This window comes from Raoultibacter phocaeensis (assembly GCF_901411515.1).
GTDB lineage: Bacteria > Actinomycetota > Coriobacteriia > Coriobacteriales > Eggerthellaceae > Raoultibacter > Raoultibacter phocaeensis.
Window position 1 is genome coordinate 57,672 of sequence record NZ_CABDUX010000002.1, and the last position, 115,343, is coordinate 173,014.

At 59.3% G+C, this 115,343-nt stretch carries 96 protein-coding genes, 1 pseudogene and 1 riboswitch (2 of these 98 cut by a window edge); of the genes and pseudogenes, 65 read left to right on the forward strand and 32 right to left on the reverse strand.

Annotated elements, in window-relative coordinates; all coding sequences use genetic code 11:
- From FJE54_RS08145 to FJE54_RS08160, 5 genes are all read left to right on the forward strand, one after another.
- Positions 1-222, forward strand: partial view of a TorD/DmsD family molecular chaperone gene (locus FJE54_RS08145; protein WP_180326657.1) — the 3' portion only. 462 nt of this gene lie to the left of the window's left edge; the window shows 222 of its 684 coding nt (coding positions 463-684); its start codon lies off the left edge, out of view; it ends in the stop codon at positions 220-222.
- A 40-nt stretch (positions 223-262) separates the two neighbouring features.
- On the forward strand, positions 263-979 hold the full coding sequence (locus FJE54_RS08150; RefSeq protein ID WP_139652313.1) for a hypothetical protein: 717 nt from the start codon (positions 263-265) through the stop codon (positions 977-979).
- 246 nt (positions 980-1,225) lie between these two features.
- A complete protein-coding gene (locus FJE54_RS16265; RefSeq protein WP_255467299.1) occupies positions 1,226-1,477 on the forward strand; it encodes a hypothetical protein in 252 nt (83 codons plus the stop codon).
- Positions 1,474-1,785, forward strand: coding sequence for an aldose epimerase family protein (locus tag FJE54_RS16270; protein WP_255467300.1), 312 nt, complete (start codon positions 1,474-1,476; stop codon positions 1,783-1,785). The genes FJE54_RS16265 and FJE54_RS16270 overlap by 4 nt, the downstream gene beginning before the upstream one ends.
- A gap of 10 nt (positions 1,786-1,795) precedes the next feature.
- Positions 1,796-2,380, forward strand: coding sequence for a DNA-3-methyladenine glycosylase I (locus FJE54_RS08160; protein ID WP_439653130.1), 585 nt, complete (start codon positions 1,796-1,798; stop codon positions 2,378-2,380).
- A gap of 34 nt (positions 2,381-2,414) precedes the next feature.
- On the opposite strand, the gene FJE54_RS08165 is transcribed toward FJE54_RS08160, so the two are convergent.
- Together FJE54_RS08165 and FJE54_RS08170 are read right to left on the reverse strand one after the other, a co-directional pair.
- Positions 2,415-4,064 (reverse strand): restriction endonuclease, encoded by a 1,650-nt coding sequence (locus tag FJE54_RS08165; protein ID WP_139652314.1) that lies wholly within the window; start codon positions 4,062-4,064, stop codon positions 2,415-2,417.
- A gap of 129 nt (positions 4,065-4,193) precedes the next feature.
- Positions 4,194-4,454, reverse strand: coding sequence for a hypothetical protein (locus tag FJE54_RS08170; protein WP_139652315.1), 261 nt, complete (start codon positions 4,452-4,454; stop codon positions 4,194-4,196).
- 366 nt (positions 4,455-4,820) lie between these two features.
- Between FJE54_RS08170 and FJE54_RS08175 the strand changes: the two genes are divergently transcribed.
- Complete coding sequence (locus FJE54_RS08175) at positions 4,821-7,202, forward strand: hypothetical protein (protein ID WP_139652316.1); 2,382 nt, start codon at positions 4,821-4,823, stop codon at positions 7,200-7,202.
- Positions 7,186-7,485 (forward strand): hypothetical protein, encoded by a 300-nt coding sequence (locus FJE54_RS08180; protein WP_139652317.1) that lies wholly within the window; start codon positions 7,186-7,188, stop codon positions 7,483-7,485. Before FJE54_RS08175 ends, FJE54_RS08180 begins: the two co-directional genes overlap by 17 nt.
- Positions 7,486-8,126: 641 nt before the next feature.
- Here the strand turns inward: FJE54_RS08180 and guaA are convergent.
- The 3 genes from guaA to FJE54_RS08195 all read right to left on the reverse strand — a co-directional run bounded on the left by guaA (position 8,127) and on the right by FJE54_RS08195 (position 10,108).
- On the reverse strand, positions 8,127-9,110 hold the full coding sequence (guaA, locus tag FJE54_RS08185; protein WP_139652318.1) for a glutamine-hydrolyzing GMP synthase: 984 nt from the start codon (positions 9,108-9,110) through the stop codon (positions 8,127-8,129).
- Between the two features lie 190 nt (positions 9,111-9,300).
- A complete protein-coding gene (locus tag FJE54_RS08190) occupies positions 9,301-9,615 on the reverse strand; it encodes a hypothetical protein (protein ID WP_139652319.1) in 315 nt (104 codons plus the stop codon).
- On the reverse strand, positions 9,602-10,108 hold the full coding sequence (locus FJE54_RS08195; RefSeq protein ID WP_439653131.1) for a helix-turn-helix transcriptional regulator: 507 nt from the start codon (positions 10,106-10,108) through the stop codon (positions 9,602-9,604). The genes FJE54_RS08190 and FJE54_RS08195 overlap by 14 nt, the downstream gene beginning before the upstream one ends.
- Before the next feature lie 220 nt (positions 10,109-10,328).
- Between FJE54_RS08195 and FJE54_RS08200 the strand changes: the two genes are divergently transcribed.
- The 9 genes from FJE54_RS08200 (at position 10,329) to FJE54_RS08235 (ending at position 21,397) form a co-directional block, all read left to right on the forward strand.
- Positions 10,329-10,901: a TetR/AcrR family transcriptional regulator gene (locus FJE54_RS08200; protein ID WP_139652321.1), complete on the forward strand. Its 573-nt coding sequence runs from the start codon at positions 10,329-10,331 to the stop codon at positions 10,899-10,901.
- Positions 10,898-11,692, forward strand: a complete 795-nt coding sequence (locus FJE54_RS08205; RefSeq protein ID WP_139652322.1) for a 4Fe-4S binding protein — start codon at positions 10,898-10,900, stop codon at positions 11,690-11,692. Before FJE54_RS08200 ends, FJE54_RS08205 begins: the two co-directional genes overlap by 4 nt.
- 5 nt (positions 11,693-11,697) lie before the next feature.
- Complete coding sequence (locus tag FJE54_RS16025) at positions 11,698-11,835, forward strand: hypothetical protein (RefSeq protein WP_180326659.1); 138 nt, start codon at positions 11,698-11,700, stop codon at positions 11,833-11,835.
- 416 nt (positions 11,836-12,251) lie between these two features.
- The gene (locus FJE54_RS08210) at positions 12,252-14,072 is read left to right on the forward strand and encodes a YgiQ family radical SAM protein (RefSeq protein WP_139652323.1); all 1,821 of its coding nucleotides are present in this window, start codon (positions 12,252-12,254) and stop codon (positions 14,070-14,072) included.
- 128 nt (positions 14,073-14,200) lie between these two features.
- Positions 14,201-15,649: a M20/M25/M40 family metallo-hydrolase gene (locus FJE54_RS08215; RefSeq protein ID WP_139652324.1), complete on the forward strand. Its 1,449-nt coding sequence runs from the start codon at positions 14,201-14,203 to the stop codon at positions 15,647-15,649.
- Positions 15,650-15,694: 45 nt separating this feature from the next.
- A complete protein-coding gene (locus FJE54_RS08220; RefSeq protein WP_139652325.1) occupies positions 15,695-17,188 on the forward strand; it encodes an MFS transporter in 1,494 nt (497 codons plus the stop codon).
- A 243-nt stretch (positions 17,189-17,431) separates the two neighbouring features.
- A complete protein-coding gene (locus tag FJE54_RS08225; RefSeq protein WP_139652326.1) occupies positions 17,432-18,928 on the forward strand; it encodes a phytoene desaturase family protein in 1,497 nt (498 codons plus the stop codon).
- Positions 18,909-19,814, forward strand: a complete 906-nt coding sequence (locus FJE54_RS08230) for a phytoene/squalene synthase family protein (RefSeq protein ID WP_255467301.1) — start codon at positions 18,909-18,911, stop codon at positions 19,812-19,814. Before FJE54_RS08225 ends, FJE54_RS08230 begins: the two co-directional genes overlap by 20 nt.
- Before the next feature lie 5 nt (positions 19,815-19,819).
- Positions 19,820-21,397, forward strand: a complete 1,578-nt coding sequence (locus FJE54_RS08235; protein WP_255467302.1) for a DUF92 domain-containing protein — start codon at positions 19,820-19,822, stop codon at positions 21,395-21,397.
- Positions 21,398-21,923: 526 nt separating this feature from the next.
- On the opposite strand, the gene FJE54_RS08240 is transcribed toward FJE54_RS08235, so the two are convergent.
- Positions 21,924-22,922 (reverse strand): DUF5692 family protein, encoded by a 999-nt coding sequence (locus FJE54_RS08240; protein ID WP_139652328.1) that lies wholly within the window; start codon positions 22,920-22,922, stop codon positions 21,924-21,926.
- Between the two features lie 109 nt (positions 22,923-23,031).
- On the reverse strand, positions 23,032-23,829 hold the full coding sequence (locus FJE54_RS08245) for a TetR/AcrR family transcriptional regulator (protein WP_139652329.1): 798 nt from the start codon (positions 23,827-23,829) through the stop codon (positions 23,032-23,034).
- A 197-nt stretch (positions 23,830-24,026) separates the two neighbouring features.
- Between FJE54_RS08245 and FJE54_RS08250 the strand changes: the two genes are divergently transcribed.
- The 4 genes from FJE54_RS08250 (at position 24,027) to FJE54_RS08265 (ending at position 27,900) form a co-directional block, all read left to right on the forward strand.
- Positions 24,027-24,602, forward strand: coding sequence for a cytochrome c3 family protein (locus FJE54_RS08250; RefSeq protein WP_139652330.1), 576 nt, complete (start codon positions 24,027-24,029; stop codon positions 24,600-24,602).
- Positions 24,603-24,722: 120 nt separating this feature from the next.
- Positions 24,723-25,286 (forward strand): FMN-binding protein, encoded by a 564-nt coding sequence (locus tag FJE54_RS08255; protein ID WP_180326660.1) that lies wholly within the window; start codon positions 24,723-24,725, stop codon positions 25,284-25,286.
- A complete protein-coding gene (locus tag FJE54_RS08260; protein ID WP_139652332.1) occupies positions 25,276-27,135 on the forward strand; it encodes an FAD-binding protein in 1,860 nt (619 codons plus the stop codon). The genes FJE54_RS08255 and FJE54_RS08260 overlap by 11 nt, the downstream gene beginning before the upstream one ends.
- A 27-nt stretch (positions 27,136-27,162) precedes the next feature.
- Complete coding sequence (locus FJE54_RS08265; RefSeq protein WP_139652333.1) at positions 27,163-27,900, forward strand: hypothetical protein; 738 nt, start codon at positions 27,163-27,165, stop codon at positions 27,898-27,900.
- A 55-nt stretch (positions 27,901-27,955) separates the two neighbouring features.
- Here the strand turns inward: FJE54_RS08265 and FJE54_RS08270 are convergent, their stop codons facing one another.
- Positions 27,956-28,885 (reverse strand): MarR family transcriptional regulator, encoded by a 930-nt coding sequence (locus FJE54_RS08270; protein WP_139652334.1) that lies wholly within the window; start codon positions 28,883-28,885, stop codon positions 27,956-27,958.
- Between the two features lie 81 nt (positions 28,886-28,966).
- On the opposite strand from FJE54_RS08270, the gene FJE54_RS16275 reads away from it, so the two are divergent.
- The 6 genes and pseudogenes from FJE54_RS16275 to FJE54_RS08295 all read left to right on the forward strand — a co-directional run bounded on the left by FJE54_RS16275 (position 28,967) and on the right by FJE54_RS08295 (position 35,413).
- Entirely contained in the window at positions 28,967-29,095 is a 129-nt protein-coding gene (locus FJE54_RS16275; protein WP_139652335.1) for a DUF4331 domain-containing protein, read from the forward strand.
- Between the two features lie 69 nt (positions 29,096-29,164).
- Positions 29,165-29,322, forward strand: a riboswitch (M-box (ykoK) riboswitch).
- A 427-nt stretch (positions 29,323-29,749) separates the two neighbouring features.
- A pseudogene (locus FJE54_RS16445) lies at positions 29,750-30,280 on the forward strand (cation-transporting P-type ATPase); the annotation flags it as partial.
- A gap of 97 nt (positions 30,281-30,377) precedes the next feature.
- A complete protein-coding gene (gene mgtA / locus FJE54_RS16285; protein ID WP_255467304.1) occupies positions 30,378-32,408 on the forward strand; it encodes a magnesium-translocating P-type ATPase in 2,031 nt (676 codons plus the stop codon).
- Between the two features lie 346 nt (positions 32,409-32,754).
- Complete coding sequence (locus FJE54_RS08285) at positions 32,755-33,723, forward strand: helix-turn-helix transcriptional regulator (RefSeq protein ID WP_139652336.1); 969 nt, start codon at positions 32,755-32,757, stop codon at positions 33,721-33,723.
- Between the two features lie 163 nt (positions 33,724-33,886).
- The gene (locus FJE54_RS08290; RefSeq protein ID WP_139652337.1) at positions 33,887-34,336 is read left to right on the forward strand and encodes a pyridoxamine 5'-phosphate oxidase family protein; all 450 of its coding nucleotides are present in this window, start codon (positions 33,887-33,889) and stop codon (positions 34,334-34,336) included.
- A gap of 171 nt (positions 34,337-34,507) precedes the next feature.
- Positions 34,508-35,413: a patatin-like phospholipase family protein gene (locus tag FJE54_RS08295; protein WP_139652338.1), complete on the forward strand. Its 906-nt coding sequence runs from the start codon at positions 34,508-34,510 to the stop codon at positions 35,411-35,413.
- A gap of 255 nt (positions 35,414-35,668) precedes the next feature.
- Here the strand turns inward: FJE54_RS08295 and FJE54_RS08300 are convergent, their stop codons facing one another.
- A complete protein-coding gene (locus tag FJE54_RS08300) occupies positions 35,669-37,114 on the reverse strand; it encodes an IS3 family transposase (RefSeq protein WP_139651430.1) in 1,446 nt (481 codons plus the stop codon).
- Between the two features lie 379 nt (positions 37,115-37,493).
- Between FJE54_RS08300 and FJE54_RS08305 the strand changes: the two genes are divergently transcribed.
- Together FJE54_RS08305 and FJE54_RS08310 are read left to right on the forward strand one after the other, a co-directional pair.
- On the forward strand, positions 37,494-38,318 hold the full coding sequence (locus tag FJE54_RS08305) for a tRNA threonylcarbamoyladenosine dehydratase (RefSeq protein WP_139652339.1): 825 nt from the start codon (positions 37,494-37,496) through the stop codon (positions 38,316-38,318).
- Positions 38,315-39,076 carry a TatD family hydrolase gene (locus FJE54_RS08310; protein ID WP_139652340.1) on the forward strand — a complete coding sequence of 254 codons (762 nt, stop codon included), beginning with the start codon at positions 38,315-38,317 and terminating at the stop codon, positions 39,074-39,076. The genes FJE54_RS08305 and FJE54_RS08310 overlap by 4 nt, the downstream gene beginning before the upstream one ends.
- On the opposite strand, the gene FJE54_RS08315 is transcribed toward FJE54_RS08310, so the two are convergent.
- Positions 39,073-39,651, reverse strand: coding sequence for a hypothetical protein (locus FJE54_RS08315; protein WP_139652341.1), 579 nt, complete (start codon positions 39,649-39,651; stop codon positions 39,073-39,075). The genes FJE54_RS08310 and FJE54_RS08315 overlap by 4 nt on opposite strands.
- Before the next feature lie 239 nt (positions 39,652-39,890).
- On the opposite strand from FJE54_RS08315, the gene FJE54_RS08320 reads away from it, so the two are divergent.
- A complete protein-coding gene (locus FJE54_RS08320) occupies positions 39,891-40,859 on the forward strand; it encodes a dermokine domain-containing protein (protein WP_139652342.1) in 969 nt (322 codons plus the stop codon).
- Between the two features lie 127 nt (positions 40,860-40,986).
- Here the strand turns inward: FJE54_RS08320 and FJE54_RS08325 are convergent, their stop codons facing one another.
- Positions 40,987-41,970: a diaminopimelate dehydrogenase gene (locus FJE54_RS08325; RefSeq protein ID WP_139652343.1), complete on the reverse strand. Its 984-nt coding sequence runs from the start codon at positions 41,968-41,970 to the stop codon at positions 40,987-40,989.
- Positions 41,971-42,158: 188 nt separating this feature from the next.
- Here FJE54_RS08325 and FJE54_RS08330 point away from each other — a divergent pair, with 188 nt between their 5' ends.
- From FJE54_RS08330 to FJE54_RS08345, 4 genes are all read left to right on the forward strand, one after another.
- Positions 42,159-42,881 carry a response regulator transcription factor gene (locus FJE54_RS08330; RefSeq protein ID WP_139652344.1) on the forward strand — a complete coding sequence of 241 codons (723 nt, stop codon included), beginning with the start codon at positions 42,159-42,161 and terminating at the stop codon, positions 42,879-42,881.
- A gap of 318 nt (positions 42,882-43,199) precedes the next feature.
- Positions 43,200-44,144: an ABC transporter ATP-binding protein gene (locus FJE54_RS08335; RefSeq protein ID WP_139652345.1), complete on the forward strand. Its 945-nt coding sequence runs from the start codon at positions 43,200-43,202 to the stop codon at positions 44,142-44,144.
- Complete coding sequence (locus FJE54_RS08340) at positions 44,138-44,926, forward strand: hypothetical protein (RefSeq protein ID WP_139652346.1); 789 nt, start codon at positions 44,138-44,140, stop codon at positions 44,924-44,926. The genes FJE54_RS08335 and FJE54_RS08340 overlap by 7 nt, the downstream gene beginning before the upstream one ends.
- Positions 44,923-45,801: a sensor histidine kinase gene (locus FJE54_RS08345; protein WP_139652347.1), complete on the forward strand. Its 879-nt coding sequence runs from the start codon at positions 44,923-44,925 to the stop codon at positions 45,799-45,801. Before FJE54_RS08340 ends, FJE54_RS08345 begins: the two co-directional genes overlap by 4 nt.
- 12 nt (positions 45,802-45,813) lie before the next feature.
- Here the strand turns inward: FJE54_RS08345 and FJE54_RS08350 are convergent, their stop codons facing one another.
- A complete protein-coding gene (locus FJE54_RS08350) occupies positions 45,814-46,509 on the reverse strand; it encodes a response regulator transcription factor (RefSeq protein ID WP_139652348.1) in 696 nt (231 codons plus the stop codon).
- Positions 46,490-48,289: an ATP-binding protein gene (locus FJE54_RS08355; protein WP_139652349.1), complete on the reverse strand. Its 1,800-nt coding sequence runs from the start codon at positions 48,287-48,289 to the stop codon at positions 46,490-46,492. Before FJE54_RS08355 ends, FJE54_RS08350 begins: the two co-directional genes overlap by 20 nt.
- 284 nt (positions 48,290-48,573) lie before the next feature.
- On the opposite strand from FJE54_RS08355, the gene FJE54_RS08360 reads away from it, so the two are divergent.
- From FJE54_RS08360 to FJE54_RS08385, 6 genes are all read left to right on the forward strand, one after another.
- A complete protein-coding gene (locus FJE54_RS08360; RefSeq protein WP_139652350.1) occupies positions 48,574-50,937 on the forward strand; it encodes a molybdopterin-containing oxidoreductase family protein in 2,364 nt (787 codons plus the stop codon).
- A 1-nt stretch (position 50,938) separates the two neighbouring features.
- Positions 50,939-51,532, forward strand: coding sequence for a 4Fe-4S dicluster domain-containing protein (locus FJE54_RS08365; RefSeq protein WP_139652351.1), 594 nt, complete (start codon positions 50,939-50,941; stop codon positions 51,530-51,532).
- Positions 51,533-51,625: 93 nt separating this feature from the next.
- Positions 51,626-52,822 (forward strand): ABC transporter permease, encoded by a 1,197-nt coding sequence (locus tag FJE54_RS08370; RefSeq protein WP_180326661.1) that lies wholly within the window; start codon positions 51,626-51,628, stop codon positions 52,820-52,822.
- 101 nt (positions 52,823-52,923) lie between these two features.
- Positions 52,924-53,505: an ABC transporter ATP-binding protein gene (locus FJE54_RS16450; RefSeq protein ID WP_180326662.1), complete on the forward strand. Its 582-nt coding sequence runs from the start codon at positions 52,924-52,926 to the stop codon at positions 53,503-53,505.
- A 227-nt stretch (positions 53,506-53,732) separates the two neighbouring features.
- Positions 53,733-54,650: a YncE family protein gene (locus FJE54_RS08380; RefSeq protein ID WP_139652354.1), complete on the forward strand. Its 918-nt coding sequence runs from the start codon at positions 53,733-53,735 to the stop codon at positions 54,648-54,650.
- Between the two features lie 64 nt (positions 54,651-54,714).
- Complete coding sequence (locus FJE54_RS08385) at positions 54,715-55,134, forward strand: DUF4418 family protein (protein ID WP_139652355.1); 420 nt, start codon at positions 54,715-54,717, stop codon at positions 55,132-55,134.
- Between the two features lie 50 nt (positions 55,135-55,184).
- On the opposite strand, the gene FJE54_RS08390 is transcribed toward FJE54_RS08385, so the two are convergent.
- From FJE54_RS08390 to FJE54_RS08405, 4 genes are all read right to left on the reverse strand, one after another.
- A complete protein-coding gene (locus tag FJE54_RS08390; RefSeq protein WP_139652356.1) occupies positions 55,185-57,347 on the reverse strand; it encodes a DEAD/DEAH box helicase in 2,163 nt (720 codons plus the stop codon).
- Positions 57,344-58,669: an ATP-binding protein gene (locus FJE54_RS08395; RefSeq protein ID WP_139652357.1), complete on the reverse strand. Its 1,326-nt coding sequence runs from the start codon at positions 58,667-58,669 to the stop codon at positions 57,344-57,346. Before FJE54_RS08395 ends, FJE54_RS08390 begins: the two co-directional genes overlap by 4 nt.
- Entirely contained in the window at positions 58,662-60,353 is a 1,692-nt protein-coding gene (locus tag FJE54_RS08400) for a TerB N-terminal domain-containing protein (protein ID WP_180326663.1), read from the reverse strand. The genes FJE54_RS08395 and FJE54_RS08400 overlap by 8 nt, the downstream gene beginning before the upstream one ends.
- A gap of 179 nt (positions 60,354-60,532) precedes the next feature.
- Positions 60,533-64,606 carry a YidC/Oxa1 family membrane protein insertase gene (locus FJE54_RS08405; RefSeq protein WP_139652359.1) on the reverse strand — a complete coding sequence of 1,358 codons (4,074 nt, stop codon included), beginning with the start codon at positions 64,604-64,606 and terminating at the stop codon, positions 60,533-60,535.
- 382 nt (positions 64,607-64,988) lie between these two features.
- Here FJE54_RS08405 and FJE54_RS08410 point away from each other — a divergent pair, with 382 nt between their 5' ends.
- Positions 64,989-66,896, forward strand: coding sequence for an FAD-binding protein (locus FJE54_RS08410; RefSeq protein WP_255467307.1), 1,908 nt, complete (start codon positions 64,989-64,991; stop codon positions 66,894-66,896).
- 175 nt (positions 66,897-67,071) lie between these two features.
- Here the strand turns inward: FJE54_RS08410 and FJE54_RS08415 are convergent, their stop codons facing one another.
- From FJE54_RS08415 to FJE54_RS08435, 5 genes are all read right to left on the reverse strand, one after another.
- The gene (locus FJE54_RS08415) at positions 67,072-67,977 is read right to left on the reverse strand and encodes a LysR family transcriptional regulator (RefSeq protein ID WP_139652360.1); all 906 of its coding nucleotides are present in this window, start codon (positions 67,975-67,977) and stop codon (positions 67,072-67,074) included.
- 37 nt (positions 67,978-68,014) lie between these two features.
- Entirely contained in the window at positions 68,015-69,547 is a 1,533-nt protein-coding gene (locus FJE54_RS08420; RefSeq protein ID WP_180326664.1) for a response regulator transcription factor, read from the reverse strand.
- A 165-nt stretch (positions 69,548-69,712) separates the two neighbouring features.
- On the reverse strand, positions 69,713-71,341 hold the full coding sequence (locus FJE54_RS08425) for an FAD-binding protein (protein WP_139652362.1): 1,629 nt from the start codon (positions 71,339-71,341) through the stop codon (positions 69,713-69,715).
- A gap of 682 nt (positions 71,342-72,023) precedes the next feature.
- A complete protein-coding gene (locus FJE54_RS08430) occupies positions 72,024-73,361 on the reverse strand; it encodes a sensor histidine kinase (RefSeq protein ID WP_139652363.1) in 1,338 nt (445 codons plus the stop codon).
- Between the two features lie 2 nt (positions 73,362-73,363).
- Positions 73,364-74,044: a response regulator transcription factor gene (locus tag FJE54_RS08435; RefSeq protein WP_139652364.1), complete on the reverse strand. Its 681-nt coding sequence runs from the start codon at positions 74,042-74,044 to the stop codon at positions 73,364-73,366.
- Between the two features lie 289 nt (positions 74,045-74,333).
- Here FJE54_RS08435 and FJE54_RS08440 point away from each other — a divergent pair, with 289 nt between their 5' ends.
- Positions 74,334-75,239, forward strand: a complete 906-nt coding sequence (locus tag FJE54_RS08440) for a radical SAM mobile pair protein B (protein WP_139652365.1) — start codon at positions 74,334-74,336, stop codon at positions 75,237-75,239.
- A gap of 212 nt (positions 75,240-75,451) precedes the next feature.
- Complete coding sequence (locus FJE54_RS08445; RefSeq protein WP_139652366.1) at positions 75,452-76,438, forward strand: helix-turn-helix transcriptional regulator; 987 nt, start codon at positions 75,452-75,454, stop codon at positions 76,436-76,438.
- On the opposite strand, the gene FJE54_RS08450 is transcribed toward FJE54_RS08445, so the two are convergent.
- Positions 76,382-77,002 carry a hypothetical protein gene (locus tag FJE54_RS08450; RefSeq protein WP_139652367.1) on the reverse strand — a complete coding sequence of 207 codons (621 nt, stop codon included), beginning with the start codon at positions 77,000-77,002 and terminating at the stop codon, positions 76,382-76,384. The two genes, FJE54_RS08445 and FJE54_RS08450, sit on opposite strands and share 57 nt — an antisense overlap.
- A gap of 227 nt (positions 77,003-77,229) precedes the next feature.
- On the opposite strand from FJE54_RS08450, the gene FJE54_RS08455 reads away from it, so the two are divergent.
- The 5 genes from FJE54_RS08455 to FJE54_RS16295 all read left to right on the forward strand — a co-directional run bounded on the left by FJE54_RS08455 (position 77,230) and on the right by FJE54_RS16295 (position 84,462).
- Positions 77,230-77,901 (forward strand): response regulator transcription factor, encoded by a 672-nt coding sequence (locus tag FJE54_RS08455; RefSeq protein ID WP_139652368.1) that lies wholly within the window; start codon positions 77,230-77,232, stop codon positions 77,899-77,901.
- Between the two features lies 1 nt (position 77,902).
- Positions 77,903-78,955 (forward strand): sensor histidine kinase, encoded by a 1,053-nt coding sequence (locus FJE54_RS08460; RefSeq protein ID WP_139652369.1) that lies wholly within the window; start codon positions 77,903-77,905, stop codon positions 78,953-78,955.
- Between the two features lie 266 nt (positions 78,956-79,221).
- Positions 79,222-79,905: an ABC transporter ATP-binding protein gene (locus FJE54_RS08465; RefSeq protein WP_139652370.1), complete on the forward strand. Its 684-nt coding sequence runs from the start codon at positions 79,222-79,224 to the stop codon at positions 79,903-79,905.
- On the forward strand, positions 79,902-82,865 hold the full coding sequence (locus FJE54_RS08470) for an ABC transporter permease (RefSeq protein ID WP_139652371.1): 2,964 nt from the start codon (positions 79,902-79,904) through the stop codon (positions 82,863-82,865). The genes FJE54_RS08465 and FJE54_RS08470 overlap by 4 nt, the downstream gene beginning before the upstream one ends.
- A gap of 217 nt (positions 82,866-83,082) precedes the next feature.
- A complete protein-coding gene (locus FJE54_RS16295) occupies positions 83,083-84,462 on the forward strand; it encodes a DUF1015 domain-containing protein (RefSeq protein WP_255467312.1) in 1,380 nt (459 codons plus the stop codon).
- A gap of 177 nt (positions 84,463-84,639) precedes the next feature.
- Here FJE54_RS16295 and FJE54_RS08480 read toward each other — a convergent pair whose 3' ends face one another.
- A complete protein-coding gene (locus FJE54_RS08480; protein ID WP_139652372.1) occupies positions 84,640-86,457 on the reverse strand; it encodes an elongator complex protein 3 in 1,818 nt (605 codons plus the stop codon).
- 63 nt (positions 86,458-86,520) lie between these two features.
- Here FJE54_RS08480 and FJE54_RS08485 point away from each other — a divergent pair, with 63 nt between their 5' ends.
- From FJE54_RS08485 to thrH, 4 genes are all read left to right on the forward strand, one after another.
- On the forward strand, positions 86,521-87,384 hold the full coding sequence (locus FJE54_RS08485; RefSeq protein ID WP_139652373.1) for a class I SAM-dependent methyltransferase: 864 nt from the start codon (positions 86,521-86,523) through the stop codon (positions 87,382-87,384).
- A gap of 439 nt (positions 87,385-87,823) precedes the next feature.
- Entirely contained in the window at positions 87,824-88,291 is a 468-nt protein-coding gene (locus FJE54_RS08490) for a hypothetical protein (protein WP_139652374.1), read from the forward strand.
- Positions 88,292-88,352: 61 nt separating this feature from the next.
- Positions 88,353-89,243, forward strand: a complete 891-nt coding sequence (locus FJE54_RS08495) for a hypothetical protein (protein ID WP_180326665.1) — start codon at positions 88,353-88,355, stop codon at positions 89,241-89,243.
- Positions 89,244-89,497: 254 nt separating this feature from the next.
- Positions 89,498-90,100 carry a bifunctional phosphoserine phosphatase/homoserine phosphotransferase ThrH gene (gene thrH / locus FJE54_RS08500; protein ID WP_139652375.1) on the forward strand — a complete coding sequence of 201 codons (603 nt, stop codon included), beginning with the start codon at positions 89,498-89,500 and terminating at the stop codon, positions 90,098-90,100.
- A 64-nt stretch (positions 90,101-90,164) separates the two neighbouring features.
- Here thrH and FJE54_RS08505 read toward each other — a convergent pair whose 3' ends face one another.
- Entirely contained in the window at positions 90,165-91,589 is a 1,425-nt protein-coding gene (locus FJE54_RS08505) for an amidophosphoribosyltransferase (protein ID WP_139652376.1), read from the reverse strand.
- A gap of 187 nt (positions 91,590-91,776) precedes the next feature.
- Here FJE54_RS08505 and FJE54_RS08510 point away from each other — a divergent pair, with 187 nt between their 5' ends.
- The 4 genes from FJE54_RS08510 (at position 91,777) to FJE54_RS08525 (ending at position 99,440) form a co-directional block, all read left to right on the forward strand.
- Positions 91,777-92,778: an asparaginase gene (locus FJE54_RS08510; protein WP_139652377.1), complete on the forward strand. Its 1,002-nt coding sequence runs from the start codon at positions 91,777-91,779 to the stop codon at positions 92,776-92,778.
- A 209-nt stretch (positions 92,779-92,987) separates the two neighbouring features.
- Complete coding sequence (locus tag FJE54_RS08515) at positions 92,988-94,826, forward strand: NAD(P)-binding protein (protein WP_139652378.1); 1,839 nt, start codon at positions 92,988-92,990, stop codon at positions 94,824-94,826.
- The gene (gene fdhF / locus FJE54_RS08520) at positions 94,819-97,530 is read left to right on the forward strand and encodes a formate dehydrogenase subunit alpha (RefSeq protein ID WP_139652379.1); all 2,712 of its coding nucleotides are present in this window, start codon (positions 94,819-94,821) and stop codon (positions 97,528-97,530) included. Before FJE54_RS08515 ends, fdhF begins: the two co-directional genes overlap by 8 nt.
- Positions 97,531-97,994: 464 nt before the next feature.
- Entirely contained in the window at positions 97,995-99,440 is a 1,446-nt protein-coding gene (locus FJE54_RS08525) for an IS3 family transposase (RefSeq protein ID WP_139651282.1), read from the forward strand.
- A gap of 179 nt (positions 99,441-99,619) precedes the next feature.
- On the opposite strand, the gene FJE54_RS08530 is transcribed toward FJE54_RS08525, so the two are convergent.
- The 5 genes from FJE54_RS08530 to FJE54_RS08550 form a co-directional block, all read right to left on the reverse strand.
- Complete coding sequence (locus FJE54_RS08530; protein WP_218971911.1) at positions 99,620-99,790, reverse strand: helix-turn-helix domain-containing protein; 171 nt, start codon at positions 99,788-99,790, stop codon at positions 99,620-99,622.
- A 239-nt stretch (positions 99,791-100,029) separates the two neighbouring features.
- Complete coding sequence (gene ettA / locus FJE54_RS08535) at positions 100,030-101,709, reverse strand: energy-dependent translational throttle protein EttA (RefSeq protein ID WP_139652380.1); 1,680 nt, start codon at positions 101,707-101,709, stop codon at positions 100,030-100,032.
- Positions 101,710-101,882: 173 nt separating this feature from the next.
- On the reverse strand, positions 101,883-102,503 hold the full coding sequence (locus FJE54_RS08540; protein WP_139652381.1) for a cytochrome c3 family protein: 621 nt from the start codon (positions 102,501-102,503) through the stop codon (positions 101,883-101,885).
- Entirely contained in the window at positions 102,500-103,441 is a 942-nt protein-coding gene (locus FJE54_RS08545) for a slipin family protein (protein ID WP_139652382.1), read from the reverse strand. The genes FJE54_RS08540 and FJE54_RS08545 overlap by 4 nt, the downstream gene beginning before the upstream one ends.
- Positions 103,431-103,874, reverse strand: coding sequence for a GntR family transcriptional regulator (locus FJE54_RS08550; RefSeq protein ID WP_139652383.1), 444 nt, complete (start codon positions 103,872-103,874; stop codon positions 103,431-103,433). The genes FJE54_RS08545 and FJE54_RS08550 overlap by 11 nt, the downstream gene beginning before the upstream one ends.
- 149 nt (positions 103,875-104,023) lie before the next feature.
- Here FJE54_RS08550 and FJE54_RS08555 point away from each other — a divergent pair, with 149 nt between their 5' ends.
- From FJE54_RS08555 to FJE54_RS08595, 9 genes are all read left to right on the forward strand, one after another.
- The gene (locus FJE54_RS08555) at positions 104,024-104,671 is read left to right on the forward strand and encodes a 4Fe-4S dicluster domain-containing protein (RefSeq protein WP_305002898.1); all 648 of its coding nucleotides are present in this window, start codon (positions 104,024-104,026) and stop codon (positions 104,669-104,671) included.
- Between the two features lie 47 nt (positions 104,672-104,718).
- Complete coding sequence (gene nrfD / locus FJE54_RS08560) at positions 104,719-105,690, forward strand: NrfD/PsrC family molybdoenzyme membrane anchor subunit (protein WP_139652384.1); 972 nt, start codon at positions 104,719-104,721, stop codon at positions 105,688-105,690.
- 121 nt (positions 105,691-105,811) lie between these two features.
- Positions 105,812-107,716 carry an FAD-binding protein gene (locus tag FJE54_RS08565; protein WP_139652385.1) on the forward strand — a complete coding sequence of 635 codons (1,905 nt, stop codon included), beginning with the start codon at positions 105,812-105,814 and terminating at the stop codon, positions 107,714-107,716.
- A 325-nt stretch (positions 107,717-108,041) separates the two neighbouring features.
- Positions 108,042-108,941: a helix-turn-helix transcriptional regulator gene (locus tag FJE54_RS08570; protein WP_180326667.1), complete on the forward strand. Its 900-nt coding sequence runs from the start codon at positions 108,042-108,044 to the stop codon at positions 108,939-108,941.
- A gap of 60 nt (positions 108,942-109,001) precedes the next feature.
- On the forward strand, positions 109,002-109,430 hold the full coding sequence (locus FJE54_RS08575) for a DUF3788 domain-containing protein (protein WP_139652387.1): 429 nt from the start codon (positions 109,002-109,004) through the stop codon (positions 109,428-109,430).
- A gap of 203 nt (positions 109,431-109,633) precedes the next feature.
- Entirely contained in the window at positions 109,634-110,488 is an 855-nt protein-coding gene (locus FJE54_RS08580; RefSeq protein WP_180326668.1) for an SDR family NAD(P)-dependent oxidoreductase, read from the forward strand.
- Between the two features lie 58 nt (positions 110,489-110,546).
- Positions 110,547-110,927, forward strand: a complete 381-nt coding sequence (locus FJE54_RS08585; RefSeq protein ID WP_255467317.1) for an MGMT family protein — start codon at positions 110,547-110,549, stop codon at positions 110,925-110,927.
- Between the two features lie 32 nt (positions 110,928-110,959).
- A complete protein-coding gene (locus FJE54_RS08590) occupies positions 110,960-111,898 on the forward strand; it encodes an NAD-dependent epimerase/dehydratase family protein (RefSeq protein ID WP_139652389.1) in 939 nt (312 codons plus the stop codon).
- A 126-nt stretch (positions 111,899-112,024) separates the two neighbouring features.
- On the forward strand, positions 112,025-112,810 hold the full coding sequence (locus FJE54_RS08595; RefSeq protein ID WP_139652390.1) for a rhomboid family intramembrane serine protease: 786 nt from the start codon (positions 112,025-112,027) through the stop codon (positions 112,808-112,810).
- 83 nt (positions 112,811-112,893) lie between these two features.
- Here FJE54_RS08595 and FJE54_RS08600 read toward each other — a convergent pair whose 3' ends face one another.
- Complete coding sequence (locus FJE54_RS08600) at positions 112,894-113,301, reverse strand: VanZ family protein (protein WP_139652391.1); 408 nt, start codon at positions 113,299-113,301, stop codon at positions 112,894-112,896.
- A 199-nt stretch (positions 113,302-113,500) separates the two neighbouring features.
- Here FJE54_RS08600 and FJE54_RS08605 point away from each other — a divergent pair, with 199 nt between their 5' ends.
- Positions 113,501-114,826, forward strand: a complete 1,326-nt coding sequence (locus tag FJE54_RS08605) for a dihydrolipoyl dehydrogenase family protein (RefSeq protein ID WP_139652392.1) — start codon at positions 113,501-113,503, stop codon at positions 114,824-114,826.
- Here FJE54_RS08605 and FJE54_RS08610 read toward each other — a convergent pair.
- Positions 114,823-115,343, reverse strand: partial view of a DUF5996 family protein gene (locus FJE54_RS08610; protein WP_139652393.1) — the 3' portion only. It continues 373 nt past the right edge of the window; 521 of the gene's 894 nt are visible here — the last part of the coding sequence; the start codon falls outside the window, past its right edge; its stop codon occupies positions 114,823-114,825. The genes FJE54_RS08605 and FJE54_RS08610 overlap by 4 nt on opposite strands.

Sequence of the window (115,343 nt, forward strand, 5' to 3'; positions counted from 1 at the left end):
GTGAAGTATCTTTGCCTGGTGAACGCGAAAGCGATACAGGCGCCGGAAAACGTGGCCATCGAAGAAGGCGACTACGAGACGTTCGTTTGTGAGTACGTTTCGTTCTATGCCCGCTGGTTTGCCGATCAGGTTTTCGAACAGGCGCGATGTCCGTTTTATAAGGCGATGGCTTTGTTCCTCGGGCAGGTGCTCGAGCTTTTCGCTCCGAAGCGAAGCGCGTAGGCTTTCATCTGGCTGAAATGCATAAGGAGGTGGTTAAGACGTGAGCTTTGCTCTGGTCTTTATTGTCGCATGCGGGGTCGTCATCGCGTTGGCGGGCTTCATAAAGAGATTGCCGTTGCTGTTTTACGCGTTCGCTGTTTTGGCGGTTGTACTGCTGTTCGCGGGCACGGAAGGCTATATCGACGGCGGTTGGTGGAAGCCGCTCATTCTGTTGGTGAAGCGCTGTATGTTGGCGCTTTCGCTCTTTACGATCGTCATGTTCACGGGGGCGCTGTCGAGGGAGTCGTGGCTCGGTATTCGGCTTCGCTCGATTCGATCCGAACTCTCTATTGTTGCGTGCATCCTCTGTGCGGGGCACGTATGCCAGTACCTTGTTGCGTACGTTTCGCGTGCTGTTGCGGGGTCGCTCGATCTAGAGACGGGGGCGTCCATCTTCATCGCTTTGGTTTTGTTCGTGCTCTTGATCGTTCTCGGGGTTACATCGGGCAACGCCATGAAGAAGCGGATGAGGGGCGTTAGCTGGAAGCGCATCCAATGGTTCGCCTACCCGTTTTTCCTTCTTACGTACGTTCATCTGATGCTGATGATTGCGCCTGCGGCCTTCCTCGGCAGCGAGCAGGCAATGGTGAACGCGCTAGTGTATTCGGTTGTATTCGCGGCATACGTGATCATGCGCCTCTATCGGTATGCGAAGGATAAAGGCGCCAAGGCGTCTGTTGAAGCATGCAAAGATACCGGGGGCTTGGGGGAGGGGTAGGGTTTGCGGTTTTACGACTGCAGGGATATGCTCGGTCATATATTGGGCAAGGGCGTGGAGCTGCAAAGCGTCGTGCGCGATGGGATTGAGCGCATGTGATGCGGCGACCCGGCCGTGGGGGCGGCGTGCGCGGCTGCTGTTCCCGTTGATCGGGCGCTTGTGCGACGGGTGGTGAGCGCACGAGGGCAAGCGTGAGGAGGCGCCGATGCACGGGTTCTGCCGCGACCGCATGTCGCGGCCGAGCGGGTGTCGGGCACGCATGCGCGTTTCGAGACGGCCTCCGACGCGGGGACGCGGGCGGTGTATCTCTTCGACTTCCGCCCGCGCGCGGACTTCTCGCTCGAGGGCGCGACCATCGTGAAGACGCATACCGTGGAGAACACGGGCGAGGCGTCGATGCCGTTTGAGCTGGGTGGCATCGAAACGTACGCGACGCGCCTGCTGCCGAGCGAGCATGGGACGACTACTTCGTGCGCTTCGAGTGGGTGGACGCTTTGAAGATGTTCGGCATGGACGGGGGCATCCTCGCGCTGCCGAAGATCGAGGTGCCGCTCGAGGACAGCCACCTGGCGAAAACACCCGAGCAGCTGGGTGTCGACACCATTGTGCTGGAGAACGTGCCCGGCAGCAAGGTCGTGCTCGCGAGCACCGCGAACCCGCACGAGGTGGAGGCGGAGTCCCCGGACTTCCCCTCCCGGGCATCTGGACGAAGGCCGGCCAAGACGACGCCCGCTACCTCTGCCTCGAGCCGTGGTCGGCGCTGCCCGACGCACAATTCTCCCCGCGCACGCTTGCGTAACGGATGACGTTTCGCTAGTGGGTTCTGTGGAGGAGAAGACCAGGTGCGCGTGGGCGGACACGCCGATCTACGTGGACTACCCTGACAACGAGTGGGGGAGGCCCACCCACGATGACTGCGAGCTGTTCGAGCTGCTGGTCTTGGAGGGTGCGCAGGCAGGCTTGTCGTGGCTCACCATCCTCAAGAAGCGCGAGGCGTACCGCGAGGCCTTCGACGGCTTCGATCCCGCCAAGGTGGCGCGCTACGACGAGGCCAAGGTCGAGGAGCTCATGGCGAACGCGGGCATCGTCCGCAACCGCCGCAAGGTCGAGGCGGCCGTGACCAACGCGCAGCTGTTCCTGGACGTGGTCGAGGGGTTCGGCAGCTTCTATGCGTTCATCTGGTGGTACGTGGACGGCGAGCCCATCGTGAACCGTTGGGAAACCCAAGCGGATATGCCGGCCACCACGCCGCTGTCCGACCGCATCAGCAAGGACCTCAAGAAGCGCGGCTTCAAGTTCGTCGGCTCTACCATCGTCTACGCCTATATGCAGTCCATCGGCATGGCGAACGACCACGTGGTGGATTGTTTCGTGCGAGAGGAGATGGTCGAGGAGCTATAAGCAGTCCTTGGCACGAAGTTTGCGCAAAGCTTTGTCAATACAATTGACCGGGATCATCTTCGACCTCCTTTTGCAAGGTTCGATATTTTCTGCCCACGAGTACTGATGGGTGAATGCCGCCAGCAATAGCATTGAGGTCGTCTCCATTGATCAAGAGCATGCTCTTTCCTTGGCATGCAAGTCTTGTCGACTGTTCGGTAGCCACCTTGCTAAATCCAGACATTGAAACGATCAGGCCGGTTCTGCTTCCTTTCGCATCCATGACAAAAGATAAATTACGCACAACGGAAACTCCCGTGATCTCGACCCTGTTCTTGCATTCGACAAGCAATATGGTTCCCATGTCCCAGGCATTCTGATTCAGCGACGCGTTTACATAGCACAGATCTATCTCGCAATCGTCTGCTTTGACTCTTCGGCCCGCTAATAGCCACCCTTCAACGGCACTTAGCATATATGCGACCAGATTCTCAAGGGCTATGCCTTTATCCGAGGTGGCTGAGGCTTTGCAGTTTGCGAGCAATTCGCAGAATCGTTCGCAACTGAAGGCCTGTGACTCAAGAGGTAATGTCATCGCGTCAGGAAGGTTCTTACGCAAAATCGGCATTATGGCGTTTAGCTGATAGACCCTATACGGCATTTCAAGAGCGAAACGCCTTGTCAATGAAGATTCTTCTATGCCTCTCAATGACTTAGCAGCATGTTCAGCGGACATGAGAAACGATTTGAGAAAAATGTCTTCATCAACGATTGCTTCACTTGTCTCATAAGGGAGTCTCGCTTTCAGCGTCTCCAGGAAATCTCGATAGATGCTTCGCGCTTCATTTAAACTCCATTTGCGAATATAAAACGAAATGGCGCAGCAGTATAAGAGCGCACTGATCCACTCGTCCGCAATATGATAGGGCAAGATATGTATTCCGTAGCCGTAAGCTGGTGTCATCAGAATTTGCTCGATATCGACTTCTGTCCATCGGCCGACTATAGACGAGTCTGTTTGCCGACCGATAAGAGGGCCTTCACCGCTTAGGTTGATTCTCCTGGCACCTTCAAGAAGCAGTTCCCATTCGTGTTCACGGGGATTGAAGAATGGCGCTATGATTCTTTTGCCCCTCGTGGAATTGAGCAGAAATGAGGTTGTGATTATCTGGTGCTTGAAAAGAGCGGGTTCTTCCTGCTCGATCCAAGCTTCTGCAAATTGTTGAAGAGAAAGTAGGCATTCGTTTTTCCCAGGGTAAGTTTCTCCCGCCGTCATTATAAGCAATGCGAATTCCTCTTCATCGTCGTACATTTGAAGATAACTTGCTTTCGACCACGGCGTTACGATACTCGCTATCGGCGCGCACAAATCAAGAAACTCTTCGAAGCTTTTGCCATAAAGAACCTCAAGAGTCGTTGGCTCAAATAACGAGCCATCGTCAGGATCGCCGCAGATTACCGAGTTCATCGAGAAGCCATAAGACCTTTCGAGAAGAACATTCCTGAACACATCAACGTCTTTTTCATGCCCGAAGAATCCGTATACCTCGGAAAAACTGACACCCTCTTTCGTTGCAATTGAAGACTGCTCGTCGCGCAGTTCGGCGATGCGTTCAATAAAATTTAATGGGTGCTGCATAGTATCTTTCGAGACAAACTGGAACTTCTCTCCGTCGTCAAGTACTGCAAGGTATAAAAATTCCACGATGATCCCATCTCGAAATAGTAACGCTTTGTCAATTTCTCTAATAAATCTAGCAAAAGGGTGCCTAAATCATATTGTCCGTATTGATAATAGTTATCTTTTTCAATATGCGAAAGACTAGCAAGCTATCTACGCTTTTGCAGCTTCCTCCTCGTCCAACAGCTGGCGCGCGAAAGCTATGGCGTCGTCGATGTTCACGCAGAAGTGGTCCTCGCCCACGAGGTCCACGACGTCGAGCGTTGTTGCCGCGGCGCTTGAAATGCTGGGTCGGCCCTCGGAAAGTTCCTTTTCCAGTAGCCTGTTCGGGTAGGTCTTGACCGATAGTGGGATCGACCTTTCAGACGCAGTAGCGCTCGAAAGGTCGATCTTCAGCGGAACCGTCCGTTGCAAAATGCGCTACTGCGGCGTGGGCCACTCCCGGCGGAAGGACGGATGCGAGCGCAACCATGTCGAGCTCTGCAAACTCCTCCCCAAGAGCCATGTCTCCTTCGGTCAGCCTTTTATTGGGGGTAAGGCTGCGACTAACCTATCTTTGTTATTTGATAGAATGCAAAAGGTCATATAAGCGCTTCAGTCTTTGTTTGGTTAGGATGGATACATGGAGTATGTTGAAATACTTGATTCCGATGCGTCTTTAGCGGGCTATTCAGCCATGTCTCATCTATTCAGGACTGTATCGCAACTATTAATTTCGGAATGCGTTGTATCTGGGATATGCAGGCACGGGGCGAAGTGTTGGGCAAATAGGATAAAGCTATGATTTCAACTAAGAAGATCGTCAATACACCTGTTAAAGTCGACTTCCATATCCATTCCGCCGCTTCCGCCCACAAGGACGGAGAAAAGGTCAAAGACGGAACGGCGGATAATACTAGTGTTCTTTTTAGCATGCTTGAAGAGAATCAAGTGAATATGGCCGCTATAACTGACCACGATATTTTCGACTACTCAGTATACAAGGCTTTGCGGGCTAAAACAAAAAATGCTGTCCATCTGCACCGAGTTCTGCCAGGCGTCGAGTTTACTGTTTCCTTCAAAACTGACAGAGGCGATAGGCCTGTCCATATTGTCACCTTGTTTGACGATACGAAGCAGGAACTTGTGCAATCCATCGCTAATGCGATTCCGCTCAAAAACGGAAAACCTGACTATGATATGAGCAATGCTTTCAGCGAAGACAAGTACTGGGGCATCATTCGCGCAATCGGTCTCGACATCGTTGCGATTGCCCACCAGAAAGCATCCCCTGGTTCGGACCGGAAAAGAAAAAACGATGCAAATAGCGTTGGTGACGCGCTCTTCAACGAGTTCCTCTTTGTTGAGTACTTCGAGGCTTACGAATACAAAAACCGTCGGAATGAGCTATTCAACAAAAATTACGCCTACTCGACAGACCAGCTTGAACAGCTACGATTCATTACGGGATCCGATTGTCACACTTGGAGTTCATACCCTGCATATGATGCCAGCTCTGACCCAGATCTTCCCTACTCCTACCTCAAGTGTTTGCCAACCTTCAAGGGCCTCGCTATGGCCGTGACAGACGTTTCTCGCATCAGGACTGTTCCGAGTTTCTTTAGCGGCTCTACAACAACGCTCGATGCAATTGAGCTGACCTTGAATGGTGCGGACGTAAGCATACCTTTATCGCCCGGAATAAACGCAATCATTGGCGACAACTCGATAGGCAAGTCTTCTCTGTTGAATGCCATAAATGGCTATCGAGAAATTGGGGCCACAGTTCAGAAAGGGCAGTCAAGGTACCTTGAGGAGTCGGGTCTTGTCCTGAAAACCACCATTCCGGAAGATTACCTTTTGCAGTTCGACGGGCAGGATGCTATCAGGAAGAGTTTTGAGGGCTTGAGTGTGGGCAAGGCTAAAAAGCAGCTCGAAAAGCATTTCCCGGATCCCGTGAACCCGGATTCGTTCAAGAGTTTTGCAATGAACCAGTTTAAGAAGTTTCATGCAGCCCTGAGAAAGTCGTGTAAGTACCAGGAGTCACTTGCAGCCCTAGGTGTATTCAAACTTCCTGAGCAACCGCCGTTGGGTGCACCTCAGAGTATAACCTTTGATAAAAGCGTCAAACTAGACGATGTCTCATGTCATAATGGGCTCGTCAATGATGTCAAGAATGCTCGTATCCAGCTTGGAGGTGTCATCGAGCTTCATGAAGAGGCCATCCTGAAAGAAGATGAGCCGGACTTTGAAGCTGCGATAGCCGCTCTGGATCGTATCGTAAAACGCCATCAAACCATCGTTGATGAAATAACCTTGGAAGCGCGCGTTGCCAACAAAGTGATTGAGGCTATAACTACTCGCGAGAACGAGCAGGATAAGGTCATTACCGATGCCCAGAAAGCGCAGGCTGAATTCTTGCGCGCTATTGACCGAGCCGGAAGCAGCCTTGCCAATGCGGTGATGAACGAACAGCGGCTTCTTAACTTCAGCTTCGACTTTAAGCCCCTAGAGATAACGCCTAACACTAACCCCGTTGGTGACTTACAATTCGTATGCAAACTTGGTATCGATGAGATAACGCCTGGTCTTTTATCCGAGCTTATCGATGGTCTTATTGGCAAGAGGAAGGACCTCGATACGCTCACTTCCAGCTATGAAAGCGTCAAGGATGCTATTAATAACTACCCAGAAAATGAGGACGATCCTCTTGTGGCGTTAGAGGCAAAATTTGAGGTGGCTCTGGACGCAAAGCTCAAGGCGGTTAAAACAATCAACCGCGAGGATGATGATGTATTCGACGAACTTTCGCGAGGGTACAACGCGCAGATGTATTTTAAACTTATGGCCGACCGAAATGTTGGAGACGGAATCTATATCGTCGATCAACCAGAAGACCAAATATCGCAGCGAGCTATAAAACAAACGGTACTCAAGGAGTTTCGCGATATTGCTGGTGCCCGCCAGGTTATACTCATCACGCATAATCCCCAATTTGTAGTGAATCTTGACGTCGACAACGTGATTTTTGTAGGCAAGAAGGATGGAAAGCTTTTTTTGAGGAGCGGCGCACTTGAGTACGAGTGCTCAGAATACGGCATACTGGAAACTGTTGCCGAGAACATTGAAGGTGGCTTAGAAACCATCCAGAGGAGGATGAAGCGATATGAAAAAGCAAGTTAACTTTGAAGACGCAGTCGAGGCGTATCGCTTCGAAGTCAGCAAGAGCACCCTTGCTTTTAACGCGGACAGTTTCTACAAATGCTTCTTTAAGGGTCTCGATGAAAAGCCGCTATACGAGCTTATTAAACCTCCGTCTGATCTGGATATAAAGGCAAAGCATGTCTTCGCTACGGTTGAGGCTATTTTCAAGAAGACTTGTGACTCGATTGACGAGAAATGGTTTGCGCCCGTTGGCGAACATGATGAAGACAAACCTGTGCCAGTCGAAAACATAAAATTGTAAGTATCTATTTGCAAGGGGCAAAGTGGCGTATTCGAGCCACCTAATTGTTCCGTCAACGAGTGCAAGAAACTTAAGGTTACCCTCCTCTAAAACGCAAAGGACAGGTGCTTTATCTGGGCATAAGATCGATATGTCAGTTCTGGTGGGTTTATTGCGCCCGATAAACGGTTGTGGTTGAGTTTTCTTCGGATAAGAATGACTTTCTAGCGGAGCTAAAAGAAGGCGATACAATCAAAACTACAGGATATAAATCACCGATTAAAAGTGGTAATAAGGAGAATATTATAGTGATACGTTCGATAACCCTCTAAGACTTGAAGAGGGATACACCCTCGAAAAGACGCCAATCACTATCAGAAGGGGCTTAGCGATGCAAATTGCATCACACCAAGTCTGCCTGACTATTGCGAGCCCCTTCCTATTTGGCTCCTCTGTTATCTGATTTCGTCGTTCTCTTACCACTGCAGTATTGCAGGATATTCGGATCACTCACCATTTCGGTTTTATAGATGCTCAGTTTGATAGTATCTTCATTTCGTTCTCGTATTGCATGGCAAAAACATGACGGCGATAAAGAACGCCCGCCTAAAGAAAATGGCGAGCGTTCTGATCAGAAATTACATTTGCTGATTTGTAGAGTGTTACTCCCACTCAATGGTCCCAATAGGCTTGGGCGTGAGGTCGTAGACCACGCGGCAGATGCCCGGGACTTCGTCCAGGATACGGGCAGTGATCTTCTTGAGCAGCGCCCAATCGAGTTCCGGCACCTCGGCGGTCATGGCATCCACCGTGTTTACCGCGCGGATGATGGCGGGCCACTCGAAGGCGCGGACGCCGTCGCGGACGCCGGTGGCGCGGAAGTCGGGGATGCTCACGAAGTACTGCCACACCTTGCCCTCGAGCCCAGCGTTGTCGAACTCCTCGCGCAGAATGGCGTCGGCTTCGCGCAGCGCTTCCAGTCGATCGCGGGTGATGGCGCCGAGGCAGCGCACGCCGAGGCCGGGGCCGGGGAAGGGCTGACGGTACACCATCTCGTCGGGAAGGCCGAGTTCCTTGCCGATCACGCGCACCTCGTCCTTGTACAGCAGTTTTACGGGTTCGCACAGCTCGAATTGCAGATCGTCGGGCAGGCCGCCCACGTTGTGGTGCGCCTTCACGCCGTCGGATTCGATGATGTCGGGATAGATCGTACCCTGGGCGAGGAAGCTCACTTCGTCGCCGACTTTTCGGGCCTCTTCCTCAAACACGCGAATGAATTCAGCGCCGATGATCTTGCGCTTGGCTTCGGGCTCGGCAACCCCGTCGAGGAGCTCGAGGAAGCGATCGACGGCGTCTACGTACACGAGGTTCGCGTCGAGCTGGTTTTGGAACACATCGACGACTTGCTCGCTTTCGCCTTTGCGCATGAGGCCGTGGTTCACGTGCACGCAGATGAGTTGCTTGCCGATGGCCTTGATGAGCAATGCCGCGACAACCGATGAATCCACGCCGCCCGAGAGGGCCAGAAGCACCTTCTTATCGCCGACCTGATTCTGTATGGCAGAAACCTGTTCGTCGATGAACGCTTGTGCTTGTTCGGGTGTGGTGATTCGTTCCATGTCGTCGGTACGCTTGTTCGGGTCCATTCGTGCTCCTTCTCGTATCCGATGATGTTTTGGAAGATTATACGGGATATGATGCACGTTGGTATGCAGGTCGTTTGTTCTTTTTGGCGACGCGCCGATCCGATTGGGTACACCGTTTCCCCGCGATGGCGCAAAGCCCGTCGCGGGCACGGGCTTGTACGTGCGCGATGCGCCAAAGGCTGCTCGGCAGCTACCGCAGGGGTTCGATCGAGACGATGTTTTTAATCGGGAGCACCCAGCGCGTGCCTTCCGGCACGGTGAACGAGGCGTATGCGCTTTCGGCCAGCACACAGTAATCGTCGATGTCGAGGATGCGAACCGTGTCCTTGCTGCCCGTGCTAAACGTCATCTTGACACAGGATCCCACCGCATCGCGCAAGCTGTCGGTGGACGTGCCCTTTGGCGAGCCGACGCTGCGCACGAGACTCCTGAGCTTTCCGTACATGCAGAACAACGCGATAACGATCAGGAAAAGCCAGAAATTCGTCCAACTACTCGCATCCATCGAACGTGCTCTCTTTCTGCTCGTGTCGGCCATCGGCGTTCGGCGGCGCAACGATCTGGAATCCGGCAATCGAGCTCATGTCGACAAGCTCGACCACGCGACCTTTGCGCGGGCGGTCGTATTCGACGCGTACCCAATCGGTATCCGCATCGAGCACCCGAACGACGCCATCGAAGCCAGAGTCTGCCATGAGCAAGCCGGAGGTGAGCGCGATTCGGCATTGCGAACCCTCGAGCGACTTCAGTACATGGGTATCGATCTCGCCGTCGCTTCCGCTGTCCTCGGCGATCGTCACGTCGATTTCGTCATTAACCAGATCGTCGAGACTGATGCGGTAGAGGGCAGCGAGGTCTATCGCTTTGCCTATGTCGGGTGCGCTCGATCCGCTTTCCCAGTTCGAGATGGTTTGCCGCGAGACAGAAAGCGCAATCGCCACATCCTGCTGGCTCATCCCGCTTTTCCTACGCAGCTTCATAAGCTTCTCGCCTAACACGTGTGCGGTCCTTTCTCGCTGGTGCGTGCGGTTTTCATTATTCCAGACGCGCCCATGCCGATGCCGGCAAATATCATTGGAATCTTGTCCAATCTTTCTTCCATTGTGCAAATCGAGAGATGCGGCATCGTTCTGCGAAAAACTTCCAGCATTGACAACCATCTTCTTCAGAATTATATTACAACTGTTATATAACAGATGTAATGTAAGGAAGTGGGCCATGCCTAAACAGTGGGTAGCGCGGGAGACGGTGCTCGATGCGGCGCTTTCGATACTGCGTGAAAAGGGGGAAGCGGCCTTGAGCGCACGAGCCGTCGCCGAGGCGGCGGGTTGCTCGGTGCAGCCGATTTACAGCCTGTTCGACGATATGACGGGTTTGGTCGCGGAGCTGTACGACCACGCGCGGGCGTGGGTTGCTGCGTACAACCTCGATCATGCGCATGACGGGGCGAACCTCTTCGAATCGAACGGCTTCTCGCATCTGCGGCTCGCGAAGACCGAGACCAACCTGTTCCGTTTCCTCTACCTTTCGCCCCATATGCGACCCCGGGGATTCGAAGAGCTGTTTCAGAGCGTGGCGCTCGACGGGGTCGTGGAGTGCATCCAGGATCTGGGACATCTATCGGCCGAAGCCGCTCACGAGCTGTATCTCAACATGATTGTCTACACGCACGGCATGGCTGCCATGATCGCGTGCGGCGCTCGGTTCACCGAGCAGGAGCTGCACGAACGGATCGACCGGTCTTTCCGGGCATTCGTTCGGCAGGTTCGAGAAAGAGGGGACGAGGTATGAGCGTGCACGCGGAGCCGACGTCCAAAGCGAAAGGGCGCGGCAGCCAAAGCCGTGCGGGGAAGCGCCAGCAAGTACGCCGTTTGGTATTGCTCGTATCGTTTCTCCTGTTCCCGATCACCATATTCTACTTCTCGCCGGTGCTTAGCGTCAGCGGGGCGCTTGAAGGCGTGGTCGCTGGAAGCATCATCGTGTTTGCGCTGCAGTTCTTATTCTCCTTCGTGTTCGGCCGTGCGTTTTGCGGATGGATGTGCCCGAGCGGCGGTTTGCAGGAGATTGCCGCAACGGTGAACAGCAAGCCTGCGAAGCTTGCATGGCGGCGTTTCATCAAGTATGCGATCTGGATACCGTGGGTCGCCTCGATTGTGGTCTGCGCGTGGATCGCGGGCGGTTTTGCGGTTGTCGATCCGGTGTACCACACGCCGGGAGGCATTTCGGCAAACAGCCCCTTAGGCCTTGGGATATACTTTGGCATCGTAGCGCTCTTCTTCATTCCCAACCTGTTTCTCGGAAGGCGCGCCATGTGCCACTACATCTGCTGGATGGCCCCCTTCATGGTGCTCGGCGAGAAGCTCGGAAGGCTTATTCGCCTACCTCAGCTGGGTATCGATGCAAAGCCCGAAGCATGCGTGTCATGCGGTGCATGCACGAAGGCATGCCCGATGAGCCTTGATGTTTCGACGCTGCTCGAGAAGGGGAGCATCGCCGATGCCGAATGCATTCAATGCGCCGAGTGCGCCGACTCGTGTCCGAAACACGTGCTCAAGCTGACGATTCGATCCCGAAGACGGTGACGTGCATGTCTGATTGGAATGAGCTCGTTCGCGAACCCGACAGCCTCGATGCGTGGCCCGAGCCCGCCGTTGCCTCTATGGTGCTCCATTGGCGGCATCTTGGCGTTGAGGGGCGGCCGAAGACCCAAAAAGTCGCGCTCTGAAGGCGTCGGTATCATGATACCGAAATACGCCGTTCTAAGTGTCAGTAAAACACCAGTTCGGGGGCTTACATATTCGAGATGTTCGTAACCGCTTCCCGCAAACGTGCCCAGTGGCGCTTCGATCCGGCGCAAAACCCTTCACAGCGCGACTTTTTGGGCTTTGGCACTGGATTTCGGGCACTGTAGTTTCCGCGGCACGCCCCAGCTGCGAGAAAATCGGCTCATGGTATACTCGCGGGCAGATGCGTGATGCGAGCAGGCGCGGGTGTGCGGTAGGCGGGTGCGACCACGGGTTGTCCGCCTACGGGGGCTCGGCTGCGAAAAGCGCGGGTGTGCGGCGCGGATGGGTTTGAACGGGTACTTGGCGAGGGCGTGTGTGAGCGAGTGTTTCCGCGAAGGCGAGAGCGAGGAGGCGTATGGATCACGGGTTTCTGCCAGTAACCAGGCAGGAGATGCTCGATCGGGGGTGGGATGCGGTCGATTTCGTGTACGTGTCGGGCGATGCGTACGTGGACCATCCGTCGTTCGGCAGTGCCATCATCACGCGGCTCCTAGAAGCCAACGGCTACAAGGTCGGGTTCATCGCGCAGCCCGACTGGACCGACGAACGGAGTATCGCCGTGTTCGGTGAGCCGCGGCTCGGCTTCCTCGTTTCGGCGGGCAATATGGACTCCATGGTAAACCACTACACGGTGGCCAAGAAACGCCGCAAAAGCGATGCATATACGCCGGGCGGCGCGGCGGGCAGGCGCCCGAACCATGCGGCGGTGGTGTACGGCAACCTCATCCGCCGCACGTACAAGAAGACGCCCATCATCCTCGGTGGCATCGAAGCGAGCCTTCGCAGGCTTTCGCATTACGACTACTGGTCTGACAAGCTCAAACGTTCCATCCTGCTCGATTCGGGTGCCGATCTTGTCTCGTACGGCATGGGGGAGCACTCGATCATCGAGATCGCCGACGCGCTCGCAAGCGGCCTTTCCATCGAAGACGTCACCTACATCGACGGCACGGTGTATCGCGCTTCGACGCTCGAGCACGTCTACGATGCGGAAGTGCTCCCATCGTTTCCCGAGATGCAAACCGATAAACTCGCTTATGCGAGAAGCTTTGCCATCCAGTACCGAAACAGCGATCCGTTTATGGGCAAGCGGCTCGTCGAGCCGTATTCCGATCACGAGTTCGTGGTGCAGAATCCGCCTGCACGTCCGCTCACTCAAGAAGAACTCGACGCGGTGTATCGCTTGCCGTATGCTCGCGCGTATCATCCGATGTACGAGAAGGACGGCGGCGTCCCCGCAATCGCCGAGGTTAAGTTCAGCCTGACGAGCAACCGCGGCTGTTTCGGCGAATGCTCGTTTTGCGCGCTTACCTTCCATCAGGGCCGTATCGTGCAGGTGCGCAGCTGCGAATCGCTTCTCGAAGAAGCGAAGCGTATCGTGGGTGACTCCGATTTCAAAGGCTACATCCACGATGTGGGCGGACCTACGGCGAACTTCCGTGCTCCCGCATGCGCAAAGCAGCTCAAAGCGGGTGCCTGCCCGAACAAGCGCTGTTTGTCTCCCGAGCCGTGCAAAGAGCTCAATGCCGACCATACCGATTACCTTGATGTACTGCGAAAGCTGCGGAAGCTGCCCGGTGTGAAGAAGGTGTTCGTGCGCTCGGGCATCCGCTTCGACTACGTGCTGGCCGATACGCAGCACGGCGACGAATTCATCCGCGAGCTTGCCGAACACCACGTGAGCGGTCAGCTGCGCGTGGCCCCCGAACACGTGTCAAACGCGGTACTCTCGGTGATGGGCAAGCCGCAAAATGGCGTATACGAGCGGTTCGTACACAAGTTCGATGCCGTCAACGAGAAGCTCGGCAAGAAGCAGTTCGCGGTCCCGTACCTCATGTCGTCGCATCCGGGCTCGACGCTTGTCGAAGCGATCGAGCTCGCCGAGTATTGCCGCGACTTGGGCTACATGCCCGAGCAGGTGCAGGATTTCTACCCGACGCCCTCCACGATGGCCACCTGCATGTACTACACGGGCGTCGACCCGCGTACTATGGAGCCGATCTACGTGCCGAAGAGCCCGCACGAGAAGGCACTCCAACGTGCGCTTATCCAATACCGCAATCCGAAGAACTACGAGCTCGTCCTTGAGGCTTTGCGCAAAGCGGGCCGCATGGATTTGGTCGGTTACGAACCCGAATGCCTTATTCGGCCGAGAAAGAAGAAAAAGGGTCTATAATGGCCCGCAGTACGGCGTGTCCGTACCGCGTCTCCTGCGTTGCATGGTTGCACTGAAGGAGACGTGACGAAACCTGGTTCGAAATCGCTGCTTCGGCACCGTTGTCGCTGCGGCGAAAGGGGGACGCTATGGTAGTGCTCTTCGTTGTTGTGGCAATCGTCGTCGTGCTCGCGATCGTGCTGGTGGTGAATGCGGCGCGGCTCAAACCGACGCCGGTTGCCAATCCGCTGCCACAGAGCAAGGCAGCGGGAGATGATGCGGCGGTCGTACGGTTCCGGGAGATGCTGCGCATCCCGACCGTGTGGGGCGCCGAGAATCCCGCCGCTGATCACGAGCCGTTCGATCGGTTCGTTTCACGCATGCGCGAGCTGTATCCTCGCATGTTCGAGAACCTCGAGCTCACCTTGGTGGAAACGTACGGCATCATGCTCAGGTGGAAGGGAGCGAACCCCAACCTTGGCCCGGTCGTTCTCATGGCGCATCACGATGTCGTGTCGGCTAATCCCGAGGAATGGACGCACGATCCGTTTGCGGCCGATATCGAGGACGGCAAGATCTGGGCGCGCGGTGCAGTTGATACCAAGTGCATCCTCGCGGCGCTTTTCGAAGCGACCGAAACTCTGCTCGCGGAAGGCTACGTACCCCCGCGCGACATCTACCTCTGTTCATCGAACTGCGAAGAGGACAACGGTAACACGGCTCCCGCCATGGTCGAGCTCTTCAAGGAGCGCGGCATAGAGCCCTATCTGGTTCTCGACGAGGGCGGTGCGGTCATCGACAATCCGCCGCTCGGCGTGACGCGACCCTTCGCAGCTATCGGCGTGACGGAGAAGGGGCTGTTCAGCGCATTTCTCACCGTTGACTCGCAAGGCGGGCACGCCTCGACGCCCTCGCCCGAAGATGCAACGGCGAAGCTCGTATCGGGCCTTGATGCGCTTCAAAAGAACCCTGCCCCCGCAAAGCTCTCCACGCCGATCGAAGCCATGCTCAAGGAGCTCGCTTCCTACGGTGGGTTCGGGCTTCGGCTTGTGTTCGGCAACCTCTGGTTGTTCCGCCCGCTCGTCCTCAAAATCATGAAGGGCAACCATGAGACGGCGGCCATGGTGCGCACCACCTACGCCATCACCGAGCTCGAGGGATCTCCTGCGGCGAACATCATCCCGAAACAGGCGAAGGGCACGGTGAACGTGCGCATCGATCCGTCTGAGACGATCGATGTCGCTTTCGAGCGCATCAAGGAGCGTTTCGACGATCAAACGGCGTACGAGCTGCGCTTCGCTATCGATCCTTCGCCCATCTCGCCGTTCGACGATGCGGCGTTCAATTACCTACGTGCGGTTACGCACAGCATCTATCCCGATGCGGGTATCGCCCCCTACGTGCAATCATCTTCGAGCGACGCACGCCATTGGCATCGCATCTGCCCGCGCACCTATCGATTCGCCGGCTTCTTGTTCAAGGGCGATCAGCGCGCCCGCATTCACGGACAGGACGAGAACCTCGATGTGGATGCGTACAAGAAGGGCATCGGGTTCTACCTCGAACTGATCCGCAACCTCGACCGATTGGGAAAGTGAGGCATCATGGGCGACAGCGCAACGCGGAAAGGGGACAAACGGGACATGGCAGCCACGCAAGGCAGCAAACAGGATCCGGCAGACGCGCAAGGTGCGGCGACCACGCAAGGTGCGGCAGACGTGCGGGGCGCAACGGCCCTGCAGGATCCGGCAACCCCGCAAGGTGCGGCAGCCACGCAAGGCGGCAAACAGGGCAAGTTCTTCTACGGATGGTGGATCGTAATCGGCGGTCTTCTGATCATGGCTACCTGCTACACGATCTTCGTGAACTGCATTCCGCTGTTCCAGTCGCACATGGTGGCCGATCTCGGTATTTCGGTGGGGCAGTTCAATACTGGCGTGTCCATCTGCACGGTTGTTGCGGTGTTCGCATCGCTCGTCATAGGCAAGCTCACCGACAAGTGCTCGGCGCGCGTGCTCGCGGCGGTTACGATCCTCACGAGTTCGATCGTGCTCGTCCTGTTCTCGTTCATCACGGCGCTCTGGCAGCTCTACGTGCTCTGCGTCATCGCGGGCATGGTGGTGGTTGCGGGCACGCGCCTGCTCGTATCGGTGGTCATCGCGAACTGGTTCACGCTCAAGCGCGGGCTTGCCGTGTCGATCGCGCTTGCCGGTTCGGGCTTGGGCGGTGTGGTACTCTCGCCGGTGACGAGCGCCATGATCGACGGCTACGGATGGCGCCCCGCGTTTCTTTTGCTTGCCGTCACGTGCCTCGTGGTTGCGCTGCCGCTTTCGGTGGCGACGTTTCGCAGCCGTCCCAGCGACAAGGGGCTCGAGCCTTACGGGGCCGGTCAGGTTGAACAGACGAAGTCCGACCGCTCGCCCGATGTGCCCGTCACCGTATCGATCGGGTGGAAGCATCTGCGCAAGAGCGCCGGGTTCTGGCTGCTCATCATCGGTTTCGTTATGATGGGCGTCACGAACGGCGCCATCATCACCAACTCCATCTCCAACATGACATCGGTTACGCTCGACGGCGTCGAGGTGGTCACGGGCGGGCATTCGACGCTCTGGGCGGGCTCGGTGTGGTCGTTCTACTTGGCTGTGGTCATCTTCGCGAAAGTGGCGCTCGGCGCGATCTACGACCGCTGGGGCATGAAGACGGGTACTGTTCTCGGTACCATCACCTCGGTGCTCGCGGGCGTCGCGCTCTGTTTTCCGGCGACCGATTGGGGCCCGATTCTCGCGTGTTTGTTCTTCGGGTTTGCTACCTGTATGGGAACGGTGGCACCGCCGATCATGGTAGTGAAGGAGTACGGCAAGAAGGATCTCGGCACCGTAACGGGTATCGTGACCGCGTTCGAGATGTTCGGTGCGGCGGTGGGTTCGGTCGTCTCGGGCATCATGTTCGATGCGTACCTGTCGTTTATCCCCGTGTGGATCATGGTCATCATCGCGTCGGTGGTGATGGGTGTGACGCTGATTGCGTCGATTCCCGCAGCCCGCAGGCTCGTCGAGCGCCGCAAGGCAGAAGGTGCGCCCGAGCTCGATGCGGAAGGGTTCGAGATCGACGCGTCGGGCGCGCGCATAGGGGCGTAAAGGCGGGGTCGCCGAGAAATCGCTCCCTGCGCCACCGAAGCACAAAGCCGAACACCGTGCGAGCCTCCCTGGAAGCAGGCGGGGCTCGCGTTCGTTTGAGGCAAGGTGCATGCTGGTAAGCGGTAACGCCTTCTTTACACGGATGGAACAACTTGCCCTAAAAAGGCTGATCAAGGAGCTATGAATGTAAACCCGAACATACAATGACTCTATCGGTAAGCACAAGCGTTACTAAGGAGCCGTATGAAACGGGTAATCGTGATCGGCGCGGGAGTTGCGGGTTTGGCCGCTGCGATCCGGCTGCAGCATGCTGGATACGAGGTCGAGCTCTACGAGAAAGAGCCTCGCGTCGGCGGAAAGATGAACCAGATAACGGGCGACGGTTTCACGTTCGACGTGGGACCGACCATCGTGATGATGCCCTCGCAGTACCGCGAGGTGTTCGAACTTGTCGGACGCGACCCAGACGACTACATCCCTATGGAAAAAATCGATCCGATGCTCGAGATCAGCTTCTCGCCCGATGAGCGCCTGGCGCTTTCGAACGACCTCTCGGAACTTACAGCAACCGTCGAAGCGGTGAGCGAGGGGGATGCGCAAGGGTATTTCGAATACCTCGCAACGCTGTACAAGCGCTATCTTATCGCGAAGAACAACTTCCTCCAGCGTTCGTTTAGGGGGCCGGCCGATTTTTACAATCCAAAAAGCCTGATGGCGGGTTTGCGGCTCCATACGCTTGGCGACGCGTACTCGTCGGTGTCGAAGTACGTGCATGACGATCGGCTCCGCAAAGCTCTTGCTTTTCAAACCCTCTACATCGGGATATCGCCTTACGAAGGGCCTTCGCTCTACATGATCATCCCCATGATCGAGCTTCTGTACGGCGTCTGGTTCATCAAGGGCGGCATGTACGCGATGGCGGATGCTTTGGGCAGGCTCTTCACCGAGCTGGGCGGAACGCTGCACCTGGCCGAGCCGGTCGAGCGCATTGCCATCAAAGACGGGCAGGCCATCGGGGTCGTGGTAGGCGGAGACATGCGCGAGTCCGACTACGTGGTGTGCAACGCCGATTTCCCGTACGCTGCCAAAAACCTCGTGCAGGACAGCCGGGCGCGCGGAAAGTATACGCCCGAGAAGGTCGATGCGATGGATTACTCGTGCTCGTGTTTCATCCTGTACCTCGGGCTCGACAAGCGCTATCCGCAGAGCGCCGTGCATTCGATCAGGTTCGCCTCGGATTTCAAGAAGAACATCGCGGATTTGTTCGACGAGGGGCGCTTTCCCGAAGATCCGTCGTTTTACCTGTATGCGCCTTCCGTGCTTGATCCGTCGCTTGCACCCGAGGGCTGCCAGACGCTGTACGTGCTCGTTCCCGTTCCGCCGATTTCCGAGAAATCGCCTTCGTGGTCGCCCGATGCGACGGCGCGCTACCGTGCGCGCGTGCTCGATCTGATCGAGCGGGAAACCGTGTACGACGATATCCGCGAGCACATAACCTTCGAGAAAGTATACACGCCGGTTGATTTTTCCGAGCGGTTCAACGCATACAACGGCGCGACGTTCGGGTTGCGACCGACGCTCTTGCAGAGCAACTACTGGCGGCCGCACAACAAGGCGACCGACTGCGAGAACCTGTATTTCTGTGGAAGCAGCACCCATCCGGGTGCCGGAGTGCCCATCGTGCTCATGAGCGCGAAATTGGCTGCTGAGGAGTTGATGCATGATGACCGTGCAAACTGAACGTTTCAAGGAACGTGCCGAAGATTTCGCGTGGTGCGAAGGGGTTATCAAGCGCAATTCGAAAAGCTTCTACCGCGCGTTCTCCCTGCTGCCCGCCTGCAAGCGCGCAAGCGTGTACGCTCTGTACGCGTTCTGCCGCGCCGCCGACGATTCGGTCGATCGCGATAAAAGTGCCGAAGCGCTCGATCGCCTCGAAGGAGATCTTGTCGACTTTTTTGCGGGCAGCGTTTCCGACCAGCCGCTGTGGCGGGCGCTGGAAGTTGTATTCGAAAACTTCGCCATCGACGAGCAGCCGTTCTTCGACATGATCGAGGGACAGCGACGAGACCTTTCGTTCCAGCAGCCGAAAACGCTTGCCGACCTCGAGGAGTACAGCTATTACGTAGCCGGTTCGGTCGGCCTGATGCTGCTACCGATTCTCCACGCTCGCGCGGAGGTGCCCGAAGAGCTGAAACGAAGCGGTATCGACCTCGGCGTAGCCATGCAGATCACGAACATTCTGAGGGATGTAGGCGAGGATCTGGACAACGGGCGGGTGTATCTGCCGCTCGAATCGATGCGCGAGGCGCGTTATTCGCGCAGAGATCTCAAGCGGCGTATCGTCGACGAGTCGTTTGTGAGCCTATGGGAGTCGCTCGCCGAGCGCGCCGAGGTGCTGTATCTTCCCATGCAGCTCGACGCAATGCAGCTTGACGAGGACAGCCGGTTCGCAACGATTTCCTCGCTGTTTCTGTACCGTGGCATACTCGATCAGGTGCGCGACGGGGGATACCAATGCCTCACGTCGCGCAGTGTCGTGCCGAAAGAGCAGGCGCGAAGGCTTGTTGCCGAAGCCGAAGCGCTTTTGAGTGCCGATCGCACCCTCGCGTTTGCGGATGCGAGGTGATCGGGGTGGGAAACCTCGCGGGAATCGTCGTGTCGATCGTCTACATCGGGCTCGTGCTCGGTGCATCAGAGCTTTTGTCGCGCAGGGGCATGTCGTCGGAGGGAACGCGCAAGGTCGTCCACATCGCGCTCGGTGGTTGGTGGATCATCGCGATGCTGTTCTTCGATTCGCCTTGGTGGGCTGCGGCGCTTCCCGTCGCGTTCATTTTCGTGAACGGCTATGCGTACCGCCGCGCAAAACTCACGTTCATGGCGCGCGAAGAGGACGATACGCCGGGCACAGTGTACTATGCCGTGTCGCTTACGGTGCTCGCGCTGTTCTCGTTCGGCATCGGCGCGCCCTACGCAGGTGCGCTCGGCGTGTTTGCGATGGCGTTCGGCGACGGTTTCGCCGCCGTCGTTGGCAAACGGTTCAGTGCGCGGAAGCTGCCGTTTGTGCAAGGCAAGTCGGTTGCTGGAAGCGCGACCATGTTCGCGGTGAGTTTTGCGGCGTGCGCGGCGGTGCTGCTTGCCGCAGGCGTGCCGTTTGCGCTTCCGATTGCGCTTTTTCTGGCCGTTACGGCGACGGTCATCGAGGCCTTCTCGACCGAGGGGCTCGACAACCTATGGGTTCCGCTTGGAGTATCGGCCCTGTACGTGGCGTTGTTCCTTCCCGCTACACCGTTTACGCCCGCGCTTTTCGGCATGCTTTTGAGCGGTATCATCGTCATGGCGTCGCTTCGGTTGCGGCTTTTGACCGTGGGCGGCGGCCTGGGTGCGCTTGTGGTGGGAACGCTCGCATTCGGCATCGGCGGGTGGCCGCTCTGGCTTCTGCTCATGTGGTTCTTCGGCAGCTCGAACATCGCCTCTAAGATCATGGCGAAGCGCACGGGGGCGGTGACGAAAAAGGCGCACGAAACGCGTACGCTCAAGCAGGTGCTCGCGAACAGCGTGCCGTTTCTCGTGTGCGCCCTCGCGTACGTGGCAACAAACGATGCGCGCTTCCTCATCGTATCGGCAGCGGCGCTTGCGGCGAGCACCGCCGATACCTGGGCATCGGAGATCGGTGTGTTCAGCAAGAATCCCCCGATCAACATCCTCACCGGTAAAAGGATGCAGCGCGGTCTTTCGGGAGGCGTAAGTCCCCTCGGTCTTGTTGCGACGGCGATCGGATCGACGACGTCCGCCTTCCTTGCGATGCTCTTGTTCCATACGTTCGGCTATGCGGTGCCCACGGGCCCCGACGCCTTCTTCTTTATCATCGCGTGCGGTATCTTGGGGTCGCTTGTCGATAGCGTCCTTGGATCGCTGCTGCAGGCGAAATACCTGAGGTCTGCGGGTGCGGGCGGCGAATCCGACGGAGGTGCGGGCAGGCAGGCGGGCGGCGGGCAATCCCTCGGCAGCGCGTTCGGCGGACCTGCAAGCGGTTCGGGGTCGATTGGCGGCGGGTATGCGGGAAGTGCGCCCGTTCTGGTCGAGAAGCTGCCCCGGGGAGACCGTGCGGGATATGCGCTCGTATCGGGGTTCGCGTGGGTTACCAACGACGCGGTCAACCTCATGAGCGGCGCGATTGTTGTCGCGCTCGGGCTGCTGCTCGTGATCTAACCTGCAAGTGGCTTCCTGCCTCGTGCGGTATGGGTCTCGTGCTTAGTGCTGAGGGCGAGACCTTGATTCGCCGGGCAGAGTGTGCGGAAATGAGGGGCTTCCGCAGCAGATTTTTTCGACTTGTGCACGTTTTAGCGCGGTCTCTGTAAAAGCTCTCATTGAGCGCGTTCTGAAAAGCCAGATCAGAAATTATTCTTTAAAAGGTATAGAAAAGCAAACGCCGGTATTGTCTCTGGGAAGGTGCTCGCAAGCGGCTTTTTACAGCACAAGTCGAAAAAATCTGTTACCAAGGCGACTTTTTTTCGCCCGCTGTCCGTCGCCGCGAGCCTTGAGGTCAGTTCTGAGAAGACGCCGGTGTCGCTTGCTTTGCTATTACCATGCGGTCTTTGGTGATGCTCCGACGAAGAAAAAGCACAGTCGCCCAAGTCGGACGACTGTGCTTCGATCGCTTGCGCTCGGGAAGGGAGCTGGGGCGTTCCCGTGTTGGGCCATACGCCCATGCGGGCGGTTTGCGGCATCGCCGCCCTTACGCTGCCTTGGGTGCGGGGGCATCCTCGGCGCGCGCCATGGCCTCTTCGTAATCCTTCGTGCCGACGAAGATCTCGTTGGTGTAGGGGTTGCGCTTGAGCTTCTTCGAGCGGTAGATCACGTAGCTGATCGCGGCGATGTTGGCGAGCAGCGAGATGATCGAAACGACGAGGTTCACGTTGGGGTTGTTCACCGATTGCACGGCGAATACGCTCGAATCGAGGAACATCGGGAAGCACTGGGCGAACATGCACCAGATCGCAAGCGTGAACGCGCGGTTCTGGATCCAGCCGCCCTTGTTCCAGAAGAATGCGGCGATGGTGGGGGCCAGCAGAAGCGCGAGGCCGCAGTAGAAGGAGTGCGTGGGCAGGCAGTTGTAGGTGTAGCAGAAGTTCCAGATGTCGTAGGAGATGATGAACACCCACGTCATGTCGGGCCAAAGCATGTCTTGCTTCTTCTTGGACACGTAGATGCCGAACCAGCCGGTCATGACGAAGATGTTGATGAGGCCGGCGACTCCATTGAACACGTTGTGCCAACCGCCGTAGAGCGTGACGCCTTCAGACGATACCCAGGTGGTGCCGAATGCCCGAACCGCCGATTCGAAATCGCTCACGACGGCGATGAGGATGTTGATGGCCACGATGACGAACGGGAAGCACTTGAACCAGTGAGACTTGCCGATCTTGCCCCATCGGTACTTGAGCGCCATGAAGCCGATGCAGCCGATGGTGGCTGCGTAGAGCTTCGCATAGTGGAACCAGCTGTTCATATACAGGTGGGTCGGGTTGTTGAGCGCCCACTCGGCACCCGATGCGGCGCTTACGGTGATGGCGATGAAGTAGATGGTGAGTCCGGCGGGCAGCACGAGGAAGCAGAAGATGCCTCCGGCTTTCGTTCGACGGGCGAACTCGTTGATGAGGATGAGGCTGATGAGCACTACGGCCCAGCCGAGCCACTGGTAGAGGGCGTTTTCGCCGTACACTTGGAAAAGCATGATCGGTCCTTTCTATCGGGTATCGAGACGTGCGAAGCCAAGCATCCGCTAAGACGCTCCTTTCCTGCGGCCGGGCTGCTTCGCGGCGCTCGGCCCTGTTCTGCGGTTCCTAGTCGTTCTCCTTGCGACGATCCTGCGGCGAGCGTGGATCGGCTTTCCCCTTGTCCTTGGTTTGCGGCGCGTTTCGGCCGAAGCCTTGTTCGGCAGCGGCTTTCGATGCGAGCGGATTCGCGCGGTGCGTCGCAGGGTCTTTTAGCACGCACGGGCCGTCGGCATCCTCGTCGTCTGCGAGCGCATGCAGGTCACCGGTTTTGTCGTCTGCGAGCCCACATCCTCGATCCATGTGCAGCGTTTGGGCGATGATGTCTTTGAGCACCTCGTCGTCTGCTTCTGGATGGCGGCGGACGAACCCGACGATGCCGATGATCAGCACGTAGAAGGTTTCGTACACATGGTCGATCCTGATTTCGTGAAGCGTTTCGTAATCGCGCACGGTGGTTTCGACGATATAGGAGGCGGTGCGGTCGGCCACGCGGTTGAGGAACTCGAGGTAGAGCGCCGAGTTTTCCCGCGAGGCGAGCGCGCGCCGAAACGAATCGTTCTCGAATACACCGAGGCGGAGAATCCTCACCACGCTGTCCAGTGCATGTTCGATGTTGCCGCGCTGCCGCTCGGCATTCCAATGCTGAAGCGCTTCGAGGTAATCGCCGATGTAATCGTCGAGCACGGCAGAGGTTACGGCGTCCTTGTCGGCGAAGTAGTGGTAGAACAGCGTCCTGGTGACGCCGACGCGGTTCGTGATGTCCTGCACCGACGTGCGGGAGAGCCCTTGCTCTTCGTAGAGCTGTCTGGCCGCTTCGACGATGCTTGCGCGGCGTGCGGCATGCAGCTCGCTTTCGGTGTCCATCGGTCTCACCCCGCTCGATTCGCTCGGATCTCTTTCGATGAGCGCAGAATACGCTCTTGGTTGACGGATCGTCAATAGACACTTTCGATAATCCGTCAATGACTTTTCCTTCCGAGCCTGATACCATGTGCGGCATAAAAGTTCATTGCTGAAATAAAAACAATACTGCAATGAAGAAATAAGGAGGAAGGATACAAATGGGGAATTCTGAGGAGGCATCTGCAAAGCGGAAGCAAAGGCGCTGGCCCATTATCGTCGGTGTCGTTGCGATCGTGGTTGTTGCGGCGGGCGCCGGTTTTCTCGTGTGGCACGAGCAGCCTGGATTTTGCAACGCCGTCTGCCACGATCCGATGGATAGCTATGTCGAGGGCTACCACAACGACGAGACGCTCATGGCATACACCCACGCACGCGAGAACGTGACGTGCCTGCAATGCCACGAACCCAGGATGGATGAGCAGATTGCCGAAGGCATCGCGTGGGTGACGGGCGATTTCGGGACCGACGACGCAGGCAAGATCGTTCGGACGGGTGTGACGGCCGACGAGAAGATGTGCACGCAGAACGGCTGCCACGATTTCAGTGAGGTTAGAGCGGCAACCGCCGATTGGGGTGGCGAGACCGGGGTCAACCCGCACGACTCGCACCAGGGCATCGCCCTTGACTGCAGCAATTGCCACGGCGCGCACGGGCAATCGTATATGTACTGCAATACGTGTCACGACTACGAGGTTCCCGGCGGCTGGGCGGACCCCGGGATTCGCGGTGTCTGATCACGCGGCGCTCGGCTGGCGTGCCGGGTGGAAGCGAAGGAGGTCCGCACGCGACGGTATGTTGATGCGGAACCGAGTTTTACGGAATGCGGGTTGCCGCATTCGATCAAGGAGGTTTTGATGAAAAGGGAAGCACTACTTGCATGCGGCGCCGTACTGACGCTCGGGCTTTCGGGGTGCGCAGCATCGTTCGAGGGATCGGGATCGAAGGACGCGGCGAGCGCTGAACAGCTGGCGTTGCGCGCCGACGATCCGTGGGCGCATGAAATCGCCGTCGATGCGTCGGCGAGGACTGCGGGAAACCTGCACGACGGCGTGTACACCGGCACGGGCAAAGGCATGGAGGGCCTGATACGGGTTTCGCTGCTCGTCGACGACGGACGCATAACCTGTTTGGAGATCACGCAGGAAGGTGAAAGCCAGAGCAGAGGCGGTTTCGAAGCCATTCGCGACGGAAAGTTCGCGGCCATGATCGACGCTGCCCAAGGCTCTGAAATCGATGCGGTTTCGGGGGCGACCATTACCACAGCAGGCGTGCGTCAAGCGGTGGACGACGCGCTCGCCCAGGCGCAGGCCGGTGTAGCCGCATCGCCTTCGGCTGATGAGGGCGATGCGGCGCAAGGGGCCGATGCGCGGCCGATCGCAACCGCCCAGGCGGAGGAAGGAGCAGGCGATGAGCGCTAGCAAACACGAGGCGGGCAACCTCTCCCGTCGTGACTTCCTAGCAAGCGCTGCTGCCGTTGTCGGCAGCACGGCGGCAGCGGGCGTGATGGCGGCGGCGATGCCAGTGCCGGTTGCCTACGGCATGGAGAACGGCGCTATCGGCGATTGGTCCGCCGACGGTTCGAAGAACTTCGAGGTGCCTGCGAGCAACCAGACGAACGCAACCGGTTCTGACGGTACGTACCGCGAGCATAACGGCGCCGCCTTCCCAGCCGACGACGCGAGTCCGATCCCGCCCCGCGCTGTGCCCGCTACGTGGGACTACGAATGCGAGATGTGCGTGGTGGGTGCGGGCGGCGGCGGCTTGAACGCGGCTGCGCGTGCGGCCGAGCTCGGCGCGCGAACCATCTGCGTAGAGGCGATGGGGCTTCACGGCGGCAATGCGCAGGAGGCGGGCATGTGCGCCATCCTCGGTGGATCGAAGCTGCAGGAATCCAAGAGATTCGCCTTTCCAAGCTATCCGTTCGACGCTCGCAAACTCGCCGATTGGGCCATCGACGAGTACCATTACGCCGCCGATCCGCACCTCATCTACCGTATCGCTGAAGCGGGCGGCACATGCATCGACTGGATGGGCGATTGCGGCGTACGGTGGCGCCTCGGCGAGGTACCCGTGTACGTGGCACCGAAGAACTCGACGCTCGACCACCATGTCCTCAAGATGAAGGATGCCACTGACGCCATGTTCAGCTTCGGGCAAAAGCATGGCGTCGAGTACCATTTCCAGAGTCCGGCCGAGGCGCTCGTGCAAGACGATGCCGGCCGTATCGTGGGCGTGGTGTGCCGCGAGGACTACGAGCGCGAGGTATACATTCACGCGACGAAGGCGGTCATCCTTACGGCTGGCGGCTTCTGCAACAACAAGGCGCTTCTGAAAGCGTACATTCCCACTGCCGCGATGGGCTGCGCTTCGAGCTATCTGACGGCGGGGGAGACCGGCGAATGCTTCCGCATGGGACTCGGCGCAGGCGCCGACGTGTCGGGCTTCAACAGCTCGGCATCGTTTGACGGGGGAGTCGATTGGGAGGCCGAAGGCGGGCAGTGGGCGCGCTTCCTCTACGACGGCATGACGCAGCTTTCGCGCCAGCCGTGGTTCACGATCGACCGCTGCGGCAACCGTCTGCGCTACATGGACAGCCGCGTGCACGAAGACGGCGCGAACGCCATCTACGCGCTCGGCGATTTGGCGACCATCCAGATGACGCCCCCGGGGCACCGCTCCTACATCATCTTCGATGCGAACTACGAGGATCATCTGGCAGGGTTTGCGCAGGAGCACTGCCGTAAGCTCATTACGCCCGATCTGGAGCAGATCGAGAAGGTGCCCGAGCATTACCGCGATTGGCATCACGGCGTGCAAGACGCCATCGACGCTGACGTGCTGAAGAAGCGCGATACACTCGAGGAGCTTGAACGCGATCTGGGATTCGCCGAAGGCGTGCTCGTAGAAGCCGTTGCCACGTGGAACGAGACGTGCGAGAAGGGCGAGGACGACTATATGTACCCGATGCCGCCCGAGTGGCTCCACGCCATAGCGACGCCGCCGTTCTACGGTTGCCGCATCGGCGGAAACCTGTACGGTACGAAGGCGGGCCTGCTCATCAACGACGAGATGCAGGTGATTTCGACCGGCGGCCGGCCCATCCCCGGCCTGTACGCTGGCTGGCATACGGCAGGCGGCGCGTGCGGCGAGAACAGCTACATCGGAGATCCGATCTTAGGTTCGCTGCTCGGCGACGTGAGCCTCGCCTTCTGCGGCGGGTACCTGTGCGGAACGTACGCGGTTAAAAACGAAATAGAGGAAGCGTAAGCGGTCGCTTACAGAAGGAGGTTTGACATGCTGCATCAACTGAAAAGCATGGCGCGCCCGTATGCGACGCTGTTCGCCCTCGCGCTTGTGGTGGCCGTGGTCGCGCGGATCGGGCTTGCCGTGATGGATGTGACGGGCGCGCTTTCGTACGATTACATTTCGGCGGCCGATGTGCCCATGCTCGAGGTGATCTGCTCGATCCTTACGGGTTCGACGCTGGTGGCGTTCATGGTTTTGGCGGGGCTTGTGCTCGTGATATCGACCGCGGGCGTTGCGCTGTACGGCTTTCTGTACGAGCGAGGCTATGAAGGAACCGGCAAGCCGGCGACGGCGTTTCTGTGGGGATGGGCCACCGTACTCGTCGCTCTCGTGTGCGCCTTCGTTGTGGCAAGCGGCATCCTCTCTGCCGTGCAGGTGGGCTCCATGAGTTCGAAGCTGCCGTCGCCTTTGGTGCTCGCGGTGGCGCTCGTCGTTTTCGCAGCGTTCATCGGCACGCTTTTGGCGGCGGCCTCGCAGGTGGTCTGTTTGTGCATCGCGCAGGCGCGTGCGAGGGGCGGGGAAGGTTTGGGCCGCCGGCTCGTGGCGGCGGCCGCCGTGTGCGGGCTTGCGATCATGGTGCTCACGGTGGGCACCTTCGCCTCGATCAACGCCGCGTCGATCGAGCTGGGTGTCGTGCTCGGATGGTTCGCTGTCGATATCGTCGTGAACCTGGGCATCCTGTTCGGCGCGCGTGCGCTCGAAAGACGGGCGGAGGCTGTGGCGTAGAGGGTCGTGAGGTGCGCTTGCGCCTGCGATGTGCAGGCCAAGGCGGGGCCGCAAACTATCGGATGGGTTCCAGGAGGTCGAGCGCGGCTTTGCGTTCGGCCTCCTCGCGCGATTGGATGTCGACGAGCACCACATGCCCCGCCTCGGCGAGCGCGCGGCTTTGGCTCTCGTCGAGCCTGCTCCACAAAAACGTCTCGGCTACGCCGTCGACGGCGTCTGCGATCTGCCGTTGCGCCCGTGCCCCTTCGGCGGTTGGCGACACGAACACCGCTTTGCGATCGGCAGGGCTGGCGAGCCGCTGTGCCCACGAACGGGCGACGAGTCTATCGGTTGCACGGGCGACGGTGACCGGCGTGAGCTGGAGCTGCCGCGCCAAATCGCCGATGCGCAGCGGATCGCGCGCTTCCCCAAGCTTCATCAGCACGATGCATTCGCTGACGGATGCGCCGCACGCTTCGCGCAGCGCATCTTCCATGGCTTTTCTGATGAGTTCAAGCGAAACGAGCGTTCGCGAGGCGAAGTAGCGCTTCGCCGCCTCTTTCGAAAGCGGGGGATCGATGTTGGCGCCTGCGGCGATCGATGCCTCTAGAATGCTGCGATACGCCTTGTTCTGGGTGGGAAAGAGCGTGTAGAGCTCCTCGACGATGGCCGTGTTCGCACGCTCGACCAGGTTCGTACCCGCTTTGGTGATGTGCACGAAACGGACGCGTCCGTCGCCGTTTGCGCACTTGCGCCGCTTGGCGTATCCTGCCGCCTCAAGCGCGTTGACTACCTGCGAAGCGACGTTCGCCTTGATGCCGAGCAGTTCAGAAAGCTCCGATTGGGTCATACCGGAAGGCGCTGTTGCCACCAGTTTGACGAGCGCCCGAAACTGCGTGACGCTCAGATCGCTCACGCTGGTCAGCCCCCCTTTAAGGGCGCGATGGGTCAGGTCGCATGCGACGAAGAACGATGAATCGAGCGAAAGCTCGCTCTGGCTGGCCATGGACGGGGGCTCCTTACCGGTTTTACGCGATTGTTGCAGTGTTGAACTAATGGTATCTGTTCGCCCTCTGAGGGAGAAGCGGTGTGCGAAGTCTCCATGCAAACCGCAGCCGCCAATCGCTTTGAGTACGCGGGCGGCGATCTGAAAGGAGCGCCGTTGTCCGACGACTCGGACCAGATCGGCATCGTTGCGGTGAGGTGCGAGCAATAATTTATTTCGTAAATTCCCTTTTTGTGCTTGACGCGAAATGGATAAGCGATTACCCTGCATAAGGTTTCAAAACCGACTCGGTAGGTGAGGCTACCGCAGGGATACGGGTTGCTGCCGCGAAATGATGGAGACACCATGAGCTGGTTAGCAGTCCAGGTCGAGACAAGGCCTGGACTAATGCAACTACATCGCCCTGCGAAGCTGAAGCTCAAACGATGGGTCCTCGGCGTCTGCGCATGCGCGGCCCCCGTAAACGGATGCGTGCATCCCTTGCCATCGCGAGAGCTTTGGCAAGGGATTTTTTCGTTTGTAGGAGGTGAGGACATGGACGGAGACGAACCGAGCCGAAGGTGCGGCTGCTCGGCGGATGACGACCATCCTGGGTCCTTGCCCCTAGCGGGCTCGTATCCTCAATGCGCTCGTTTCTGATCGGGACGCGGTTCCCCTCAGATCATGCGCCAAGCTGCGCATCTTAGGCATTCCCGCGACAATACAAAGAAGTTCGGCACGCAGACAGGATGGTTCGCGTAGGCGATTCGTGCGCTCTCGCATGCAGTCCGTGTGTCCACGTGCCGCGCAAAGGAGGAATGACCCATGATCCAGACATTGCTGACAACGATGCAGCCGAACGCCCAGAAGGTCCGCGCAGCCGACATGCGCCGGACCGAGCTTGACGACCGGTTGCTGTTCGCCTCGCAGGCGAATCCCGACGAGCTGTACATCGCGTTCTCGAGCACACCGAACGGGCTTAGGGCCGATCGGTTTGAAAAAATGCGCGACGAGTACGGTGCGAACATCGTCACCAAAGGAAAGAAAACCTCGCTGCCCAAGCGCGTTATCCAGGCGTTCGTCAACCCGTTTACGGCCATCCTGTTCGTGCTGGCCCTCGTGTCGGGGTTCACCGACATCATCGCTGCCGATCCGGGGGAGGCTGATCCGACGACGGTGATCATCATCGCCACGATGGTGATCATCTCGGGAGCGCTTCGCTTCGTGCAGGAGGCGCGCAGCGGAAGTGCGGCCGAGAACCTGCTCAAGATGATTACCACGACAACCTGCGTTGACCGGCTCGGCGTAGGCGAGCGCGAAATCGACATCGAAGAGGTTGTGGTGGGCGATGTCGTGAGACTTGCAGCGGGCGACATGGTTCCTGCCGATATGCGCATCGTGCAGGCGAAGGACCTGTTCGTAAGCCAGTCGTCGCTTACCGGCGAGAGCGAGCCGATCGAGAAGACCCCCCGCTCGGGGCGAGGCCGTCACCGATCTCGATTCGATCGCCTTCATGGGCACCACCGTGATCAGCGGAAGCGCTACAGGCATCGTGGTCGCCACCGGCGACGACACCGTATTCGGCTCGATTGCCAAATCGCTCGATGTCAAACCCGTGAAAACCGGGTTCGAGAAGGGCGTGAACTCGGTATCCTGGTTGCTCATCAGATTCATGTTCGTCATGGTTCCCGTCGTGCTGTTCATAAACGGGTTCACGAAAGGCGACTGGATGGAAGCGACCCTCTTCGCTATCTCGGTCGCCGTCGGCCTGACGCCGGAAATGCTTCCGATGATCGTGACCACGTGCCTTGCGAAGGGTGCGACGGCGATGTCGAAGAAGACCATCATCAAGAACCTCAACTCGATTCAGAACCTCGGATCGATCGACATCCTGTGCACCGACAAGACCGGCACGCTCACGCAGGACAAGGTGGTTCTCGAGTACCACCTCGACATCGAGGGGAACGAAGACGATCGCGTGCTGCGCCATGCGTTCCTCAACAGCTCCTTCCAAACAGGACTTCGCAACCTCATGGACAGGGCCATTATCGCAAGCCTTGAGGAAGAGCAGGCCGAAAAGCCTTCGCTGCAGAACCTGTCGTCCCGCTATCGGAAGGTGGACGAAATTCCCTTTGATTTCGAGCGCCGCCGCATGAGCGTCGTCGTGGAGGACGAAGCGGGCAAAACGCAGATGATCACGAAGGGGGCCGTCGAGGAGATGCTCGTCGTGTCCTCGTACGCCGAGTACCACGGGCAGGTGGTCGAGCTCACCGACGAGGTACGGCGCTTCATACTCGAGAAAGTCGATGCGCTCAACGAAGACGGGATGCGCGTTATCGCCGTCGCGCAGAAGACCGATCCCCGCCCCGTCGGCGCGTTCGGCGTCGACGACGAGCGCGACATGGTACTCATCGGCTACCTCGCGTTCCTCGATCCGCCGAAGGAGTCGGCGCAGGCTGCCATTGCCGCTTTGAACGAGCACGGCGTCGACGTGAAGATTCTCACCGGCGACAACGATAAAGTGGCCCGCACCGTGTGCCGTCAGGTGGGCATTCCGGTTGACAAGATTCTCACGGGAGCCGATGTCGATTTGCTCAGCGACAGCGAGCTCATGCGCGAAGCGCGCGACGTGCAGGTATTCGCGAAGCTTTCGCCCCAGCAGAAGGCACGGATCGTCACAGTGCTGCGCGATAGCGGGCGCAGCGTGGGCTACATGGGAGACGGCATCAACGACGCCGCCGCCATGCGGGCGTCCGATGTCGGCATTTCCGTCGACACCGCGGTCGACGTGGCCAAGGAGTCGGCCGACGTGATTCTGCTCGAGAAGGACCTCATGGTTCTCGAAACGGGCATCGAAGAGGGACGCAAGACCTACGCCAACATGATCAAGTACATCAAGATGACCGCGAGCTCGAACTTCGGCAACATGTTCTCGGTGCTCGCCGCCAGCGCGTTTCTGCCGTTCATGCCCATGATGAGCCTGCACCTTGTGTTGCTCAACCTCATCTACGACCTTTCGTGCACGGTCATTCCCTGGGACAACGTCGATAAGGAGTACCTCGACAAGCCCAGGGCATGGAACGCGACCAGCATCGGCAAGTTCATGGTGTGGATAGGGCCTACGAGCTCCGTGTTCGATATCACCACGTACCTGCTCATGTATTTCGTGGTCTGCCCGATGATGTGCGGCGGCATGCTCTTCCACGAAATCGCCGATCCCGCGATGCAGGCGTACTACATCGCCGTGTTCCAGGCGGGCTGGTTCGTCGAGTCGATGTGGACGCAGACGCTTGTGATCCACATGATTCGCACGCCCAAGATCCCGTTTCTGCAAAGCAGGGCTTCGGCTCCGGTCATGCTGCTCACGTTTACGGGCATCGCCGTTCTGACGATCATTCCGTTCACCGCTTTCGGCGCTTCGATCGGGCTCGCTCCGTTGCCGCCGATCTTCTTCGTCGGGCTTGCCGTGACCGTCGTGCTCTACATGGCACTCGTCACAGTGGCGAAACGGGCGTACGTTCGCACATACGGGGAGCTGCTGTAATTCGCTCGCTGTTGTGCTGCGACCCCGGTGCGCGTCTGCCCTGGGGTCGCAGAAATGAGACAGTGCGGCCCCTTCTGCGCGTCGCCAGGGTATCCGATGCCGTGCGCGTCTCCTTCGCTCCCTTCTGCACGTCGTTGGGATACCCGATGACGCGCTCGTCCTTTTCGCCCCCTGTCCGCCGCGAAAGGGTTTCTTTCCGACGCCGAGGCGCTCGGGCATTCGGTGGCATTCTCTCTACGCTTATGCCGTGTGCAGGCAATCCGCGAGAAGAGCAAGTAGAATCAAGCCGTACCGCCCCAGTTTGCCTATAGTGCAAAGAGGGTTGCAGAAACGAGGTGAAAAGACCGTGTATGAATGGCAGAAGCAGATCCAAACGATCGTCAACAAGATCGACGAAAGCATCGAGCATCACGACGACGAGGCGTTGACGCTGCGTTCGCTGTCCCGCATGCTCGGATACTCCGAGTTTCATACGACGAGGAAATTCAAAGAGATTTCGGGCATGCAGCTGCGCGACTACCTTCGGCGGCGGAAGCTCGCCTTCGCGCTCAGAGAGGTGCGAGATAGCGAGAAAAGCCTGCTCGATATCGCCTTTGAGTACGGCTTCTCCTCGCACGAGGCGTTCACCAGAGCATTCAAAGATGCGTACGGCGTGGCTCCCAGCGAGTTCCGAAAACACCCGAAGCCCGTCGTCCTTCGCACGAAGATCAACCCCTTCGACCGCTACTTATTGGGATTAGGAGAGATTGGCATGGTTAAATCTACCGACGACGTCAAGGTGTACTTCGTGACCATTCCGGCGCACAAGTTCTTGCACGTGAAAAACTACGAGAGCAACGGGTACTGGGATTTCTGGCAAAAGCAGAGTCTCGTACCCGGTCAGGATTACGAGACGATCTGCGGCTTGCTCGACAGCATCAAAGGCAAACTCGACGACGACGGGGGAAGCGAACCCAATGCCGGCGGCGGGCAGGTTATGGCGTATATCAGCGATCCGGAAGGGAGGCTCTGCGACTGGGGCTTTCCGCGCACGGAATGCCACGGTGCGCGTTTGCCTGCCGACTACGACGGCGAGGTCCCGCCGAACATGCTCATGGTTGACGTCCCCGAGGGCGAGTACATCGTGTTCGAGCACGGGCCGTTCGATTACGAGCAGGAAAACCGCAGCGTGGAGGAAAAGATCGAGAAGGCGATGAGCGCGTTCGAGGTATCGGATGACGAGTACCGCTTCGATACCTCGCCGGGGAAGATCCTGTATTTGTACTACGATCCCGAGCAGTTCTGCAAGTACGTGAGACCCGTTCGAAAAAGGTAGCCGCAGCGCGAAATGTCGGGTCCGATCCTCAGTAAAAATCTGCTTCCATAATAAGAACAAATGTTCTATACTTGGAAATGGCACGCATGCCATCGGGTGCTCAGGTGCCTGATTCGACAACGCGGCGGACCGCTTTTTGCGGGTCGCACAGGAAAGGGATGCTATGGAACTTAACGTGGACGACTTCATTGAAACGGTGCGTACCGAAGAGATCATGTTTCTTGCGACGGCAGCAGGTGACGAAGTGTCGGTGAGGCCGGTGAGTCCGCTGATGGGCGAAGGCAACGTGGTGTACTTCTACACGAGCAAAGATTCGCGGAAGTACCGTCAGATGAAAGAGAATCCGGTTGCCGCCTTTGTCATTGGGGCGGCAGGCCGCTACCAGGCCGAAGGTACCGTGCGGTTTCTCGGAAGCGTGTTCAGCGAAGAGAACGAAGAGCTTAACGGGCAGTATAGGGCTAAGTACCGCGGTGCGTTCGAAGAGGCGGCACCAGGCGAGGATATGGAGTCGAACGAGTTCATCGCTTTTGACCTGAAAACGCTCAAGGGATGGATTTTCGATACGGAGAATCCCGAGATACCCATCGGCAAAGGCGAGCTCACATTCGCGTAGCTTCTCATGCGGCGCGACGGGCTCTGAACTCGGCAGAGCCTGTCCGCCTGGTTCACGCGGTGCGCAAGGCTGTGCATGCGGTGATGCGCCGACGATCGGGATGTCGCACCGGAGGTCACTTCACCGCTCTTTTCCTTTGATTCAGTCTATGAACGGGTATAATCGTTTTTCATGGAATCTCTTACAGTAAATATCCCCGATACCGCCCTCATCATCGAGGGCGGAGGAATGCGGGCGAGCTATACGGCCGGTGCGATGGTCACGCTACTCGAGCGCGGCTTGCATTTTGGTAAGGCGTATGGCATCTCGGCCGGTTCGAGCCACGCCGTGAACTACGTATCTCGCGACATTCCGCGCACCAAGGCATCGTTTGTCGACCTGGTGAACGATCCGCAGTTCGGCGGCGTGAAAAGCATGCTGTCTGGCAGGGGTTACTTCAACGGCCCGCACTTGTACGAAGGGCTTGCCGAGGACTTCGCTGGAACCGATGAGGTGTTCGCCTTTGACTGGGATACGTTTCAGGCAAACCCGGCCGACGTGCATATCGAAGGCTTCGACTGGGAGTCGGGCGATACCGTCGCATGGACCAAGGCCGATATGCCGAGCGTCCGCGATATGATGCTGCGCGTTCGAGCGAGCTCCACCATGCCTCTTTTCATGCCCCCAACAGAAATCGAAGGCCGTACCTACATGGACGGCGGCATGGGCACGAGCTGGGGGATCCTGCTTGATGCCGCTCGGCGCGATGGATTCGAGCGGTTCTTCATCGTGCGTACGCAACCGCGTGCGTACCGCAAAAAACCGATGGGCGCGACAACGCAGGCGCTCTTCCGCGCGCTTTTCCGCAAGCATCCGCTCGTGGCTGAACGATCGATCGAGCGCTGGCATCATTACAACGACCTGCTTGACGAGGTTGAGCGGCTCGAGCAGGCGGGCGATGCGTTCGTGTTCTATCCCGATAAGATGCCTGTTTCGAATAAAGAGACCAACTACGCGAAGCTGCGGGCGTCATACGAGCACGGTTACGCCCAGGCTCAGCGCGAAGTTGCCGCGTGGGAAACGTGGCTCGGGCGATAGACTCCTTCGAGTACGCCTCACCTGGGATTTAGAATTCCACTACTGTACGGCCTTCGGACGTTTGCTGTGGGGTTCCGAGTTCCATTGCTGCGCGGTCTTCGGTGTCTGCTTTGTAGCTACGGGATCCTCCTGTTTGTACGGCCTCCGGGTGCCCCGACTACGCAGACCAGCTGTTACGTGGTTCTCTGTGTTCCCGAGATCCCGAATTACGGCACAAAATCCGAGGTTGGGGGTGCGGCAGGATTCTTGGACTGCTCAGGCCGCCAGCCCGAGCCTCCTGCGGCGGCCCTCGATGGTCTCGCAGGTGGCCTTCTTCCCGTTCTCCCTGAACGTCTTGAGGCGGCCGTCATTGTACCACGTGATGTAGCGCGCGACGGCCTCGAATATCTCGGCGACGGGCGCCCCCGCGCGCACGAGCGAATGGAACGCCTCGACCTTCGCCCGGCCGAAGAAGCCCTCGCACGCCGCGTTGTCGGGGCTGTGCCCCTTGCGCGACATCGAGCGCACGAGGCCGGCCCCCTCGCACAGCGCGATCCACCCCTTCCAGCGGTAGTGCCCGCCGCGGTCGGAGTGGATGACGGGACGCTGGCCCTCCCGAAGCGTCGCTATCGCGTCGGCGAGCGTGGAGTTCGCGAGCTCGGCGTTGGGGCTCTCCGAGGCGCGCCAGGCGACGACCTTGCCGTCGAAGCAGTCGACGACGGCGGACAGGTAGCACTTGCCGTCGCGCCCCCGCATCTCGGTGATGTCGGTGAGCCACAGCTCGTTGGGCGCGTCCGCCGAGAAGTCGTGCCTCCCGTGCTCGCCGAGCAGCAGGTTCCCGGGCGCGTCCGACACCTCGCCCGCGTACGAGCTCCATCTCTTCTCCGACCTGGAGCACCGGGCGACGAGCCCCTGGCGCGCCATCGACTCGCGCACCCTGCGCTCGGGCGCGCGGACGCCGCCGGCCTCCAGCGCCGCCTTGAGGCGGCGGTAGCCGTAGATCCCGCCGTTCTCCGCGAAGGCCGCGGCCACGGCCCCGTCGAAGCCCCCGTCCGTCATGCCGGACGGGCTATCGAGCCTCGCCCGGTGGTAGAGGTAGGTGCTCTTCGAGATTCCCAAGAACGTCGAGATCCGGGCCAGGGAGCACCCGCAGTCCCGCCTCAGCCTCTCGCCTAACCCGACGAGCCGCCTCTTCGACAGGCTCGCCGGGCTTGCGGCTTTTGGGTCGCGCATCAGCTCCTTGTAGACGCTCACCTCGAAGAGCGCCTCCTCGAGCTCGGCCCGGAGGGCCTCGATCCGCCTGTCGTCCGATCCCGCCGCCTGCCCCATGCCCGGCTTCGCCCCCTCGTCCTCGCGCGGCGCGCCCTCCGCGCCGGTCTCGGACATGATAGCGCTTTTGCGGGCCTTCCTGCTCCAGACCGATATTATGCTCGCTTCGGCGATGCCGAGGCGGCGGGCGATGTGCGCGGGCTTCTCCCCGAGGCCGTAGAGGCGGACGGCCTCCGCCTTGGTGGCCTCGGGGTAGCGGGAGTGGGGCGCGTGCTCGGCGCGCCCCTTCACCCTGGGCATCTCCGCCGGCAGGGAGCCCTCCTCGGCCTGCTCCAGCCACCGCCTCAGCGACTCCCTGGACGGGGTCCCCCATTTCCGCTCGGCGGCGCGGGGCGTGAGCCCCTCGGCCCACATCGTCTCGACGTAGCGGACCTTCTCCCTTTCCGTGTACATGCGGCTCCCTCCTCGCGGCCCCCGCGGGGGCCGCTCGATCGGTCGTGGACCGCCTGCCGGCGGTCCAACTTCCTGCCGCACCTCCGGTTTGACAATTATGGAATGAGATACATTAATATCTTAGAGCTATTAGCGAGCAAAAGGCCTGATGGCAGATTTTCAAGGTGCCGCATTTTAAATACATGATATTCCCTAATTGTCAAACCTCCAATTTTGTGCCAAGATCTCAGACTTCGGGAACAAAAGGGGGTTCTAACGAGCGGAATGCTCAAGCCATCGAGCAAACTGCTTGGCTCTCGCAGCAAGAGGAGTTAAGGGTTTGTTGGCGGGCGCTTTCGGTGCAGTCGTGCTACCATACTGCCGACGGAAAGGGCGGTTCATGGCAGACGACGCGCAAAGCGCTACAGCGAAACTTGAAGTTATACTCGGCCAAGAGGGGGTCGAGCGGCTTCGGGCATCGACCGTGATGGTGCTCGGGCTCGGTGGCGTCGGCTCGAACTGCGTCGAGGCTCTGGTGCGCGGCGGTGTGGGAAAGCTCATCGTCGTCGATCACGACGTCGTGCAAGCAAGCAACATCAACCGGCAGGCCATCGCGTTTCACAGCACCATCGGCCGAAAGAAAACCGATGTCATGAGCGCAATGATCGCCGACATCAATCCGTCGGCCGAGGTGATCGCCTACGATACGTTCGTGCTTGCCGAAAACCTCGAAGAGGTGATCGGAGCGCATCTCGATGAACTCGATTACGTGGTCGATGCCATCGATACCGTTTCGACGAAACTTGCACTTGCGCGCTACGCAGAAACATGCGGATTCGAGCTTATCAGCAGCATGGGGGCCGCCAACAAGCTCCATCCTGAATGCTTCAGAATCGCTGATCTGTACGATACGGTCAACTGTCCGCTTTGCCGTATTATGCGAAAGGAGGCGCGCAAGCGAGGTGTCGGGCGATTGCGCGTGCTGTACTCGTGCGAAGACCCGGTGCGCACAGTTGCGCGCGAGGGCGCTTCTCGCCGTGAACGGTCGGATCTCGGGACCGCTTCGTTCGTGCCGCCGATTATGGGGCAGATGATCGCCGGCGAGGTCATCCGCAGCATATCGGGTATAGGATGCGACAAGCAGGCGAAACGCGATGCGATGAGGCTCGCCGATACGATAGGTGCGCGTCCGCCCGAGACTGCAACGACGAAAGAGGCGCGATGAACCTGTTCGATATGCACTGCCATCTCGACTTCATGGAAAATGCAGGCGGTGCTGCCGAGCGGGCGCAGGCGCTCGGCATAGGATGCTACTCGGTGACCGTGACGCCGCACGACTACGAGCGGGTAAGCAGGGAGTTCGCCGCGCATGAGAACGTACGCGTGGGGCTCGGGCTTCATCCGTGGTGGATCGCCGACGGCAGCTGCGGGGAAGAGGATATCGACCGGTTCGGGGTGCTGGCAGCAGAAACGCGGTTCATCGGAGAAGTGGGGCTTGACTTCGGAAAGCGCTGCGCGGGAACCGAAGAGCTCCAGACGGCGGCATTCGAGCGGATTGCCTCTGCGTGCTCGCAGGGGGGCAAGGTCGTATCCCTTCATGCGGTCAAAGCGGTCGGCGCGGTGCTCGACGTGCTCGAACAGTTTTCGTGCCTCGAAGGCAACGCATGCATACTCCACTGGTTTTCCGGCACCTCCGACGAACTGCAGCGCGCCATCCGGATGGGCTGCTATTTCTCGGTCGGCCCGAGGATGCTTGCGGCCAAGAGGGGTGTCGAATACGTGAAAGCTATACCCGCTTCGAGGCTGTTGCTCGAGACCGATGCTCCGCCTGAGTCTGGCTCGACTATGCCGTATGACGAGATAGCCCAGCAGCTTCGCGAAACGCTCGAGCGGATCGAGCGTTTGCGAGGTGACGGAGTCGCCGAGGAGATAGCAGGCGCGAGCAAGGAACTGCTCTTTTCTCGTGCATGTTCGGTGGGCTAGCGATAATCCTCTTCGCTCGCAAACTGCCAACCGAGCAGCGCATCGCCGACGAGGCGGAATTCGAACGGCAGCGGTTTTACAAGCTTGCCTTCGTCGATATTGGTGGGGATGGATTCCAACTCGCTTTGCATCTCGAAGAACGTATCGTCCTCGAAGTCATCGAGATGCCCTTCGATTTCGTTCGGATCGGTTTTTAGTATACGTATGACGATGTCGAGATAGCCGTCAAGGCTTTCAGAGCTTTCTCGGATGGCTTCCAGCTCGCTTTGCTTGAACACCGACAGCTCGCCGCAATACCAACCGATCGCATCGTCGTCGTCCTCGCCCATGCGGGTGCTCAGTACGATGCCGTGGTTTTCGAGGTCTTCGATCGTGTAGCATTCGGCAAGCAGCTCGGGCGTGACGAGCATCTCGTCATCCTCGTCGCAATCGCTCATAACGTACACGGCCAGCACGATGAGCATCTGGTCGCGGAAGTCGAGCGAAATGCCGAAGTGATAGTTCGGATCGTCGTGATAGGAACCCCAGAACAGCTCGTCTTGGTTCTCGAGGAGGGTTTTGACGGTAGCGCCCATGAAGCTCCCTTCGTTGAATTCTGCTTCCAGGAAACTATAGCACGGAATCGACCGATGCCTCCGTGCATGTTTTACCGCGGGAAGGTCTTTGCCGCTCGGGAAAGGATTGCGGAAGGTTTCAGGAGGCGATGCGCATGTTTCATGGCTGCGAGGTAACGGTTGGATGGAGAATCGAACGCTCGTTTCTCTGTGCGGTATGTTCGATATGTCAGCAATACCGACGGCGAAGGAGGTCGAACATGGAGCGCGATTCGAGCGATCAAAAGCCCAAGAAGGGCGGCTTGTTCGACGACCTGTCTGCCACACAGGTGATCGCCGGTGCTCTTGCCGCCGTTACTTCGATGCTGCTTGCTTCGCAGATCGGCATCGCCGGCTCGGTTATCGGCGTTGGCGTGGGTTCTATCGTGTCGGCGGTGGCATCGCAGCTGTACAAGAAATTCCTTGCCGCCTCTGCCGACAAGCTGAAAGACCTCCATCCTACGGAGATATTGGCGGGCGGAGCACAGGTCGAGAGCGGATCGGGCGTTCACGTTGGTGACGCATCGCGTCCTCTAGCCGCAGAAAAGACGGCAGTGTTGAACCCGGTTGCGCGCCGCGCGTCGAACACTCCGAGCATCGACGACGCCGCGCTTGCAGACGATGCCACCGTTCTCAAGGTGCAGTCGCTGCGCACGAACAAGCGGAAGCTGCAGCGCCGTGTTGCCGCAGTTGCCGTTGCGTCGGCGCTGGTGGCGGTTGCGCTCACCGCATTTTTCGTAAACTTCGTAACAGATGGCGAAGGGTTCGGCGAGAAGGTTTCCACGCTGCCCTACGTGCAATCCCAGCCGACGGATGAGGGGGCGCAACAAGGTAACGACAGCGGTTCGGACAAGGCTCCAAGCGATTCGGCGTCAGAGAGCGGCAGCTCGACTTCCGGCGACGCGAAAAACGACCAGAGCACGGACGGCAAAGACGACTCCGCTTCAGGTTCGACCGACAATGGCCAACAGGGAGGTTCGACCGATCCTTCGAATCCATCTGAGGGAAGCGGCGATCAGGGAACGAATGGTGGATCGGGAGACGACGGTACGGAGGACGGCGGCCAAGGGTCAAATAACCAGGGTTCTGGTTCGGGAACGAACAACGGCTCGAGCGCCGGCAGCCAACCGAATACGGGCAGCAGCCAAGGGTCGGGAGGCGCTCAGGGTTCGACTTCTGCTAGCAGGTAGGCGGTACCGGTTGTTGGACCGATGGGCGGATGCGATGGTAGCTTGCGTGTGCATCCGCCCATCGGCGTTTCGTTCGGCTTCGCCGCGGAAAGGCATGCGGAGCCGTCTGTGTACGCGGTTGGTTTTCCTACAGAAGATGTTCGCGCAGGTATTCGGGACTCTTCGGCGAGAGGTATGAAGGCGCGATATCGAACACCGTGCGTGCACCCGTCTGCCCCTCTTTGACGAGCCGGTACGCAGCACGCGCATACGCCACGAGCACATTTCCGGTAAATCCGGGGTTCGAGCCGAGCTTGAGCGAATATTCCACGAGTGCGGGATTGCCGTCGCCCGTCTTGCCGCTTCTGAGAACGAATCCGCCGTGGGGCATGGCAGAATGGTCGCGGTCGAGCTCTTGCTGAGAGATGAAGTGCACGGTTGTGTCGTAATCGGCGAAGTAGTTGGGCATCTCGACGATCTCTTTTTCGACGGCTGCTGCGTCGGCTCCGTCTTCGAGCACGACCCAACAGTCACGCAGATGCTTTTGGCGTGTGGTGAGCTGCGGGTTCGATCCCGACCGAACGGCTTCGAGCGCCGCTTCGACAGGTACGGTGTACTGCTTCGCATCGGCTACGCCCTCGATGCGGCGAATCGCGTCGGAGTGGCCCTGGCTGACGCCGCGGCCCCAGAACGTGTAATCTGCTCCTTCGGGCAGAATGCAGGTGCCGTACAGGCGGTTGAGCGAGAACATGCCCGGATCCCAGCCGCACGAGATGACGGCAATCGTACCTGCATCTTGAGCGGCATCGTTCGCCGCGGCGAAATGCTCGGGTATGTTCGCGTGGGTGTCGAAGCTGTCTACCACGGTGAATCGTTCGGCGTAGTACGGCGTCTGCTTGGGCAGGTCAGTCGCGCTGCCTCCGCACAGGATAAGCACGTCGACGTCGTTCGCCCCCTCGTCGAGCTCGCTTGCCGAACGCACCGCCACGCCCTTGGTGAGCGCTTCGACGGTGGCGGGATCGCGCCGGGTGAAGATGCCGGCGAGTTCCATATCTTCCTGCTGGGCGATGGCGGCTTCGACGCCGCGCCCGAGATTGCCGTATCCGAGAATTCCTATGCGAATGCTGTTCATGGTGCTCCTTGCATGTTGTTGCGTACGGGTTCGTGTGTTTTGCACTGTATATACTAATGCCACAGTGTTGCTTGCGGGTAAAATCTTCGAAAGACAACGAAAGAATCCAAGGACGTGCGCTCGGCGGACGGCGTGCCTCACTCGAGCCGCATCGCACGGCGATAAGGCCGCTTTGCTATAATCGCCGTATGGCAACTGGAAAGAACAAGGTGAAAAGTATCCTCATCGTCGAAGACGATGCGGCTATCAACGACGTCGTCTGCTCGTTTCTTGCGAAGGCGGGATACGCATGCACCCCGGCGTTCTCGGGTACCGAGGCCCGCTTGCTTTTGCAAGGCTCTTCTCGCTTCGATATGGTGATTACCGACCTCATGTTGCCGGGGATGTCGGGAAAAGACGTGGTGAGCCTCGTCCGCGCAAGCGGCGATGTGCCGATCATCGTGGTTTCTGCGAAAAGCGAGGTTTCGGACAAAGTCGATCTGTTGAGGATTGGTGCGGACGACTACCTCGTGAAGCCGTTCGACCTCGAAGAACTGCTCGCTCGCGTGGAGGTGCAGGCAAGACGAAACGCGCAGCGCAGCGATTCAGGATCGGTGCCGGGGCGTCTGCTCCGATTCGCCTCATGGGAACTCGATCTCGATGCCCGCACTCTCCGGGTGGCGGGCGAGTCGATCAAGCTTACGCGTACCGAATTCGAGATGGTTGCCGCGCTCATGGCTCATCCGATGAGGGTGTATTCGAAGAGGGATCTTTCGATGGCTGCGTGGGGTGATGAGGCGGCGCTTGAGGAGAAGAGTGTGAGCACGCATATCGGCAACATTCGCACCAAACTCAAGGGCACGGGCACCGACGGGTGCATCGAGACGGTGTGGGGTGTTGGGTTTAGGCTCGTCGACGATGCGCGTCGATAAGTGGCCTGCTGCGGCCTGGCAGCCTGTGACCCCCCGATCAGGTACGCAGACCGTCGCGGCTCGCTCTCTCGTGACCCCCCGATCAGGCAAGCAGACCGTCGTGGCTCGTCCGCCCGTGACCTCGCGCGCCCGCGGGCGGCTCGGTGCGGCTTGTCCGCGCGCGATCTTTGCGGAATGCCTGCGTGCTTGCCGGCCGTCTGTTTGGCAAGCGTCGCTCGTGTCACGATCTTGCAGCTTTCTTGTAGCTTTCCCAGGGGTTCCTGAAAATCCGTTTCCTATCGTGGGGATACGACAAAACCCCCAGGGAAAGGAGACGGTATGAATGCTCTTAAAACCGTAGCGCTCGGCAAGCGATACGGTGGGACATGGGCGGTCGACCATGTGACCATGACGGTTGCCGAAGGCGATATCTACGGATTCGTCGGCCGCAACGGGGCGGGGAAGTCGACGCTCATGCGGGTGGTGGCGGGGCTGTCGCTTCCGACGGAGGGCTCCGTCGAGCTGTTCGGCGAAGTCGTCCAGCCCGGCGAAACGAGTCCCCGCTTGGGTTCGATCATCGAAGGCCCCGGGTTGCACCCGAACCTTTCGGGGCTTGACAACGTGATGTGCCGTGCGCTCGCGCTCGGTGCTGCGAACCCCCGAGCGATTTCGGGAGATGTGCTCGAGTTCGTGGGGCTCGCCGATGTTGCCAAGCAAAGGGCGTACTCCTATTCGCTCGGCATGAAGCAACGTCTCGGTCTCGCGCTCGCTCTCGTGGGTTCCCCGGACCTTCTGTTGCTTGACGAGCCGTTCAACGGTCTCGACCCGGAAGGCGTACGCGATATCCGCAGCCTCATCATGCGCCTTAACGCGGAACGCGGTATCACGGTGTTCATCAGCTCGCATGTGCTCGACCAGCTCGAGCGCATGGTTACGCGCTACGGCGTCATCCGCGAAGGCCGATTGGTGCGGGAGCTGACGGTTGAGGAGCTCGATCGTGAGTGCTCGGATTACCTGTGCATCCAAAGCCCCGAATGCGAAACGGCGCTTGCGGTACTCGAGCGCGCACGGCCCGACATCGCGTTCGGCGTCTACGAGGACGGGTCGATCCGGGCTGCAACCGAGCTCTCTTCCGACGAGGTGGGATGGATACTTGCTAAGGCGGGTATTCCCGTATCGGCGATGTATCGCCATTCGCGCGATATCGAAGACTACTTCGTCGAGCTGATGGGTGAAGAGCCTTCGCGGGGCAGTCGCGCGAAAGGGGGCGGTGCGTCATGCTGAGCATGCTGAGATCGAACCTGTATCGCCTGATCAAAACACGATCTACCTGGGCTTTCCTCTTTCTTTACGCTCTTACTGTATATCTTGGCGCCTCATTTGTCTTGTTCGTCGCATCGAACACGACCGACAGCTCCTATATCGCATCGTCCTCCTCGCTCAGCATCACGGCGGCGCAGATGTACGGAAAGGCCCTTGCGTCGACAGTCACGGTGCCGATTGCCGCAAGCGTGTTTCTTGCGAACTTCTTCTGCGCCGATTTCAAGACGAAGGCGGTCAAGAACGTGCTCCAAGCAAAGGGCGGAAGGACGTCGTATGCGCTTGCCGCCGTGGTTACGACTTGTATCGTGGTCGTGGCGGCGATGGTTGCGGCGATAGCAGTTGCGGAGATCGCGTACCGAACCCTTGGCTTCGCGATCACCGATTACGACTTCGCGGGGTTGGCGCTGTTGGCGTGTCAGGTTCTGCTCGTTTCGGTGGCGTACGCCTGTATCGCCGTTTTTCTGACGTTTGTTTCAGGCGACGAGACGTTTTCGGTTATGGCGGCGCTTCTCGTGTCCTCGGGGCTCATAGAATCGTTTCTGAGCATGGTGTTCTCGAACGTGTTCAGCGGGTTTCCGCCCCTGCGCGATTGTCTCGACGGGTACCTCGCCGCTCAGGTGGCAGTACAGCTGAGCTCGGGTGCGGTGTCGGATGCAGGCGGCTTCGTAGCCGCTGGGGTTACCTGCGTCGTTGCCGTCGGTCTGTGCGTGTTCGTGATGAGGAAGCGGGAGCTTGCAAAATGATCGTTGCCATCGTCATCCTGTCGCTTGCTGTCGTGCTGCTTGCGGTACTGGTCGTGTGCTACGAGCGCGAGTTTCGCCGGTTCGCACATTTTCTTGCGCATCGAAATGCAACCAGCAATCAGCGCTTGGCAGTTGAGCTTCGCACGCGGGGAACCGTTGGTGCTGCGCAGGAGGCGAATGGTCTGCTAGATGGCGAGCGGCGGCTGCACATCGAAGTCGATGACGAGCGGCAGCGTTTCCACGAGGATCTCGTAGCGCTCTCGCACGATGTGCGCACGCCGCTTGCCGGGGCGCAAGGCTACCTCCAGCTCTACGGGTTCGAAGACGATCCGGCCGAGCGCGAGCGATGCGTGCGCGAGGCGCAGGATCGGTTGGCGGCTATGAAGCAGCTCGTCGATCAGCTGTTCGAGTATACGAAAGCTCACGATCCCGGTCGCGAGTCGTGTGCGGATAAGGTTTCGGTGTATGAAGCGGTCGTCGAGGCGTTCACTGCGCTCTATCCCGATTTCGAAAGCAAGGGATGGGAGCCGGTCATCGATTTCGAAGACGAGGGGTTTGCGGTAAAGGCGGCTCGAGACGATGCGGTGCGCGTGTTTTCCAACCTTGCCATGAACTGTCTCAAGCACGGCTCATCCGCCCCTGTAGTGGTGCAGCGAGGCAGTGTGATTACCGTGTCGAACCGCGTCGACGCGCCCCGCGCCATCGATATCGACCAGCTGTTCACAAGATTCTACCGTGCCGACGTATCGAGGGGCGCTATAGGTAGCGGCTTGGGTTTGGCGATCGTCGCGCGCTTGTGTGAGAGCATGGGGGCAACAGCCGAAGCCGAGATTGAAGGAGACGTGCTTTCAATCAGGATCGCGTTTAGGCGCTAACACGCTTCGGCTTCAGCACGCTTCGGGCTCGAGCCGGTAGCCGATGCCCCAGACGGTTTGGATGATGCGCGGGTCGGACGGATCGTCTTCGACCTTCTCGCGGAGTTTCTTGATGAACACCGTGATGCTTGATGTTTCGCCGACGAACTCCTTGCCCCACGCCGCTTCCACGAGCTGCTCTTTCGAAAGCACGACGCCGGGATTGCTGGCGAGCGCGAAGAGTATCTTGAACTCTTTCGGGGTGAGCGAAATCCGCGCGTCTTCCTTGGTTGCACGGAATTGGGCGGCATCGAGCGTAAACCGGCCGAAACGCAGCACCTCTTCTTTCGCCGTCGCCGCAGTGGTCATGCTCGCCCGGCGCAGGTGCGCTTCGATATGCATGAGCAGTTCGCGCGGATCGAACGGTTTTACCATGTAGTCGTCGCCGCCAGCTTGAAAACCGATGCCCTTGTCGACGATGTCGCCTTTCGCTGAAAGGAAGATGACAGGCGCCGTGACGCCGCGTGCGCGCAGTTCGCGGCAGGCGGTGAACCCGTCCATTTTCGGCATCATCACATCCATGATGATGAGGTCGGGCTTTTCCTCTTCGGCAACGGTAAGGGCATCGTGTCCGTTGTCGGTGTAGGCGAACTCGTAGCCCGCATCAGTTATCATGCTCGACACCAAACGTTCGATGCTGGCTTCGTCGTCAACAAGCAGTATCTTCATCGTATTCCTCCGTATCAACGGGCGCATAGGGAATCCGTACCGTAAACGTGCTACCTTTTTTACGGGCCGATGCAACTGATACCGTACCCCCGTGGAGTTCGGTGAGCTCCTTGACCACGGCGAGCCCGAGACCCGTGCCGCGATAGCGTCGGTTGGGGGATTGGCCTGCTTGGCGGTACCGCTCGAAGATGTGCTCTTGGTCTTCCTCGGCGATGCCGATGCCGTCGTCGGTGACCGCTATGGCGATGTCGCCGTGGCGTGGTGGTGCCGTGGCCTCCGGGTCCGTCTCCTGGGCCGGCGTATCGCGGTCCGCGGCGTCCTTGGCATCGGTGGATGATGCCTCCGAATCGTCGAACCAGACGCGGACATCGACCGATCCGCCGGGATGGGTGTACTTGATCGCGTTGTCGACGAGGTTCTCGACGATGCGCCGAAGCTTTTCCCAATCAGCCATCGAAAGCGGCACGTCGGCGTCTGCCTTCGCGCTCAACGAAACGTTCTTGTTCTTGGCGACCGGCTCGAGCGAGCTTCTGATGAATCCGATCAGATCGACGAAATCAACGGGCTCGATAACGAGCTCGTTTTTGCGGGCTTCGGCTTTCGAAATGGTGAGGATGTTGTTGACCATGTTGAGCAAAAGCGTTGCGTTCGCCTCGATCTCCTCGACGGCATTGCGTGTTTTATCGTCAAGCGAATCGACGCCGCGCAGGATGCGTGCGAAGGCGAGAATGGAGGTAAGCGGCGTGCGCAGCTCATGGCTCATGATAGCGAAGAACTCGTTTTTGTACGCGGTTTCCTCGCTTAAACGGTCGAGCGTTTTCTTGAGTTCGGCTTTCTGATAGATGAGCAGGTCGTTCAATGCAGAGAGCTCGTCGGTTTGTTTTTGCACTTCGCTTTCCATGTTCGTGTAGAGGCGCTCGAGCCTGCGCGCCATCTTATCGAAATCGTTGGCGAACTCGGTTATCTCGTCGGGCTTTCGGGTGCTTTCGAGACCAAGTTCGTATTCGAATTCCCCTTCGCCGATCTTCTTGGCGGCGGTTCCGAGCGCCTCGATGGGGCGCAGCACGAGTTTGCTCACCGCCGCGTAGATGCCGATACAGGCGATCACCAACACGAGCAGCACCATGAACACCTGCTGGAACACGCTTACCTGCATACCCGAGGCGTAGATGTCCATGGGCTCGATGATCGACATGGCGCCGCCGATGTCGCCGACGCGCATGCCCTCCTTCTCGTATCCGTACTGGTCGAGTTCTCCTGCAGGCTCTCCGTGGCATTCGAGGCACGTTTCGGTAACGTAGAGGGGTTCGGTATAGCGGAAGACCCGCTGTCCGTCCGCCTTGGTCTCGACGTCGTAGTAGGCCTCAAGCGATGGATCGGCTTTGAAGGCGGCGAAAGCTTTCTCCTCGAACGCATCCGGCGCGCTTGCGCGCTGGCGCGGCGTCTGGTTGGTGAAGTGGATCTCGTACTCCGAGTTCGTGGTGAAAAGCGTGCTCACCGATTTGGCCGCCACCACGCACACGAGGTGCTTCGTGCGAAACGAACCGTCTTCGTTTCTGTTGATGATATCTTGGTTGATGTCGATGAAATTCCAGACGGCGCGCATCTCCTCGGCGAGCACCTCGGCTTTCTCGAGCGCCTCGTTCTTCGACTGCTGCTCTTGCAGATTGATGTTCCATAGCGCGTCGACTGCCATGAGCGCAACCACCAGCGCGCCGATCAGCACGGCGAACTTGAAGCGGATGCCGTAGCGAAACGGCTTGACGCGCGTGGCTTTCATGGTACCCCTCGTCCCCTTGGCGGTGGGATTTCGCTGAATCAGACGTTCGGCCCCGTGCTCGAACGCAAACCCCTCGCCGCGATGTCCATTATCGGCGAAAATGAAACCGAAGGGAACAGGGACGAGCCTCGGTAATTCTTTTTTAATACTTCGCAGGAATTTCTTAAGGGAAAGTTCAATTCGTATGCATTGCAAGTCGTTTTCGAAGTGCGGAGAATGGGACGAGAGATGCACCGGGGGATGAAACGGTGCGTCGAGACGAGACGATTCGAGAGGGGAACGCTATGAAGCAATCTGCCGATCATGGAATGCCGTCGGTGTCGCGCAGGACGTTCGTTGCAGCGGCGGCTGCAACGGGCGCGGTCGCTGCGGCGGGGCTTGCAGGATGCAGTCCGGCGGCCGAGAAGGAGCCCAAGAAGGAAGCATCGCCGGTCGCCGAAGACCCGTTTGTCGATTGCGAGTACGTGTACGGATGCTGTTCTCCGGAATGCCAGCATCATCTGCTGAAAGGCTATGTGCGCGACGGCAAGCTGCTGAAGGTTGAGAGTGGCGAGGTGAATGAGAGTCCTGCATGTCTGCGTGGTTTTGCGCGCGCTGAGATGTGCAATAGTGAAGATAGGTTGACCAAGCCCTTGAAGCTCGTCGGCGAAAAGGGTTCTGGCGATTTCGAAGAGATCAGCTGGGATGAAGCGTACGATCTTATCGAGGAGAAGCTTCGTTACGCGCTCGACAACGGCGGCAGTCAATCCATTATCGTCCAAGGAGGTTCGGGCAATTTCAGTTCCTTCCTCGATGCCATGGGGGTGTTCGGATCTTGGCTTGGGGGGACGACGTCTGTTGCGGGCAATATGTGCTGTGCAGGCATCGATTCGGGTCTCGGAACTGTGTTAGGATCGCGTACGAGTCTCATTCGCAATGAAATACCGAAATCGAAGTACATCATCGCGTGGGGCAACAATCCCGTAATCAGCATGACGGGCTACTTCGCGCGCTTCCAGCAGATGATCGACAACGGCGGCACCCTTTGCACGATCGATCCCTTCTATTCGGAGACGGCGGACAAGTCGCAAGAGTGGATTCAGCCGTTGCCAGGTACCGATTCCGCCGTTGCGCTTGCAATGCTGAAGGTAGTTATCGATGAGGGCCTTTTCGACGAAGAGTATCTGCTTGCACATACGACGGCTCCATGTTTGATCGACAAGGCGACAAATGCTCCGTACTTCTCCGATCTTGCCGACGATACCACCTATATGGTATACGATGGTGCTTCTGGGAAGATCGCGGCGCATGACGAAGCGAGTGCAAAACCCGTGCTCACCGTCGAGGGCACCGACGCTGCCGCACAATACGTCACCATCTTTGACCTCGTTAAGGCTGAAGCTGACAAGTGGGGCAAAGAAGCCGTCGAAGCCGAGTCGGGTTGCTCATACGATGACATAGCCCGAATTGCGCGCGATTACGCCAAAGCCGATGCGGCCATCATCATTCAGAACATGGGAGGCTATCAGCGGACCGAAAACGGTGCGTACGCAACGGCAACTCAGGTGTATTTGGCGCTGTTCTGCGGACACATCGGCCACGAGGGCGATGGCGTCTACGATGCGGGTGGAGCGGGCAACCTTGTGCCAACGGGCGCTCCGTTCGAGAGTAATCCCGATGCAAAGGAATTCGAATCCATTCCCTTCTCTCACTTTGGAGAGTTCGTTCTCGAAGACAAGCCTACGAAGATCAACTTCATGTGGATACACTGCGGAAACATCGCCACTCAATGGCCTAATTCTAATATGGTCAAAAAAGGCCTCGAGCACATCCCGTTTGTTGTGAAGGTCGATCACTTTATGACCTCCACGGGGCTTTGGGCCGACCTCGTCTTGCCGTGCACGGCTTTGTTCGAAACGCCAAATGTAACGGCAAGCGTTCGTTCTTCGGTTATTCAGATCAGTGAAGCGGGTGTGACTCCTCCGGGTGAAGCGAAGACCGATTTGGAGATAACGGCAGATATTGCGAAGCGATTCGGCTTCGATCAATATTTCAATGAAGATCCCAGCGTGTATATCAAGCGCGTTCTCGAACCGACGGGCGTCACCTATGATGAACTGATGGAGAAGAAGGGCGTCGATGCGTGGGATCTCGTGCCAAACTGGATAGCATACGAGGGAGGAAACTTTGACACCTCGACTGGGAAAGCGCATCTTTGGGTGCAGGCTTGGGTTGACGAGGGATATCCCGGAATCGCTTGTCATCAGCGTCCTGTCGAGCATCCCCTCAACACCGACGGCTTGGCTGCCACCTATCCGCTTGCGGCTGTGCAGCGCAAGACTCGCAATCAGGTCCATACGATTTTCAAGAATCTGGAAACTATGCTCGATCTTGATGGGCACGAGCCGACCATAACCATTAATCCTGTCGACGCCGAAGCTCGCGGCATCGCGCAAGGGGATCATGTCGTTGCCTACAACGACCGTGGAGAACATGCGGGCAGGGCATATGTGACAGACCATGTGAAGCAGGGGGTTGTTGTGTTGGAAAACGGATGGGACGATACGACTGCTTCGCCATCGAGCAACGTCACCAATAACGCTTGGCCAACGCTCGGCACCATCCATTGCTGCAATTCCACGCTCGTCGAAGTGAAGAAGGGGGCATAACATGTCATTGGGATTCCATGTGGCGACGGATCATTGCTACGGATGCAAAACCTGCACGGTCGGGTGCGCTAACGAACATCTTTTGAACCCTGGCGTTCTTTTGCGGCGTGTCCGTCAAATCGACTCATCCGATCCTATCGGGCACGCATTCGTTTCCATGAGCTGCAACCATTGTGATGAACCGGTATGCGTTGCAAACTGTCCGGTTGGTGCGTACACCAAGCAAGAAGACACCGGCTTAGTCATTCAGGACCACAGCCTCTGTATCGGCTGCAAGACGTGCATCGAAGCATGCCCGTTCAATGCGCCAAGTTACGATGAAGTGAGCTCAACCACCTACAAGTGCGACGGCTGTATCGCGCGCCGTCAAAAGGGCCTTCCCCCTGTATGTACGGTTGTCTGTCCGAGTGCGAATATCTCTATGGACGAGTTTGACTCGCTGGCGAGCTCCTATGGCGATAGCGCTTCGGTCAAAGAGATAGGTGAGACCATGCCGAACCTGATCGTATCGCTCGACCCCGACATCACGGTAGACGTATTCGCTGATATTGACGGTTGGGAAGAGACGGTAGACCGCGGAGGAGAAGCGTATTAGCGAAATAGCTTGGACGTGCGATCTGATCGATGGTGCTTGATAACAAGCGGAAAACGCGGGCCATGTTCGTGTTTTCCGCTTTAGGGGATGCCGATGCTGTATCTTGCTTGGAGAAATATAACGCGACGATTAGGGCAATCTGTTGCGACGGGAATCATCGTTTTCATATCCGTGTTTGCACTCACCGCCTCCTGCGTGATCGTCTCTTCGCTCGAGGAGAGCATTAGCCTTTCGCGTGAGCGCCTTGGTGCTGACATCATGGTTTTGCCAGCGGGAGCGTCGGCAGATGCTTCAAGCGTGTTGTTCACGGCCCAGCCCATCAACGTGTATCTTCCGAAAACGGTATGCGACGAAGTGTCTGCCGTCGAAGGTGTTGAGCGGATAACACCGCAATTTTTCACCCAGACCGTCGATCAGAGCTGTTGCTCGGTTGTTGGCGTGACCCGTATCGTTGGCATTGATTCCGAAAGCGATTTCATCGTAACTCCTTGGCTTTCAGGAGAGAGCCGAACGAGCTTGGATGACAACGAGATTCTCCTTGGTTCGGCGGCGCCTCGTGTGGATGGGGGCGGCGTCGCGATCCTCGGAAGAACGTTTGAGGTTGCTGGTACGGTGGAACCGACGGGTACGAGCGTCGATGAGACCATCTTTATGAATATTGACGCTGCCCGCGCGCTTGCCGCAGAAAGCCCTTACCTCGTGGGGCTCTGGGAGAAAACAGACCCGCTCGCTTCCGTTTCGTGCGTAATGGTGGGCGTTCGAGACGGGTTTGATGCGGCGACGGTCGCCGATGCTATTACCCAGGCGTGCGTGGGTACAGTTGCCGTTACGACATCGGACATGATAGTGGGCGTCTCATCGCAGATGAGGGTGCTGGAGGTCGCTCTGATCACCTTGATCGGCCTGCTTATCGTCGTGGCAGCATTCGCCTTGACGGGGCGCATCTCTGCTCTTGTCGCGAATAGGAAAAAAGAACTCGGTCTCATGCGCACCCTGGGCATTTCCGCAAAGACTGTACTCGCAAGCCTTGCCCTTGAGACGGGAATCACAACGGTTTTGTCTGCTGTTGCGGGCATCGCCTGCGCATGCGCCGCGGCGGTTCATGCAGTGGGGCTCTTGCACGAGTCGTTCAACGTGCCGGGTTCAGCCCCTTCTTACGAGGTATATTGCGCATCGGCTGTTCTCGGGCTTGCGTTCGCTCTCGTTTTGAACGGAGCAACGTTGGTTCGCCCTATGATCGGGCTTTTGCGCACCGATCCTCAAGCGATGCTTTCGAAGGGAGACCTGTGATGGACCCCTTGATGAGCCTAGTCGGCATAGAAAAAACCTTTCAAACAAATCCTCCCATACAGCCTCTTTCGCAGCTTGATCTTGAGGTTGATGCAGGTCAGATGGTTGCGATCACCGGAGTTTCGGGTAAAGGGAAGACGACGCTCCTGAGCGTTATGGGCGGGATACTGCGACCCGATGCGGGGGCGGTGCTCTACCGAGGCGAGAATCTTGCATGTGCCTCGGCGAAACGACTTGACGCGTTGCATCGGCAAGGCATCGGGTTTGTTTTCCAGAGCCCGTATTTGTTCCAGGCGCTTACTGTCGAAGAGAATCTCTTGTTCTCGGCAAAGGTTCAGCGATCGGGTGCCGATGCTGAGACGATAGGTACAGCGCTTGAAGAATTTGGTCTGGCCGATCGCAAAGGGCATCTTCCGTGCGAATTGTCGGTCGGACAAAAGCGGCGTCTTGTTATCGCTCGAACGCTGCTTGCCGAACATGATCTCATCCTCGCAGACGAACCGACAAATGATCTGGATGCTACCTGGTCGGACTATGTATTCGAGAAGCTGAAAAACGTAGCGGCTCAAGGGGAGAAAGCCGTTGTTGTCGTTACGCACGATGAGGCATATGCGCGGCGTGCCGACGCTGTTTATGCTCTCGACAAAGGCGCCCTGATGCCGCTTAAGGAAGGATGCTCATGAGTCGTTCGATGACGCGTCGCTCTTTTTCGCTGCTGCTCGGTTCCGTTGCTGCAGGTGTTGCGATCTCCTCTATGTGCGGTTGCGCAACCGAAGCTCCAAAACAAGAGGGCGAAAGGACGGGTGTTGTCGATCGAGCCGAGGGCGAGGGGAGTCCGTCTGAACGATCTCGTGTGCCATTGCCGATCGCGGGAGGCTCTATCTGCGTTACCGAGTATGCGGGGAACACAATGGCGATCGTAGATGGCGATACCGAAACGGTTGTCAGCCGGGTACCCGTAGGTCAGAATCCGGCCATGATCGAGCTTGCTGGCGAGACGATTTTCGTTGGCAGTTCGGGAGGTGGAGAGATCGCCGCTGTTCCCGTCAATGACTGGTCGCTGGTCGGGTGCGTTCCTGTTGGAACGCAGCCGCTAGGTCTTTGCTTCGACGAGGCGAGAAAGTGTGTCTACGTCGCCGACTATCATGGCGGTAGCGTCCATGTGGTCGATCCGGCTTTGGGATCAATGGTCGAGACTTTCGTGCTTTCTCGTACGGGGTATCATAATCGAACCGATCCGCCCGCGTGCTGTCGGGAGTCGGCTGCGACGGGTCGTCGCACTGTTGCGCTGGCGCTTGCGCCCGATGGTTCGATCTTGTACTGCGCGAATTACGGCACCTATGATATCGCGCGCATCGATCTACGAACCGGCGCCGAGATAGAGGCTTTCGATGGTGTGGTGGGGCCGCGAGCCTTGGTTGTTTCGGAGGATGGAAAAGAACTCCTCCTTGCGGGCGCAGGGGGAGAAGAGAGCGAGAAGGTCGATTCGCTCTATGTCATCGACGCCGCGACGGGAAAGCGGCTGCATGAGGTGTTCGTGGGACTTGCTGTAGTCGATTTGTGCCAAGTTCGCGACGGATCGACGGTGTACGCTATTGCGCGAGACGAAGGTGTTCTCGTTGGGTTTAATCGCGAGACATGGAGCGAGCTCGGTCGTGTAGACGTCGGAGTGGGGGTTGACTCTCTTGCGATATCAGCCGATGGCGAGACTGTCTATATCGGGAACGGATCGACGGGCGATCTGCTGATCGTAGACGCTGCTTCTTATACGGTTTCGGGTAGCGTTGGGGGATTTGCGAACCCCAAAGACGTCTACGTTCTTCCCTGAGCGGTGAAGAACAGGGGTTTCGCAATCGTTGGATGAGTGGGGCTATTCGGAGGGAGACTTGCGAATGAAGAAAAACATCGGTGTAATCGTGAACGGTATATCCATCTTATGCGCTTTAGCTGTCGTGGGAGCTGTTGCTTTTTGGGCTAAACCCTGCCAGGCGACTCTTGAACTGGCGAACGGATCTGCGGTCCCCATGCGCTGTGCCTTTACAGGAAAGGTTGCACTTTTGCTTGCCGTAGTGCTGATCGTTGTGTGCATTGCTTCGATCGCGACAAAGAAACCAATGAGCGTTGCCGTTGCGGCAATTTCGATAGCCCTTATTGTCTTGACGTTCGATACGCCGATCTCGATCGGCATCTGCAAAGACGGCATGGCGTGTTCGGCGACTGCGTTTTGGTTGAGATTGGGCGCAGTGATCTCCTTTGTTGCTGCATGCGCTGGTTTTGCTCTTGATGGCAAACGGGTTCACGTTAAACCCTAAGACCGTCGGCGGGAAATCTGCGCGAAGATTGCCTTTGTTGTCATGAGGTCCTATTCCAAACCCTCAACCAACCCGTCGAAATCGAGGAAGTCTTCGACGAACTGCTTGCGCAAAAGGGGATAGGGGACGTATTCGTTGTACTTCGCGGCTATCTCGATATCGTCGGGCAGGGGCAGTTCGTGCAGGTTGGGCTTCGATGCAAGGATGTCGGCTATCTCGCGTTCGAGTTCTTCTGCTGTGCCCCCGAAGCATACCTCGAGATAGACCGCGGTGCGCCAGGGCATCTTGCTTTTGATTCCCCGTCCGAGCAGGCAGAAGTGCAGTGTGAAAAGCTGGCGCGTGCCCACCCAGGGAAAGACGGCGAAGGTGTGTTCGGAGAGCTGCGTGACCAGATTCTCGGTGATGGTGCTGCCTAAAGCGAGATAGCGGATTTCGGCGAGGCGCTCCTTGCAGCTGTCGCTGAGGTAGGGATACGACTCGTTGCCGCGAAGGATGCTGCGCATGGTGCGCACAAGTACGGTATGGAGCTCCGATTCGAAATCGACGTTCCAATCGACGACGGATATGCCGGGCACGCGCTTCACGAACAAAACCTTTGATTTCTCGTTCACGTCGAGTGTTTCCCAGGTGATGCCGGCAAGCGAGAAGCGCACACCGACCGGGTATATCTTATCGACCGTGCCTATGGGCTTGTTTTCGTCTTTGACAAGATAATACTCGGGTACGATGAACACCGTATAGAAATGGAAGTGATTCACGATCTTCTCGCCCACGCGCCCGATAATGAGGCCGCCTTGCTCCGTCTTTTGGATATGCTCGGTGGCGATGAGATGGTTGAGAAGCAGTTTGAAATCGTCTTGGCTGATACTCTTAAAGCTTCCGAGTGAAAGAACTTCCTGAGCGAGTTTGGCAGCCGAAAGCTCCCCGTTGCTCTTGAGCGTGCTCATGGTTTGGTGGTAGACGAGCGAGTAAGGGTGCTTTTGGGGCGGTATCGGCTCGATCCAACGGTGTTTGGTGTACAGTTGGATGATGGCTATGAGCCTGATGAAGGACCAGTTGATGGGACCGAGCTTGTCGGCAGCAGTTGCCTGGACATCTTCGACGAACGTAAAGAGAAGCTGCGGCACCTGACCGCGTCTGCCGCAGCGGCCAAGGCGCTGGGCGAAGCTCGAAACGGTTGCGGGCGCTCCTATCTGCACTGCCTGGTCGAGTGAGCCGATGTCGATGCCGAGCTCGAGTGTGACGGTGGCTCCCGTCACGATCCGATCCTCCGATACCTTCATTTCATCTTCGGCCTGCTCGCGCAACTGGGCGGATACGTTGCCGTGGTGGACGCGATACACGTCGGGAGCCTTGTTCGCAAGTGCGATCTCGCGCAGGTTCGCCATGATGAACTCGATCTCCTCGCGGGAATTCGCGAAGATGATCGTTTTCTTGTCGAGCGTCATTTTGAACAGGTACTCGAAGTGCGCGCGATCACCCGAATCGGCGTGCGTTGCGTCATCGTCTTGCGCTTTGACGAAGCGGTGCACGAACAGGCGGATGCTTCCGCTCTTGTCATCGGTAACAGGAGATATGCATTCGCGTCCCGAGCCGGTGTTGAGCCATCTTTCGGCAAGGCCGATGTCGCCGAGCGTGGCGGATAGCCCGATGCGGCGCGGAACGTTTCCGGTAAGCCGCTGCATCCGTTCGAGCAGGCTGAGCACCTGGATGCCGCGCGAGTCGCGCATGAAATGATGGACCTCGTCGATGATGACGTAGCGCAGATCGGAAAACATCTTGATTGAGGCCCCGCGCTTATTCATGAGCAAGCTTTCAAGCGATTCCGGCGTGATCTGCAGCACGCCTTCGGGCTTCTTCACGAGCGCGTTTTTCTTCGAGATCGATGCGTCGCCGTGCCATTTGCATACGGGGATATTGCCTTCGACAAGGATCTGTTCGAGTCGTTTGAACTGGTCGTTGATAAGCGCCTTCAGGGGGCTTATGTAAAGGATGCCCACCGATGACGAGGGGTGCTTTGCCAGGTCGGTGAGTACGGGAAGAAAAGCGGCTTCGGTTTTGCCTGAGGCCGTACCCGACGAGAGCAGGAGGTTGCACTCGGTGTCGAAGATGACATCGCACGCGGCTACCTGTACAGCGCGAAGCTCGGTCCACTCGTTGGCGTAGATGTAGTCCTGGATGAAAGGCGCAAGCCTTCCGAACGCATCGCTCATAGCTCGAACTCCGCAAACTCGCTGTGGACATCTTCGTCGGTCAGGCCGCCCTTGGCCATCTCGAAACTGTTGCTGCCCAGAACCGCCTGGATAGACGTTTCGGGGTTCTGATGGAGAATGCCGACAAGTTCGATGAAATCGCGGATGATCTCGCGCGGGGTAATGTGTGTATCGGCACCGACGCGGTTGTACTCGACGGTGAGGAAATACACCAGATCGTCGTGATGAAGTACCGGCTCGTAGTCGTAGAGTTGCGCGTGGATATCACGGAGTTTCTCGATGAGCACGTACAACTCTTCCTGTGAGAGCATTTCGAGCCTGATGATGGGGGCGGTAAGATCGGTGCGTCCATCACCTGAGAAATGACCTTCAGTGAGGCGCGAACGGAGAGCCTCGTAACTGAAGATGCCCTTGTAGCGATCTTCGACGCACTGGGGTGTGCACCCCATGAGAAACCCGATGTGCTGCGCTTTTCCCTGCAACGCGTCGTTGTACATGGTGAGGAGCTTTTCGTAGTTGTTCTGGCGTGAAATCGAATTGGGTATCTTGAAGATGTTCACCAGCTCGTCGACCATGACGAGCGTGCCCGAGTAACCCGCACCCACCATGAATGCGGCGAGGATCTTCAGGAAGTCGTACCAGGTTTCATCGGTGACGATCCAGTTGATGCCGAGATCGGCTTTTGCATCCTTGCGCGTAGCGTATTCGCCGCGAAACCATCGAAGCACGTTCGATTTCGTGAGGGCATCGTCTTCGCGGTAGGCTCGGTGGTACGCGGTGAGGGCGCGCGCGAACTCGAAGCCGTTCACCATGCCTTCGAGCTCGCCGGTTACCCGGTAGATGCGCTTCTCGACCAGGGCGTCGAACTCCGAGCTGCCAGGCTCGCATTCTTGGGCGACTGCCGATTGGATGCCCGAAATCCAGCGTTCGAGCACAAGCGGAAGCGCGCCCCCGTCGGGTTTGGATTTGACCGACACGTTGCGCACGAGTTCCTTGTACGTGGCAAGACCCTGCCCCTTGGTACCGGCAAAGCGGCGCTCGGGTGAAAGGTCCGCGTCCATCACGACGAAGCCTTTCGCGGTCGCATAGTTGCGGATGGTCTGCAGAAGAAAGCTCTTGCCCGCTCCGTATTTGCCCACGATGAAGCGAAACGATGCACCCCCGTCTTGGACGATGTCGATGTCGTGCAGGATCGCATCGATCTCGCGGGTTCGACCGACCGTTATATATTCGAGCCCAATGCGCGGCACGACGCCTCCCTTGAGCGCGTTCATGATCGTGTTGGCAACTCGTCTCGGCACCTGGTTTTCCATTTTATGCATCCATCGCTTTCCTGAGATCGTATTCGTAGTCTTCGTAGACAGAGATGCTGTCGTCGGTTTCCACGACTGCATCGCCTAGGGAATCCATGGCTTTCTCGTTGATGCCGTCGAGCAGTACTTCGAGCATGATCGCGCGGGTTTGGGCAACCTGCTTGACATCGCCACCTGCAAGAACCGCTTCGAGGGCCTCCCGTTCCGCTTCGGTGAGCGATAGGGCGAACCTTTGCCATGCGGTTTGCTGTTCGGTGCCGTGCGCTTCAGGGAAGGATGGGTCGGCAGGTGCGGTCGGGGGCGGAGTTGCCTCGACAGAAGACGCGGCGCGGATATCCTCAGCGTCGGGCACGACGAGCTTTTCTTGAGTGGAGAGCGCATCGGTGCGGATGCGCTTCAGGCTGTCGAGGTTGACCGAGACGCTTCTGAAGGTGTAGTGCTCGTAAAATTCGGTGCAGGCCTCTTCGACAACGCGGGGTACCGATAGCCCTATCCGTTCAAAGCTGCCCTGGTCAACCGCTTTGAACGAATCGAGGTTGGCGGTAAGGCGGTGCTTGAACCGCACGGCTTTTCGCAGGTGCGCTTCGGTGGCCTTCATGAGATAGCCCGCAAGCTGCGGCCCTTGGGGGGCTAGCGCGACGCGTTTTGCCGTCCAGCGACCCGCCTCGCACTCGTAAACTTCCTTTTCCGAGATGCGCACGGTTCGACGGGGCTGGGCAAGCGTGGGATAGAAGAGCGCTTTGCCAAACGGCGACCAGCGCGACGCGCGACGCTCGGCTGAAAATACGGAATCCTCGAAGCGGCGCTTCTTTTCTGCAAACCTTTCGCGTAGTCGCGTGAGAACGAACCCGAAGCACTCGACGATCATGTCGCGGTGATCCTCGGTGAAGAACACCGACTTTTCGATGTCGTACGATGCGATGCGCGCATACAGCTCGAACGCTTCTGTGCCCTCGGTGCCGTAACAGAAGACGGTGGGGTAGTGCCTTTGGAGATTGTTCTGCAGCGCGAATTCCCGAAACGAAGTGTCGAGCGGGTAGTACACGCAGTAATCTTTGATCCAGCCAGGTACGTAGCGGTCGAGCACGGGAAGGTCAGCTCTGAGCGCAAACCATGTTGCGGTGAGTTTTTCTAGCCCGTCGAGAGGGCCATCTGCGCCGACGCCGTTGATGAGCTCGTAGAGGTAGAGAAACGCAAACGACGTTGACGTTTCCTTGAAGACACCCTCGCGTGCAGCGGTGCGCCAGGTGAAATACGTTCGAAGCTGGCTGTAGTCCATTTTCTGATAGCGGGGATAGTAGCAGGATAGCGATGCGGCACCCTCGTAATCGTCGATAAAGCTTTCCATGAGCCGGGCCTGGCGGTAGAACACCTCGGTTTTATCCATGCGGTACCACACGCCCTGCTGGGCGATATGGCGAAGTTCGCGGAAGGCTGCGCGCGTTGCGTCATCGTCGGGCTCGATCGCCTGTGCGACGGGGCGGCCGTAGACGTGCTGCACATCTTGATCGGCCTCGTTGCTGTGACCTCCTAAGCTGATTTCAGCAAAGTCGTCGAAAGTCGGTTCGGATGTCTGGACGACGCACACCGTGCCAGGGGCGGGCTTCGGCGACATATCGCGGTGCGGCGGAATGGGGCAGGGTTTATAACCCTGATCGGAGTCGAGTCCGTATATCAGTTGTGCCGAGCCCACGCTTCTCCCGATCGCCGTTGTCCAGTAACCAAACATTCGTTCGCTGATAGTACCTGAACGAACAGATGTTTGTCAATGGCTCATATACGGACGGTATCGTTCTCGGGTAGCGCAGGCAATGGGGTGCGGCAGACGGCGGCTGGTCCTCTGTATGGTGGGACCAGCCGCAGGTACCTGGTTTAGTCTTGTGGAGGAATGATCGGCCAATCGTTGCCGGTGAGCTTCCAGGTGTTGAAATCGAGTGCATCGCCGTCGATTTCAATCTCCCGGATGCCGGTATCGTGCTTGCCGTTCGAGGTGGTCATGTAGTAGAGCCGTTTGCGGTTCGGATCGTCGATCTCGAAGATCGTGTCGCCGTACTTCTCGCTGTCGGCGCCCATCGCATCGAGCACGGTCGGTTGGAAATCCATATGGCTCACCGGCATATCGGATACAGCCAAGGGTTTGCGCTCGCCGGTTTCGTTGGCGGGTTTGACGAGCATGATGGGGCTCGTGGTATCCCACACCATATCGGGGGTAATGTACCAGTAGCCGTGGTCGGCGGTTACGATGATCGTCGAAGAGTCGTACACGCCGAGTTCCTTCATCTGCTCGAGGTATTCGTTGACGATGGCGAGCGATCCGATCGCCTGCTGCTTGAACGAAGAACTGCTTTTGCCGACGTTGTTCCCGTTTTCGTCAAGGACATAGGGCGGATGGGCCCCCGCAAGATGTATGAAGCGAAATGCTCCCGCTTTCCCGTCATCCTCAAGGCTGAGTTTTTTGCTTTTCAGCTTCTGATGATAGGCGCCGTCGTTCATGCGGTATATAACGTTTGAATCCTCGCCCTCGTTGCTCACGAAGGTCATCTTGTCGTTCATTTCGTCAGTGTAGAACCAAAATTGCGGCTTCAGCAGCCAGGGCATATCTCGATACAGTGCGCTTTGCGCGAGTATTTCTATGGTTCCTCGCACATCGATTTGCTTGTTTTCGATAGGGTGCAAATTGATCGTTTGTGAAGCAAGTTTTTGCTCCGATGGCATCGTGTAGTCGACGCCGAGGGAATCGCTGTATAGACCGATCGAGTATCCCGTATCGTATACGTCGCTCAAGAACGTACCCTGGCCGTACCGATCGCTGTAATACTGCTCATACGTTTCTCCGGGCCGGGGAGTGACATCGGTAAGGAGAAAAGGGACGGCATAGCGTGTCGGTATCATCGATCCGGTGGAATTCTCGAAGAATGTGAAATTCTCGAAGGGGCGCATCAGATCAGGGTTCGTGTCGAAAACGTTTTGTAGATCGATGGTGTCGTACGTATCGAGAACGAATACTACCACGTTGTTTTCGGGGGATAATTCGAATAGGCCGTCTTCCGTGCATTCGATCTGGTCCTGCCTCGGAACAAATGAGATGTTTGACGCGGTAAAAAGGCTTGCGATGCCGACAGTTTGCACCACGATGAGTATGATGGCAACGGTTCCTGCAATCGTACGCCATAGCTTGGAGTTTCTCCTGCTCGCGATAATGGCTCCGACGATTAGTGCGAGCCATATGGCTGCGGTGGCAAACGAGACAGTTGAAAAGTCCTGCCATGGGACGGTCGAGCCATCTGCGGTCGGGAGCCCTTGGTTCATGAACATTGCCTGAAGGTAGCAGCATGTTCCTACGCTGACGATGGTGACAAGGGCGATAGTGAAGGCTCTTCCGTGAAGTGCCGAGGCGAGGAGGGCGCACCCTAATGCAAGGATGGCCGCAAATGCGATCATATACGAGCCTACATCTTGCAAGCCAAGTATGAGACTCCCTGAGTTCGACGCGACGATTTCGAACGGTGCTACGACGAAAAGGCTATAGAAAAGAAATGCACAGGCAAGAAGAGCTTGACCAAAGCGAGCGCGCCAACGAGGGCCATCCTGCGCGGTGGACGCCCTTCGCCTTTCGCGTACTGTTTGGCTGGATTTGCCGAAGCGATAGTCTTGGTCTAAAGCCACATAGGCCCCGTTTTCGTCAACTCTTCTTCCGTCTACCACGCGGTGAATGTCGCCTTCGACAACCTTATGTGCATTCTCGTCGATCTTGAACATGGCAAAGAGCTTGCGTCTCGTTTTCCTGAAAACCACGCCGAGGACGGCCGAGAGCGCAACGGCCACGCCGGCGAGCGCCTGGATGGTGTAGGTCATAACCGAGGGGTCTACGTACGCATAGGCGGGTTCTGCCATGAACGGCAGCGCAACAAGCGTTGCGAGAGCGGCCTCGGGCAGATGCGACGCTGCTGCCTTTGCAAGTTCGCGGCCGCGTTTCTTTTCAGGTCGCCGCTCCGCTGCGTCTGAAGAGCGCTTCTTGCCCGGATCGGACGGGGGCGTTGCCCCCTTCTTCGCTGCCTGCTTTTCGAGTAAACGCGTCAGGATGAACTCGCCGGCCACTTCGGCGCTGTGGCCGAGGTTGAACACGCTTTGTTTCGTGGCCGCCGCAATGCGGTCGTGCCACGCTTCGGGATTCGCGAGCATTTCGGCTACGGTATCGGGTAGCTGCTCAAGTCCGTCAAGCGGCAGCGAAACGCCGATTTCGTTGCGCAACGAAATGTCAGTGGGTACGATGCCGAGCTCTTCGTAGTCGGGGTTGCACACTTTCATGGGCGTGTCGATGAAGATGCTCGGCTTGTTCGTGGAGAACGAGAACTCGTGGGCGACCGTTGACCAATCGGTGATGAGCACGTCCGACGTGAACACCGATACGTTCGATGAGAAATCGCCCTCGAAATATAGCTCGTCATCGGGCGCATCGCCGTAGCGGGCGAGAATGGCCTCCCAGCGGGGACGGTAGCGCTTCACGTATTCGGGATGCGGGCGTACGATGACGCGGTAACCGCGTCCGCGAAGCCCTCCGATGACCTCGTCGATGCACGAATCGAGGATGCAACCCTCTTGCCACGAGGGGGCGACGATCACGGTGGGGCGCTCGTTTTGTGCTTCAGCGCCGCTCGCGACGAGCGCACGATAGGATTCGATGGTGCGGTCGAGCAGGTCGTAACCGTACGGTACGAGCGTTTTCGCGGGCGTTTTATAAAGCTCTTCGGCGCGGCGAAGCTCGTCTACCTGATGCTGGCCTACGCACATAACGGTGTCGTATCCGTCGAACGCGCCCTTGTTCGGAGTCATGTGAGTTGAGGTCATGTGATGGAAGAAGAACACGTATTCGGTGTCGTCGCATACATAGGAGCGCTTGATGTAGTAGTTGTCGAAGTCTTCGAGCGTGGCTGCGACCATCTGCGCATCCATCTTCATCATGAGCGTGATGATGCGTTTAGGACCTATGTAGTAGGGCTGGATGCGCTCCTCGCGCTTCGCTATGCCGAATATCTGATCGTCGGGGTCGTTTGTGATGTAGTGGATGGTCATATCGGAGTTCTCAAGAAGCCACTCGATCGTGCCCTGAAAGTACTTGTAGAAGCCGCTCGATTCCGAATAGAACACGAGATGTTTGTTCACTACGTTGAAGAACCGCTTGTAATCGGCTTTCTCACGCTTGCCGAGCGGATTTCTTTGGTACCACTTCCGATCGTTCGCATCGAGCGCTTCGAGTTCTTCGAGCTCGGTACGGCTTGCTTCGAGGTCGGCGTAGTCGATGTACTTCTTCGGCTTGATGATCACGTTGCAGATAGCCTGGATCGCGACAGACATGAGGTTCGAGCACACCCAGTAAAAACCCATGCCGGTTGCTACGAAGATACCGAGGATGAACGAGAGCCCGATCGAGAGCCCGTTCGTCATGTTCTTCTCGGCACGCGACTGCTCGCGCTGCAGCGGGTTGATGCGGTTTTGGGCGAATCCCATAACGATGGCCGAGAGCCCGGCGGCAAGCGGCATGAACCACGAAATGCCGCCGTCGGTCGCAGGCACCATGCCCAGAAGCTCGGTGCCCGGGGCGCCATAGTCGGTGATGCCGTGGATGACGTCGACGAGCCCGAACAGGATAAGTATTTGCACGGCGAGCGGCACGAGGCTTAAGAGAGGATGATAGTGCTTTTCCTTGAACATCTCATGCTGCTTATCGCCGATGGCCTCGCGGTCGCCGAAGTACTTGACCTTGATGCGGTTGATCGCCGGTATGAGCTGAACCATGACGATGGCGTTCTTCTGGCACCACAGAGACAAGGGCAGCAAGATGATCTTGACGATGACGGTAAAGAGAAGGATGGCGATCCACCAGTTGCCGGTGAGCTGGTAGCACGGTTGCATGATGACGTTGAGCGCCTGAGCGAGCCATTCCATTGTGTACGTGTTCCTCCCGATGATGCAAGGTGTCCCCGAGCGACCGCATCAGCGGCGGCCGCGACCGCTACGGCAGTCGATCCACCATGATAACCCTTAGCGGCGATACGGGATAGCCTTAAACGATCAGTTAACAGATAAGCGATAGCTTTGGATTGAGGGCGAGTAGACGAGTGCCCGGCCGCTCGCTTCGCGGGTGCAAGGGCGGCTGGTGGCTTTGCTGCGTTCGTTAGCCGAAAGCTGCATGGGGCTGAACGATCGGCAACGAAAAGTTGCCGAGGCGTCAATGCTCGTTTGACGGCCAGCGTTTCGAGTGCATGGTACGCTCGTCGTGTCAAAAACACGTGTTGCAAGTACAAGGACAGAACCCCAGGGGATACCGATGATGAAAGGCGCAGGCGACTGCGGCAGGGTTGTCGTGCGCCGATTGAGCGAGGAGGGAATCACCATGGAATCATCGCACACTACATTCACTGAAGAAGAATCATCGAGCGCGTTTTCACGCAGGACGTTCGTCAAGGGCGGTCTTTTGGCGAGCGCAGCCGCGCTCGGCGGCGCGGCGCTGGTCGGATGCGCAACGCCCGCGTCGTCTGAGCCAAAAGGGTCGGGAGGCGATGCGGGTCCCGCCGATGAGATCACCGCTCGGCTCGCCGAGCGTGTCAAGGGCGCGGATCTGCCCGATGCTGCACCCATCATGCCCGCCGATCCGCCCGAGTCGTGGGACGACGAAGCCGACGTGGTCGTCGTCGGCGTCGGCGGAGGCGGCCTTGTGGCTGTGGCGTATCTTGCCCAGCAGGGGCTGAAGGTCATCGGCATCGAGAAAGAGGGTATCGTCGGCGGCGCGAGCAGGCACGCCTGCACGTTTGCGAACGTGTTCGGCGGCTCGAAGGAGCAAAACGAGATGGAGTTCTCGGTTCCGACATTTCCGCCCGACGTGCACGCGTTCATGCGTCTGTACGAACAGGACAACTCGTACTCGATAGACGAGAAGTACCTGAAGAACATGCTCGAGATGTCGGGTCCGGCATGCGATTGGATCATGGAACAGGATGGCATGGACATGGTGTGCCTAGGCCCCATCTGGCACGACCGCGCCGTGCACGAAGGCATGCAGAGCGTCGTTTTGGGCATGGACAACCCCACGAACGCCATGGAAGCCGTCGCACTCGCCGAGGGTGCCGATATCCGTCTGTCCACCAAGTGCGCAAAGCTCGTCAGCGACGGGGAGCGCGTGCTCGGCGTGGTTGCCGAATCGGGCGGCACGGAAAGTTACATCAAGGCGAACAAGGGCGTGATCCTGTCTGCAGGCGGGTTCGGCATGAACCGCGATCTCATCAAAGCGTACCTTCCGAGCGCATACGAGGGCACCGTGCAGGGCGGCCCCATGCCGTCTCATACCGGCGAGGTGTTCCGCATGGGTCTCGGTCTCGGAGCCGACTTCGCGGGCTACGATTCGTGGAGCTGCTGGGAAGGTGCGATCGATGAGGAAACTTCGGGCGGCGACGGCCAGTTTTGGCACTATTTCTGGCACGGCGAGCGCCAGCTGTTCCACAATCCCTGGCTCATCATCGATAAGCGCGGCAACCGCCAGCCGTACTTCGCGCAGACCCAGGAGCTTTTCGCGAACCCCGGGGGCCAGATGGGCGATTTGAGCAACTGCGCGGCATGGATGTCGGCGGTAGGGCACAAGGTGTATTCCATCTGCGATTCGAACTTCGCTGTGAACATCTTCGAAAACAACGTGCTGCTGCCCACCCAATCGGATCGCAACCGCATTCCGATCACCGACGCCGATACGCTCATCGACAACGGCGGGCTCGTTTCGGCAGATTGGCTTTCCGAAGTGGAAGACGCCGTAGCGCGCGGTGCTGTTAAGAAGGCCGACACGCTTGAAGAGCTGGCCGAGATGCTCACGCTCGACCCCGATGTACTTACAAAGGCAGTCAAGGAGTACAACGAGCTCTGCGCCAAAGGCGTCGACGAAGAGATGTCGACTCCGTACGACCCCACGTGGCTCAATCCCGTGCAGGATCCGCCGTTCTACGGCGCGATCGTCGGCGGTCAGATGGCAAAGACCATGTGCGGTTTGCGTACCGACGAGAATCTGCAGGTCATGAAAGAAGACGGTACGCTCATCCCGGGCCTCTACGCCAACGCGACTACCGCTGGCGGACTTTCGGGCGAAGCGAACTACGGATGCTTCTGGAACTCGACGGTGTTCGGGGGCGTGGGTACGAGCTGGATCACCGGCTGGATCGCCGCTCAGTGCTTGCTCGACAACCAGGGCTAGATAATCGCTTTGCGATCCTCCCTTGCGGGGCCGTCTTATCGGGCGGTCCCGCTTGCTTTGCTGGACGAGCGCGTCGATTCAGGATGAGCAAACGGTTCGACGGTGCCTGTAGCCCGAGTCGGCGCATTGCCATGTCGCACCCGATGCATACTCAGCGCGAAAGCAGATGCAGGCGTCAACGCCGCACGCCGTTGCGGATGAACGCGGCGAGTCGTGCTACGGAAGGCTTCTCGTTTCTTTCGCTGTAGGCGAGGCAGAGGGGCAGATCAATTCGATCCTCGGGGTGAAACGGCATGAATTCCGATTCGGGGTAGGCCGTTTCCATCGAGGGGTCGAACGGCTGCAGGTGAACGCCTCCTTCGCGGCAGAACACGTCGATGGCGTCGTCGTTCAGCGGAACCTCGTGAAACAGCGGCTCGAATCCGCATGCGCAACAGCGCGAGATGAACAGGTGCGTAAAGCAATCGAAATCGAACGGGCTTCGTATGGGGACACCCTTGAGGTCGGCGATCTTGAGGGGAGCGCGTTTGCAGAGGGGGTTTTCCTTGAGCGTGATGACCCTTGTTTCAACGGTTGATACGGGAATGAACTTTATGCCGGGACGCTCGTATTGGCCGTGGACGAACCCGATGTCGATCGAGCCGTCTTCCAGTGCGTTCAAGGCTGCGGTATCGGAGAGCTTGTAGGTTGCGATGGTGCAGCCGGCCGTCCGGTTTCGAAATTCGTGCAAGAGCCGTATCGGTTCGAGCGAATCGTTGAAGAACAAATAGTCGAGGGGAAACGATTTGAACGAGACCGAAATGGTCGTTCGCGTGCATGTTCCCGTCTTGCGCTCATCGAGGTACAGGTTGATTTCGTCGAGCTCTCTGAGCACGTTGTCGGCATGCTTGAGTATCTCCTTGCCCTCTTCGGTCGGGCTCATCTTCCCGTCGCGATCGAAAACATCGAAGCCGAGCTCCTGTTCGAGCGAGCGCACCGCCTTCGAGACGGCCTGCTTGGAAACGTAGAGCTCGTCGGCGGCTTTCGCTATGCTGCCGCAGCGCGCCACCGTAGCGATGTATTTCAGTTGGTGCAGCTCCACGTTTCCTCCCTTTCCTTTTGCTGGTTGTTGGCGCCCGTCAGCCCTGCTCCCTTGAAATGTCGCTGGATCCATGAGTTTTCAGCTTCACGAACAGTTCCTCGCGGGTGGCAACGTTTGTTTTGAGATATATCTTCGAGATGTGCGTCTTCACGGTGCTTTGCGAAATATGCAGTTCCTGGGAGATGAGCCGGATTGTGTAACCGTCCATCAGAAGCGCAAATACTTCGGCTTCCCGCGTCGAAAAACTCGCCCGTGCGATAACGTCGCCGTACTCCGTTTCGGTACGACGAGCTTGATCACCCGGACTTTGCGCGGGGAATTCTGCCGCACCGAGTGCGAACAGCAGCTCGAGATCGCGCGGCGTGAACACCGTGAACAACAGAATCACTGCAACAAGGTCGATACCGAGCGTGAGATAGTACATCTGCTCGCCGCCTGCAAACAGCGCGTTATTCGTGAGGGCGTGGCCGAGAAACCCGCCGAGGCACACAGGGAATCCGCAGATGAGACCATAGGTTTGCGCGGTCGAAGTATGAAGGCGCCGCACAAGGAGTGCGCTGATCGCGAAGACTACGGCATCGAGCATGTTTCTGAGCGATCCGCTGATCCACGAGAACGCAGGTGAGTGGTACGAACCCAGGGTGGTGGCGATGAAAAGGATCACGATGACGGCCATCGCCGCATAGAACCCTTTGGTAAGAGCGGTGAGCTCTTGCTTCGGCGGTGCCACCACGATGAGCACCAAGAGAAAACTCAGCAGCAGCGTGCCGAAGTTAATAAGCTGAAACGACATGGCGGAGGCGTCGAGATCCGATATCGCAAGACCCTCTTGTTTTGTGAGCACGGCGATGAAGAACACGACGAAGCACACCATTGAGAGCTTGAGGACGCTTTTCTTCGAGATGCCGAGCGTGCTGAACTCATCGGTAGTACGGGCGAAGAAGCTCTGGGCGACGGGCGAATCAGCCGTGGTGCCGTTGCGATGTGAGCTCCTTTCGCCGTGGGGGCAATTGATTCGGCTGAGCAGCAACGCGACAACGGCGGGCGTCAATGCGAGCGAGACGAGCGTGAGTATGGCAGGAAGCGATACGGTTACGAAATAGAAGGCGATTCCGACGATTTTCGAAAGCCCCACCGATATGAAGATATCCTTTGCCTTGAGGCTTATATAAGCGTGTGCGCACGACATCATGAACCATGCAGAGCCAACGCCTGCAAACCCCGCTCCGATCCATACGAACGCGGCGGGAGCCCACCCCATTCCCACCGCTGCGCTGAAAACGATGCTGCCTGAGAGCAGGCACGCAGCAACAGCGAAGGCGGCAGATCGCTTGAACGAGGCATCGGTTCTACGGTACAGCACGACGCCGATCAGGATGGCGACGGTCATGAACAGCGAGAACCAATACAGATAGGTTTCAAGGAGCGCAGGGTTTCCCGAGGCGTCGGGCGGGAAGAGCACGTACGAAGACGTCTGAACGTCAAGCCAGCCCCACATGAGACCGAGGGAGAGGTATCCCATAGTCGGCCAGCGCGTTTCGGCGCATGTGAGTGTTTTGTTCAGAATCAACGAATCCCCTCGGAGCAATCGAATGCTGTCCCGCATTTGTACAGTATAGCGCCTTTACGCGTCGATCCCCCGAGCAGACAGCGGATCGGTATGCTGCGTACGGGGGATCGGTCGGTTAGGTATTACTTTTCTGGTTTGCTTCGGGGGTTCAAGGCGGATCGTGCTTTAGTCGGTGATGCCGCAGGCACGCCATGCGGCCACGCGCCCCGTCAGAAACGCCCTGCCGACGCTCATGCCCGGCGTGGTCATCTTCTGGTACACGCCTCCGAAGAAGTTGCCCGAGGAGTTGCCCGCGGCGTACAGGCCTTCGATCGGCTTGCGGTCTTCGCCGAGCACCTGCATGTCGGCGTTGACCTCCAAGCCGCTCAGCGTAGTGAGCACCGATGCGTGGCGGGGGATCGCGTAGAACGGCGCCTTCGCGATCGGCTTCACCTTGTAGCCGAGCTTGCCGAAATCGGGCTCGTAGTCGTAGTTGCCCGCGGCGAGTTCGTTGTAGCGATCGACGGTTGCGGCGAAAGCATCGGCCGGGACGCCCATCTGCTTTGCGAGGTCTTCGATCGTATCGGCTTTGTACACCCAGCCGTTCTCGACGCCGTCTGGCACGATCATGGTCCAATCGCCGTACTGGGTCATGCCGGTTCCCATGTTGGGCAGGTCCTCCCTGTAGTTGTCATCGAATATCTGGAAGTGCATCTGCTCGGGTTGGCGTACGTCCTGGGCCCATACCTCGTCGTAGCTCACATCTTCGTTCGAGAAGCGGTTGCCTTCGGCGTTGACGCGCAAGAAGGGGATGGTCGTGCCCTGCAGCGTGTGGAACCTCAAGCTCGGGTCGTAGTGGATGTTCGAACAGTGGGGCGAGCGCTGGATCTGACCTCCTGCCCACATGCCCATGAGGATGCCATCGCCTGTGGTTGCGTCGGGGCGCGTGTAAGCCGAGTCGAGACCGTCTGCCTGCGGCAGGTACTCCGCACGCATCTCGGGGTTGCCCTCGTAGCCGCCCGCTGCCAGAATGACGCCCTTCTTCGCATTGCAGAGGATGTAGTCGCCTGATTCCGTCTGGGCGACGACGCCCGTGACGCGACCGCTGTCGTCCTGGCGAAGCTGGACGGCGGGGGTGTTGTAGCGCACCTCGGTATTGCCACGCTCGACGGCGTCGTTCACGAGTTCGGTGGCGAGCGTCATCATCGTGCCCGTTCCGATCATCTCGCCGACAGGGATGAACGTGGTTTTGAACGAACGGTTCCAATGCTCGGAGGGAGCGATCGGATCCTCGATGATGAACGGGCCGTATTTCGTGTCGCTGAACCTGTCGACAATCCAATCGGCGAGGTTGCCGCTGTAGTTCACCCAGTTGCCGAGCACCTCCCATTTGCCGAGGTTGCACCCGGTTTCGCGGTTCATATCGCCGACGATCTCCCAGCCGTTCACGTCGTAGCCCATCTCCTGCTGCATCTTTGATCCGATGGCGGTGAATACGAAACCGTGCGAGTACACGCTCTCGAGCTTCTGCAGGAGAATGACGCTCGCGCCCTCTTCCGAGGCGGTGGCGGTGGCGATAGCGCCTGCGTTGCCGCCGCCGACGACAACGATATCCGCTTCGAGCGTTTCGATGATCTGATCGTCGCCGATGGGTTCGGGTTTCGCCTTGTAGTCCTTGGCGGCTTCGGGTTGCGCGCCTGTGTCTGCTTCAGGTGCGTTCTGTGCAGGCGACGAGCATCCCGCAAGTCCCGCCAACGCTGCGGTTCCCCCAAGTACGACGCCGCCTTTGATGAAGCTCCTGCGATCGAGTTCCATGATGTCCTCCCTTGTCCCTAGTTGTTGTTACGCCCTGCGCTCGAAGGGCGACGGGGCGATTCTCATGCTAGGGATCGTGCGGCGAAGGCGCATCGTGCAAAGCGTTCAAAATGCGCGATAGCCGCTCGACTATTCGGACTAGTCCGGGGTAGACAGGGAGAAAAGGAGTCGTACTATAGCGGAAGCCAGGGGTGCGAAATCGGTTACGAATCTGCAGCTAATAGAATTCCTGACAAGAACGATACAGCATTGCTATAGCGCACTCTCGAGGCAGCCGAAGCCGGCTTGACAGCGAAACGGGCCGTTTCTGGCCAATTGTCTCGGCCGTCCCACGTTCTCCTGCCGCAACCGAAGTGCACAAAAGCACTGCACCTTCCTGAACTGGCTATATGGATATCGGGGTAACGCCGCGGGCAGCGCATTGAAGCTTTGGCGGCCCTTTTTGTGGGACGGCCGAGACAATTGGCCAGAACAGGGCTCTCCCGCGTGCAAGGGCCTCTGCCGTCAAGCCAATGCCGACGCGGCCTGACAAGGCTCCCGATTGCTATTAGGCGTTAATGCTTTGAGCGGGCGTATGCTAGTTGTCTCACAACGGCCTAGCGATCCGAAGTTGAATAGGCGCGCATGGGTCCATTTCGTTAGGGCAGTCTAGCGGGAATTTACTGTCGTGCTGGTGCGAGTGCTACTCGTGTTGCGGCAGCGACAGTTCGAAGACCGTTACGCCGTTTTCGCTCTGCGCCGTGAGCGATCCTCCGAGGCGTTCGGTCAAGGCGTATGCGATCGAGAGGCCGAGTCCGTAGCCTGACGAGCCATCGTCGGTGCGAGACCGATCGGCGCGCCAGAAGCGGTCGAACACGTGGGGCAGATCGTCTTCGGCGATAGTCGTGCCTGTATTGGTCACGCGGAGCACGGCTCGCTCGGTTTCAGACGTTACGGCTATTTCGACGGACTCGTTCGGATCGGTGTACTTCAGTGCATTGTCCATGAGGATGTCGATGATCTGCTCGACGGCTTTCCAATCGCCGCGCGCAGTAACGTCGGAGACGATCGCGGTGTTCAAGGCGATTCCCTTTTCCGTCGCCCGCGCTTCGTTCGCTTCGGTTGCTTCGTATGCGATTGTGCTCAGGTTGAACCGTTCGTCTGAGCAGTTACGTGCAGGTTCGCTTTCCTCGGCACGGGAAAGCGCAAGCAGGCTTTCAACCAGCGCTTCCATGCGATCGGTGCCGAAGCGGATCCCGTCCATCCAGCGTCGCTGGCTCGCGATGGTCTGTTCGGCGTTAGCGTCGAGCACGTCGTAGTTCGCGCAGACGATGGAGAGCGGCGTTTTGAGCTCGTGCGAGGCATCGGCCACGAACTGCCGCTCGCGCTCCCATGCCGCCTGTGCTGGGCGGATAGCGCGCGATGCAATCAGGCGGCTGACGAAAAAGGCGGCAAGCAGGGCGAGTGCGGCTACGATGACGAGGGCTGTGGCAAGCTTGTGCAGCTGGTTGGTGCTTGGTGAGGTGTCGAGGAAGGTGAGGACGTGTTCGTCATCGGATTCGTTCAAACTGCTTATCGAGCTGCTTTCGGGCGGAGTCGTAGCAGCGCTGTGCTCCGATACGACGTATTGCCACGAGCGGCCATCCGAGTAGATTACGCCGCCTGCTGCTTGAGGACTTGCTTCGGCGGCGAGGGCTAAACACACCGCATCGTCGAGGCCAGAAACGTTTTCCAGCATTTCAACATCCCCGCCGTCACTTGCCTTCACTTTAAAGCGATAGCCGCCGAATGCGAAGAAGTCGTCATCGGGAGATGTAACCGTTATCGAATCGTCGGGCGGGTCGACCTTTCCGGCCGCTTCGCCGTTTTCCGCGACTTCATGGGTCAAAGGCGCAGAAACGTACTGATAGAGGTGCATCTCGCTCGTCTGCTGCATCAGTGTTTCACCCGTCATGTAGACGGCGATGAGGGCTGCGACGATGACGATCGAGGTGAGGCCCATGGCAAGTGCGAGCATCCGTCTGCGCAATGCTTCGAACATAGTTACTCCTTCCGTTCATTAAGCGTATAGCCGACGCCGCGCACGGTGCGAATCTGAGCGCTCGTGCCGACGCGCGCAAGCGCCTTGCGGACTCGTGAGACGTGCACTTCGACGCGGTTTGCATCTGCGAACGAACCAGGGCCCCACAGCTTGGCTATGATCTGCTCTTTCGATACGATGATGCCTTGGTTGCGAGCGAGCAGCTCAAGCAAACGCGCATCGGTGGGCCGCAGGTTTTCCGTACGCATACCGCATGCGAGCTGCATCGTGTTCGGGTCGAGCTTTGCGTCGGCGAAGGAGATCGTGTCGTCCGCGTTCACGGTGGGAGGCCTTCGCGCGAGGGCACGCAGGCGGGCTTGCAGCTCGTCGGCGTGGAAGGGTTTAGAAAGATAATCATCGGCTCCGGCATCGAGGCCGCGAACCCTGTCTTCGATCTGGCTTTTTGCCGTAAGCAACAGCACGGGGGTCGCAATGCCTTTCGCGCGTAGCTCGCGCAGGACTGCGACGCCGTCTTTCTTCGGCAACATGATATCGAGCACGATAGCGTCGTAGACGCCCGAACACGCGAGCGCGAGCCCCTCATCTCCGTCGAGGGTCGTGTCGACAACATAGCGAGCTTGCCTGAGAATCTGGGCGACCGCATCGATCAGATGTCGGGAATCCTCGATCAGAAGAACGCGCATGGCTGCCCCCTTTCCCGTCGCGCAGGTGCGCGTTTGCTCCGGACTTTCGCAATCGTATGCCGCAACCGAAACATCGTCCGCTTTTGGCCATCGTAGCATGCTCTTCGAGACCCACGGCCGATTTGGCTTCCTTGTTGCCCATAATAGGTCTCGAACCTGTACGAAGCCTTGCAGGTTTCGAGTGCTATGCTAATAAGCATTCCGCAAGAAGGTCGGAAGCATTGCAGGCTCATGATCCGGGATTCCCCGTTGCGGTATAGCTGCCTGCAAACCCCATGAAAGGGAGGGTATGGAAACGCACGTTACGTTGATCGACGCCAAGAGCATCCTTTCTAAATCGAATCTGCCGGTGTGCGACTATTCGGCCAATCCCTATGTGGGTTGCCCTCATGCGTGCCGATACTGCTACGCCTCCTTCATGAAGCGATTCACGGGCCATGCGGAGCCATGGGGGAGCTTCGTCGATGTGAAGCACTGGCCGGAGATCAAGAACCCGAAGAGGTACGCAGGAAAAGGCATCTTCATCGGCTCGGTGACAGACCCCTACAATCCTTACGAGGAACGCTACGGGCGTACGCGGGCTCTTCTGGAGCAGCTTTCGGGTAGCGGGGCAAGCATCAGCATCGCAACAAAATCAGATCTGGTGCTGAGGGACTTGGATTTGATACGGTCTTTTCCTAACGCCCGTGTATCGTGGTCGATCAACACGCTCGATGAAGGCTTCCGCGCCGCTATGGATGAGGCGGCAAGCATCGAGCGACGGCTTGCGGCCATGAAGGCTTTCCACGATGCGGGGGTGCGTACCACGTGCTTCATCTCGCCCATCTTTCCCGGCATCACCGATGTTGCCGCCATCATCGAGCGTGCCAAGGCCAACTGCAACCTGATCTGGTTGGAGAACCTGAACCTGCGCGGGGGCTACAAGGCGGATATCCTCGGCTACATTCGAACCGCTTACCCAGAGCTTCAAGCGCTCTATCACGACATATACGCGCGCGGCGACCGGAGCTATTGGGAGGAGCTTGACGCACAGATGCGTGCGCTCGCGAACGAGCAAGGGCTTGCCTACCTGCGTGACGATGATGCCGTCGAGCGGCCGTTCGAGGCGCCGCCGACCATCGTCAACTATTTTTACCACGAGGAGATCAAGCGGTCGGCCAAGGTCAACGCGCGTCGACCGGATCGCTCGAAGTAGGCCATCCGAAACGGAGCACTGTCGAACGGAGGCGTCGAGTGCGTTTCGGCGCTACAGCGAACACGGCGCAGCGGGAGAGTGGGGAAATTGGGGGAAACGACCACTGCCTGTACTACAATAAGGACAGGAACCATCGAGCAATTTGCTATCATAAAAACCTTAGTCGCAAACGGAGCGCTGCCGCAAAGTCGCCTTACATGCAAGGAGAAGCCATGGCCGAGGGACGTCAGAAACTCAAACTGCTGTACCTGATGAAGATGCTCGACGAGGAAACCGATTCCGAGTCAGGGCTTTCCATGACGCAGATCATCGCAAAGCTCGAGGTGTTGGGCATTACAGCCGAGCGCAAATCGATCTACCGTGATATCGAGACGCTGCGTGATTTCGGGCTGGACGTGCGCACGTACCAGCGCAGGCCGGTTGAGTACGCCGTCGAGGACCGCGATTTCGCGTTTCCCGAGCTGTTGCTGCTCGTGGATGCGGTGCAAAGCTCGCGCTTCTTGACGCAAAGCAAAAGCGACGCGCTCGTGCGCAGCGTCAAGAAGCTCGCTTCGCAGCGCCAACGCAAGCTGCTCGACAAGCGGCTGCACGTTGAGGGGCGCATCAAGACGCAGAACGAATCGGTGTTCAAAAACGTCGACCGCATCCAGGAAGCCCTTTCCAAGCGGAAGAAGATCTCGTTTCTCTACTTCAAGTACAATGCGGCCAAAGAGAAGATCATGCAGCACGACGGCGAGCGCTATGTCGAAACGCCCGTACAGCTCGTGTACTCCGACGGTTGCTACTACCTGGTCGTCTTCAATGAGAAGCACGATACGTTCGTCCATTACCGCGTCGATCGCATGGACGGCATCGAAGTTCTCGAAGAGTCTGCGCAGCGAAACGAGCAGATTGCGAACTTCGATCCGCAAAAACTCGAGAGCCGCGCGTTCGGCATGTACTCAGGCGAACCCGTTTCGGCATCGTTCATCGTCGAGGAAGAAGCCATGTGTGCGGTGATCGATCGATTCGGCAAAGACGTGCAGTCGATTCCCCTCGACGACGGTACCGCTCGGGTGAGCGCCGTCGTGATGAAGAGCCCCGTGTTTTTCGGCTGGCTCGCCCAGTTCGGGGACCGTGTGCGTATCGAAAAGCCCCAAGCGCTAGCTCGCGAGTACCGGGACTACCTCGCTGGGATCGTGGAAGCGTACGGGAGGTAGCCAGGATCGGGCATGTTCTGGCCGAGCGGGGCTTGCCTTGCCCCCGACATGCGTCGTCGAAGCGGTATTGTATTCCGGTTTCTGGACGGTTTCGATCGTGCAAGCGTCTGCCTCTGAGATGATGCGTATGCATTCGCCCGATCCCGTATGGATATCGAGCGTAAGCGACGAAGCATGTTCGTGTAGGGCGAGCCGTTTGACCTGGCTTCCCATCACGGACGAAAGAGCCCGGTAGCTTTCCCACTGTGCGCCGAGCGCAAAATCGCTGCTGAGTTGGGAATCGTCTGGCTGCTCGGCGTGCGTATGCGCTTCCCTGTGAAATGCAACGGGGGCATCGGTGTCGAGGGTGCCGATGCGCAGCGATGGTTTGCAGTCGTTCGAGGGATCTACGACGACATCGCACGTTTCAAGGCGCACGATAATCGGTGCGCTGCGCATCCATTCGCCGGAGGCTGCGTTTCGAACGCGAAGGATGTCGGCGATGTACGTGCCGGCAATGCCGTCGAGTCGGGCGTTCCATTCGTCGGTGTTGCGAGGGAGACGGTTCTTGCTGGGTTCTCTCATGGTCTGCCTTTCGATCGAGCGTTTCTTTGCCGCACAGGATATCGTTAAAAAGCGGAACAAATGTACGATTTTTGGGACAGTTCATGTATTGAGGGAAAAAGGTGAGGGTCGGTCTCTACCTCAAGAAGGCGCGATAGGGTCTTTCTGCGCTCAGCGAACTGCATACTTGGCGCGCAGCGGGCGACTAGCGTATTATGCGGGGGGACGAAACCTGTTGGAGGTAGCATATGCGCATACTGCTCGTGGAAGACGACGCGGCCATTGTGGCCGCGCTTTCGAACCTGCTTGCGAGCGAGGGCTACGAAGTCGAATCGGCTTCTCGTCAAGATGTCGCCGTGAACCTGCTTGAATCGTCGTCGTACGATTTGGCCTTGCTCGACGTGTCGCTTGAGCAAGGAAGCGGGTTTGCCGTGTGCGCGGCGGCGCGCGAGAAGGCACCCGCCATGCCGGTTGTGTTCCTCACCGCTTCCGACGACGAGTACAGTACCGTCGCTGGTCTCGACATGGGAGCGGTCGACTATATCGCGAAGCCGTTTCGAGCCCGGGAGCTTTTGGCCCGCATCAATGCGGCCCTGCGTCGTACGCAAGGTGCGATGCAGGTGCTCGTACTCGGAGATGTGGAAATAGATCCGGTATCGGCGACCGTGCGCAAAGGGGGCGACGAGGTTTTCCTTTCGGCGCTCGAATACCGGCTGGTGCTGTTGTTCGCGCAGAATGCGGGATCGCTCGTTACGCGGGAGCGTCTGCGCAATGCGCTTTGGGACAGCGCGGGCGAGTACGTAAGCGACAACGCCATCAACGTGTATATCAAACGGCTGCGCGAGCGCATCGAGGACGATCCGTCCAACCCGAAGATCATCGTGACGGTGCGCGGCCTTGGATACAAGGTGGGCAGCTAACATGGGCTCGCTTGTGCGCAACCCCGCGCTTCTGTGGCAGTCGATCGCTCTCGTGTGCGCCGAGCTTGCCGTGTGCGTTGGCGCCTTCGTTGTCGCAGGCTGGCAGGTTGCCGCGGCTGCCGGTGCAGCGGGCCTGGTCGCCTGCGTGCTGTTCTGCGTGTTCTCCGTCATGCGCCATCGCGAGATCGCTCGGCTCGCCGCAGAGATAGACGAAGTGCTCCACGCGGGACGCAGGATCGATCTTACCGATTGCCGCGAGGGCGATGTCGCCGTGCTGCGCAACGAGGTTTCGAAGATGGTTGCGCGCCTTTCGCGCACTGCTGAGCAGCTCGAGCGGGAGAAAGGCGCGCTTGCCGATGCGCTTGCCGATGTATCGCATCAGATTCGCACGCCGCTCACGGCAATCGAACTCATGATTCCCCTTATCGAGCGATCCGAAAGCGACGAAGAGCGCTCGCGATGGCTCCACGAGCTCGAGCGCATGGTCGATCGGGTGTCGTGGCTCGTGACCGCGCTCTTGAAAATGGCGAAGCTCGATGCGGGTGCGGTGCGCTTCCAGCAAAGACCCGTCGATGTGCCGCGTGCAGTTGAGGCTGCCGTCGATCCGCTTGCGGTTGCGCTCGATATGCGCGAAGTTGCCTGTTTGATCGAGGCGGACGGAAGCGAGACGTTCGAAGGCGATAGCGCCTGGACTACCGAAGCGGTCGCAAACATCGTCAAGAACTGCATGGAGCACACGCCGGCGGGAGGCCGGATCGCAATAGCCGTTGAAGATGACGCCGTGGCCTGCCGCATCCGCATTGCCGATACGGGTCCGGGTATCGCAGAAGATGACCTTCCGCATATTTTCGAACGGTTCTATCGCGGTCGAGCGCGGGTGCTGGGGGCGGAGGCCGACCCGCACGACGACGAGGTGCTTCGCCCGCAAGGGTTCGGCATCGGTCTTTCGCTTGCCCAATCGCTCGTGTCGGCGCAAGGCGGATCGCTGCGCGCGTTCAACTGCGAATCGGGCGGCGCCTGCTTCGAGATGACGTTTCCGAAGCTGACGGTGTAGGCTTTCGGACTACGTTTGCGGGTTGGCGGGCTGGAACTCGGCGCCGGCGGGTTGGCCGCACTCCGCGCGTTCCGCGCGCGTTTCGGTGCGATTTGGGCCGTACGCGATTGCAGTCTGGGCTTCGCCGCTCATGCAGCTCGGTCGCGTTCGGCCGTCGCGGCGGCACGGCGGGAAGAATTACAATTCCGTAATGCGAGCGTCATGTGCGGGCAAGACGATTCTGCGAAGCTGGAATCGGACTGCAATCGACGAGGAAAGCGGACGTTATGGACATCATCACCGTACAGCATCTCACGAAGGTTTACGGAACGGGGCCTGCGGCCACCCGCGCGCTCGATGACGTTTCGTTTTCTGTTGCGGAAGGCGAGTACGTTGCCATCGTGGGCTCGTCGGGGTCGGGCAAGTCGACGCTTCTGCATCTCATAGGCGGAGTCGACCGTCCGACGTCGGGGACCGTGCTTTTAAACGGGGCGGACGTGTACGCGCGCTCCGACGAGGAGCTTGCGGTGTTTCGCCGCCGCGAGGTGGGATTGGTGTATCAGTTCTACAATCTCATTCCCGTGCTGAACGTAGTTGAGAACATGACGCTTCCCGTTTCGCTCGACGGGCGTCCCGTGAACGGCGCGCGGCTTGCTTCGCTGCTCGGATCGCTGGGCCTCGAGGGACGCGAGGGGCATCTGCCCAATCAGCTCTCGGGCGGACAGCAACAGCGCGTGGCTATCGGCAGGGCGCTCATGAACGCACCCGCCGTCGTGCTTGCCGACGAACCCACCGGCAACCTCGATTCGAAGAACAGCCGCGAAATCATGGCGCTTCTGCGCGCATCGAACAAGCAGATGGGCCAGACGCTTATCGTCATCACCCATGACGAGGACATCGCGCTTTCGGCCGACCGCATCATCGCTATCGAAGACGGGCGAATCGCACGCGATGAGAGGATTCGGCGATGAGCGTGATGACCTCGTTCACGCTGCGTTCTCTCAAGAAGAACCGCGTGCGCACCGTCGTCTCCGTCGTCGGCATCGCGCTCTCGTGCGCTCTCATCACGGCGGTGTTTACGAGTGTGACGAGCCTTCAAGCAGGGCTTCTCGAGCGTACGCTGGCAACTGAGGGCTCGTGGCAGATCGCCTCGTCGCAGCTTTCCGAGAACGCTTACGAGGAATTCTTGACGAGCGATACCGTCGTCGATATGGCCGTCTCGCACGAACTCGGATCGGCGAAGCTGACACCCGAGGACAGCAGGTCCATGGGCGAGTTCGTGGCGGTGAAAACCTATCCCGATACCGTTAAGGGCACGTTCGCCCCCGGCGGAACGCCGCTTACCTTGGTTCCTGAACTCGAAGAGGGCCGCCTTCCCGAATCGGACACCGAAGTGGTGCTGCCCGACTACTGCAAGGGCGTCGTGCTTGGCGAAGGCGTTGCGGATGCGGGGGCGGTATCGGACGGCGCGCTCGAAGTGGGAAGCGCGCTCACGCTTCATCTCGGCACGCGGATGGTCGAAGACGCCAACGGCGGGGGGCAGCGCGCGCTCGACAGCTTCCGCTACGGCTACCTCTCTCCGGAAACCGGGTACCCGAGCGAAGAGGAGCTGGTGGATGCGAGTACCCGAACCTATACGGTCGTGGGCTTCTACGAGCGCCAATCGAATTTCGGGGGAAGCGATTTCACGGCTTCAAATTCCTCGATTGTCGCGCTGACAAGCGCCGATGCGTCGAGCGGGGGAATAATCAGCGCGTATTTAACGGTGCAGGGGCTCTCGAGCACTGCCGAGATGCAGGCGTTCGTGAACGAACGGATAACGGAAGCCGATGCGATTCCGATGTACCATGTAAATCTGTTCCGCTACCAAGGTATTGCCGACGGCCGCCCCATCGAAGGCACGCTTTGGATGATCGCGATTGTGCTCACCGCTGTGATCGTGGTGGCGTCGGTTTCGCTCATTTACAACTCATTCGCCATCTCGGTGGCTGACCGCACGCGGCAGTTCGGGCTGCTCTCGTCCATCGGCGCTTCGAAAAAGCAGATCAGACGGTCGGTATTGTTCGAGGCGTTCTTCCTCGGGCTTATCGGCGTGCCTGTAGGCGTGCTTGTGGGCATCGGGGGCGTAGCGGCGGTGTTCGCGCTCACGCAGGAAGCGTTTACGGCGATGATCGGAACCGGGGGTTCGGTGTCGCTTCATGTCGAACCTGTGGTGCTTGCGGTGGTTGTACTGCTTTCCGCCGTGACGCTGCTTGCAAGCGCTTGGGTACCTGCGCAGCGGGCGGGTAAGGTGTCGGCCGTCGACGCCATTAGGCAAACGCAGGACGTGAAGGTCTCGAAGCGTGCGGCGCGCAGGGCCCGGGCGGCGGGTGCGAAGGCGGCGAAGCGCGGAACGGAAGTGCCTGCGGGCGTGTCGGGGCTTTCCGGAAAGCTGTTCGGCGCCCCGGGCTTCATCGCCCATCGCAACCTTTCGCGGGCGAGCGCCAGGGGGCGTACCGTGGTGGCATCGCTTGCCGTGAGCGTGGCGCTCATCGTGGTTTCGGGAAGCGTGGCGCTGTACCTGACGCCCATAGCGGATCGCGCCGAGAGCAAGAACGCGGCGGGGAGCGGGGCGGATATCATCGTTTCGGGATCCGCTCCCGAAATGGCCGAGTTAAGCGCTTTTTCAGCCGAGCTCGACGAGTTTAAGGCGCAAGCCGAGAAGATCGGCGGCATCGAGTTTCTCAGTTCGTACAAACAGGGACAGGCCGACGCAGCGCTACCCGCTGCGATGATATCGGAAGACGGCCGTATGGTGGGCGATGACATCGACGAGCAGCAAAACGCATCGTTCGTACCGTCGAGCTTCTCAAGCAATGGGGACTACCTCGGCGATCTGACCATCTTCTACCTCGACGATAAGTCGTGGACCGACTTGGTGAAAGACCTCGGACTCGATGAGGCGGCGTTCACGGATCCCGCGAATCCGCAGGCGATCGGCCTCAATCGCTATCAGGGCATCATCGGAGGCGATTCGTATGCCGATGCGAAGCCGTTTGCGGCTACGGGCCCGATCGACCTGTATGCGATCGACTACAACCTCAAAGACGATGCGGGTTCATGGGGCAGTATGGGTGTGCGGGAGAATGCAAGCGGAAACCTCGTCGTGGGGTACGTGAACCAGTACAGCGAAGAGGAGCCCGAGATAATCGAGAAGCCGGTCGAAGAGGTCGCTTCGAAGACGACCATCGAGGTGGGGGCGCTCACCGACGAGGTGCCCGCTTCGGTCAACTCGGGAAGCGCGTCGATCCACTTCCCCGTGATCCTCTTGCCGGAAAGCGTTGCCGGTTCTGCCGCAGGTATCGTGAGCCCGAGCGGCGAGAGGGGCGTGTTCGATTACTACTGGACGAACCTTTCGTTCGGGGCCGAGAACCATGCCGAGGCGGCCGAAGCGCTCGAAGAACTGGCAAAACAGTCTGAGCTGTTGGATTTTAGAGTGTTCGACGTGACCGAATCGGCCCGTCAAAGCCGTCTCATCGCTCAGGCGGTGCAGCTTTTCATCGCGTGTTTTGCTGTGATCATGCTGCTCATATCGGTGGCAAACGTGTTCAATACGCTCACGAACAGCATCATCTTGCGTACGCGCGAATTCGCGATGCTGAAATCGGCGGGCATGGGAGATAGGGCGTTCGCCCGTATGCTCGTGTACGAATGCGCGAGCTACGCGGTGCGCGGTTTGGCGATCGGGCTTGCGGTGGCGTTGGGGGCGACGTATCTGCTCTATTGGGCGGTGAACCTGTCGTTCACGGGGCTTGTGTTCGCGTTACCATGGGGATACGTGGGCGTTGCGGTTGCCGTGGTGCTGGCCGTGCTGGCCCTGAGCGTTGCGTTTGCGCTGCGCAGGAGCCACGCATCGAGTGTCGTCGATGCGCTCAGGGCGGATGCGGTGTAGAAGGGATGCGGCTTCCGCTAATCTGCACAAGGCGGAACCTTCGCACCAGCTGCACGGCGGATGCGTTTTGTTGGCGTCCCTCACGCGGTCGTTCTCGTGCGGTATCTTCGAGCGTAACGGTCGGCTGCGGGCGTTTCGCCGAATGTCCGCAGCGGGGCGCCCGTCATGCGCTACCCTGTAAACCAGCTGTGAAAACCGACGATCGAGGATGGCGCGCATGGCCGATGTGGTTCCCTTTTTCTGTATCCGACCCCGCGAAGATTGTGCGAGCGAGGTGGCATCGCTTCCCTACGATGTGTTCAGCCTCGACGAAGCGCGCGCCGAAATAGAGCGGCATCCCCGTTCGTTTCTCCGGATCGATCTGCCCGAGGCGACGCTGCCCTATGCGGTCGAAACGCACGATGATGCCGTATACGCGCATGCTAGAGCCTTGCTCGACGAGGCAATCGAGGACGGCACGTATGTTGAGGATGGCGAGCCCTGCTACTATCTGTACCGCTTGCGTACATCCGACGGGCGTTCGCAGACGGGCGTTGTCGGATGCGCCTCGATCGACGACTACGAGAACGGTGTCGTAAAGAAACACGAGAAGACCCGCGCCGATAAAGAGAGAGACCGCATCCGTCACGTCGACACATGCAGCGCTCAGACGGGCCCTATTTTTCTGGCGTTTCGCTCCGACGGTGCAGTCGAAGGGGTGATCGACCGCGTTGGGGGCCAGCCGCCCCTGTACGATTTCGAGGCGGACGACGGCGTGCGTCATACGGTGTGGCGCGTAGACGATCTCGCCGATAGCGAGGCGATTCGCTGCGCGTTTGAGCGTACGCCTGCGCTCTATATAGCCGACGGGCACCACCGTGCGGCTTCTGCCGTGAAGGCAGGGCTACTGCGCCGTGAGGCTGCGATCGCGGCTGCTGGGGAAGGCTGCGAGGTGTCTCGTGTTGCGCAGGAGGGCGGTTGCTGCGAAGGCGAGGACGATGCTCGTGGCGGCGCCAAGGTCGGGTTCTGCGCAGGCGAGGACGGTGCCCACGACAGCGCAGTGCGTGCGGCTGCCGCCCCCGCGCTCGAGTCCGACCACTTCCTCTCCGTCATCTTCCCGAGCGATCAGCTGACGATCCTCGATTACAACCGCGTGGTAGCCGATTTGAATGGGCTTGGACAGGATGCGTTTCTCGACCGCGTGAAGGAGCGCTTCGAAGTGTCTGGGCCATACGCGGCACCCCGCAAGCCCGAGCGCAAGGGAACGTTCGGTATGTACCTGGGCGGCGCATGGTACGGGCTTGCAGTGAAAGATGCGTACCGCTCGGACGATCCCGTATCCGGCCTCGATGTTGCGCTTCTGCAGGACAACCTTCTGGGGCCCGTGCTCGGCATCGACGATCCTCGCACCGACAAGCGCATCGATTTTGTCGGCGGCATCCGCGGACTCGGCGAGCTCGCCCGCCGCGTCGATGAGGGCATGGCTGTGGCGTTTGCGCTGTATCCAACGTCCATTGACGAGCTGTTCGCTGTCGCCGATGCGGGTCTTCTCATGCCGCCGAAGTCGACCTGGTTCGAGCCGAAGCTTCGAAGCGGACTGTTCATCCATCGGATCTAGAAGGCTTGCTTGTGCGGCATGCTCCTGGTGCGCGGCTTGCAACCGTTCGGTAGAGATGACGGTGCTGCAAGCCGCCGCTCAGCGGACGGACTACCAAAGCCTTTTCGCTTGCTACGCGATTTGTGCGCCCGCATCCGCTCCGAGATGTACTTGCTTGCGTGTCGAGATTTGTGTCGGTCAGGTGAGCGGAATCTGCTGGTAGAGGCCGTTGTCGGAAAAGCCGAGGGAGCGGTAGTATTCGCGCGTTCCCACCGAGCTGATCACGTTCATCTTCGCGTACCCGTTTTTCCGTGCAATGTCGAAGGCTGTTTCGATGAGCTGCCTGCCCAATCCGAGATGTTGTGCGCCCGAACCCGTCGTATGCAGTCCCGCAACTTTGCCGTACACATGGACCTCGCGGATCATGGCCTCACCGAGCCCCACGGGCAGCTCTGATTGCCTTTGTGATATGTACGCTTGGTCTGGAAGGGAAAGCCGCAGAAATCCCGCTATTTTCCCCTCGGGCGTGGTCCATTGGAGGAAATGTTCCTGTGCAACGGCGGTGGCGTATGAGATGTCTTCGAGCGAGAGGCCTTCAACATCGGCTGTCGCTGTGCTGATCTCCCGATAGCGGATCTCGGAAATCGGGGTGTCCGTTTGCTCAGCCGTGCGCTCGACGAGCTGTCGCAGGTTCACCTTCTTGTTTCCCGCCACGATGTCGTGGGCCGAGATATCGCGAATCATACGCGAAATGCGCACGAACGCAGGCGTTGCGGCCGTATCGGCCACGAGCACGTCGAGCAGCTCGTCTTCGGTATAGGGCTTCCACGTGCCGTTTTCGAAGCGGTCGCAGAGTTCGGTTCCGTGCACGAGTACGCAGGGGTAGAGCTTCACCTCGTCTGGAAGGTAGTCCGGCTCGGTGACGAGCCGGAGGTAATCGCGCTTGTCGGCGTCGACTGTCGAGCCGTAGAGGTTCGCCATGAAATGCACGTGGATTTTGAAGCCGAATACCCGCAAGAGGTTGAAGGCTTCACGGATCGTATCGGTACCGATTCCGCGCTTGTTCAGCGCAAGGATGCGCTCGTCGAGGCTCTGGATGCCCATCTGGATTTTGGTGCACCCGAGACGCCTTGCGAGCATGAGGCTTTTCGGTGTGATGGTGTCGGGTCGAGTCTCGATGACGAGCCCTACCACGCGATGGTGCGCCCGCTCGTTTTCAGCGTGTTCTGCAGCAAGCTCGTTTTGATCGGCGGACTGAAACGAGGCGGCGGTTTTCCAGCCGTCGTGCTCCTCGTAGAGCTGGCGCATGGCTTGGTTGTACGTGAGGGTTCCCGCTTCGACTGCCTGCTGTTGAGCGCTTACACGGGTTGCAAGGTCTTCCCGGCTGGTGCTCAATCCAGCCCGTTCGTATTGTGCGCGGCGTTTTTGTGCATGGTCTTGCGCATCGGGTCGGTCCGCTTCGTTGAGCGCTCTGAACAGTTCCTTCACGAACCATATCTGGTACGCTTCAGGATAATCGGTCCAGGTACCGCCGAGTACGATGAGTTCGATCTTATCGGTAACGTGTCCCATGTGCGTGAGTGCGCGCAAACGCGATGCAACCTGCAGGTACGGATCGAAGTAGTTACGCTCGGCGCGCTGGCAGGCGGGTTCGTCGGCAAGGTAGCTTTTCGGCATGCGCAGATCGTTTGGGCAGTACAAACATGCACTCGAGCATTTCCAAGGCTTCGTGATGACGGTGATGGTGGCAACGCCCGATGCCGTGCGGCGGGGCTTTACCTGCAGGGTTCGGATCAGCTTCTTTTCGAGCTCGTTATCGACGCCCCATCGAGCCCAGCGTTCGGGATCCGACTCCTTCACCTTGAGGTAAAACGGCAGCAACCGCTTTTTTGCGAAGTGGCGCTTTTCGCCTGTGCGGTTCTGGTTATGCCTGCGAACCACGTTCTCGACAAACGCGCTGTCGAGTTGCTCGGCGCGCCGAAGTTCTTCGAATATTTCCAGGAGTATGTCTTCCATGCTACAGGGCATTCTATACTATGAGCGAACCGTATTCTTTCGACGATGGGACACGTGCACGCAATGGATAGCGAAACCGCCCGAAGGCTCTGCTGCATCACGAGCGAATTCTATCGCGAGCACAGCGATTCGTTTTCCGCAACTCGCCACGCGCCATGGGCGGGGTGGGAGCGCTGCCTTGAGGCGATAGGCACCGAGGCGTTCGAGCGCAAGGATGGCGAGGATCTCGACTCCAAGGGCAACTGGGTTTTTGATGACAAGGACGGCGGAGGTTTCGGCAGCACGGGCGGCGAGGCTTTCGGACGTTCAGGAGACGAAGCCGTTTCGGTGTTCGATCTTGCGTGCGGCAACTTACGGTTCGAGTCGTTTTTGGAATCCGCGTTTCCCGCTGTTGATTTCGAGTTCTATGCAGTGGACAAGTGCGATGCGCTTGCTTTCGGGGGCGCAGAAACGACGCTGCGCAGTTCGCTTCGCTATCGAAGCATCGACATCTTGAGTGCGCTTTCGGCTGGAAAGATCGACGTTCCCGTGTGCGACCTCGCCGTGGCATTCGGATTCATGCACCATGTTCCCGGTGCGCTCGATCGCGGGCGCGTGCTTGCCGAGCTCGTTTCCCATACGCGACCGGGGGGTTTTGCGGCCGTTTCGTTCTGGAGGTTTCTCAACGACGAGGGACTAGCCGAGAAGGCACGCGCGTCCCACGCGCGAGCTCGCGATGAGCTCGGCTTGCCCGAACTCGATGAGGGCGACTATCTGCTTGGGTGGAGAAACGAGCCAGGAGCCTACCGCTACTGCCACAGCTTCTCGGATGCGGAGATCGATGAGCTTGCAGGATCGGTTGCGGACAGGGCATCGGTCGTGGCCCGGTTTTCAGCCGACGGCAGAACGGGCGATCTCAACACGTACGTGGTGTTTCGAGCGCGGTAGGTGCGTTGATATCGGCGCTTCCTTTGTAGAATCCTTTGGTAGCGTCAGCGCGGGCCGATCTCGCGCTGACGAAGCCGCACACTTCCTTTGGGTGCTCCTTGTTCCCGAGTTCTTGGATTTGGGCACAAAATTGGAGGTTTGACAATTATGCAATTAGATACATTAAAAAATTCGAGTAAAAAGGGAACAAAACACCTGGTCGCGAAATTTCCAACCACTCAAAATTAAATACATGATATTCCCTAATTGTCAAACCTCCAATTTTGTGCCAAATTCTCGGAACTCGGGAACATGAACCGCGTTTTTCCAACAGGTTTTCCAATAGCGAATCGACAGTATGCTGTAAATACAACGGAAATGCCGAGGAAGCAACGATACGCTCTCTTCGGACAAATCGAACTGCATCGAACTGCGAGGTGCACAGCTTGGGGCGAGGCATATGGGTATCAAAATGAAGATTCGGACGCTGCTTCCTTTGCTTGCGCTGTTCGTAATCGCAGGTGCTGCGGCAACAGGGCTCGTTTCCTGTGCCGAGGTTTCCTCTCAGCCAGAACCATCAAAACCCCAGACGTCTGAACAGGCGGGTGATAGCGCTTTGCCAGAACTCGACGGCGAATACGCCTACGTGCTTGCCAAGGTGCTTTCGAAAGACGCTGAGAGGGGAACCATCGAGATCGAAGTCGAAAAATGGCAGGACGGCCGCCCGTTCAGCAAAGGATCGCTTGCCGTAGGAAGTACGGGGACGGTGTCGTGCTCTGAACTCGTGTTCTTCCCAGCTGGTATCGGCGATGGCTCGACGGTGGTTGTGTGCGTGTCGGCAACCGATGGCGCGTTCCCCCTGACGGCTTACACGATCGAGAAACTCGCTCTGTTCGAAGAGCGGGTCGATCGATGGTTCACCGCATGAGGCCCATCGATATCCCGTCCGACCCGACCGACCCTCACACCCGTAAACGCAAGGAGAAGATGTGCTTCCGTTCGTTCCGTCGTTCATTCCGAATCTCATGCAAGCAGCGCCGTTCGTCATCGCGTTTTCGATCCTGTGCGCAAAACCGCTCCGAAAGCACGCGGGCTGGTTCTATGCGTTCTGGACCGTTGCCGTGGTCTCGGTAACGTGGTTCGACCCCGTTATCTCGCTCATGGGAGAATCCGCCCCCGCCCTTGCATTAATGGCGGAGACCCAAGTAAATGCGCTTTCAGCGAATGCGCCGATACTGCATGCGATAGTCCAGTTAATCACCTCGTCGTTTACGGGGGTGTGCTTCTACTTCATCGTGATGTTCATAGGAGCCTTCGAACGGACGCCTATGGTCAAGCGTTTGCTTTCAGTGCGTTCGCAACTTTCTGTGATCGGCGGCATTGTGATCATGGGGCATCTCGTGCGCATTGTGGATTTCCCTTTTCTGTTCGCGAACCCGATGTGGGCGCAGATATGGGGGAGCCCTGCGGTCGATTACATGTTCATCGCTGCGGTGATCATCGGGCCGCTGCTCACGTTGACGTTCCTCGTGCCGTGGATCACCTCGTTCAAGGCCGTGCGTACGCGCATGTCGCCAGCCGCGTGGAAGAAAACGCAGCTTTTGGCGTATCCGTTCATGGCGCTCATGGTGGCGCAGGGCTTCTTCCTAGCGCTCGGGCATGCGGTATACGGGTTCCCGTACGACGGCACGCAGTTCATGATGTCGTTCATGTCCGATCCGACGGGATGGCTCGGCACCTTCGCCCAGCAGGTGGCGACTGCGTGGATGTACCTTGCGCTCGGCATCGGATACCTGGTGCTCAGGCTGCGCAAGTGTTCGCGCGACAAAGCACGGCGGGAAAGCGTGGTGGCAAGCGTCGAACAAGCGGGGGCGTTTTGATGAGCTCGCTGAAAACAAGGTAATCGTCTTGTGTGATGAAGTGCGCATTCGGCATGTGCCGGTTTGCATGCGTCGCGCCCTTTTCAGCACGAGCGATCCTGCTACGGTCGAGCTTTTGTGGAGCATGGCGAAGTAAGCACGCGCCGAAGGCTTTCCCCGCTGTTTCATATGTTTCGGCCCGCTTGCACTCTTTGAGTTGACAAGCGGGCCTTCTTCGGGAAGAATCGCTGCAACGGCAAAAGGAGGGAACCCCCATGCATGTAGTCTGCCTCGATTTGGAAGGCGTGCTCGTACCTGAAATCTGGATCGCGTTCGCTGAGGAGAGCGGCATCCCCGAGCTTAAGCGCACGACGCGCGATGAGCCCGACTACGACAAACTCATGGAATACCGCCTTGGCATTTTGAGGAAGCACGGGCTCGGACTCGCGGAGATCCAGGCGACTATCGCGCGCATCGACCCCATTCCGGGTGCCAAAGCGTTCCTCGACGAACTGCGCGCGTACACGCAGGTGCTCATCATCAGCGACACGTTCGAGCAGTTCGCGAAACCCTTGATGGAGAAGCTCGGATGGCCGACGATCTTCTGCAACACGCTCGAAGTTGCCGACAACGGCGCGATCACGGGTTTTCATATGCGCTGCCCGCAATCGAAGCTCACGACGGTCCGGGCGCTGCAATCCTGCGGCTTCGAGACCATTGCGGCGGGCGACAGCTTCAACGACCTCGCTATGATCAAGGCAAGCAAGGCGGGTTTTCTGTTCAAGAGCCCCGAATCGATCAAAGCGGACAACCCCGACCTTCCCGCGTTCGAGGAGTACGACGAACTGCTTGATGCCATTAAGCAGGCGATCGGGTAGGGTTTTGCGCGTGCGGCATTCGAGAAAAACGGGTCGTTAGTTCATATTCTCGAATGGAAAATTGTTACTCTTTCCCCGTCCAGCAGTACGTGCATACCTGCGTAGGGTCGATGCCGATGCCTTCGAGCATGCCCTCAAGCGATTGGAAGCCGAGCGAATCGAAGCCCATCTCCTTGCAGATGGCGCTTAGCATGCATTGGCCGCGTTCGGTCGAACTGTCGGCGTACTCGTCGAGGTGCCGCCGCCCTTCGTCGCCTTCGAGCTCCTGGATCGTACGGCGTGCCAAAAGCTCCATTTCCGACTTGCTGCTCGAGAAGCTCAGGTACTTGCAGCTGAACATGATGGGCGGGCAGGCCGAGCGCATGTGAACTTCTGCCGCGCCCGCGCCGTAGAGGAAATCGATTGTCTCGCGCAGCTGGGTGCCGCGTACGATGGAATCGTCCACGAACAAAAGCTTCTTGCCGTTGATGAGCTCGGGTACGGGAACCTGCTTCATCTTCGCCACGCGGTTGCGTACCTCTTGGTTGGAGGGCATGAACGAACGCGCCCAGGTGGGCGTGTATTTGATGAAGGGGCGGGAGAAGGGGATGCCGCTTTCGGTCGCGTACCCGATAGCGTGGGGGATGCCCGAATCGGGAACGCCGGCAACGTAGTCGACGTCCGGAATGCCGCCGCCGGCTGCTTCGTCGCGGGCCATGATTGCGCCGTTGCGGTAGCGAACCACCTCGACGTTCTCGCCTTCGTAGTTCGAGTTCGGGTAGCCGTAGTACGTCCAGAGAAACGCGCATATCTTCATATCGCTGCCTGCTGGCGAGATGGTCTTGTACCCGTCGGCGGTTACGCACACGATCTCGCCGGGACCGAGTTCGTATTCGTCGTCGTAATCGAGCTTGTGGTAAGGAAATGATTCGAAGGATATGCAGTAGCCGTCGTCCTTCTTGCCGACAAGTACGGGTAGGCGACCGTATTTGTCACGAGCTGCGATGATGTGGCCCTCGTTTGTCATGATGAGCAGGGTGAGGGATCCGTCGACCGCATCTTGAGCGAATTTGATGCCCGAAACGAAATCATCTTTCTGGTTGATGAGCGCAGCAACGAGTTCGGTTGTGTTCACCGCACCCGAACTCATGGCCATGAACTGCTTGCATCCATCGGCGAAGTAGCCTTCGACGAGTTCTTCGGCGTTGTTGATGGCGCCCACGGTGGTTATGCCGAACGTCCCCAAATGGGAACGCACAAGTAAAGGCTGCGGATCGGTGTCGCTGATGCAGCCGATGCCGCTCTTTCCGTGGAAGCCGGGAAGATCGTCTTCGAACCGCGTGCGGAACGGCGTGTTCTCGATGGAGTGGATCTCGCGCTGGAAGCTGCCCTTCCCGTCGTAGAAGATCATGCCCGCGCGTCGTGTTCCCAGATGCGAGTGGTAGTCGACGCCGAAAAACACATCCAGCACCACATCGTTGTGGGATGCCGCCCCGAAGAATCCGCCCATTGCATACCTTTCGTCTTGCTTCATTGCTTGGTGCATCAACAAAGACACCAGTATAAAGCTCCCAGCCGTAAGCGGGGCAAAACTCGGCGGAAGCTTCGCAAATTTCCGTCGAATGCGTCGACCTTACCTATTCGAGTTGCGCTTGGGTCTACCGATTCGAACGGTCATATGAGAAGATGATTCGACTATGAAAAAGATACTTCTGATAGCAACAGGCGGTACGATTGCCTCGGTCGAAGAGGGCTCGGGCCTTGCACCCTCGCTGACCGGAGAAGAGCTGACGAGGTTCGTACCTCAGCTTGAGGGGCTCTGCGAGCTCGACTTCGTGCAGCCCTTGAACATCGATTCGACGAACATGCGCCCTGTGCACTGGCTGCGTATTGCCGATGAAATTGCGCGCGCCTATGACGCGTTCGACGGATTCGTCGTGCTGCACGGCACCGATACGATGGCCTATACTGCGGCTGCGCTTTCCTACCTTATCCAGAAAAGCCCGAAACCCATCGTGCTCACGGGGTCGCAGCAACCCATGGCGAGCCCGTTTACCGATGCGAAGCTCAACCTGTACCAAAGCGTGCTGTTCGCATCCGACGACCGTTCGTGCGACGTGACGATCGTGTTCGGCGGCGCGGCGATAGCGGGTACGCGTGCACGCAAGCAGCGTACGATGAGTTTCAACGCATTCGCGAGCGTGAACTACCCCGAAGTAGCTCTGATCAGGTACGATCGCATCATTCGAGCAGGTTCGCCTGCGACATGCTCGTCGTGCATGGGGTCGCCCCGCTTCTACGACCGGCTCGACGAGCGCGTGTTCGTGCTCAAGCTTACGCCGGAGATGAGCCCGTGCATCTTCGAATTGCTCAAGCCTTATTGCGACGCTATCATTCTCGAGACGTTCGGCATCGGAGGCATCCCCGAATACGGCGACTACCAGCGTGCGATATTCGATTGGGTCGACGCGGGCAAGACGCTTGTGATGACCACGCAGGTTCCCGAAGAGGGGTTCGACCTCGGCGTGTACGAGGTCGGCCGCCCGTACGCCGACCACGACGGCATCCTCAAGGGCGGCGATATGACCACCGAGGCCCTCGTCGCAAAAACCATGTGGGCCCTCGGGCAAACCTGCGACCCCGACGAGGTGCGCGATCTGTTCTACCGCGTGATCAACCACGACCGTTCGCCTGAATAGGCGCCTGTGGCGAGTTCGCGCCGAACGCCGGTGTGCTCGGATCGTCTGCGGATCGCTTTCGGGCGTTTTCGTGAGGGCGGTGTTCCGTGAGCGGGATGCGCTAGAATTGGTACGGTATATACACGGTTTCTCGGGTGGCATTTCCGTACAAGTATGGCGCGGTGAACGACACTGCGGGAATCCGATCTCAATCCGATACGGAGGAGCTGGTGGTGAGACTATCGGTTGCGCCGAGGGCACGCGCCGACGAGCGCATCGCAGATTTCGTGGAGGCGTACGCACGCCGCATTGAGGCGACGGCGCCGGGCACGTGCCCGCTTGCCGTGCAGCTTTCGCTTCTCCAAGCGAGCGCAGCGCAAACCTGCGGCAAATGCGTGCCGTGCCGCGACGGCCTCAAGCGCCTCTCATCGATGCTCGAGCGCGTTGTTTCCTGCGAGGCCGAAGATGCCGAGCTGGAGTCCATGAGGGCGCTTGCCGAGATGATCCGCGACACGGCGGACTGTGCAATCGGCTACGAAGCGGCATCGGCGGTTCTCGACGGCCTCGAAACGTTCGAGGACGAATACCGAAGCCATATAGTCGCCCGGCGCTGCTTGCAAGGCGTCGGCCAGACCGTCCCCTGCGAAACGCTGTGTCCCGCCCATGTGGACGTTCCTGCCTACATCGCGCTTACCGGCGCGGCGAGGTACGCGGATGCGGTAAACATGATCCGCAAAGACAATCCGTTTCCCACCGCGTGCGCCTACGTGTGCGAGCATCCGTGCGAAACGCGGTGCCGCAGAACGCTCATCGATGCGCCGCTCAATATCCGCGGTATCAAGAAATTCGCCGTCGACCATGCGCCCGCAGACACCGTAGCGCCCCCGAAGCGCGGCGTGGATACCGGGTGTGCGATCGCGGTCGTGGGCGGCGGTCCGAGCGGGCTTACCTGTGCCTACTACCTCGCGCTCATGGGGCATCGCGTTTCCGTGTTCGAGGCGCGGGCGCAGCTCGGCGGCATGCTTCGCTACGGCATTCCCGCATACCGCTTCCCGCGGGAGCGGCTCGACGAAGACATTGCCGGCATTCTTTCGATCGGCGGCATTGAAGTGCGCTGCGGGGAAGCGATCGGGTCGGGCGAGATGAGCGATCTCGTCGAATCGTTCGATGCCGTGTACGTTGCGATTGGTGCGCAAGGCGGCAAGACGCTCAGGATCGATAACGCGAAGGCCGAAGGCGTGGCTTCGGCGGTCGAGCTGCTCGGCGATATCGGCGACGGTGCATACCCTGATTTCACGGGCAAGAATGTTGTGGTGATCGGCGGCGGCAACGTGGCCATGGATTGCGCGCGCACGGCGGTGCGGGCGGGAGCCGACGAAGTGTCGGTGGTGTATCGCAGGCGCAAAGACGATATGACGGCGCTCGCCGCCGAAGTCGAAAGCGCGGTGGCCGAAGGTGTGGAAATGGTGGTGCTCGAATCGCCTGCGGGTATCGAGGTGGACGAGCAGGGCAGGTGCGCTGCGCTTGTGACCCAGCCCCAGATGATCGGGCCGGTGAAAGACGGAAGGCCCGCTCCGCTCGCAGCCAATAAACCTGCTGGGCGCGTTAAGGCCGATGCGGTGCTCATGGCCGTGGGCCAAGCCGTCGTGGCCGAGCCGTTCGAAGAGTTCGGCATGAAGACCACCTGGGGCTGCTTTGACGCGGACGAGCATTTGCGGGCCGAGGGCTTCGCCAACGTGTTCGTCGGGGGCGATTGCCAGACGGGGCCCGCCTCGGCGATTCGCGCGATCGGCGCGGGCAAAGTTGCCGCCCGAAACATCGATGAGTTCCTCGGCTTCCATCATACGCTTGCATGCGACGTCGAAGCGCCCGATGCGGCCCCCAACGACCGAACGCCGACAGGACGCGTAGAGATAACGGAGCGCCCGGCCCGTATTCGCAAGCAGGATTTTCTCGAAGTCGAAGGCGGCATGAGCCGCGAAGAGGTTGAACAGGAGTGCGCGCGGTGCCTCCGCTGCGATCATTTCGGCTGCGGCACGCTCGAGGGAGGAAGGCAGCACTATGCGTAATGTGACGGTAGACGGGGTGCGCGTTCAGGTGCCTGATGGCGCGACGATTCTCGATGCGGCCGAGGCTGCGGGTATTCGCATTCCGACGCTCTGCTATCTCAAGAACGTGAGCGCCATCGGATCGTGCAGGGTGTGCGTGGTGGACGTGATGGGCGTCGACCATCCGGTATGCGCGTGCTCGACAATCGCCGAAGACGGCATGGCGGTTGTCACGCAGTCGAGGAGGCTCACCGGATACCGGCGCATCGCGCTCGAGCTGATCGTGGCGGACCTCGAGGCCGAAGCGGCAGACGATCTGTTCGCGGCAGCCAAGGGAGACGAATCCGAGCTTAAGCTGCTCTGCGACGAGTACGAGGTGCTCAAGCCCGCGCTCGCATCTGAGCGCATGCGGGAGCCGATCGTGGACGGCAATCCGTTTCTCGCCTACGATCCGAACCTCTGCATCGCCTGCGAGCGCTGCGTGGGCGCCTGCAACAAAGCTGCCCGCAACCACACGCTGCAAGCGGGGAAGCGCGGTGTGCGCACCGTCATCGAGGTACCGTTCGGAAGCGATTGGCGCGAGACGTCGTGCGAGTCGTGCGGAACCTGCGCCCAAGCGTGCCCGACAGGCGCACTCAAGAGCAAACGGCGTGCCGCCTACTACGCAAGCGATGTGGGAAAGGTGCTCACCACCTGCCCTCATTGCGGCGTGGGCTGTCAGCTTAACCTCGTCGTCGAAGACGGACGCATTGTCGATTCGCAAGGAGCGCTCGGCCCCTCGAACAAATCGCTTCTGTGCGTGAAGGGTCGCTTTGCGAGCTACGACTTCGTCGATGCGCCCGACCGCATCCGCACGCCGCTTATTAAGAACCCCGATTCAGGGAAATTCGAAGCGGCTACGTGGGACGAGGCGCTCGATCTCGTGGCAGCGCGCTTCACCGAGCTGCGGGATGGCTACGGCGGCGAATCGCTTGCTGCGTTCGCCTGCTCTCGTTCGACGAACGAGGATATTTACCTGTTCCAAAAAATGGCCCGCACGGCGCTTCGAACGAATACGATAGACAACTGCGCCCGCGTTTGACACGCCCCGAGCGTTGCCGGTCTGGCAACAACGTTAGGTTCAGGGGCAATGACGAATTCCATCGGCGACATCACGCAAGAGGCGGATGTCATCATGCTCGTGGGATCGAACCCCGAAGAGGCTCACCCGGTGCTCGGCATGCAGGTACGCGCCGCCGTCGAGCGGGGATGCAGGCTCATTGTGGTCGACCCGCGCGATATCGGCCTGGCGGGTTTGGCTGACGTCCATCTCAAGCTCAAGCCCGGCACGAACGTGGCGTTTGCGAACGGAATCGTGCACGTGCTCATTGAGGAAGGCCTTGTCGACGCGGCGTTTGTTGAAAGCCGCACAGAGGGCTTCGGCGAGCTGGCCCAGATGGTGAAGGAGTACACGCCCGAAAAGGTCGCGGACATCTGCGGCATCGATGCGCGCGATCTCGTGCAGGCGGCGCGTCTCTACGGCAGCGTCGAGCGGGCAGCGATTCTGTATTGCTTGGGAGTGACTGAACACGCGACGGGAACCGACGGCGTGATGGCGCTTTCGAACATCGCTGTGGTGTCGGGCAACGTGGGACGCACTGGATGCGGCGTGAACCCCGTGCGCGGACAGAACAACGTGCAGGGCGCATGCGACATGGGCGCGGCTCCCGCCGACTTCCCGGGCTACCAGAAGGTTGCCGACCCGGCGGTTGTCGCGAAGTTCGAGCAGGCGTGGGGCGTGGAGCTTCCTCGCGCGGCCGGGCTCAAGGCAACGGAGTGCTTTCCCTCCGTTATCGACGGGCGCATCAAGGGCATGTTCATCTTCGGCGAAGACCCCGTGCGCACCGACCCCGATACGGCCCACGTCATCCGCGCGCTCGAGGCGCTCGAGTTTCTCGTGGTCGACGAGCTGTTCATGACCGAGACGGCGAAGTACGCTGACGTAATTCTGCCTGGTCGCAGCTTTGCGGAGAAGGAAGGTACGTTCACCAACACCGAGCGGCGCATCCAGCGCGTTCGCAAGGCGGTTGACATCGCAGGCGACACGCGGTTCGATACCGATATCTTCATCGATCTCATGAACCGCATGGGATACGCCCAGCCGCGCCTGTCCGCCGCCGAAATCATGGACGAGATCGCCTCGCTTACGCCGTCGTACGGAGGCGTAAGCCATGCACGGCTCGACGGTGGGGAAGTCGCGGGCCGAGGCTTGCAGTGGCCGTGTCCCGATGCCGATCATCCGGGGACGCCGATTCTCCATGTGGACGCGTTTTCTCGCGGGATGGGGGCGTACTCGCTTTCCAGCTATCGGCAGCCGACCGAGATTCCCGATGAGGAATACCCGCTCGTTATGATGACGGGCCGCATTCTCTACCAGTACAACGCCTGCGCGATGACCGGCAGGTCTGAGGGCTTGAATGAGGCGGCTGGCAGCTCGTTCATTGAGATGAACGAGCGCGATGCCGAAGCGCTCGGCATTGCCGACGGGGACAAGGTGAGGGTAGCTTCACGGCGCGGTGCGATCGAGACGGTTGCCCGCGTGTCGGAAAAGACGTCTCCCGGCCAGACGTGGATGCCGTTTCATTTCCAGGACGGAAACAGCAACTGGCTCACGATCGCCGCACTCGATTCGGTATCGAAGACTCCCGAGTACAAAGTGTGCGCGGTGCGGGTTGAAAGAGCGTAGACGGGAAGTTGGGCGGAGCGAGGGAGCGTAGGGCGGGAAACGGAGCCGTCTGCGATGGTGCGTGCATGCGGCTTTCCCTCGCTTTGGGAATTTGCCGATGGCGGACATGAGGGAACGTGCGCTTGAAGCAGGCGTTTCCCAGTGCATCGATCGCGTTTGAGATGATTTGGCATCTGTGCTTTCTGGAAACCGAATAACGATATGCATGCGAGCTATCCGCTGTGTTCCCGAGTTACCGGATTTCGGCACAAAATTGGAGGTTTGACAATTAGAGAATATAGTATATTTTGGATTTGAAATCACCAGAATTTGCGATCAGGCATTATGTAGGCTGACGAGTAGAATTTTATTATGTAGTAATTTACACAATTGTCAAACCGGAGGTGCGGCAGGAAGCTGGACCGCCGGCAGGCGGTCCACGACCGATCGAGCGGCCCCCGCGGGGGCCGCGAGGAGGGAGCCGCATGTACACGGAAAGGGAGAAGGTCCGCTACGTCGAGACGATGTGGGCCGAGGGGCTCACGCCCCGCGCCGCCGAGCGGAAATGGGGGACCCCGTCCAGGGAGTCGCTGAGGCGGTGGCTGGAGCAGGCCGAGGAGGGCTCCCTGCCGGCGGAGATGCCCAGGGTGAAGGGGCGCGCCGAGCACGCGCCCCACTCCCGCTACCCCGAGGCCACCAAGGCGGAGGCCGTCCGCCTCTACGGCCTCGGGGAGAAGCCCGCGCACATCGCCCGCCGCCTCGGCATCGCCGAAGCGAGCATAATATCGGTCTGGAGCAGGAAGGCCCGCAAAAGCGCTATCATGTCCGAGACCGGCGCGGAGGGCGCGCCGCGCGAGGACGAGGGGGCGAAGCCGGGCATGGGGCAGGCGGCGGGATCGGACGACAGGCGGATCGAGGCCCTCCGGGCCGAGCTCGAGGAGGCGCTCTTCGAGGTGAGCGTCTACAAGGAGCTGATGCGCGACCCAAAAGCCGCAAGCCCGGCGAGCCTGTCGAAGAGGCGGCTCGTCGGGTTAGGCGAGAGGCTGAGGCGGGACTGCGGGTGCTCCCTGGCCCGGATCTCGACGTTCTTGGGAATCTCGAAGAGCACCTACCTCTACCACCGGGCGAGGCTCGATAGCCCGTCCGGCATGACGGACGGGGGCTTCGACGGGGCCGTGGCCGCGGCCTTCGCGGAGAACGGCGGGATCTACGGCTACCGCCGCCTCAGAGCGGCGCTGGAGGCCGGCGGCGTCCGCGCGCCCGAGCGCAGGGTGCGCGAGTCGATGGCGCGCCAGGGGCTCGTCGCCCGGTGCTCCAGGTCGGAGAAGAGATGGAGCTCGTACGCGGGCGAGGTGTCGGACGCGCCCGGGAACCTGCTGCTCGGCGAGCACGGGAGGCACGACTTCTCGGCGGACGCGCCCAACGAGCTGTGGCTCACCGACATCACCGAGATGCGGGGGCGCGACGGCAAGTGCTACCTGTCCGCCGTCGTCGACTGCTTCGACGGCAAGGTCGTCGCCTGGCGCGCCTCGGAGAGCCCCAACGCCGAGCTCGCGAACTCCACGCTCGCCGACGCGATAGCGACGCTTCGGGAGGGCCAGCGTCCCGTCATCCACTCCGACCGCGGCGGGCACTACCGCTGGAAGGGGTGGATCGCGCTGTGCGAGGGGGCCGGCCTCGTGCGCTCGATGTCGCGCAAGGGGCACAGCCCCGACAACGCGGCGTGCGAGGGCTTCTTCGGCCGGGCGAAGGTCGAGGCGTTCCATTCGCTCGTGCGCGCGGGGGCGCCCGTCGCCGAGATATTCGAGGCCGTCGCGCGCTACATCACGTGGTACAATGACGGCCGCCTCAAGACGTTCAGGGAGAACGGGAAGAAGGCCACCTGCGAGACCATCGAGGGCCGCCGCAGGAGGCTCGGGCTGGCGGCCTGAGCAGTCCAAGAATCCTGCCGCACCCCCAACCTCGGATTTTGTGCCAGAATTGACGAACTTCGGAACGTGAGGTGTAGGTATTACTCGGCAAAATCAAAACCCTTGTGATTCTGAACATTGACAGCGATTCCTTTGCTTGCTCTGTGCCCGAACAAAAGCGTCCATGCCGAGCGTTTGGATTACCTGGAGCGTACCCCAAGCTCGGAGATCTCTTTGCTGTTCTCGAGGTTCGAGATGAAGGTGATGCCAGCCCCGGAATACCGTGCCAGCTTCGTTTGCGTGTATCCTTTTTGCTTTCGCTCATCGTGTATGATGCGTCCGAGCTCTTCTGGTGTTGCGTAGGGAATCATGCAGCATACTCCTTTCATGCGTTGAAGTGAGTAAGACATCTTTTAGGAAAACTACCGCGAACGCATGAAAATGCTACCGAGAAGCCATATTTCATGCGTTCGCGTGAACCGATGAGTTTGATTGCCCGGTTTTGCAGGAGGCCTAAAGCAAGAGCACCCCGCGTCCAAGGGGATTCGCGAGGTGCTCGTTTCGGATGTCGGGAGCTGTTTCTTGGAGCTGATTGGTATGCCGTGCAAACCTAATCTCTCGTAAGCTTGCGGTGGATGCGGTGGGGCTTCGAAGCGTCGGGTCCCAAGCGTGCGATCCTGTTCTCCTGGTATGCCTCGAAGTTACCTTCAAACCAGTACCACGTGCCGGGATTCTCGTCGGTACCTTCCCATGCGAGGATGTGCGTTGCGATACGGTCGAGGAACCAGCGGTCGTGGCTGACAACCACCGAACAGCCGGGGAAGTTGAGCAGCGCTTCTTCCAGGCTCGAAAGCGTTTCGACGTCGAGGTCGTTGGTGGGCTCGTCGAGCAGTAAAAGGTTTCCGCCCTGCTTGAGCGTAAGCGCGAGGTTTAAGCGGTTGCGCTCGCCACCCGAGAGTACGCCGGCCTTCTTCTGCTGATCGGAGCCTTTGAAGCCGAAGCTCGCCACATACGCGCGGCTCGGGATTTCCGTATCGCCCACCATCATGTAGTCGTTGCCGTCGGAGACGACTTCCCACAGGCTTTTGTTCGGATCGATGCCCTCGCGATTCTGGTCGACGTAAGCGATCTTCACCGTCTCGCCGATTTCAAGGTTGCCGCCCGAGAGCTCCTCGAGCCCCACGATGGTTTTGAACAACGTCGTTTTGCCGACACCGTTCGGGCCGATCACGCCGACGATGCCGTTTCGGGGCAATGTGAACGAGAGATCGTCGATGAGCACGCGGTCTCCGAACGCCTTATGCAGATGCTCGGCGACGATGACCTTCGAGCCCAAGCGTGGACCCACGGGAATCTGAATCTCTGCGAAGTCGAGTTTCTTTGCAGCGCGAGCTTCGGCTTCCATCTGCTCGTAGCGGTCGAGGCGGGCCTTGCTTTTGGCTTGGCGGGCTTTGGGCGAACTGCGTACCCATTCGAGTTCGGACTGCATGCGCTTAGCGAGCTTCGCCTGCTGTTGCCCTTGGGACTCGAGACGCTTAGCCTTGGTTTCGAGATAGGTGGAGTAGTTGCCCTTGTAGGGGTAGAGGTGGCCGCGGTCGACTTCGCAGATCCACTCGGCTACGTTGTCGAGGAAGTAGCGGTCGTGGGTAACGGCGAGCACGGCACCTTCGTAGGTGTGGAGGAAATGCTCGAGCCAGAGTACCGATTCGGCATCGAGATGGTTCGTCGGCTCGTCGAGCAGGAGCAAATCGGGCGCTTCGAGCAGCAGACGGCAGAGCGCCACACGGCGGCGTTCGCCGCCCGAGAGCTGCTTGACCGGTGAGTCGGGATCGGGGCATTGGAGCGCATCCATCGCTTGAGTGAGCTGGCTATCGAGATCCCATGCATCGGCCGCGTCGATCTCGGTTTGAAGCTCGCCCATTTCGGCCATGAGCGCATCGAAGTCGGCATCGGGCGAGGCCATCTCCTCGCCGATCTGGTTGAAGCGCTCGATTTTCGCGAGGATGTCGCCGAATGCCTGGCGGATGTTCTCGATGACGGTCTTATCCTCATCGAGCGGCGGCTCCTGTTGGAGAATGCCCACCGTATAGCCGGGTGTGAGGCGCGCCTCGCCGTTCGTGACGTCTTCAAGCCCGGCCATGAGCTTGAGCAACGTCGATTTGCCCATGCCGTTCGGACCGACGACGCCGATCTTCGCGCCGGGATAGAACGAGAGCGATACGTCGTCGAGAATGACTTTGTCGCCGTGCGCCTTGCGCGCCTGATACATTGTGTAGATGAATTCTGCCATGGTGTACTTTCTTGCTCGGAGTTGCGGTGCGTGGGTATTGTCTCATGAGTGGGGTTGCGGCGCGCTGAGCATTTCGTGTGGATTATCCGTCTGTGCCTACAGGCGATTGAGAAGCGGATCGGCCGGGGCGGGTTGTTCCCGGCGAAACGGACGTGTCGGCTTTATCTGCGCCGCTAGTGGCAGCGCTCGCAATCGTAGATGTCGGCGTGATGGCAGCTCTGGCACGCTTCGGGGGCCATCTCGGATGCGTTGGCGGATCCGTGCATCGTATGGCAGGCGGTACAGTCGATCTTGGAATGGCTCTCGTTCTCCGGCAATGCATGGGGGTTGATGGTTGCTCGGTAGCTGTCGGTAAGGGCGGTGCTGTCGATCGTTTTCTCGGCGAGGGAGCCGGTATCGTGGCAGCTCATGCAGGCTTCGCTTTCGACAATGGTACGCTCGGCCTTGGCGGGGGGCTTGGCGTTGCGCATGTCTTCGTGGGCCTCCGTCAGCTTCTGAGCATCATCATGGCAGGTCAAACAACGCGATCGAGCGCTGGAAAAGCTCGTGCACGCAGAGTCGGCCGCCGATTGGGCTTCGGGGGTGTGGCAGGGCGCGCACTCCAGATCCTGGCTCCAGGTGAACTCTTCCTGCGAAGAGATGTCCTCGGCAGCGGAAATTCCGGGCATCAGCGTTTCGCCGGGGGACGGAGGTTGGCAGCCGAGCAAACCGGCCGCAACGAGCAGGCAGGAGGCGAACCCCGCCGCTACGAGAATCTTCGGTTTCCCCTTCGCATCCCCGCGCATGACGATCATCCCTGTTTCGTGAAGAGATCCTTTACGTCGTTCATGGTCCCGGCGTTGAAGCCTTCGCTGAAGGAGCTGGGAACCACGATGAGGTTGTTCCCACCGCTTTCTTTCACGCTCTCGTTCACCATGCTCGCCATGCGTATCTGGAATGCGATCTCGTCTTGGCGATACAGCTTTGCCGCCCCTACGTACAGCTCTGCGATCTGGTTTTCGATTTCCGCGAGGATCACGCGCGCATTGCTTTCCTGCTGGGCTTGCGCCTCGCGCGACATCGCATCCTGCAGGTCTTCGGGAATGAGGATGTTGCGGATTTCAACGGAGAGGATCGAAATGCCCCAATCGCTTGTTTTCGCGTTGAGCGTTTCCCGCAGTTCGGAATCGAGCTGCGAGCGCCGCGTCGAGATATCGGCGAGGTTGATCCTTCCTATGGCATCGCGCAGCGCCGTCTGCGCCGACCACGAAACGGCGTCAGGATAGTTGTCCACCTCGCACCAGGCCTTTTGGGGGTTCACCACCATCCAGAACAGAACGGCATCGATGTCGGTCGGCACGAGATCGGCGGTGAGCGCCTCTTCGGCGGAGAAGGGCGTCACGATGATGCGCTGATCGACCCGCAGCGCGGCCGATTCAAGGAAGGGGATGGTGAAGAAGATGCCGGGCCCTTCCACCCGGTTGAAGCGTCCGAGGCGCAGCACGACCACTTTCTCCCATTGCTGCGTGACGTGCACCGTCAAAAGCGCGGTGACCAGGTAGGCGAGGGCGATGAGCCCCAGCCAGAACGGCCAGCCATGATAGAGCACGAGGCCGAGGGGGAGAGCCGATACGACGAATGCAAAGGCCTCGAAAAGCCACACTCCCATGCGGGAGGAAAGAGGTTTCTTGGCGCGCGCGGTGGCGGGCAACCTGTTCCTCCGTTTTGCCTTCTTGCCTTTCTTACCCGACACGGCGCGCCCTTCCTCCTGCAGAAGCGTTGTCCGAAACCGCGTCGACGGTGATGCGAACGTCCAGATAATCTGCCACGATCCGAACGATTTCTTCAGCGGTCATGCCCAGCTGGGAAAGCTGGGAGACGTATTCGGACGTTATCATATGGGGCTCGCCCTCGAATGCGATGAAGTGCGAGTCGCTCAGATCGGCGACGTGTGACCCTCGGCCGGCCTGCACTTCGATAAGCCCGCTGCCTTCCAGCTCGTGATAGACTTTGTTCACGGTGTGGTAGTTGATGTCGAGGTGCACGGCCAGCTCTCGCACGGTCGGAAGCTGGTCGCCCGGCTGGTACGCGCCCGATATGATGAGGTAGGTAATGCGTTGCTTCAGCTGCACCCAGATCGGGATATCGCTCTTCTTGTCGATTTTATAGGAGTCGAACGGGTCCATGGCAACCCTTTCCTTTGTCGGTGAATGATATAGTATTATAATAGTTTCGAACAATCAACAGCGAACTTCGGGCTGTCCTTCGGGGCGAAGCCGAAAGCTGTTTCTGGGAAGCGTAAGCGCGGCACTCGATGGGAGTGGGTGTGGATCGTATGAAACCAGCGCGTTCGGCAACGCGGCGCTGTGTGCTGGCGACGGCATGCGTCGCTCTGGCGTCGGTGGCAACGCTTGCCTCATGCGCCCCTTCCGATTCCGCCGTTTCTTCTGAGGTTTCCGGGAACAAGCGCGCCCGCTACGGGTTCTGGATGGATACGAGGACCTGCGTGGGATGCGCGTCGTGCGTGGCCGCCTGCAGGGAGGCGAGCGACACGCCCGACGATTGCGAAGCGCGCAGGAAACTCGTCTCGTATACCTTTGAGCAGGGGCAGTCGAGGTTCGTCTCGGTTTCGTGCATGCATTGCGCGCACCCCGCCTGCGTGGCCGTCTGCCCGGCTGGAGCCGTAAGCAAACGCGAGGACGGCATCGTGGCGGTGGATCAGAGCCGCTGCATCGGCTGCAGGTATTGCCGCGAGGCGTGCCCTTTCGGAGTGCCGCACTATACCTCGCTCGGTATGGACAAGTGCGATTGCTGCCTCGGCGCCGGCGTGAAGCCCGACGAGGAACCGTACTGCGTGCAAGCTTGTCCGGCGAAGGCCCTGCACTTCGGAGAACTCGAAGACTTGCGCCGGCAGGTGGAAGAGGCGGCGGGAAAGGCCGAGCTGCTCGAAGCGCCCACCGAGCCGTCGTTCTATCTGACGTGAACCCTGTATGAAAGGCGTCTGATGGCTGAAACCGGCAAGGACCGCGCATGATCGAACTCCAAACGGCATGGGGATGGCAGGTTGGGCTCTACCTCTTTCTCGGGGGGCTCGGTGCGGGCACGTTCGCCGCCGCAACCGTGCTGTCGCTTGTGCGGCGCAAGCGGCATCGACGGGCGCTCGCGGTTTCCTACTGGGTTGCCGTCGCGTGCATTGCGGTCGGGCTGCTTTCGCTGCTTGCCGAGGTTGTTCGCCCGGACAGGGCGTTGCTCGTGTGGCAGAGCTTCAGCCGTCCCGCCTCGTGGATGGCGTTGGGCGCGTGGGGAGCGCTTGCGGCTCTGGTCGTGTTTTCCATCACCGCTTTTCTCGCGACGGGGAAGACGTCGGAGGTGCTCTCCGAGGTATGGGAGGGGCATCCCGGTCTGCGCAAAAGGCTGCGGACGGCGTTTTCGCTCGTCGGTCTCGCGCCTGCGCTTTTCGTAGCGCTGTACACGGGCATGCTGCTCAAGGAGGCGCAGGGCGTCCCCTTCTGGGATTCGTGGCTTCTGCCGTGCCTGTTTCTCGCAAGTGCGCTTGGGGCGGGGGTGAACGCCGTGTCTGCGTTTGCGGTCATCACGGGAAGCGCCGAGAAGGGTTCGCGCAGGCGGCGTCGGCTTTTCGCGGGCATCGTCATCGGGGCGGTGACCGTCGAGGGTGCGCTGCTGTTCGTTTACGTGGCGACCATGCTGCAAGGCGGATCGGGTGCGCTGACCGCGCAGCAATTCGCCGCCCGGGCTTCGGCCGAGCTGCTCCTGTTCGGCAGCTGCTCTGCGCCGTTCTGGGGGCTCGTGGTTGCGGGGGGCCTCGTTGCGCCGCTCGCATTGTCGGTATCGAGCTTTTTCTTGAAAAGCAGCGCGGGGTGGAAGCTCCTCGCTCTCGGCGCCCTGCTTACGGTGGCGGGCGATTGCACCCTTCGCTTCCTTGTTCTTCACGTAGGCATGGGTGCGGACTACCTCGGTCAGGCGTTGCTCTCGATCATGTAAATATATATTGACATAGAATAATAGAACGATTATGATGCAGCCATCGGGAAGATCTATATATATAGAACGATAGATAATTGGGACCCGATAGCACTGCGTCGAGAAGGGGAAAGGGGCAGAGATGGACGTTTCAAGAAGGGACTTGCTGAAGGGCGGAGCCGTTTTAGGAGCCGGTCTCGCCGTGAGCGCCGGGATAGCCGCAGGAGCTGCCGTCCTGCCGGGCTGCACGCCCGCGCCGGCAAAGCCGAGCGAGGCAGGCTCGGATAGCGCCGCTCCGGCAGACAGCGGCTCGGGAAACCCGAACGAGTATTATCAGACAGGCATCGACTGGCTGGGCACGCCTCCCGAGATCGACGAAGCCGACGTCACCGAGACCTTTGACGGAGACATCGTCGTCTGCGGCGGAGGAAACGCGGGAATCCAGGCCGCCCTGGCAGCGTCGGAAGGGGGCGCAAAGGTCCACGTACTCGAATCCTCATCCGAAAAGTACCGGAAGGTCAAGGGCAGGGATGTGGGACATGTCAATTCGCAATGGCTCATCGATCAGGGGTTCGGTCCCTACGATGAGGGCGAGATCGTCAACGAGTTCATGATGAGATGCGCGGGCAGGAACAATGCCGAGATAATCAAGCGCTTCGTGTACAATTCGGGAGAAACCTTCGACCACATGATAAGCTTGGTCAACTGGCCGGATGATCGGATCAAGCCGGTCAAGCGCTCGAATCCCGACGTCAGCCCTACGGATCCCAGCTCGATGTACGTTCCGCAGGCAGCGGGAGTCTTGGACGGACCGGTGGAGTACCCGGTTGCTCAAGGCGGATTCAAAACGTGGGCGTCCACGGCTTCTGTGGTGGGCGAGATCAGCCACGTTATCGGCGACGAGTCCGGCATCGAGTCGAACGACTACTCCCGATTCGACGAGGTGCAGCAGTTCTCCATTCTCAAGAGCCAGGATCTCGGTGCCGAGTGGCATTACGAGCAGCGCGCCCGCAGCCTCATCACCGATGATTCCGGCGCCGTCGTCGGAGTGTACGCCGAGAATGCGGACGGAACGTACACCCGGTACAATGCAGCGAAGGGCGTCATACTCTGCACGGGGGACTTTGGCGGAAACGTCGAAATGGCGTGGGCGCTTCTCGCGGAGATATCCGAGTTCGCAGCGCGTGCGGGCAAGGGGCCGGAGGATATCCGCGCCGAAAGCTTCTGCGAAGGCGACGGGCAGAAGATGGCCTGCTGGATAGGCGGGCAGATCGAGCCGCTTCCGCGCCCCATCCTCAACTACTACTGGACGGGTGCTCCTTGGGGTACGGTTCCCTACATCTGGCTCAACAGCGAGGGGAAGCGCTTCATGAACGAGGCTGCCGTGTCCAACGCATGGGCGAACAGCCTCAGGCAGCCGCTCGGTCCGATCTGCACTATCTCCGACAGCAAATGGTTCGACGTCTTGAAGCGGGGCGGCATAGAGCTCGGTGCTCCCAACGCCGGCAGAACGGAGTACGTGACGGAGCTCAAAGAAGATGTCGACAACGTGCCGGTGGGAGACCCCAACGGAGGCCGGTGCCGCGACAGCGTCGAGTGCGAGCGTCAGCCGCATATCGTCTACAAGGCGGATACCATCGAAGAGCTTTGCGGTTTTATGGGCTTTTCCGACGAGGCGACAAAAGAAGCAGTAGCTTCCATCGAGAGGTACAACGAGCTCTGCAAGCAGGGTCACGACGCGGATTTCGACAAAGATGACAAGTTCATGTCCCCGATCGACGAACCTCCCTACATCGGCTCCTTCTTCGAGAACGAACGGTGGAGCGGCGTGGGCCTCGTGTGCTTTGCCGGGTTGCTCACCGACGGCCATCTTCAAGTGGTGGACGGCGAAGGCAAGAAGATTCCGGGACTCTGGGCGGCGGGGAACTGCCTCGGCGGCCGCTTCGGCACCGGCTACGTTACCCCGATAGCGGGCAACTCCATTGGCATGGCGATCACCCATGGCCGCGTTGCGGGTAAGGTTGCGACGGGGCAGGAAGTGCGTTAGGCATTCGCCGTTCAGCTGCGTGTGACAACGCGGCAGACTCGCGCTTGACCATTGGAAGGGGCCGTATCAAAAGCCTCTACTGGAAAGAGCCGAAGCCTCTGACAGGTTTCGGCTCTTTTCGCGTGCGTGCGGCGAAAAGGGCGGACTCCCCGCGCCCGCGCTGTGCTTGCTCGGCCGCATGAGGCACAGCCTTTTTCTTTGAAAATCCGTGCGCAGGTAACGGCCGCTCCTGCTAAGCGCGCGACGGGTTACAATGGGATTCGTCCCGCGACTTGACGGCGGACGACGCCGTCTTGCCGAGCGGATATGCCGAAGGAGTCCTTCCATGAAAATCGACCGCATGTTCAAGATCGTCTACCTGCTCATGAGCCGGGACAGGGTGACGGTTCGGGAGCTCGCCGAACGCTTCGAGGTGTCTGCTCGGACGATCCATCGCGACATCGACGCGCTCATGCAGGCGGGCATCCCCCTCTACACGAGCCGCGGATCGGATGGCGGCGTATCGCTTGTCGACGGCTTCGTGCTCGACAAGGCACTCCTTTCCGAAGAGGAGCAGGAGCAGGTGCTCCTCGGGTTGCAGAGCCTTCCCCGAAACGGCTCGCTCGACAACGCGGCCCTCGAAAAGCTCAGCGTCCTGTTCGGCGAACCCCGCACCGATTGGATCGAGGTCGATTTCTCGCGCTGGGGTTACAAGCGCAAGGACGACAAGCGCTTCGACATCCTCCGTCGCGCCATCGTGCTCGAACAGGCGATCCGGTTCCGCTACGCCAATGCGGAAGGTGCCGTGAGCGAGCGGGAAGCGCACCCACTCAAGCTCGTGTTCAAGTCGAAGGCGTGGTATCTGCAGGCGTTCTGCTTGACTCGAAACGATTATCGCACGTTCAAGGTGAACCGGATGAGCGACATCGCGTTATGCGGCAGGTCGTTCGAGCGCAGCGAATACCGGGTACCCGAACTCGAAGCCGAAGACGGCCCTCCGCCCTACGAGCTGATCGCGCTCGAGCTCGTGTTCGAGCCTCGCGTCGCCTCACGCGTGTACGACGAGTTCGACATCGACGCCATCGAAACCTCGGAAGAAGGCGGCCTTCACGTGTACACCTCCTATCCCGCGGGGCTCTATCTCTTCGACCTGCTGCACTCGTTCGGCGATGCCGTGACCGTGCTTCAGCCGCAGAGCATCCGCGAGCGCTTGGACGCGGGACGCCCGTCCGTGATCGATATATGACATACAGCTGTCATATACGGTGCGCGAGAATGGGCCTGCGAAACCGATAAGGAGGCACTTATGAATTGGAACGAACGGTATGCGGCCGACGATCAGCCGAGCTTGGACGATATAGACGAATTCGCGAAAACGCCCCTCTGGAACGACTTCAACGCGTTTCTGCAGGACGGCTACGGAGTCGAGCCCGAACCATCGTATAGCTGCTGCTCGGAGCAACCGGGGTGGAACGTGAAGTACCGCAAAGGAGGCCGCTCGCTGTGCACGCTGTATCCGATGGACGGGTTCTTCATCGCGCTCGTGGTCATCGGCAACAAGGAGTACGACGAGGCGCTCGAGGTAATCGCGGGGTGCACGCCGTACACGCAAACGCTCTTCGAGCAGACGCACCACAGCGCAGGCGGCCGTTGGCTCATGATCAACGTGACCGATCAGGCGATCCTCGACGACGTGAAGCGCCTTGTGCAGGTGCGCCGGAGCATCAAGCGCTGAGAGTGCGGGTGCAGCGGGTGCCGAGCTTTGCGGAAACGACGCTTGCGTCCGGCGTGCAATCGCCCTATGAAGGTTCTGACGCCTCGCTTTCGGATGGCCGACGGTCTTACAACGGATACGCTCCGCGCGCATCGCCAAGGCGTAGTATGGTGGCCCCTAACGGCCGGGGCGCGCATGCGCCCTCGGGTAGAAACGAGGTTGCCATGAACGTATTGATAACGGGAGTCACCCCCGGATCGGGAATCGGGTTCGAGACGGCGAAGATGCTTTCCGCCGAGGGTCATAGCGTCATCGCGGGCGTCCATACCGATGAGGAGCTCGAAGAGGCGCTCGGCATGCCCGAGGGCGCGGGCATCGCCTTCATCAAGCTCGATGTGGACGACCCCGAGGACCGCGCCCATGCGGCCGAACTCGACATCGACGCGTATTTCGGCGTCGCCGGCATCGGCGTGAGCGGCAGCATCGCCGAGATCGATATGGAATTGGTAAAGCGGGCGTTTGAGACGAACGTGTTCTCGATGTTCGCCGTTGCCCAAAGCGTGCTTCCGGGCATGCTCAAGAAGGGAAGCGGCCGACTCGTGTTCACGTCGTCGCTTTCGTGCTACCAGCCCGTGCGGTTCTTGAGCGTGTACCAAGCCACGAAGGCGACCATCGCCATGTTAGCCTCGGCGCTTCGCCAGGAGCTCAAGATGATCGACTCCGGCATCGATGTGAGCGTGATTCTTCCCGGCGCCTACCATACGGGATTCAACCAGCGGCTCGTGAACTCCAAGGCGTGCTGGATGGGCCCCGACAGCCTGTTCGCCGACAAGCTCGACGACATCCTCGATCAGGAGCACGCCGCCTTCGACGTACTCGAACGCAGTACGCTCGACACGCTCATGCCCTCGATCAAGCGCGCGATCACGGGGAAGCGCCCGCGGCTTGCGTACGAGGCACCGCTGTCCCAGGCAGTCGGCGTCAAAGCGATGCGGGCGTGGCGCCCTCTCCTCATCGGAGCGGCTGCGGCCCTTGTTCCCGTCGCGGCGGTATGCGCGGTGAAGAAGCTTTTGCGCTAACGGTTCTGGCCCGAGTGCGGTCGGTCGTGCTAGCATACTCCCGATGGGAGTGATTGCAGTGAGCGAAGCTAAAGGATCCGGCCTTATCGATATGGACGACGCGTTTTTCGGGCGCGTGTACGAGCAGGTGAAAAGCGTGCCGTCCGGAACGGTGTGCACCTACGGGACCATCGCCGAGCTTGCAGGCTATCCCAAGGCGTCGCGCGAAGTCGGTTTTGCCATGAGCCGCGTCTTGAGCGAATGGAACCTGCCGTGCCACCGCATCGTCAACGCGAAGGGGACGCTCGCGCCCTCGTACGCGTTCGGCGGCAAGGACAAGCAGCGCGAGCTCTTGGAAGCCGAGGGCGTCACGTTCGTCGACGAAGAGACCATCGACATGCGGAAGCACCGCTGGCCTGCAAGCCCCGAGCCCGAGCAGTTGACGCTCGGCCTCGAGTGAGCGCGCGGCGCGGGTAGAGCGAACGGAGCAGCGTGAACGTACTTGTTTTGGGCGGCACCCAATTCGTCAGCCGGGCCTTGGCCATCCGGCTCATCGCCTGTGAGCACGAGGTGACCATTCTTACGCGCGGTATCGCGCCTGTCGACTACGAGGGCGCCATTCGGCACGTGCGGGCGGATCGCACCGATGCGGCGAGCTTGCGGCAGATGCGGGGGATGCGCTTCGATGCGGTGTTCGACGTGTCGGGATACTCCGTGCGCGATATAGCCCCCGTTCTCGAATCGCTTGCGCTCGACGAGCGGACGAAGTACGTCTTTCTCAGCTCGGGCGCCGTCTACCGCACCTCCGACGAACCGATGGCCGAAGACGCGCCCAAGGGTGAAAACGAGATCTGGGGCGCCTACGGCTCGGGCAAGCTTGCCGCGGAGGAGCTGCTTTGCGCGCAGCAATCCCGCAGAGGGTTTCCCTTGGCGATCATCCGTCCGGCCTACATCTACGGACCGGGAAACAACCTGTACCGCGAGGCGTATCTGTTCGACCGCCTCGAAAGGGGCGCGGCCATTCCGATTCCCAAAGGGGCGGCAAGAACGCAATTCGTGCATATCGATGATCTGGTGCGGATGCTCGAAGGGCTCCCGCGGCTCGATTGGCGCGGTGCCGAAGCGCTCAACTACACGCACCCCGTGACGATCGGGTGGGAGCATCTTGTGGCTTCCGCTGCCGCAGCGGTGGGAGTCGAGCCGCGGAGTGCGGCCGTGGACTACCGCGGAAAGCTGGACGCCCGCGAATTCTTTCCGTTTCGCGATTGCACGTACCTGCTCGATACCGCGAAAGCCGAGAGGTTCGGGTTGGCTCTACCCGAAGTTGGGCTAGCCAAGGGGCTCGAGGAAGCGTACGCATGGTATCGCCGCGCTCGCCCGACGTTGCACGATGCGAAGATGACGGAGGTGGAAGCAGCTCTCTCGCTCTAGCGCACCGCTGTGCTCGCGGGCGACTTCTGACGAGTGCGTGACGGCACCCGACCGCCACCTTCGCCTGTTCGCGGCCATGGTAGTATTGCTACCCGAACTATCGGCGGCTATCGGCGAGGAGCAGCGGTGCAAGAGACCAACGGGACCGGGGCGGGCCCTCAGAGAAACGTGATCGACGACGAGCAGCTGAAAAAGCTGCTTTCCTCGAACAAGCCGAGCTTCCTGCAGCAGAACAAGTACCGTATCGTCACGCTTGCGCTCATCGCGATCAACGTGGTCGTGTTCGCCATCGAAGCGATTCTCGCCGGGTTCAGGGTGAACATCCCCACCATGGTGCTCGTCGACATGGGTGCTATGTACGCGCCTCTGATCCAATCGCCGCTCGACCTGTACCGCTTCGCGACGCCGATGTTTTTGCACGTCGACCTCATGCACCTGGCATTCAACATGGTTGCGCTCTACAGCGTCGGAGAGGTGCTCGAACGGGTGCTCGGCCGCGGCAACTTTCTGCTTCTGTACTTCGTCGGCGGCATTACGGGCAACGCGATATCGTACGCGTCCGACGTGTTCTCGGCAGGAGCCCCCGTGGTGAGCGCCGGCGCTTCGACGAGCGTGTTCGCGCTGTTCGTAGCCGTTGCGCTGCTGGGCCTACTGCACAAGGGCAACCGCCGCTACTTCTCGCAGTACAGCAAAAGCATGCTCAGCATCATCGCCGTCAACGTGGTGTACACGTTCTTGGTCCCGAGCATCTCGATCAGCGGGCACTTGGGCGGCGCGCTCGGCGGCCTCATCGCCATGTTCATGATTCCGAGTAAGAACCTGCGGGTGAACACGGTTGTGCGGGTTGTCGTGGCCGTCGTGTGGGCGGGGGCGTTAGTCTGGCTGCTCGTGAGCCGGGGGTTGTTCGCGTAGAAAGCTCAGCGATGCGGTTTGGTGCTTGTCGCTGCGTGGGAATCGCATGTGATGGGAGGCGCAGCTGCAGGCTATCGTGCAGGCTATCGCAGGACCTTCCTTGTCAACGCGTCGATCTTCTGCATGACCGGGTAGGCGACTACGGCTCCGACGATCGCGCCGATCGCGTTGGTGAGCCACAGGGAAACCTCGGCTTCCTGGCCGGTGACGATGAAAACGACCGCCTCCCAGGGGACGCCGATGATCCCGGCGAGCACTGCCGCCGTGATGCAGGACGATTTGAGCGGCATATGCTGCCAAAGGGCGTTCACGAGGATGAAGCTCAGGCCCGCGAAACCGACCACGCTTACGATCGGTGCGGGGACGGACAGGTTCGGCGCGAGGAAAAACAGCGCAGGCACCCATGCGACAACGAGCAGCCAGCGCAGCATCGTAAGCGACGCGGGTCTCGCGTTTTTGTTCCCAGCGGTATCGTTCGGTGCGTTCTTCATAGTGCACACCCTACCACTGCCGCCGCGCGTTCGGGCGCGGCTTTGCAACCTGTGCTCGTTTCGTAAGGTATTCTGAACGCTTACGTTTCGGCAGCGATGCCCGAACAACCGTTGTATTCGCTTTCCCGTTGCCGCACCCTTGTACGGCAAGCGGCATCGTCTGATGCCGAAACCCAGGTGCAACCGACGGAGGTTCGTTATGAAGCACTACGACGTTGTGGTAATCGGATCGGGCCCCGGCGGTTCGGCTGCGGCCTACGCGCTGAAAGACGGCGGCAAGAGCGTCGCCCTCGTTGAGGAGGACCTGTGGGGAGGCACCTGTCCCAACAGGGGGTGCGATCCCAAGAAGATGCTCGTCAGCGGGTTGGAGGCGGTCGAGCGCACCAACCAGCTGGCAGGCAAGGGGTTCGATCCCATCGAGTCTATCGCATGGCCCGACCTCATGGCGTTCAAGCGCACGTTCACCGAACCGTTCCCGCGCTCGTTCAAGGAAGGCGCCGAAGAAGCGGGCATCGATGCGCTCGAGGGCTCGGCCCGCTTCGTCGACGAGGGACGGATCGAGGTTGCGGGGGAAACCATCGAAGCTGACGCGTTCGTCATCGCGACGGGGCAGCGACCGAGCATCCTCGACATCGAAGGCAAGGAGTACCTCGCTACGAGCACGGACTTCCTCGACATGGATACGCTGCCGGAGACGATGACCTTTCTCGGAGGCGGATACGTTTCGTTCGAGCTCGCTTCCATCGCGAACGCCGCAGGCAGCAAGGTGACGATCGTCCATCACAACGATCGGCCCCTCAAGGGCTTCGACGCCGATCTTGTGTCGGATTTGGTGAAGGCGCTTGAGGATCGGGGAGTCGAGTTCGCGTTCGATGTCGACGTTAAGCGCATCGCGAAGACCGAAAACGGATTCGCGCTCGAAGCTGACGGCTATTCTGCTCAAAGCGCGTGCGTTGTCGGTGCTACGGGAAGAATCCCCAACGTGGAGCACCTCGGCTTGGAAAACGCTCATATCGACTACGACAAGCACGGTATCGTGGTCGACGACCATCTTCGAACGGCGAACGAGCGCGTGTTCGCGTGCGGCGACGTACTCTCGAAGCGCGAGCCGAAGCTTACGCCGGTGGCGTCGTTCGAGGGCCGCTACGTTGCGCAGCAGATCCTCGGAAATTCGACCGACTCTCTCTCGTATCCCCCCATGGTTTCGGTGGTGTATGCGAGCCCCAAGGTGGCGCAAGCGGGGGTGAGCACGAAAGAGGCTGAACAGAATCCCGATCGGTACAAGGTCAAATCCGTAGACGTTACCGGCTGGTTCACGTACCGCAGGCTCAATGATCCGGTTGCATACGTGAAGCTCGTGTTCGAAGGCGATCGTCTCGTCGGGGCTGCCGCGCTGAATTCCCAGGCCGACGAGTTGATCAACCTGTTTGCGCTTTTGATCGACAGGGGTATCGGCCACGACGATCTCGACCGCATGATATTCGGCTACCCCACCATTGCAAGCGATTTATCCTCGTTTGTCTAAACCAGAAGCGGCTCGGTGTACCAATCTTTCTGCTCCCAACCGCCTCGCTGGATAAGCGTGTGAAATGCTTCTTCGAAGAAACCGCGCACCTCGGCTTCAGGATCATTTCGCTCAAGAGCTTTCTCGAGGGGAAGGAAGTATTCGGCCTTCTCTAGACTGTAGAATCCGGCCGATGATGCGCTGAGCGTTCCCGAAAGGTCTTCTTCGACGAACGGATAGGGAAGCACGAAGAAGCTCGGGTTGTCCTCGGCGCTGTCACCTGGCCAGAACCCGAACTCGATGAGCTCCTCATCGAACGCAACCTGTTCGATGATACCGTTTCCAGGATACGGCGCGGGCTTTCCGCTGTACAGCACGCCCGTCACGTCGAACGTGCCCCAGAACAAGCTCGGAAGGGCCGATTTGCAGCGGTAGCCCGACATGAAACCGAGGATAGCCCGATACGCGAACGCGAACATGTCGAACCCTTCGCGCGCGGCGCGCGCATCGTAGCGGCGCGTTTCGGTGTTCTCGTCGA

Excerpts from the sequence above, each read along its gene's own strand:
- FJE54_RS08175 (WP_139652316.1), top strand. The coding sequence starts at position 4,821 with ATGATTTCAACTAAGAAGATCGTCAATACACCTGTTAAAGTCGACTTC.
- FJE54_RS08180 (WP_139652317.1), top strand. The coding sequence starts at position 7,186 with ATGAAAAAGCAAGTTAACTTTGAAGACGCAGTCGAGGCGTATCGCTTC.
- guaA (WP_139652318.1), bottom strand. The coding sequence starts at position 9,110 with ATGGACCCGAACAAGCGTACCGACGACATGGAACGAATCACCACACCC.
- FJE54_RS08190 (WP_139652319.1), bottom strand. The coding sequence starts at position 9,615 with ATGGATGCGAGTAGTTGGACGAATTTCTGGCTTTTCCTGATCGTTATC.
- FJE54_RS08200 (WP_139652321.1), top strand. The coding sequence starts at position 10,329 with ATGCCTAAACAGTGGGTAGCGCGGGAGACGGTGCTCGATGCGGCGCTT.
- FJE54_RS08205 (WP_139652322.1), top strand. The coding sequence starts at position 10,898 with ATGAGCGTGCACGCGGAGCCGACGTCCAAAGCGAAAGGGCGCGGCAGC.
- FJE54_RS16025 (WP_180326659.1), top strand. The coding sequence starts at position 11,698 with ATGTCTGATTGGAATGAGCTCGTTCGCGAACCCGACAGCCTCGATGCG.
- FJE54_RS08210 (WP_139652323.1), top strand. The coding sequence starts at position 12,252 with ATGGATCACGGGTTTCTGCCAGTAACCAGGCAGGAGATGCTCGATCGG.
- FJE54_RS08215 (WP_139652324.1), top strand. The coding sequence starts at position 14,201 with ATGGTAGTGCTCTTCGTTGTTGTGGCAATCGTCGTCGTGCTCGCGATC.
- FJE54_RS08220 (WP_139652325.1), top strand. The coding sequence starts at position 15,695 with ATGGCAGCCACGCAAGGCAGCAAACAGGATCCGGCAGACGCGCAAGGT.
- FJE54_RS08225 (WP_139652326.1), top strand. The coding sequence starts at position 17,432 with ATGAAACGGGTAATCGTGATCGGCGCGGGAGTTGCGGGTTTGGCCGCT.
- FJE54_RS08230 (WP_255467301.1), top strand. The coding sequence starts at position 18,909 with ATGATGACCGTGCAAACTGAACGTTTCAAGGAACGTGCCGAAGATTTC.
- FJE54_RS08240 (WP_139652328.1), bottom strand. The coding sequence starts at position 22,922 with ATGCTTTTCCAAGTGTACGGCGAAAACGCCCTCTACCAGTGGCTCGGC.
- FJE54_RS08245 (WP_139652329.1), bottom strand. The coding sequence starts at position 23,829 with ATGGACACCGAAAGCGAGCTGCATGCCGCACGCCGCGCAAGCATCGTC.
- FJE54_RS08250 (WP_139652330.1), top strand. The coding sequence starts at position 24,027 with ATGGGGAATTCTGAGGAGGCATCTGCAAAGCGGAAGCAAAGGCGCTGG.
- FJE54_RS08255 (WP_180326660.1), top strand. The coding sequence starts at position 24,723 with ATGAAAAGGGAAGCACTACTTGCATGCGGCGCCGTACTGACGCTCGGG.
- FJE54_RS08260 (WP_139652332.1), top strand. The coding sequence starts at position 25,276 with ATGAGCGCTAGCAAACACGAGGCGGGCAACCTCTCCCGTCGTGACTTC.
- FJE54_RS08265 (WP_139652333.1), top strand. The coding sequence starts at position 27,163 with ATGCTGCATCAACTGAAAAGCATGGCGCGCCCGTATGCGACGCTGTTC.
- FJE54_RS08270 (WP_139652334.1), bottom strand. The coding sequence starts at position 28,885 with ATGGCCAGCCAGAGCGAGCTTTCGCTCGATTCATCGTTCTTCGTCGCA.
- mgtA (WP_255467304.1), top strand. The coding sequence starts at position 30,378 with ATGGGCACCACCGTGATCAGCGGAAGCGCTACAGGCATCGTGGTCGCC.
- FJE54_RS08290 (WP_139652337.1), top strand. The coding sequence starts at position 33,887 with ATGGAACTTAACGTGGACGACTTCATTGAAACGGTGCGTACCGAAGAG.
- FJE54_RS08295 (WP_139652338.1), top strand. The coding sequence starts at position 34,508 with ATGGAATCTCTTACAGTAAATATCCCCGATACCGCCCTCATCATCGAG.
- FJE54_RS08300 (WP_139651430.1), bottom strand. The coding sequence starts at position 37,114 with ATGTACACGGAAAGGGAGAAGGTCCGCTACGTCGAGACGATGTGGGCC.
- FJE54_RS08305 (WP_139652339.1), top strand. The coding sequence starts at position 37,494 with ATGGCAGACGACGCGCAAAGCGCTACAGCGAAACTTGAAGTTATACTC.
- FJE54_RS08310 (WP_139652340.1), top strand. The coding sequence starts at position 38,315 with ATGAACCTGTTCGATATGCACTGCCATCTCGACTTCATGGAAAATGCA.
- FJE54_RS08315 (WP_139652341.1), bottom strand. The coding sequence starts at position 39,651 with ATGGGCGCTACCGTCAAAACCCTCCTCGAGAACCAAGACGAGCTGTTC.
- FJE54_RS08320 (WP_139652342.1), top strand. The coding sequence starts at position 39,891 with ATGGAGCGCGATTCGAGCGATCAAAAGCCCAAGAAGGGCGGCTTGTTC.
- FJE54_RS08325 (WP_139652343.1), bottom strand. The coding sequence starts at position 41,970 with ATGAACAGCATTCGCATAGGAATTCTCGGATACGGCAATCTCGGGCGC.
- FJE54_RS08330 (WP_139652344.1), top strand. The coding sequence starts at position 42,159 with ATGGCAACTGGAAAGAACAAGGTGAAAAGTATCCTCATCGTCGAAGAC.
- FJE54_RS08335 (WP_139652345.1), top strand. The coding sequence starts at position 43,200 with ATGAATGCTCTTAAAACCGTAGCGCTCGGCAAGCGATACGGTGGGACA.
- FJE54_RS08340 (WP_139652346.1), top strand. The coding sequence starts at position 44,138 with ATGCTGAGCATGCTGAGATCGAACCTGTATCGCCTGATCAAAACACGA.
- FJE54_RS08345 (WP_139652347.1), top strand. The coding sequence starts at position 44,923 with ATGATCGTTGCCATCGTCATCCTGTCGCTTGCTGTCGTGCTGCTTGCG.
- FJE54_RS08350 (WP_139652348.1), bottom strand. The coding sequence starts at position 46,509 with ATGAAGATACTGCTTGTTGACGACGAAGCCAGCATCGAACGTTTGGTG.
- FJE54_RS08355 (WP_139652349.1), bottom strand. The coding sequence starts at position 48,289 with ATGAAAGCCACGCGCGTCAAGCCGTTTCGCTACGGCATCCGCTTCAAG.
- FJE54_RS08360 (WP_139652350.1), top strand. The coding sequence starts at position 48,574 with ATGAAGCAATCTGCCGATCATGGAATGCCGTCGGTGTCGCGCAGGACG.
- FJE54_RS08365 (WP_139652351.1), top strand. The coding sequence starts at position 50,939 with ATGTCATTGGGATTCCATGTGGCGACGGATCATTGCTACGGATGCAAA.
- FJE54_RS08370 (WP_180326661.1), top strand. The coding sequence starts at position 51,626 with ATGCTGTATCTTGCTTGGAGAAATATAACGCGACGATTAGGGCAATCT.
- FJE54_RS16450 (WP_180326662.1), top strand. The coding sequence starts at position 52,924 with ATGGTTGCGATCACCGGAGTTTCGGGTAAAGGGAAGACGACGCTCCTG.
- FJE54_RS08380 (WP_139652354.1), top strand. The coding sequence starts at position 53,733 with ATGGCGATCGTAGATGGCGATACCGAAACGGTTGTCAGCCGGGTACCC.
- FJE54_RS08385 (WP_139652355.1), top strand. The coding sequence starts at position 54,715 with ATGAAGAAAAACATCGGTGTAATCGTGAACGGTATATCCATCTTATGC.
- FJE54_RS08390 (WP_139652356.1), bottom strand. The coding sequence starts at position 57,347 with ATGAGCGATGCGTTCGGAAGGCTTGCGCCTTTCATCCAGGACTACATC.
- FJE54_RS08395 (WP_139652357.1), bottom strand. The coding sequence starts at position 58,669 with ATGCATAAAATGGAAAACCAGGTGCCGAGACGAGTTGCCAACACGATC.
- FJE54_RS08405 (WP_139652359.1), bottom strand. The coding sequence starts at position 64,606 with ATGGAATGGCTCGCTCAGGCGCTCAACGTCATCATGCAACCGTGCTAC.
- FJE54_RS08410 (WP_255467307.1), top strand. The coding sequence starts at position 64,989 with ATGATGAAAGGCGCAGGCGACTGCGGCAGGGTTGTCGTGCGCCGATTG.
- FJE54_RS08425 (WP_139652362.1), bottom strand. The coding sequence starts at position 71,341 with ATGGAACTCGATCGCAGGAGCTTCATCAAAGGCGGCGTCGTACTTGGG.
- FJE54_RS08430 (WP_139652363.1), bottom strand. The coding sequence starts at position 73,361 with ATGTTCGAAGCATTGCGCAGACGGATGCTCGCACTTGCCATGGGCCTC.
- FJE54_RS08435 (WP_139652364.1), bottom strand. The coding sequence starts at position 74,044 with ATGCGCGTTCTTCTGATCGAGGATTCCCGACATCTGATCGATGCGGTC.
- FJE54_RS08440 (WP_139652365.1), top strand. The coding sequence starts at position 74,334 with ATGGAAACGCACGTTACGTTGATCGACGCCAAGAGCATCCTTTCTAAA.
- FJE54_RS08445 (WP_139652366.1), top strand. The coding sequence starts at position 75,452 with ATGGCCGAGGGACGTCAGAAACTCAAACTGCTGTACCTGATGAAGATG.
- FJE54_RS08450 (WP_139652367.1), bottom strand. The coding sequence starts at position 77,002 with ATGAGAGAACCCAGCAAGAACCGTCTCCCTCGCAACACCGACGAATGG.
- FJE54_RS08455 (WP_139652368.1), top strand. The coding sequence starts at position 77,230 with ATGCGCATACTGCTCGTGGAAGACGACGCGGCCATTGTGGCCGCGCTT.
- FJE54_RS08460 (WP_139652369.1), top strand. The coding sequence starts at position 77,903 with ATGGGCTCGCTTGTGCGCAACCCCGCGCTTCTGTGGCAGTCGATCGCT.
- FJE54_RS08465 (WP_139652370.1), top strand. The coding sequence starts at position 79,222 with ATGGACATCATCACCGTACAGCATCTCACGAAGGTTTACGGAACGGGG.
- FJE54_RS08470 (WP_139652371.1), top strand. The coding sequence starts at position 79,902 with ATGAGCGTGATGACCTCGTTCACGCTGCGTTCTCTCAAGAAGAACCGC.
- FJE54_RS16295 (WP_255467312.1), top strand. The coding sequence starts at position 83,083 with ATGGCCGATGTGGTTCCCTTTTTCTGTATCCGACCCCGCGAAGATTGT.
- FJE54_RS08480 (WP_139652372.1), bottom strand. The coding sequence starts at position 86,457 with ATGGAAGACATACTCCTGGAAATATTCGAAGAACTTCGGCGCGCCGAG.
- FJE54_RS08485 (WP_139652373.1), top strand. The coding sequence starts at position 86,521 with ATGGATAGCGAAACCGCCCGAAGGCTCTGCTGCATCACGAGCGAATTC.
- FJE54_RS08490 (WP_139652374.1), top strand. The coding sequence starts at position 87,824 with ATGGGTATCAAAATGAAGATTCGGACGCTGCTTCCTTTGCTTGCGCTG.
- thrH (WP_139652375.1), top strand. The coding sequence starts at position 89,498 with ATGCATGTAGTCTGCCTCGATTTGGAAGGCGTGCTCGTACCTGAAATC.
- FJE54_RS08505 (WP_139652376.1), bottom strand. The coding sequence starts at position 91,589 with ATGGGCGGATTCTTCGGGGCGGCATCCCACAACGATGTGGTGCTGGAT.
- FJE54_RS08510 (WP_139652377.1), top strand. The coding sequence starts at position 91,777 with ATGAAAAAGATACTTCTGATAGCAACAGGCGGTACGATTGCCTCGGTC.
- FJE54_RS08525 (WP_139651282.1), top strand. The coding sequence starts at position 97,995 with ATGTACACGGAAAGGGAGAAGGTCCGCTACGTCGAGACGATGTGGGCC.
- FJE54_RS08530 (WP_218971911.1), bottom strand. The coding sequence starts at position 99,790 with ATGATTCCCTACGCAACACCAGAAGAGCTCGGACGCATCATACACGAT.
- ettA (WP_139652380.1), bottom strand. The coding sequence starts at position 101,709 with ATGGCAGAATTCATCTACACAATGTATCAGGCGCGCAAGGCGCACGGC.
- FJE54_RS08540 (WP_139652381.1), bottom strand. The coding sequence starts at position 102,503 with ATGATCGTCATGCGCGGGGATGCGAAGGGGAAACCGAAGATTCTCGTA.
- FJE54_RS08550 (WP_139652383.1), bottom strand. The coding sequence starts at position 103,874 with ATGGACCCGTTCGACTCCTATAAAATCGACAAGAAGAGCGATATCCCG.
- FJE54_RS08555 (WP_305002898.1), top strand. The coding sequence starts at position 104,024 with ATGAAACCAGCGCGTTCGGCAACGCGGCGCTGTGTGCTGGCGACGGCA.
- nrfD (WP_139652384.1), top strand. The coding sequence starts at position 104,719 with ATGATCGAACTCCAAACGGCATGGGGATGGCAGGTTGGGCTCTACCTC.
- FJE54_RS08565 (WP_139652385.1), top strand. The coding sequence starts at position 105,812 with ATGGACGTTTCAAGAAGGGACTTGCTGAAGGGCGGAGCCGTTTTAGGA.
- FJE54_RS08570 (WP_180326667.1), top strand. The coding sequence starts at position 108,042 with ATGAAAATCGACCGCATGTTCAAGATCGTCTACCTGCTCATGAGCCGG.
- FJE54_RS08575 (WP_139652387.1), top strand. The coding sequence starts at position 109,002 with ATGAATTGGAACGAACGGTATGCGGCCGACGATCAGCCGAGCTTGGAC.
- FJE54_RS08580 (WP_180326668.1), top strand. The coding sequence starts at position 109,634 with ATGAACGTATTGATAACGGGAGTCACCCCCGGATCGGGAATCGGGTTC.
- FJE54_RS08600 (WP_139652391.1), bottom strand. The coding sequence starts at position 113,301 with ATGAAGAACGCACCGAACGATACCGCTGGGAACAAAAACGCGAGACCC.
- FJE54_RS08605 (WP_139652392.1), top strand. The coding sequence starts at position 113,501 with ATGAAGCACTACGACGTTGTGGTAATCGGATCGGGCCCCGGCGGTTCG.